The sequence below is a fragment of the Variovorax sp. 10L421 genome (genome assembly GCF_056395365.1).
Genome location: NZ_JBFTJJ010000001.1, coordinates 614,671 through 727,492, shown reverse-complemented (window position 1 = coordinate 727,492; position 112,822 = coordinate 614,671). Strand labels below are relative to the sequence as shown.

Below are 112,822 nucleotides of genomic sequence, written 5' to 3'. Positions count from 1 at the left end.
ACGCGGCGCCGGCGACTTCGAGGCCATGTGGCCCAGGCGCAGCGAGCAGTTGGCGCATACGGCGGAGCCCACCGCCTCGCTCCTTTGGCCTTCCGCCAGTGCGGTTGCGACGACGTTCCCGCCATCCGCAGGGCTGCCCGCGGACGACCGCGCCGACACCGCCCCCCTCGCCACCAACGAGGAGGCCTGGCCGCTGGGCCGCGCGCTGGCCCAACTGCAGGGCATCTACATCCTGGCCGAGAACAGCCAGGGCCTGGTGATCGTCGACATGCACGCTGCGCACGAGCGCATCGTCTACGAGCGACTCAAGACGCAGCTCGAAGGCGCAGCCATCGCCAGCCAGCCGCTGCTGATCCCGGCCACCTTCGCCGCCACGCCGCAGGAAGTGGCCACGGCCGAAGCCTGCGCCGAAGTGCTGCCGACGCTGGGCCTGGAAATCACCCCCTTCTCGGCGCGCACCCTCGCGGTGCGTGCCGTGCCCGGAACACTGGCCGACGGCGATCCGGTGGAACTGGCGCGCAGCGTGCTGGCCGAGCTGGGCCAGCACGACGCGAGCACCGTGGTGCAACGCGCCCAGAACGAACTGCTGTCCACCATGGCCTGCCACGGGGCAGTGCGGGCCAACCGAAAGCTCACCATCGACGAGATGAACGCACTGTTACGCCAGATGGAAGCAACAGAACGTTCGGACCAATGCAACCACGGCCGGCCGACCTGGCGCCAGCTGTCGATCCGCGAGCTCGATTCGCTGTTCATGCGTGGCCGATAGGCAGATCCGCGTTTTTAGGCCTTTTTTCTAGGGTTTTCCGCCGTCATCGGAATTGTGGGCACGTACGTTGCATAGGTTCGTCAAGACGCCAGCGAGCGTTGTTTCGGGGGGTTACCAAAGTGCAGTGTCGGCGCACCTCGGTGAAAGCAGATGAACTTTTCAGCCGGCTCTGCTGTCCTTCAACCCCATGATGAAACGCTGGACCCTCCTCGCGTCTGTCCTCTCGCTGTGTGCCCTGCTGGCCGCCGGCTGCTCGACGCTCGACGAGCGGCAGCGCGAATGGATCTTTCAGCCCAGCGATAGCAGCTGGGGCAATACCGCCACCATGGCCAAGGGCATGGAAGACGTGTGGATCGATTTCCAGTCGTCCACCACCGGTGAGCCCGCCCGCCTGCACGGCCTGTGGCTGGGCGGCGCGCCCGAGACCACCGACACGCCCGTGCTGCTGTACCTGCACGGTGCCCGCTACAACGTGGCCGGCTCGGCGCCGCGCATCCAGCGCATGCACGAGCTGGGCTTCTCGGTTCTGGCGATCGACTACCGCGGCTTCGGCAAGAGCTCCAAGGGCCTGCCCTCGGAAGAGTCGGCCCGCGAGGACGCCCGCGCCGCCTGGACCTGGCTGGCTGCGCGCCATCCCAGGCAGCACCGCTACATCTTCGGCCACTCGCTGGGCGGCGCCATCGGCATCGACCTGGCGGCGCATGTGAACGACGAAAGCGGCACCATCGTGGAGAGCACTTTCACTTCCATCGCCGACGTGGTCAGCGGCTTCAAATGGGGCTGGCTTCCCTTCGGGGCCCTCATCACGCAGCGCTTCGAGGCCATCAACACCGTCAAGGACATCGGTGCGCCGCTGCTGGTGGTGCATGGCACGGCCGACAGCCTGATCAACCCCACGCTGGGCCGCAAGCTCTACGACGCGGCCACCGTGCCCAAGCTGTTCGTGCTGGTCGAAGGCGGCTCGCACCACAACACCAACTCGGTCGGCGAGGCGCAGTACCGCGCGGCGCTGGCACAGCTGTTCCGCATGAAGCCCGAGGGCATGGTGGCGCGCAACCAGCCGAAGCTGTCGCCGCCCTCGCTGGCTCCGCAGGACGTGCACGGCGAGGCGCGCGCGAGCAGCGTGCCCGCGGCGATCTAGCCCGGGGCTGCGTTCGAAAGGACAACCCCCTTCGAACGCAATCCCGTATCAGGCCAGGTTGAAAGGCAGTTGCCGCAAAGGCTTGCCCGTCAGCTGCGCGACGGCATTGGCGAACGCGGGCGCCAGCGGCGGCAGGCCGGGCTCGCCCATCCCCTTGGGCGCATCGGCGCTGGGCACGATGTGGATGTCGAACTCCGGCACCTGCGTGATGCGCGCCACGGTGAAGTCGCCGAAGTTGCCCTGCTGCACCACGCCGTCCTTCAGCGTGATCGCGCTGCCTTGCAGGCAGGTCGACAGCCCCATCACCGCCGCGCCCTGCACCTGCGCCTCCACGCTGCGCGGGTTGACGGCGAGGTTGCAGTGCACGCCGCTGGTCACGCGGTGCAGCACCGGCTGGCCGTCCTTGACCGAGGCTTCCACCACGTAGGCCACCACAGATTCGAAGGACTCGTGCACCGCCACGCCCCAGGCGCGGCCATCCGCCAGCTTCTTCTTGCCGTAGCCGCTCTTGTCCACGGCCAGCTGCAGCGCGGCGCGATGGCGCGGGTGCTTGTCGCCGAACAGCTGCATGCGGTAGGCCACCGGGTCCTGCCTGGTGCTGCGGGCGATCTCGTCGATCAGTGTTTCCATCACGAAGGCGGTGTGGGTGGAACCCACGCTGCGCCACCACAGCACCGGCACGTTGACCTGCGGATGGTGTACCGTGAGGCGCATCGGCACCGGGTACGGATCGCGCATGCCCTCGACGGCCGTGGCGTCGATGCCATCCTTCACCATCATCCCGGCGAACACCGTGCCCGCGGTGATGGACTGGCCCACGATGACGTGGTCCCAAGCCAGGATCTTGCCTCGCTCGTCGAAGCCGATGCGCGCGCGGTGCAGGTGCATGGGGCGGTAGTAGCCGCCCTTGATGTCGTCCTCGCGGCTCCACAGCAGGCGCACGGGCGCGTCGAGGCCTGCCGCGCGCGTGGCCTTGGCGATCTCGCAGGCCTCGACCACGAAGTCGCTCGAGCCCACGAAGCGCCGGCCGAAACCGCCGCCCGCCATCTGCACGTTCACCTTCACCTGCGAGGGATCGAGCTTCAGCGTGCGTGCCGCAGCCTGGCCGTCGAGGTCGGCGCTCTGGGTGCCGACCCACAGTTCGGCGCGTCCGTCCGACAGCTTCACGGTGCAGTTCAGTGGCTCCATCGGCGCGTGCGCGAGGTACGGAAACACGAACTCGGCCTCGAGCTTGCGCGGCGCGGTGGCCAGCGGTGCCATGTCGGCGTCGAACTTGCGATTGCCGGGACGGCCGGCGAGGTCACGGTATTGGACCAGCTGCTTGTCGCTGTCCACCTTTTCCACGGCGGCCGTGTCCCATTGCAGCTTCAGCGCGTCGCGGCCCAGCTTGGCCGGCCAGTAGCCGTCGGCCACCACGGCCACGCCTTCGGCGCCGCGGTCCAGCGGGATGCGCACCACGGCCTTCACGCCCTTGACGGCGCGCGCGGCGCTGTCGTCCACCGAGGCCAGGCGGGCGCCGAACACCGGCGGATGCGCCACCACGGCCGTGAGCTGGCCCGGCTGCCGCACGTCGATGCCGAAGTCCTGCTTTCCGCTGCTCTTGGCGCGCGCGTCCAGGCGCGTCGTTGCGCGGCCGATGATCCGGAAGTCCTTGGGGTTCTTCAACGTGACCTTCTCGGGCACCGGCAGCGCCATGGCCGCCTCGGCCAGTTCGCCGTAGCCCAGTTTGCGGCCGCCCGGGCCCAGCACCGTGCCGGCCTGCGTGCGCAGCGTGGCCGGGTCGACCTTCCAGCGCGCCGCCGCAGCCGACAGCAGCATGGCCCGGGCGCGGGCGCCGAGTTCGCGGTACTGCGTGAAGCTGTTCTTGATCGAATTGGAGCCGCCGGTCAGGTGCATGCCGAACAGAGGGTCTGCGTATGCCGCATCGTTCGTGCCGTTGCGGCTGCGCACCAGCGCCCAGTCGGCGTCCAGTTCCTCGGCCAGGATCATCGGCAGGCCGGTCTGCACGCCCTGGCCGAATTCGAGCCGGTTGATGGTCACCGTGACTTCGCCGCTGGGCGCGATCTGCACGAAGGCCGAGGGTTGCTGCGTCGGCTTGAGGCCGCCGGCCGCTGGCTTTGCACCATCGGCCTGCGCCATGGCCAGGTGGGGAAAGGCGCCGAGCGCGAGGCCGCCGGCACCGGCCATCTTGAGGAAGCTGCGGCGAGGCAGCGTGGCGGGCTCTTCGGCCGAAGCCTGGGCCATCAGGCGCTGCAGGGCGCGCGGCAGGTCGTGGTAGTCGATGGAGGGCAGCATGAGGACTCCTTCAGGCGAGGGTTCGGGCCGCATCGGCCACGGCGGCGCGGATGCGCGCATAGGTGCCGCAGCGGCAGATGTTGCCGGCCATGGCCGAGTCGATCTCGTCGGCGCTGGGCTGCTTGCCCGCGGGGAGCGACTTCAGGAACGCGGTCGCGCTCATGATCTGCCCGCTCTGGCAGTAGCCGCACTGCGCGACGTCGTGCCGCACCCAGGCGGCGTGCACCGCGGCGCCGACCTTGTCGCTGCCGTCGGTGGCGGCCTCGATGGTGGTGATCTTCTTGCCTTCGGCCGCGGCGATGGGCGTGATGCACGAGCGGATGGCCTGGCCGTCCATGTGCACGGTGCAGGCACCGCACAGCGCGGCACCGCAGCCGAACTTGGTGCCGGTCATGCCCAGCGAGTCGCGCAGGGCCCAGAGGATGGGGGTGCCGGGATCGGCATCGACCGTGTGTTCACGGCCATTGACGTGGAGCGCACTCATGTTCTTTTTCTCCGTGGGTGGTTGAGGGTCGGATTCACTTGGCGCCGTCGAGCAGCCACTGGGCCAGCGACTGCAGGTCGGCATCGGGCACCTGGGCCTGCGGCGGCATCGGCATCGCGCCCCATTTGCCCGAGCTGCCTGCCTTGATGCTTGCGGCCAACTGTGCGGCCGTGCCCTTGCCGTCGCCGTATTTGGCGCCGATGTCTTTCCAGGACGGGCCCACCACCTTGGTCGCGGGCTGGTGGCATGCGACGCATGAATACTTTTGCGCCAGCGCCTGGTTCGCTGCGGCGTGCAGTGGCCACACGGCGCCTGCACCAAGGCCCAGGACCATTGCGAAGGAGGCGACAAGGGAGCCCGGCGCCCTCGCGGCGCGATCCGTGCCGCATGGCTGAATCCGCTGGAGTTCGGTCGTTTCTGTTTTCGTCATGGCATCGTGAGAAAAAGGAATTGTCTGATTCGACGGATGGCCCTCTGCGCATGCCGCGGCATGCGGGCCGGCACGTCGCCGGCCAGTGTCGGGCGAAGACCCGTCGGCCGCTAGCCTGATTCGCGCGTGTTCTTGCCTGAAACTCCAAGACTGCGCCGTCAACGCGTGGGCCCGGGAAGCGCGGCCGCGGGCCATCCGCCCCGGTCCGCAAACCGGCACGCGCCATTTGCTACCCTCGGCGCATCATGTCTCCCAGCTTCGCACCGGCCGCCGAGGCCCCATCTCCGGCTTCTCCGGCATCGCCCGCCGCTGCGCGCTCCGATCCGCCGCGCTACGTGGCGCTGGCCGGCCCCACCGCTTCGGGCAAGACGGCCGCCGCGCTGGCGCTCGCGCGCATCCAGCCGGTGGAAATCGTCTCGGTGGATTCGGCACTCGTCTACCGCGGCATGAACATCGGCACCGCCAAGCCCACGCCCGCCGAACAGGCCGCCGTGCCGCATCACCTGATCGACATCCTCGATCCGCGCGAGAGCTACAGCGCCGCCGCGTTCGTGGCCGACGCCACTCGGCTCATCGGCGAGATCCGCGCGCGCGGCGCGCTGCCGCTGCTGGTGGGCGGCACGATGCTTTATTTCAAGGCGCTGTTCGACGGTATCGACGCCATGCCCACGGCCGATGCCGCAGTGCGCGCGCGCATCGATGCGGAAGCCGCCACGCTCGGCTGGCCGGCCATGCACGCGCGGCTCGCGCAGGTCGACCCGGTCACGGCCGCGCGGCTCGCGCCGCAGGACAGCCAGCGCATCCAGCGCGCGCTCGAAGTGTGGGAGAGCAGCGGCCAGCCGCTGTCGAGCTTTCATGCGAGCGACAACAAGACCGCCAAGGCTGTCGAAGGCGGCGTGCTGTTCTCGCTCGAGCCGGCCGACCGCGCCTGGCTGCACACGCGCATCGCCGAGCGCTTCGACGCGATGCTTGCGGCCGGCTTCCTCGACGAAGTGCGTTCGTTGCGCGCGCGCGGCGACCTGTCGACCGAGTTGCCCTCGATGCGCTGCGTCGGCTACCGGCAGGCGTGGGAAACGCTCGATGCCTGCGACAACGCGGCACCCTCCGCCAAGGCCATGGCCGAGCTGCGCGAACGTGGCATCGCCGCCACACGCCAGCTTGCCAAGCGGCAGATCACCTGGCTGCGCAGCATGTCGCAGCGCACCGTGATCGCCTGCGACGCGCCCGACGCGGTGCAGGCCGCCGTTCAACTGATCGCCAAGACCACAAGCCCCGGATGACGCTGCGCATTTCCAACCTCGGCAAGCACTACGGCGATGCGCCTGTCTTCGAGAACGTGACGCTGGAGGTCCGGCCCGGCGAGTTCGTCGCCGTCGTAGGCGAATCGGGCGTCGGCAAGTCGACGCTGCTCAACTGCATGGCCGGCCTTGACAGCTGGGACCAGGGCACGGTCACGCACGAAGGCACCGACATCGGCGCGCTCGACGGCGAGGCCTGCGCGCTCTGGCGGCGGCGGCACGTCGGCTTCGTGTTCCAGGCCTTCCACGTGCTGCCGCACCTCGACGTGGCGCAGAACGTGTCGCTGCCGCTGATGCTGCTCGGCGCACAGCAGAAGGACGACGCCCGCGTCGCGCACATGCTCGAATCGGTGGGCCTGCCCGGCATGGGCGCTCGGCTGCCGCAGACGCTGTCGGGCGGCCAGTTGCAGCGCGTGGCGATTGCGCGCGCGCTGGTGCACCGCCCCGCCCTGCTGCTGGCCGACGAGCCCACGGGCAACCTCGATCCGTCCACCGCTGCAAAGGTGATGGAACTGCTGATCAGCCAGACCCGCGAGCACGGTGCATCGCTGGTGCTGGTGACGCACTCCGAGAGCGCGGCGGCCCGGGCCGACCGCCTGCTGCACCTGACGGCCGGCGGAATACGCGCCTGAACTACTGCGGCGCGATCAGCGCGGCGTAGCGCGACAGGTCGACGTTGCCGCCGCTGATCACGATGCCGACGCGCTGTCCGGCGACGGCCTTGCCGGCCGCAATGGCGCCTGCAAGGGCAAGGCAGCCGGTCGGCTCCACCACCATCTTCATGCGCTCGGCGAAGAAGCGCATCGCGTCGACGAGCTGCTCGTCGGTGACGGTGAAGATGTCGTCCACGTCACGGCGGATGATGCCGAAGGTGTACTCGCCCAGGTGCTGCGTCTGTGCACCGTCGGCTATGGTCTTCGGCGTTTCGATGTGCACGATCTTCCCCGCACGGAACGACTGCTGGCCGTCGTTGCCCGCCTCGGGCTCGACGCCATAGACCCTGCAGTTCGGCGCCAGCGCGCGCGCCGACAGCGCCGAACCCGACAGCAACCCGCCGCCGCCCAGGCACACGAACAGGTGGTCGAGCGGGCCGGTTTCCTCGATCAGTTCCTTCACCGCCGTGCCCTGCCCCGCAAGCACGTCGGGATGGTCGTAGGGCGGGATCATCGTCATGCCGCGCTCCTGCGCGAGCCGCTTCGTCAGCGCCTCGCGGTCTTCGGTGAAGCGGTCGTACATCACCACTTCCGCGCCGTAGCCCTTGGTGGCGGCGACCTTGGCGGCGGGCGCGTCCTTGGGCATGACGATCACCGCCGGCATCGCCAGCAGGCGCGCCGACAGCGCGATGGCCTGCGCATGGTTGCCCGACGAGAACGCGATCACGCCGCCCTTGCGCTGCGCGGCATCGAACTTCGACAGCGCGTTGAACGCGCCGCGGAACTTGAATGCGCCCATGCGCTGGAAGTTCTCGCACTTGAAGAAGAACTCGGCGCCCCAGCGTTCGTTGGCGGTGGCCGAGCGCAGCACCGGCGTGCGGTGGGCATGGCCTTCGAGCCGCGCGGCCGCGGCAATGACGTCGTCATAGGTAGGTAATTGCATGGGCCGAGCTTAGCGGGGGCTCGCGTTTTTTTGCAGCCCCGATGGGTAAAAACCCGGGATGCATGCTCGCGCAATTTCTGTACTCTGTATACAGAGTTCGAAGAAAGCCGACATGCCCGCCCAGCTCCTCAGCATCGAAGTCGCTCCCGACCTCGTCGACCAGGTCTACCGCGCCCTGCTCGGCGCCATCAGCAGCGGCACGCTCGCGCCGGGCGAACGCATCACGCAGGAAGACATCGCTCAGCGCCTCTCGGTGTCTCGCCAGCCCGTGCTCCAGGCGCTGCGGCTGCTCAAGAAAGACGGCTTCGTGCTCGACGCGCCCGGCCGCGGCGTGCTGGTGGCGCCGCTGGAAGCTGAGGCGATGCGCCAGGTCTACCAGGTGCGTGGCGCGCTCGACGTGCTGGCCGCACGGCTCGCGGCGCGCCAGCGTTTTCGCATCGACCTGAAGCTCATCGAACGCGGCCGGCGTGCCGCGCGCGGGCGCAATGTCGAAGCCATGATCGATGCGGACGTGGCCTTTCACCAGGCCATCTACGAGGCCTCGGGCAACCCGCTGATCGGCCAGAGCGCCGACCCGCATTGGCGTCACCTGCGCCGCGCGATGGGCGCGGTGCTGCAGGCGGAGCCGCAGCGCGAATCGCTGTGGGACGAGCACGAGGCGATCGCCGCGGCCATTGCCGCCGGCAACGCGGACCGCGCCGCACGCCTGAGCGAAGAACACGTCTCTCGGGCCAGCCAGGCATTGAGCGAACGGCTCGCGCAGCAACTGGCGCGCACCGCATCCACCACCACGCAGAAAAAAGGAGACAAGGCATGAAGCTGCCCCCCGAGCAACGCGCGCAGTTCGAGCGCGACGGCTATCTGTTCTTTCCCGGCCATTTCTCGGCTGAAGAAACCAGGGTGCTGACCGACGCGGTGCCCGATCTCTACAGCAGGCGCGAAGCCTTCAACGTGCGCGAGAAAGGCTCCGACGCCGTGCGCACGAACTTTGCCGCGCACCTCGTCAGCGAGCCCTTCGCCCGCCTGGCGCGCCATCCGCGCATGGTCGGCCCGGTGACCGACCTCTTCGACGAAGAGGTCTACATGCACCAGTTCAAGATCAACGGCAAGATGGCCTTCGAGGGCGACGTGTGGCAGTGGCACCAGGACTACGGCACCTGGCTCAACGATGACCTGATGCCCACCGAACGCGCGATGAACGTCGCGATCTTTCTCGACGAGGTGACCGAGCACAACGGCCCGCTGATGTTCATTCCGGGCAGCCACCGCAAGGGCGTGGTCGATGCGAAGCATGACCTCACGACCACCAGCTACCCGCTGTGGACCGTGGACAACGACCTGATCCGCCAGCTGGTGGATCGCGCGGGCGGCAAGCACGGCGGCATCGTCTCGCCCAAGGGCCCGGCCGGCTCGATGATCCTCTTTCACAGCTGCCTCGTACATGCATCGGGCAGCAACCTCTCGCCCTTCAACCGCGTGGCGGTGTACCTGAGCCTGTGCGCCGTCAGCAATCACATCCGGCGCCACAAGCGGCCCGAGTACATCGCGCACCGAAACTTCACGCCCATCGAGATGCTGCCCGACGACTGCCTGCTGAAGCCCTACCCCGTCGAGGTGCCGTGGAAGAACGGCCTGCCAGAGAGCGCATTGCGCACCTCGCTCGACGTGCTCGACACCGTGGAGGCCTGAACGACATGAGTCTGCACGCCCGCCTGCAGCAGCGCGCCGCAGAAGGCCGCCCCGTCCGCATCGGCCTGATTGGCGCCGGCAAGTTCGGCGCGATGTACCTCGCGCAGATTCCGCGCACGCCCGGCGTGCAACTGGTCGCCATTGCCGACCTCTCGCCCGACGCGGCCCGTGTCAACCTCGAACGCGTGGGCTGGAAGGCGGGGCGCGCCGCCGCGGCTTCGGCGCAGGAAGCGCTGAAGCAAGGCACCACCTGGATCACCGACGACTGGCAGGCCGTGACGCGCGAGCCATCGATCGACATCGTGGTCGAGTGCACGGGCAACCCGATCGCCGCGGTCGACCACTGCCTGGACGCATTCGCGCACGGCAAGCACGTGGTGAACGTGACGGTCGAGGCCGATGCCTTCTGCGGCCCGCTGCTCGCCCGCCGGGCACAGCAGGCCGGCGTGGTGTATTCGCTCGCCTTCGGCGACCAGCCCGCGCTGATCTGCGACCTGGTCGACTGGGCGCGCACCTGCGGCTTTCCGGTGGTGGCGGCCGGGCGCGGCCACAAGTGGCTGTCGCACTTCACCGAATCGACTCCCGAGACGGTGTGGGGCAACTACGGCCTCACGCCCGAGCAGGCCAGGCGCGGCGGTCTCAACCCGAAGATGTTCAACAGCTTTCTCGACGGCTCCAAGCCTTCCATCGAAAGCTCGGCGGTCGCCAACGCCACCGGCCTCACCGTGCCGTCGGACGGCCTGCTCTACCCGCCCGCGAGCGTGGAGGACATTCCCTTCGTCACGCGGCCGAAGAGCGAGGGCGGCGTGCTGGAGCGCAAGGGCATGGTCGAGGTGGTGTCCTCGCTGGAGGCCGACGGGCGGAAGATCCCGTACGACATCCGCATGGGCGTGTGGGTCACGGTCGAGGCCGAGACCGACTACATCCGGAACTGCTTCGAGGAATACAACGCCCACACCGACCCCAGCGGGCGCTACTTCACGCTCTACAAGCGCTGGCATCTGATCGGCCTCGAAGTCGGCATGTCGGTGGCCAGCGTAGCGCTGCGCGGCGAGCCCACCGGTGTCGCCACCTGCTGGAACGCCGACGTGGTCGCCACCGCCAAGCGCGACCTGCCGGCAGGCGAAATGCTCGACGGCGAAGGCGGCTACACGGTGTGGGGCAAGCTGCTGCCGGCCGAGCGCTCTCTGCGCCTGGGCGGCCTGCCGCTCGGGCTGGCGCACAACGTCAAGCTGGTGCGCCCGGTGAAGAAGGGCCAGAGCCTGAGCTGGGCCGACGTGGCGATCGACAGGACGACCGCAGCCTACAAGCTGCGCAGCGAGATGGAGGCGATGTTCGCGCCTTCGGGGCGGGCATTGCACCCGACGGCAATCGCGTAAAAAATCTTCTGCTCGACACGCCCTGCGTGTCGAAATGACCGCCGGCGGGCCGTCATTGTGGTGAGCGATCCTGCTCGACAGCCTTTTCCATGACGGAGAGACACCATGCAGTACATGTTGATGTTCTATCAGCCCGCGGCCGAATTCGAACAACGCGAAGATGCGTCCTCGCAGGCCTACCGGGCCAGCTGGGTCGCGTACGCCGACGCCGTGCGCCAGGCCGGCATTTCGCTCGGCGGCCACGGCCTTTTCCCGCCCATGACCGGCACCACGCTGCGCGTGCGCGGCGACAAGCGCCAGGTGCAGGACGGCCCCTTCGCCGACACCAAGGAGCAGCTCGGCGGCTACTTCGTGGTCGACGTGCCCAACCTCGACGTGGCACTCGAGTGGGCGGCGCGTGCCCCCTGCGCCACCAGCGGTGGAGTGGAGGTCCGGCCCGTCTTCACGGCCACGGCTGTAGCAACGGCATGAGCCGCCGGGCCGCTCCCAAGGCGAATACCGCAGCGCGGAGCGCGGAGGTTCTCGGGTGAGCAATCCGGCAGCTCGCCAGGCCGCCGAGCGTGCGGCGCGCGATTCGTATGGCCGGCTGCTGGCCATCCTGTCGGCGCGCACGCACGACATCGCCGCATCGGAAGACGCATTGGCCGACGCCTTCGCGCGAGCACTCGAGCGCTGGCCGGCCGATGGCATTCCCGCACAGCCCGACGCATGGCTGCTGAGCGTGGCGCGGCACCGCAAGCTCGACGCCTGGCGCCACACCCGCGTACAGGACGCGGCGACGCAAAGCCTGATGTTGCTGGCCGGCGAGGTCGACGAAGGCACCACCGACGGCGCGGCCGTGCCCGACGAGCGGCTGCGCCTGCTCTTCGTGTGTGCGCATCCGGCCATCGACGCGGCCGCGCGCGCACCGCTCATGCTGCAGACCGTGCTCGGGCTCGACGCCGCGCGCATGGCCGGCGCCTTCCTCACCGCGCCGGCCACGCTGGGCCAGCGGCTGGTGCGCGCCAAGGCCCGCATCCGCGCGGCCGGCATTCCCTTCGAATATCCGCGAGCGCGCGACCTGCCGCAGCGGCTGCAGGACGTGCTCGACGGCATCTACGCCGCCTACGGCACCGGCTGGGACGACGTGGACGGCGCCGACGCCCTGCCCCGCGGCCTCACGGCCGAGGCCATCGACCTCTGCCGCATCCTCTGTGGCCTGATGCCGAACGAACCCGAGCCGCTCGGCCTGCTCGCGCTGATGCTGTTCTGCGAGGCCCGCACGGCCGCGCGCCGCAGCGATGCCGGCGCTTATGTGCCGCTCGATCAGCAGGACATCACGCGCTGGGACCATGAACTGCTCGCGCAAGCTGAACACCATCTGCGGCGGGCCTGCGCCATGCAGTCGCTCGGCGCCTACCAGCTGGAGGCGGCGATCCAGTCGGCACACTGCGAGCGCCGCGCCGGCGCACCGGTGCCGCCCGAAACACTGGTGGCCCTGTACGAGGGCCTGCTGGCGCTGCGGCCGAGCGTCGGGGCACAGGTCAGCCGCGCCTGCGCGCTCGCCAATGCGCGCGGACCTGAAACCGGCCTGCGGGCGCTCGATGCCATTGCGGCCAATGAGGTGACGAACTACCAGCCCTTCTGGGCGGCGCGCGCCCATCTGCTCGCGGCCGGCGGTGCACGGGCGGCGGCACGGCAGGCCTACGACCGGGCCATCGGGCTCAGCGCCAGCGCGGTGGTGCGTGCGTATCTGCATGCGATGTCGGACCGGCTCTGAGCGGCCGACTCTTCATCAACGCCGCCGTCACTCCCGCGGCGCGGCCACCGGCTCAGTCTCGCGCACCAGCAGCTTCGATCCGCGCACATCGCGACAATCGGCCCATGCGCGCATTGCTCACCACCTTCTCCTGGCAGGAACTCCGCCATCACCCCTGGCGCAATGCGGCGGCCGTGCTGGCGGTGATGCTGGGTGTGGCGCTGGCCTTCTCGGTGCAGCTGATCAATGCGTCGGCGCTCGACGAGTTCGCGAGCGCGGTGCGCTCGGTCAACGGCCAGCCCGACCTGGAAGTGCGCGCCGTGCAGGGTGGCTTCGACGAGGCCGTGTTCGCGCGGCTGGCCCGTCATCCGCAGGTGACGCTGGCGAGCCCCGTGGTCGAGCTCCAGGGCCTGGCGCTGGCGGGCGAGCGCCAGGTTCCGATGCGCGTGATCGGCGTCGATGCGCTGGTGCTGCCTGCCATCGCCCCGGCGCTGATGCCACAGGCCGCAGCCGGTGCCGATCGCTTTGCGCTGTTCGCACCGGGCCATGTGTTTCTCAACACCGCGGCGCGCACCGCGCTGGGCCTGCCCGCGCAAGCGCCCGGCGGTGGCGTCGTGGAGACGATGCAGCTGCGCAGCGGCGATGCCTGGCAGCGGCTCGACGTGTCCGGCCACGTCGCCGCCAGCGGCTCGGCGCTCGCGGTGATGGACATCGCGGCCGCGCAGGAGCTGTTCGGCCAGGTCGGCCGGCTCAGCCGCATCGACCTTCGGCTGGCACCCGGTACCGACAGGGCCGCCTTCATGGCCTCGCTGCAGCAGTCGCCGGGCTGGCCCGCAGGCGTGCAGTTCGCCGAGCCCGGCGATGCGGCCGAGCGCGTGAGCAACCTGTCGCGCGCCTACCGCGTCAACCTGACGGTACTGGCGCTGGTGGCGCTCTTCACGGGCGCGTTCCTGGTGTTCTCGGTGCTGGCGCTCAGCGTGGCCAAGCGCGCGCAGCAGTTCGCGCTGCTCGGCGTGCTGGGCCTGACGCCGCGCGAACGGCTGCGGCTGGTGCTGACCGAATCGCTGGTGCTGGGTCTGATCGGCAGCACGGCCGGGCTCGTGCTCGGCACCGCGCTCGCGGCCTTTGCGCTGCGGGTGCTCGGCGGCGACCTGGGCGGCGGGTATTTCGAATGCGTCGCGCCCAAGCTGCACTGGAGCAGCGGCGCGGCGGCGCTCTACGGCGGACTCGGCGTGGTGGCCGCATTGGTTGGCGGCTGGTGGCCCGCGCGCGCGGCGCAGGCGCTGCCCGAAGCGCAAACACTCAAGGGGCTGGGCGCGGCGCCTACCCAGGGCAACAGCCACTGGCTGGCGCTGGGGCTGATCGCGCTCGGCGCGGTGCTGGCCAACGTGCCGGCCATCGGCGGCATTCCAGTGGCCGCGTATTTGTCGGTGGCCTGCCTGCTGGTGGGCGGCATCACCGCCCTGCCCTGGCTCATCGCGCTGCTGTACGACCGCATCGCGCCCGCGTTCGCGCAACGCGTGCTGCCGATGCTGGCCATCGAGCGCGCGCGCCGCATGCGGGGCACGGCGGCCGTGGCAGTGAGCGGCGTGGTCGCGAGCCTGAGCCTCGCGGTCGCGCTCACGGTGATGGTCGCCAGCTTTCGCGATTCGGTCACGCACTGGCTCGACGTGGTCCTGCCGGCCGACCTGTACCTGCGCGCCACTGCGGGTGGGCGCGGCGGCAACGCCGGCAACAGCAGCAGCACCGACACCGCGACCTTCCCGCCCGCCTTCGTGCAGGCGCTGGCGCAGTTGCCCGGCGTGGCGCGCACGGGCACGCTGCGCACGAAGACACTGCAGCTCGACGCGACCCGGCCCGCGGTCACGCTGATCGCGCGCAGCCTCGAAGGCGGCGCCACGCAGTCGCTGCCGCTGGTGGGCGTCGCGCTGCCGGTGCCCGAGGGGCAGGTCGGCATCTACGTGAGCGAGCCGATGGTCGAGCTGTACGGCGCGAAGCCGGGCACCGCGTTCGCGCCGCTGTCGGCCGCAATGGGCGTGGCAGCCGGCACGAAGAAGCCGCAGGTGTTCTTCGTGGCGGGCGTGTGGCGCGACTATGCGCGGCAGTTCGGCACGGTCACGATGGACGCGCGCGATTTCGAACGCATCACCGGCGAACGCAACGTGAGCGACGTGGCGCTGTGGCTCGCGCCCGGTGCGTCGGAAGGCGCGGTGCAGGCACAGGTGCGCGCACTGGCGGCGCGCCAGGAAGGCGGCTCCGCGGAGTCCGTCGAGATCGCCTCGGTCGGCCAGATCCGCACGACCTCGCTGCGCATCTTCGACCGCAGCTTTGCCGTGACCTACTGGCTGCAGGCGGTGGCCATCGCCATCGGCCTGTTCGGCATCGCCGCGAGCTTCAGCGCGCAGGTGCTGGCACGGCGCAAGGAGTTCGGCCTGCTCGCACACCTGGGCTTCACACGGCGGCAGGTGCTGGCGGTAGTGGCGGGCGAAGGCGCCGCGTGGACGGCCATCGGCGCGGTCGCGGGGCTGCTGCTCGGGCTGGCCGTGTCGGTGGTGTTGGTGAAGGTGGTGAACCCGCAGAGCTTCCACTGGAGCATGGACCTGCTGGTGCCGTGGCTGCGGCTGCTGGCGCTGTGCGGCGCGGTGGTGGTGGCGGGCACCGTCACCGCCTGGCTGGCAGGGCGGGCGGCGGCCGGCAGGGATGTGGTGTTGGCGGTGAAGGAAGACTGGTAGGCAGGTGCTTCGCCTGCCGCCCCGGCCTCAGCGGCCTGGCGTCAGCTGGATGCGCTCCACGGTTTCCTTCTCGACCGCGGCGCGGGTATAGACCAGCGGCACGTACTTGCCCTCCAACCACAGTGGCGCCAGGTCGCGGTAGTTGGGGCTGTCGGGGTTGCCCGACTGGCCCGGCGTGTTGATGACACGCGACGCGTCCCAGTTGCCCACGTCGAGCACCATGCGGAACGAGGCGCCCGCAGTCAACTTGTAGTCGCTCGGCCGATAGGTGGCGGCCATCGGCGTGAAGGCCGAGCCGGACATGGGCCAGTCGCCCACGTCGAGCTTCTTGCGCGTGGCCGCATCGACCACGCCACCCAGCGGATGGCGGAACTCGGCGCGATGCAGCGTGCCCCACTTCCATGCGGCGGCATCGGGGCCGAGCCTGGCGCTGAGTTCCTGCATGGCGAGCGGCAGGGTCTCGAGCAACAGCGTGTCGCGTTGCTCGTTCGTGACCCAGCCGGACGGGTTCTCGAGCAGCAGCACCATGCGCGTGTTGTCGCCGGGCCCGGCCAGCGCGGCGCCCGCATCGCCCGCGCCAGCCTTGAGCACGGCCGCGCGCAAGGGCTTGCTGCTCCAGACTTCGTACAGCGCGGCGGCGGCGCTGTCGCGGTCCATGGCGCCGTCCCAGCCCTGGAGCATGCGCAGCGCCGAAGCGGTCTGCGGATCGTCGCTGCGCAAGCCGGCCAGCAGCTTGAGCAGCCGCTGCGCGGGCGTGGCGACGATGTCGTTCTGCATGCGCTGCGAGTCCTCGACGGTAAAGCGCGAACCCGCCGCCACCTTGGCCGCGAACAGCGCCTTGAGGCGGCGTGCGCGGGCCGCGTCGCTCCACTCGTAGCCGACGCCCTTCTTCGCGGCGGGGTGGTCGGGCGGAATGTTGTTCTCGTTGGCCGTCACGACATAGCCGCGCGCGGGGTTGAACTCCGAAGGCAACTCGTCGCCGTTGCGAAAGCCCGACCACTCGTAGCGCCCGTCGCCGGGCACCGGCATCAGGCCGTCCCAGTTGGGCCGGATGGGCGTGAGGCCGCCGGGGATCCAGCCGACGTTGCCGCTGGTGTCGGCGTAGACCTGGTTTTCGCCTGGCGCGCCCCAGCGGTTCATGGCCGCGCGAAACTGGTCCCAGTTGCGCGCGCGCATGTAGTCCATCGAACCGAAATACGGCGCCATGCCAGGCTCCAGCCACGCGGCGCGCAACGCATACGCGCGCTGCTTGCCGGGCTCGGCCAGCAGCACGGGGCCATGGCGGGTGAAGGTGTTGACCACCTCGCGCGGCGCGCTCTCGCCCTTCACCTCGATGCGCTCCGTGACGCGCGTCATCGGCTCCCAGCGGCCCTGGTAGCGGTACTCGCCGGGGTCGCTCGGGTTGAGCTGGTACACGTACAGGTCTTCCTGGTCCATGTAGAAGCGCGTGAGGCCGAAGGCGATGGTGCCGTTGTGGCCGATCGACAGGCCCGGCAGGAAAGGCTCGCCTGCGCCGATGGCGTCCATGCCAGGCGCGCTCAGGTGCGTCATGTAGCGCAGGCTCGGCGCGCCGTGCGAGCGGTGCGGGTCGTTGGCCAGGATGGGCCGGCCGGTGGCGGTGAGCTTCGGCGAGATCACCCAGTTGTTGCTGCCGTAGGCGCCAGTCGGGTCGCCCTGCGACGCTTGCTGCTGCTCTTCTCCCAGCTGCGCCGTGGCTTCCGCGCTGCCGGGCAGCAGGGCCACGGGCACGACAGTCGCGCCCGCGTTCACGCCCAACCGCGTATTGGCCTTGGTGAACTGCGGCGGCTCGGTGGCGCGCAGGTAGGCCGCGCGCAATTCGGTGGCCGGAATGCCGCACGGGTCGAGCCCCGGCGGCATGCGCGGCGTGACGGGCGGATCGAGCTCGCGGCGCAGCCAGTCGGCCTTGACGCCGGCAGCGCCCCCGCAGAACGCGCGGGCGCGTTCGATCTCGGAAGTGAAGTTGAGCGTGAGGCCGTGGTGGCGGATGCGCACCACGTCCTCGGGCGACCATGTCGCGGGCTGGTAGCCGAGCAGCGCGAATTCTGCGGGCAGCAGTGCGGGCTGTGCGCGCACCTGTGCCACGTAGGCGTTGACACCCGCGGTGAAGGCTTCAGCCACGCGCTTGGCGTCGGAGCCGTAGGCGAGCCATTCGCGGTACATGTCGCCGCGGTAGAGCACGGCGCGCGCGGCGCGATCGCTCTCGACCCAGGCCGGGCCGAAGTCCCTGGCCATTTCGCCGAGGCCGCGTTTGCGCCACAGGTCCATCTGCCAGAGCCTGTCGCGCGCGGCGATGTAGCCCTGCGCCACGAAGGCGTCGTAGAGCGTGCCCGCATAGAGATGCGGCACGCCCCAGCGGTCGATCAGCACCTCGGCGGGCTTCTCGAGCCCCGGCACTGCGAACGACGAGGAGGGCCGCGTCGGCATGCCGTTGCCGGAGGGGCTGCTGGCGCAGCCGGACAACGCGAGGGCCGCGAGCGCAACGGCGCCCAGGTTCGTTTTTTTCATGTGTCTCCGTCTCCTCTGCCTTGTGAGCGGCAGCGCACAGTATCCCGATTTACGGCCGCGCCGGGTTACAAACCATGACTTGTAGACTGAGGCCGATATGCAGCAAATACTTTCTTCTTCGTCCTGCAACGCCTGGCTCGACAGCGCCATCCGCCGCATCGAGGCCGACTACCAGCGCAGCGCCGACACGCACCTGATCCCGCTGCCCCTGCCCTCGCTCGCGGCGCACGGCATCGACCTCTACCTGAAGGACGAATCGACGCACCCGACCGGCAGCCTCAAGCACCGGCTCGCGCGTTCGCTCTTTCTCTACGCGCTGTGCAACGGCTGGGTGCGCGAGGGCACCACCATCGTCGAGGCCTCGAGCGGCTCCACGGCCGTGAGCGAGGCCTACTTCGCGCGGCTGCTGGGCCTGCCCTTCATCGCCGTGATGCCGCGTACCACCTCGCCCGAGAAGGTCGCGCAGATCGCCTTCTACGGCGCGAGCTGCCACTTCGTGGACCATGCCGCCCAGGTGTACGAAGAGGCGCGCGCGCTGGCCGAGCGCAGCGGCGGCTACTACATGGACCAGTTCACGTATGCCGAGCGCGCGACCGACTGGCGCGGCAACAACAACATCGCAGAGAGCATGTTCCAGCAGATGGCGCGCGAGCGGCATCCGGTGCCGAAGTGGATCGTGGTGGGCGCGGGTACGGGCGGCACCAGCGCGACCATCGGGCGCTACCTGCGCTATCGCTGCCACGACACGCAGGTGTGCGTGCCCGACCCCGAGGGCTCCGTGTTCTCGGCCTACCACCGCACGGGCGATGCCTCGCTGACGGACGCGGGCTCACGCATCGAAGGCATCGGCCGGCCGCGCGTGGAGCCCAGCTTCATCCGCACGCTGGTCGACCGGATGATCGAAGTGCCGAACCTCGACTCGGTGGCGGCGATGCATGCACTGTCGGCACTGCTGGGCCGCAAGGTCGGGCCGTCGACGGGCACCAACTTCATCGGCATGCTGGCCGTGGCGCACGAAATGCGCGCGGCGGGACAGCAGGGCTCCATTCTTTCGCTGCTGTGCGATGCGGGCGAGCGCTATCTGCCGAGCTACCACGATGCGGCCTGGGTGCGGAATGCCTTCGGCGACATCGCGCCGGCGCAGCGGCGCATCGATGCGCTGGTGGCGGCATGAGGCCTCCTCCTTCGCCGCTGTTCGGCCTCTCGCGGCGCGGCCTGCTGCTGGCGGCGCTCGCGGCCGGGCCGCTGACGGCGTGGGCACTGCCCGAGCGCCGGATGGAGTTCCCGCGCGACTTCGGCAGCCACCCCGACCTGCACACCGAATGGTGGTACGTCACCGGCCACGCGAAGACTCCGGGCGGACGAGAGTTCGGCTTCCAGGTGACCTTCTTCCGCTCGCGCGTCGACGCCACGCAGGGCATGCGCTCGGCCTTCGCCGCGAAGCATCTCGTGTTCGCGCACGCGGCCGTCACCGACCTCGAAGGCCGCGTGCTGCTGCACGACCAGCGCATCGCACGCGCGGGCTTTGGCGTGGCCGAAGCCGGCACCAACGACACCGACGTGCGCATCCGCGACTGGTCGCTGGTGCGGGAGAACGGGCTCTACGTTGCGCGCGTTCCGGCCGGCGAATTCACGCTCGAGCTGCGCTTCACGCCGACGCAGCCGGTGCTTCTGCAAGGCAACGCCGGCCTCTCGCGCAAGGGCCCCGAGGCATCGCAGGCGAGCTACTACTACAGCGAGCCGCAGCTCAAGGCCCAGGGCAGGCTCACGCTCAAGGGACAAGCCTTCGATATCGCCGGCGCCGCGTGGCTCGACCACGAATGGAGCGAAGCGCTGATGCACCCCGAGGCCGTGGGCTGGGACTGGATCGGCATGAACCTCGACGACGGCAGCGCCCTCACCGCCTTCCGCCTGCGGCGCAGCGACGGCAGCGCGCTGTGGACCGGTGGCTCGTTCCGCCAGCGCGATGGCGCGGCACGAACCTTCAGGAATGACGAAGTGCGCTTCGAAGCCCTCAAGACCTGGAACAGTCCGCGCACGCAGGCGAAGTACCCGACGCAATGGCGCGTGCAAACGCCCGCCGGCAACTTCGAAGTGCGCGCCTTGCTCGACGACCAGGAACTCGACAGCCGCGGTTCGACCGGCGGCGTGTACTGGGAAGGCGTGAGCGAACTGCTCGATGTCCAAGGCCACCGCGTGGGCCGCGGCTATCTGGAAATGACCGGCTACGCCGCACCGCTGAAGCTGTAACTGTTGTAGCCGCGCACAAGACCTGACAACCGATTCCTTGCCGCCTGCGTTGGGAATCGTGCCCCACTCATTTAAAACGGAGGATCATCCATGAAGATTCGAATCGCAGTGCTGGCCGCGGCCGGCGCCCTTTCCATCCTTGCAAGCCCCATTGCCGCCAACGCGCAAGTCTCGGTCAACATCAACGTGCCCGGACTGGTGATGACGGCACCGCCGCCGCCGCGCTACGAGCCTCTGCCCCCGCCACGCGGCGGCTTCGTCTGGGTACCGGGCCGCTGGGCCTGGGACGGCCGCGCCTACGGATGGCGCCCGGGCGGCTGGCAGCCCGAGCGCGCGGGATACGCCTATGCCCCAGGCCGCTGGGTCGAAGACCGCGGCGGCTGGCGCTGGACCGAAGGCGACTGGCGCCGGCAAGAAGCCCGCCGTGAAGCCCGCCGCGAGCGCGAATGGGAAGACGACCACCGCCACCACGACGGCGGCCATCGGCACGGCCATGACCGCGATCGCGATTTCTGCCCGCCCGGCCAGGCGAAAAAAGGCAACTGCTGATTACCGATTGCTGATCCGCAAACACAAAGGGAGCCCAGGCTCCCTTTTTTGTTGGCCGCGCATTACTTCGCCCGCCGCCTGTCGATGAACGCGATGATCTCGCCCATGATCCCCTTGCGGAAGGCCAGCACGCAGATCACGAAGATCAGGCCCGTGACCATGGTCACCGACTCGCCCAGCGTGTTGAACCAGTCCACCGTCGTGATGCGCGCAAGCAGGTTGCCGAGTTCGCCGATCTTGTTCTCGAGCAGCACCACCACGGCCGAGCCCACCAGCGGACCCGAGAGCGTGCCCAGGCCGCCCACCAGCGTCATCAGGATGACCTGGCCCGAAGCGGTCCAGTGCACGTCCGACAGCGTGGCGAAGCCCAGCACCAGCGTCTTGAGCGAACCGGCCAGTCCCGACAGCGCCGCCGAGATCACGAAAGCCAGCAGCTTGAAGCGGCTCACGTCGTAGCCCAGCGACAGCGCGCGCGGCTCGTTCTCCTTGATGCCCTTGAGCACCTGCCCGAAGGGCGAGTGGATGGTGCGCACGATCAGCAGGAAGGCCGCGACCACGATGACCAGTGCCACGTAGTACATCGTGAGGTCGTTGGACAGGTCGACCAGGCCGAACAGCTTGCCGCGCGGCACGCCCTGCAGGCCGTCTTCGCCGCCGGTGAACTTGGCCTGCAGCGCGACGAAGAACATCATCTGCGCGAGCGCCAGCGTGATCATCGCGAAGTAGATGCCCTGGCGGCGAATGGCCAGCACGCCGAAGATCCAGCCGAGGAAAGCGCCGCTGAGCGTGCCCGCGATCAGGCCCAGTTCAGGCGTGAGCCCCCAGACCTTGATGGCATGGCCCGCCACGTACGCGGAGCCGCCGAGGAAGGCCGCGTGGCCGAACGACAGCAGGCCCGTGAAGCCCAGCAGCAGGTTGAAGGCCGCGGCGAACAGTGCGAAGCACATGAGCTTCATCACGAACACCGGATAGGCGCCGAAGAACGGCGCCGCGACGAGCGCCACCAGCAGAAGTGCGTAGACGATGAGGGAGATTTTTTTCGTGTTCATGCCACTCGCCTTATTTTTCTTTGCCGAACAGGCCGGCGGGGCGAATCAACAGCACGATGACCATGATCACGAACACAACCGTAGACGATGCCTCGGGATAGAAAACCTTGGTGAACCCTTCGATCACGCCGAGCCCGAGACCCGTGAGGATGGCGCCCATGATCGAACCCATGCCGCCGATCACGACCACCGCGAACACCACGATGATGAGGTTCTGCCCCATCAGCGGCGACACCTGCATCACCGGTGCAGCGAGCACGCCGGCGAAGGCCGCGAGCGCGCAGCCGAAGGCATAGGTCAGCGTGATCATCAGCGGCACGTTGACGCCGAAGGCCTCCACCAGCCGCGGGTTCTCGGTGCCGGCGCGCAGGTAGGCGCCCAGGCGGGTCTTCTCGATCACGAACCAGGTCGCAAAGCAGATCACCAGCGATGCAACGACCACCCAGGCGCGATAGTTCGGCAGCACCATGAAGCCCAGGTCGGTGGAACTCGACAGCGCATCGGGCGCGTCGTAGGGCAGCCCCGACACGCCGTAGACCGAGCGGAACACGCCCTCGATCAGCAGCGTGAGGCCCAGCGTGAGCAAGAGGCCGTAGAGGTGGTCGAGCTTGTAGATCCAGCGCAGCAGCAGGCGCTCGATGAGCACGCCGAAGATGCCGATGACGATGGGCGCCGCGATCAGCATCACCCAGTAGTTGACGCCGAGATACTCCATCGCCATCCATGTCAGGACGGCGCCCAGCATGAACAGCGCGCCATGCGCGAAGTTGATGACGTTGAGCAGGCCGAAGATCACCGCCAGCCCGAGGCTCAGGATGGCGTAGAACGAGCCGTTGACCAGCCCCAGGAGGAGCTGGCTCAACAACGCAGGAAGGGAAATGGTCATAAGTGTTTCAACGAACCCGGGCGGCTGCGCGCCCGCGGGAGATCACTTCCAGAGGGCACACTTGCTCTCGGCCTTCGTCGTGAAGACCTCTTCGCCCTTCAGCTTCTGGACCACCTTGTAGTAGTCCCACGGCTGCTTGGATTCGGCCGGCGACTTGACCTGCACAAGGTACATGTCGTGCACGAAACGGCCGTCGGCGCGGATGCTGCCCTTGGCATAGAAGTCGTCGACGGGGGTCTTCTTGAGCGCCTCCATCACCTTGTCGGCATCGACCGTCTTGGCGGCCTGCACGGCCTTCAGGTAGGTCATGGTGGCCGAATAGTCGGCGGCCTGGATGTCGGTGGGCATTCGCTTGGTCTTCTCGAAGAAGCGCTTGCCAAAGGCGCGCGTCTTGTCGTCGAGGTTCCAGTCCCAGCTGGTGGTGAGCAGCAGGCCTTCGGTGTTCTTCAGGCCCAGGCTGTGCACGTCGGTCACGAACACCAGCAGGCCGACCATCTTCATGGTCTTGGTGATGCCGAATTCCTTGGCGGCCTTGATCGAGTTGATGGTGTCGCCGCCCGCATTGGCCAGCGCCAGCACCTGGGCCTTGGAGTTCTGCGCCTGCAGCAGGAACGAGGAGAAGTCGGAGGTGTTGAGCGGATGCTTCACGCTGCCCACCACGGTGCCGCCCTTCTCCTTCACGACCTTGGACGCGTCGGCTTCCAGTGCCTGGCCAAAGGCATAGTCGGCCGTCAGGAAGTACCAGCTCTTGTCGCCGCGTGCGATCACGGCGCTGCCCGTGCCCTTGGCCAGCGCCACGGTGTCGTAGGCGTAGTGCACGGTGTAGGGGCTGCACTGCTCATTGGTGAGCGCCGAACTGCCGGCACCGTTCACGACGAACACGCGCTTTTTCTCCTGCGCCACCTTGGCCATGGCCAGCGCCGTGCCCGAGCTGGTGCCGCCGAACAGCATCGTCAGGCCCTGCGTGTCGATCCATTCGCGCGCCTTGGAAGCCGCGATGTCGGCCTTGTTCTGGTGGTCGGCCTGCAGCAGCTCGATGGGCATGCCGTTGACCTTGCCGCCGAAGTCGTCGATGGCCATCTGGATCGCGAGGGCGCCGTTCTTGCCCTCCACGTCCGCGTAGAGGCTCGACATGTCGGTGATGAAGCCGATCTTGACCTTGTCCTGGGCCTGGACGGCGCCCGCGGCAAGCGCCATGGCAAGGGACAGGCCGGAAAGCACGAACGTCTTTTTCATGGTCGGGAACTCCTGGAGAAGGAACGGAAAGTCGTGAGGGCGAGCATCACTTCCAGCTGGCGCACTTGGTTTCTGCCTTGGCCGTGAAGACCTGGTCGCCCGGCAGGGTCTTGAGCACCTTCAGGTAGTCCCAAGGCTTCTTCGATTCGGCGGGCGACTTCACTTCGACCAGGTACATGTCGTGGATGAAGCTGCCGTCGGCGCGGATCTGACCCTTGGCGTAGAAGTCGTCAACCTTCATGCTCTTGAGTTGCGCCATCACCTTGTCGGAGTCGGTCGTCTTGGCGGCGGCCACGGCCTTCAGGTAGGTGGTGGTGGCCGAGTAGTCGGCAGCCTGCACGTCGGTGGGCATGCGCTTGGTCTTCTCGAAGAAGCGGTTGGCGAACTTGCGCGTGTCGTCGTTCAGGTCCCAGTACCAGCTGGTGGTGTGCAGCAGGCCTTCGGTGTTCCTCAGGCCCAGGCTGTGGATGTCGCTCAGGAAGACCAGCAGGCCGGCGGTCTTCATGGTCTTGTTGATGCCGAATTCCTTGGCGGCCTTGATCGAATTGATGGTGTCGCCGCCGGCGTTGGCCAGGCCGAGGATCTGCGCCTTGGAGTTCTGCGCCTGCAGCAGGAACGACGAGAAGTCGGATGCGTTCAGCGGATGGCGCACCGCGCCCACCACCGTGCCGCCCTTCTCTTTCACCACCTTGGTGGTGTCGGCTTCGAGTGCGTGGCCGAAGGCGTAGTCGGCCGTCAGGAAGAACCAGCTCTTGCCGCCGCGATCGACCACGGCCGCGCCGGTGCCCTTGGCCAGCGCCACGGTGTCGTAGGCATAGTGGACGGTGTAGGGGCTGCACTGCTCGTTGGTGAGCACCGAGCTGCCGGCGCCGTTGTTGAAGTACACGCGCTTTTTCTCTTCCGCCACCTTGGCGGTGGCCAGCGCGGTGCCGGAGTTGGTGCCGCCGAAGACCATGGTCACGCCAGCGGTGTCGATCCATTCGCGCGCCTTGGAAGCGGCGATGTCGGCCTTGTTCTGGTGGTCGGCCGTCAGCAGTTCGATGGGTTGGCCCAGCACCTTGCCGCCGAAGTCGTCGATGGCCATCTGGATGGCGGTGGCGCCGCCCTTGCCTTCCAGGTCGGCGTAGAGACTCGACATATCGGTGACGAAACCGATCTTCACTTTTTCCTGCGCCTGCACAGCGCCTGCGCTCAAGGCGAGGATGGCGACGGCGGTGGCGATGAGTCCGAGTTTCTTGTTCATGGTGTTGGGTCTCCTGAAAAATCTTGTTGGGTGTTCGAGTTCAGACGCCGAGCAGTTCGGTGAGCACCGGCATCTTGGCTTCAAGTTCGGCCGCGCCGAATTTTTCGACGATGCGGCCATGCTCCATCACATAGAAGCGGTCCGCCAACGGCGCCGCGAAGCGGAAGTTCTGCTCCACCATGACGATGGTGTAGCCCTTGGCGCGCAGCATGGTGATCATTCGGGCCAGCGCCTGCACGATGACCGGCGCGAGGCCCTCGGAGATTTCGTCGAGCAGCAGCAGCTTGGCGCCGGTGCGCAGGATGCGCGCCACGGCCAGCATCTGCTGCTCGCCGCCCGACAGGCGCGTGCCCTGGCTGTGGCGGCGCTCGGCGAGGTTGGGGAACATGGCGTAGATCTCTTCGACCGACATGCCCTGCCCCGCGCCTTTCAGCTCGGGCGGCAGCAAGAGGTTTTCTTCACACGAAAGGCTCGCGAAGATGCCGCGCTCCTCCGGGCAATAGCCGATGCCGAGGTGCGCGATGCGGTGCGTCGGCATGCCGATGGTCTCCTTGCCGTTGACCTCGATGCTGCCCTTGCGCGCGCCGGTGAGCCCCATGATGGCGCGCAGCGTGGTGGTGCGGCCCGCGCCGTTGCGGCCCAGCAGCGTGACGACTTCGCCCGGCTGCACGACCATGTCGACGCCATGCAGCACGTGCGATTCGCCGTACCAGGCTTGCAGGCCCTTGATCTGAAGTGCCGCGGTCATCAGTGGGCCCCTTGCAGCTGGCCGTCGGTGGTGCCCATGTAGGCCTCCATGACCTGGGGATTCGCGGAGACTTCGGCGTAAGGTCCTTCGGCCAGCACGGCACCGCGCTGAAGCACGGTGATGGTGTCGGCGATGGTGGAGACCACGCTCATGTTGTGTTCGACCATCAGGATGGTGCGTCCGGCCGACACGCGCTTGATGAGTTCGGCCACGCGGTGCACGTCTTCATGGCCCATGCCCTGCGTGGGCTCGTCGAGCAGCATCAGCTCGGGCTCCATGGCCAGCGTGGTCGCGATCTCGAGCGCGCGCTTGCGGCCGTACGGCAGGTTCACGGTCTGTTCGTCGGCGAGTGCCTCGAGGCCCACTTCGGCGAGCAGTTCGCGGGCGCGCGCGTCGAGCGGCTTGAGCGACTTCTCGCTCTTCCAGAAGTGGTACGAAGTGCCCAGCCGGCGCTGCAGGCCCAGGCGCACGTTCTCGAGCAGCGTGAGGTGCGGGAACACGGCAGAGATCTGGAACGAGCGGATGATGCCGCGCCGCGCGATCTGCGCGGGCCGCTCGCCGGTGATGTCCTGTCCGTTGAAGAGGATCGTGCCGGTGGTCGGCTCGAGGAACTTGGTGAGCAGGTTGAAGCAGGTCGTCTTGCCGGCGCCGTTCGGGCCGATCAGCGCATGGATCGAGCCGCGCACCACCGAGAGATTGACCTTGCTGACGGCAGTGAACCCCTTGAATTCCTTGGTGAGCTCGCGTGTTTCGAGGATGACGTCGCTCATCTCGCGAGGTCGCCCGGATTCGGAAAAAGAAAGTCGGTCATGCGGTCCATCCCAATGCGCCACCATTGAGCGCGGACCGATTGTTCGTGCGTGCCACTCGCTTGGATACTGGGGCAAATGCCTATGCTGCAGTGCAACCTGCACGGACCTGTGCGGCATCCGAATCGGGACTGTCGTCGCAGCGACAAAGAAAACCCCCAGGCTCCTTGCGGAGGCTGGGGGTCGATGAGGCGATGGTGTGCGCGCTCAGTGCGCGCCGGCTGCGGCGTCGCTGCCGGCACCGCCGCGCTGCGGCCGCGCCAACCACACCAGCGGGATCAGCAGCAGGAACAGGATCGCCGACGCATAGAAGATGTCGTTGGTCGCCAGCATGAACGACTGCTGGTCGACGATGCGGTTCAGCTGCCCCAGCACCTGCTCGCTGCTGAAGCCGCTGCCCGCGAGGCCCGACATCGCGCTGGTCGCCGCGTTGTTGCCCTGGTTCACGGTCTCCGCCAATTGCGAGTGATGCAGCGCCGCGCGGTTCTCCCACAACGTGGTGGTGATCGACGTGCCCATCGCGCCCGCGGTGATCCGCAGGAAGTTCGACAGTCCCGACGCGGCCGGAATGCGGTCGGGCGTGAGGCCCGACAACGTGATGGTCACGAGCGGAATGAAGAAGAACGCCATCGCGATGCCCTGGATGATCGTCGGGATGATGATCGTCACGAAATCGGCCTGCGTGTTGAAGTGCGAGCGCATCCACAGCACCAGCGCGAACACCAGGAACGAGAAGGTCGCATAGCGGCGCGGGTCGATCTTGGCCACCGTGAGCCCCACCACCGGAGAGAAGAAGATCGCCAGCAGCCCGACAGGCGCCATGATCATGCCCGCCTGCGTCGCGGTGTAGCCCATCCACTGCTGCAGCCACAGCGGCAGAAGCACCACGTTGCCGAAGAACAGGCCATAGGCCACGGCCGTTGCCACGGCGCCCGACCAGAAATTGCGGCGCTTGAACAGCGACAGGTCGACCACCGGATGCTTGTCGGTCAGCTCCCACACCAGGAAGAACGCGAAGCCGACCACGGCCACCACCGCCAGCGTGATGATCTGCGCCGAGTGGAACCAGTCGAGTTCCTTGCCCTTGTCGAGCATCAGCTGCAGCGAGCCCACCCACAGCACCAGCAGCGCAAGGCCGATGGCGTCGATCGGCACTTTGTGCGTGGCGCTCTCGCGGTGACGGTACAGCGCCCAGGTGATGGCCGCGGCGACGATGCCCACGGGGATGTTGATGTAGAAGATCCACGGCCACGAGATGTTGTCGGTGATCCAGCCGCCGAGCAGCGGCCCCATCACCGGCGCGACCAGCGTGGTCATCGACCACATCGCCATCGCGAGGCCCGCCTTGGCGCGCGGATAGCTCGACAGCAGCAGCGTCTGCGACAGCGGGATCATCGGGCCCGCAACGAAGCCCTGCAGGGCGCGAAAGGCGATCAGCGTCGTCATGTTCGGCGCCAGGCCGCACATCAGCGAGGTGATCATGAACAGGATCACGCTGGCCATGAACAGGCGCACCTGTCCGAAGCGCTGCGTCATGAAGCCAGTGAGCGGCACCGCGATGGCGTTGGCCACCGCGAAGCTGGTGATGACCCAGGTACCCTGCGTGGTGCTCACGCCCAGGTCACCGGAGATGGCAGGCAGCGACACGTTCGCGATCGACGAGTCGAGCACGTTCATGAAGGTTGCCGCAGACAGCGCGACCGTGCCCCAGAGGCGGGCTGCGCCCTCGAGCGGCGGATGCGCGACGTAAGCAGGAGCAGCGGTGGCCATGGGCGAACTGTTTACCTGAGGAAGAAAGTCCGGGCGATCAGCCCGGTTGCCCCTGCGCGGCCACCGACGTGGCAGGCGCTGTCGGGTTCTTCGCCGGTGCGGCAGCTGCCGTGGCCGACGCGCTGCGGCCGAGGTTGGCCGCGACGATGCGCTCCACTTCGGCGTCGGCGCCGCGGTCGAGCTGGCTGTAGACCTGCGTCTGCGTGAGCGCAGCGGCGCGCGGCGCGTCGGCGAGCATCTTGCCGCTCTTCGAGGAGATGTCGATCTCGGCATCCATCGACAGGCCGATGCGCAACGGGTTGGACTTGAGCTGCTCAGGGTCGAGCGCGATGCGCACGGGCACGCGCTGCACCACCTTGATCCAGTTGCCGGTGGCGTTCTGCGCGGGCAGCAGCGCAAACGCGCTGCCCGTGCCCACGCCGAGGCCCGCGACCTTGCCGCTGTATTCGATCTTCTTGCCGTAGACGTCGGCCGTAAGCTTCACGGGCTGGTCGATGCGGATGTTGCGCAGCTGCACTTCCTTGAAGTTGGCGTCGACCCACAGCTGGTTGAGCGGCACGATCGACATCATCGGCGTGCCGGCGGCCACGCGCTGGCCGAGCTGCACGGTGCGCTTGGCGACGTAGCCGTCGACCGGCGCGGGCATGGCCACGCGCTGCGTGGCGAGGTAGGCCTCGCGCACCTTGGCGGCAGCGGCCAGCACGCTGGGGTGCTGGGCCACGCTGGTGCCTTCGGTCAGCGACTGGTTGCTGACCAGGGCTTCCTTCGCGGCGACCACGCCGGCCTGCGCCGCTGCGAGCTGGCTCTTGGCGGTGTCGAGCTGCGTTTCGGCATGGTTGAGCTCTTCCTTCGACACGGCGCCGTTGCCCGACAGCGCGCGGCGGCGCTGCAGGTCGTCCTGCGCCTTGGCGATGTCGCTCTGCGCCTTGACGATGTCGGCCTGGCGCAGCGTGACTTGCGCGGCCAGCGAGCCGTTGTTGGCGTACAGCGTGCGCACCTGGCGCACGGCCTGCGCGAGCGCGGCTTCGGCCTGTTCGAGCGACACCTTGGCATCGGCCGGGTCGAGTTGCACCAGCGGCTGGCCGGCCTTCACGAAGTCGGTGTCGTCGGCGTTGATGGCCATCACGGTGCCGCCGATCTGCGGCGTGATCTGGATCACGTTGCCCTGCACGTAGGCGTTGTCGGTGTCCTCGTAGTGGCTGGCGACCAGCCATTCGTAGACACCCCAGCCGCCGCCGGCAACGATCACCACCGCGGCGAGCGCGGTGAGCGCGCGGCGGCGCTTGCCATTGCCGGCGGGCGCCTCGGGGGCTGCGGAAGCTGCTGCTGCAGAGGGCGTCGGAGTGTTGTTGTCGCTCATGATGAAGTTCTTTCCGAAGACGAAAAAATCGGACTGGTTCGGGTGATGTCAGTTCATTGCGGCTGATGGCGCCGCTGCCGTGGCGGTGGCCGGGGGCTGCCAGCCGCCGCCCAGCGCGCGCGCCAGACCTACCTGTGTGTCGAGCGCGCGGGCGGCCAGATCGACCGCCAGCCGGCGCTGCGCCAGCACGGAGGTTTCCGCCGTCAGCACGTTGAGGTAGTTGCCGAGGCCCGCGCGGTAACGCTGCACGGCGATGTCGTAGGCGCCCTCGGCAGCGGCCTGCGCGGCGCGTTGTTCAGCTTGCTGGCGCGCGATCGACTGCGCGCTGGTGGCCTGGTCAGCCGCGTCGCGCACCGCGTCGAGCACGGTGGCGTTGTAGCTTTCGATGGCCACGTCGAGGTCGGCCGACTTGCCGCGCAGGTTGGCCCGCAGCTTGCCGCCTTCGAAGATCGGCAGCGTGATGGCGGGGCCCACGCCCCATTGCTCGCTGCCCGACTTCAGCAGTTTGCCGAAGCCCAGGCTCTGGAAGCCGGCGAAGGCCGTGAGATTCACGTTGGGATAGAACAGGGTCTTGGCATTGGCCACGTCACTCGTGGCGGCCTCGACGCGCCAGCGCGCGGCGGCGATGTCGGCGCGGCGGCCCAGCAGGTCGGCCGGAATGTTCGCCTGCAGCGCCATCGGTTTGACGTTCGCCAGCACCGGCGGCTTGAGCGATGCCGACACGTTCGGCTGGCCGACCAGCGCATCGAGTGCGTGCTGCTGCAGCGCGATCTGCTCGTTGAGCGATTCGATCTGCTGGCGTGCCTCGGGCAGGCCGCCTTCGCTCTGGCGCAGTTCGAGACGGGTGTCGAGGCCGGCGGACACGCGGTCGCGCACGAGCTTGAGCGTTTCGTCGCGCTGCGCCAGCGTGCGCCCGGCAACGGTGAGCTGGTCGTTCAGGCGCGCCCACTGGAAGTAGCTGCGCGCCACGTTGCTCGCGAGCAGCACGCGTGCGGCATCCGCATCGGCGGCCGCGGCGTTGGCCGCGCCGATGGCGGTGTCGAGCGCGCTGCGGTTCTTGCCGAAGAAGTCGAGTTCCCAGCTGGCGCTGAGCTGCAGCAGGCCGATGTTCTGCGTCGAGCCGCCCAGCGGTGCGGGGTAGATGTAGTTGGTGTTGAACTTCTGGCGCTTCAGGTCGAGGTCGCCCTTGACCTGCGGCTTGAGCGCCGCGCCGGCAATGTCCGCCGAGGCCTGCGCACGCGCAAGGCGGGCTTGAGCGACCTGCAAGTTCGGGTTGCCGGCCACGGCCTGATCGATCAGCGAATCGAGCTGCGTATCGCCAAAGGCCAGCCACCATTGGCTGTCGAGCCGGGACGCCGGCGCCGCGGCGCTGTCGGGCGCGATGCCCAGCGACGAGGCGTCGCGCAGTTTGGCCTGCGAGCCGATGCCTGACATGTCGGCACAGCCGGCCAATGCCACCGCCAGCAGTGCGGCGGCCACGATGGGTGTGCGACGCACGGCGCGCACGGCGAGGGACTCAGTCATTTTTATCTCCACGGGCCGCGAGGGCCTGGGCGTTGTCGAGGATGCGGCGCAAGTACCCCTTGAGCTGCTCCCATTCTTCGGTGCTGAAGCCGGCAAGGTGTTCGTTCTGCACACGGCTCAGCACGTAGGGCACTTCCTTGGCGGCGGCACGGCCTTCGTCGGTGAGCTCGATATTGACCACGCGGCGGTCTTCGAGCGATCGCACGCGGCGGCACAGGCCCTTGGCCTCGAGGCGGTCGAGCAGGCGCGTCATGGCGCCGGTGTCGAGTTCGCAGGCACGGGCCAGTTCGGCCACGGTGGTAGCGGCGCCTACATGCAATTTATAGAGAGGCACCCACTGCGGATAGGTCGGGCTGCCCGGCTCGCACATGCGGTTTTCGACCGACTGGCCGACCGCCGTGACGATGCGGCGCATCAGGTAGCCGATGCTTTCTTCGGTACGGTAGGTTTCCGGGCTGTAGAAGGCTGCAGGCGCGCGACGCTCGGCGTCGGCAGGCGCCGACGGGGCTTGGGGGGTAGTTGCATCGCTCATGGGTCGAATATTAGTTGCCGAGGCAGTTATTGTCAAGGCTGCCTTTGTAGTAGCAATGTTTCTGTAGAATCCTTCCATGGCTTCTCCCCCACCGTCTTCCATGGCCAAGGGCTCGCCCCGATCGCTCTCGGGCCTGAGCCCTTTTCTCCGTCCCTACCGGGTGCAAATCGTCCTGGCAGGCATCTTTCTGGTGATGGCGGCGCTCACCACACTGGTTTTCCCTATCGCATTGCGCAGCCTGATTGACGGTGGCTTGATCAGCGCCGACAAGGGCGCCCAGACGATGGCGCTGCGCGAGCACTTCGGCGCCCTCTTCGCGGTGGCAGTGGCGCTCGGTCTTTTCTCGGCGGCGCGCTTCTATACGGTGAGCTGGCTGGGCGAGCGCGTGACGGCCGACATCCGCAACGCGGTCTATGGCCACGTGCTGAAGCAGAGCCCGGCCTTCTTCGAAACCACGCAGACCGGCGAGGTGCTCTCGCGCCTGACAGCCGACACCACGCTGGTGCAGACGGTCGTCGGCTCCTCGCTGAGCATGGGCCTGCGCAACGCGGTGATGGGCATCGGCGCGCTGGCCGTGCTGGTGTGGACCAATCCCTATGTGATGGTGCAGGTGCTGGGCATCCTCGTGCTGGTGGTGCTGCCGAGCATGTGGTTCGGCCGCCGCGTGCGCAAGCTGTCGCGCGCCAGCCAGGACCGCGTGGCCGATTCGAGCGCCATCGCCGCCGAGGTGCTGAACGCGATTCCGGTGGTGCAGAGCTACACGGCCGAAGGCCGCGAGGCCGCTCGCTTCAGCGGTTCGACGGAGAACGCTTTCCGCACCGCCGTGCGCCGAACCAAGGCCCGCTCGGTGCTGGTGGCGTTCATCATCATCGCGACCTCCGCGGCGCTGCTCTGGGGCCTGTACCAAGGCACGCAGGCAGTGCTGCGCGGCGACATCACGGCCGGCCACCTGGGCCAGACCGTCGTCTACGTCGCCATCCTGGCCAGTGCGACCGCCGTGCTCGGCGAGGTGTACGGCGACTTGCTCCGCGCAGCCGGCGCAACCGAGCGGCTGATGGAACTGCTGCATGCGCCCGCGGCCATCTTTTCACCGTCAAATCCGACGGTCGCGCCCGTTCCCGTGGCGGGCAGCGCGATCAGGTTCGATGCGGTGACCTTCCATTACCCGTCCCGGCCGGACACGCCGGCATTGCGCGGCTTCAGCCTCGACGTCGCGCCCGGCGAAACCGTGGCGCTGGTGGGGTCGAGCGGCGCGGGCAAGAGCACAGTGTTCCAGTTGCTGCTGCGCTACTACGACCCGCAATCGGGCCGCCTGCTGCTCGATGGCACTCCGCTGGCTTCGCTCGCCCTGCCCGACCTGCGCACCCGCATCGGCCTGGTGCCACAGGATGCGGTGATCTTCTCGGCCAGCGCGTTCGAGAACATCCGCTACGGCCGGCCCGACGCAACGGCCGAAGAGGTGCATGCCGCCGCCCGCGCCGCCTTCGCCCACGACTTCCTGCAGGCGCTGCCCGAGGGCTACGACACCTTCCTCGGCGAGCGCGGCGTGCGCCTGTCGGGCGGACAGCGCCAGCGCATCGCGATCGCGCGTGCGATCCTCAAGAACCCGCCGCTGCTGCTGCTCGACGAGGCCACGAGCGCACTGGACGCGGAGAGCGAACGCATGGTGCAGGCGGCACTGGAATCGGCGATGGAAAACCGCACGACAGTCGTGATCGCACACCGCTTGGCGACGGTGCAGAAGGCCGACCGTATCGTGGTGCTGGACCACGGCGGGATCGTCGAGCAGGGAACGCACGCGACGCTGGTGGCGCAGGGCGGCGTTTATGCGCGCCTCGCTGCGCTCCAATTCACGGCATGAGCAACAGCCGCGGCCCGGTTGGCTACTGCAGGGTTTCCTTGAGCGCAGCCGGTATCGGCAGCGCCATCACCGCAATGCCCTCGTCGAGCAGCGCCTCGGTCTGCTCGAGCGTGGCCTGTCCGCGGATGCCCCGTTCCTGGGCCTCGCCGTAGTGCATCTTCCGGGCTTCGTCGGCAAAGCGCTCGCCGACGTCTTCGGTCTTCGCCAGCACCTCGCGCACGGCTCGCATCCAGCGGGCCTCGGGCGAGAGTTCGGCGGGAACAACATTTGAAGCGGCAGTTGCAACGGCTTCCTGCGGCGCCTTGGCATTGCCGAGGTTGAGGCGCGGCGCGCTCAGCAACTTGACGATCGCGGTGTCGCCGCAGACCGGGCACTCGACCAGTCCACTCGCCAACTGGCTGTCGAAGGCCTCGTTGGACGCAAACCAGCCCTCGAAGCCGTGGCCGTGTGCGCAGCGGAGATTCAGAACCTTCATGCGCGGATTATCCCGCGCTGCCTTCTGCCGGCACGGCCTGCCAGTCCAGAGCCCATGCGCCCGAAAGGACGTTCTGCAGCCAGAGCGTGCAGGTCAGCGTCTTGGCATCGGTCACGGTGCCGTCACGGCACCAGTCGGCCAGCTCTTCGGGCGTGGCCGTGAACACGTCGAGGAACTCGCCATGGTCGAGCTGCCGCTCGCCCAGCGAAAGACCGCGCGCGAAGTAGATGTGGATGATCTCGGTCGAGTACGCCACTGCCAGGTGCATCGCACCCGCATGCGCCCATTCGCGCGCGGTATAGCCGGTTTCCTCGAGCAGCTCGCGCCGGCCGCAGACGAACGGGTCTTCACCCGCGTCGAGCTTGCCCGCGGGGAATTCGATCATCACGTGGCCCACGGGGTAGCGGAACTGGCGTTCCAGCACCACGCGGCCATCGTCCAGCAACGGAATGACCACCACGGCACCCGGATGCACCACGTATTCGCGCGTGGCGGTGTGGCCGTCGGGCAGTCGCACGGTGTCGCGCTTGGCGTGCAGGAAGTTGCCCTTGAAGAGCTCCACGCTCTGCGTGAGTTCTTCCTTCAGGTGCGAATCGGTGGTCGTGGTGGTCGAGGTCATGTCGTCAGTGCCTGTGTTTCATCAGGTAGCGCCAGGTGAACCCGGGAAAGGCCAGCACGATGAACAGCGCGCCGGTCACCGCATAGAACTCCCAGCCCTGCGAGGCGATCTGCCCTGCCCTGCGCTCGAACAGCAGCCCGACGCCGCCCGCCAGAAAGTACAAGACCACCAGCTCGGCGAGCCGCACCGCGAGCGACTTGGGTGTTGTCGCCAGAGGCACGACGCCGAACAGGCGATTGTTGAAGAACGGCAGGTTGGCGGCCACCAGGGCCACCAGCAGAACGACCCAGACCGACGCGGTTTGCGACACCCGAGGTCGGCCGCGTCAGTGGGCCAGCGTGGCCACGATCGCGTCGTAGCAAAGCGTCATCAGGCCGCCGGGCACGATGCCTAGGATCAGGATCAGCGCGCCGTTGATCGTGAGCACGGTGCGCACGTCGCGCGGTGCCGACACCGTGGTGGCCGTGACGGGCGCATCGAAGTACATGACCTTGACCACGCGCAGGTAGTAGAACGCACCGATCAGCGACATCATCACCGCGAACACGGCCAACCCGATGTAGATCGCCTGGCCCGAGGCGATCAGCGCCTGCAGCACGGCCAGCTTGGCGTAGAAGCCGACCAGCGGCGGCAGGCCGGCCAGCGAGAACATCGCGATGGCCATCACACCGGCATACAGCGGGCTGCGCTGGTTCAGGCCTGCGAGGTCGGTAATCTCTTCGCTTTCGAAGCCTTCGCGCGCCAGCAGCAGGATGATGCCGAAGCTCGCGAGCGTGGTCAGCACGTAGGTCACGATGTAGAACATCGAGGCGCTGTAGGCGAACTGGGCGTTATAAGTGCCCTGCTGGTCCGAACCCGCCACCAGGCCGAGGAGCATGAAGCCCATCTGCGAGATCGTCGAATACGCCAGCATCCGCTTCAGGTTGCTCTGGGCGATGGCGGCCAGGTTGCCGACCAGCAGCGAGGCGATGGCGAGCACGGCAAGCATCTGCTGCCAGTCGATGGCCAGCGGCTGCAGCGCGTCGACCAGCAGGCGGATGATGATGGCGAAGGCCGCCAGTTCGGGCGCGGCGCCGATCAGCAGCGTGACCGCCGTCGGTGCGCCCTGGTAGACGTCGGGCACCCACATGTGGAACGGCGCGGCGCCCACCTTGAAGGCCAGGCCGGCCACGATGAACACCAGGCCGAACACCAGCACCTGGTGGTTCACCTTGCCGCTCGCGATGGACTTGAACACTTCGTTGACGTCGAGCGAACCGGTCGCGCCGTACATCATCGACAGGCCGTACAGCAGGAAACCGCTGGCCATGGCGCCGAGCACGAAGTACTTCATGGCGGCTTCGCTGGCCACCGCGTTGTCGCGGCGCAGCGCCACCAGCGCATAGCTCGACAGCGTGAGCAGTTCCAGGCCCAGGTAGATCAGCAGGAAGTTGCTGCCCGAGATCATCACGAACATGCCCAGCAGCGCGAACATGCTGATGGTGAACAGTTCGCCGCCGCGCAGCATCTCGCGGTCGGCCGCATAAGGACGGCCATAGACCAGCGTGACCATCAGGGCAACGGTGGCAAAGCATTTGAGCCAATTGCCCATCGGATCGCTGACGACCATGCCGCCGAAGCCGTAGGCAGTCTTGCCACCGAGGGCGGCGAGGCCCGACAACACCGCGACCACGGCGAGCGTGGCCAACGTCAGTACATAGGTGCGGGTACGGCGCGGGCTCGCGTCCGACAGGTCGACCAGCGCAATGATGCAGGCCATGACCAGCAACACGATTTCGGGGTAGATCGTGACCCAGCTGAGTTTGTCAATCATCTCGTTCTCTTGTTCAGCGTGGCATCAGGAGGGCAACTTGGAAATCGCCACGTGGCGCAGGAGCTCGGTCACCGAAGCGTTCATCGAGTCGGTGAAAGGCTTCGGATAGAGGCCCATCCACAGCACGGCGATCGCCAGCAGCGCCAGCATCAGGAACTCGCGGGCATTGATGTCGCTGACTTCCTTGACGTGGTCGTTGCCGACCGGGCCGAGGTACACGCGCTTGTACATCCACAGGGTGTAGGCGGCACCGAAGATCAGCGCGGTCGCTGCCGCCATTCCGATCCAGAAGTTGGCCTTCACGGCACCCAGAATCACCATCCACTCGCCCACGAAACCGGCGGTGCCCGGCAGGCCGCAATTGGCCATGGCGAACAGCAGCGCGAACGCGGCGAACTTGGGCATGGTGTTGACCACGCCGCCGTAGTCGGCGATCTGGCGCGAGTGCACGCGGTCGTACAGCACGCCGATGCCCAGGAACATGGCGCCCGACACGAAGCCGTGCGCAATCATCTGCACGATGCCGCCGGACACGCCAAGCTCGTTGAAGATGAAGAAGCCGAGCGTCACGAAGCCCATGTGGGCCACCGACGAGTAAGCCACCAGCTTCTTCATGTCCTGCTGCACCAGCGCGACCAGGCCCACGTAGATCACCGCGATCAGCGACAGCGCGATCATGAGCCAGGCCCATTCGTGCGAGGCATCGGGCGCGATGGGCATCGAGAAGCGCAGGAAACCGTAGGCGCCCAGCTTCAGCATGATCGCGGCCAGCACGGCGGAACCGCCGGTGGGCGCCTCGACGTGCACGTCGGGCAGCCAGGTGTGCACCGGCCACATCGGCACCTTCACCGCGAAGGCCGCGAAGAAGGCGAAGAACAGGAAGGTCTGCGCGCTCGCACCCAGCGGCAGCTTGTGCCAGCTCAGGATGTCGAAGCTGCCGCCCGACTTGTTGTACAGGTAGATCAGCGCCACCAGCATCAGCAGCGAGCCGAGCAAGGTGTAGATGAAGAACTTGAAAGCCGCGTAGATCTTGTTCGGGCCGCCCCAGATGCCGATGATCAGGTACATCGGGATCAGCGTGGCTTCGAAGAACACGTAGAACAGCACGCCGTCGAGTGCAGCGAACACGCCGATCATGAAGCCCGACAGGATCAGGAACGCGCCCATGTATTGGTTCACGCGCTCGGTGATCACTTCCCAGGCCGAGATCACGACGACGACCGTGATGAACGACGTCAGCAGCACCAGCCAGAGCGACATGCCGTCGATCCCGAGGTGGTAGTTGACGTTGAAGCGCGAGATCCAGCCCGTCTTCTCGACGAACTGCATCGCGGCGCTACTGTTCTGGAAACGCGTGACCAGCGGCACCGTGACCAGGAAGCTCACGATGGAACCGACGAGCGCGACCCAGCGTACGCCTCTGGCGTGCTCGTCACGGCCAAACGCCAGCAGCACGGCGCCGAATGCGATCGGCACCCAGATGGCAAGGCTCAACAAACCCATTTTTCTTTTTCTCCAGCGCTAGGCTCAGCGTTTGAACCAGACGAAGTACGTCATCAGGATGAAGATGCCGAGCAGCATCGCGAAGGCATAGTGATAGATGTAGCCGGACTGCATCCAGCGAACCACGCCCGAAACCCGGCCGACCACCTTCCACGAGCCGTTCACGACGGCACCGTCGATCAGGGCCTGGTCGCCACCCTTCCACAGGCCGGTACCGAGCGCACGCGTGGCGCGGGCGATGACGTTCTCGTTGAACCAGTCCATGTAGTACTTGTTCTCGAGCAGGCGGTAGATCGGACCGAAGGCGCGCTTGATCGCGGCCGGCAGCGCCGGGTTGATCATGTACATGTACCAGGACAGGACCACACCGGCCAGCGCCAGCCAGAACGGCGGCGCCGTCAGGCCGTGGATGGCCATGGCCACCGGGCCGTGGAAGGCTTCTTCCAGTTCCTTCATGGCGTGGTGCCTGGTGCCGTCCACGATGATCGCGTTCTTGAAGAACTCGCCGAACAGCATCGGCTCGATCGTCATGAAGCCGATCACCACCGAGGGAATGGCCAGCAGCACCAGCGGCAGCCACACCACCCAGGGCGATTCGTGCGGCTTGTGGCCGTGGCCATGATCGTCGTCGTGCTCCGCATGCTCGTCGTGGTGGTGCGCGTCGGGGTTTTGGTCGTAGCGTTCCTCGCCGTGGAAGACCAGGAAGTACATGCGGAACGAATAGAACGCCGTGATGAACACGCCGGCCAGCACCGCGTAGTACGCGAAGTTCGCGCCCCACAGGTGGCTTTCGTGCACCGCTTCGATGATGCTGTCCTTCGAGTAGAACCCGGCGAAGAACGGCGTGCCGATCAGCGCGAGGGAACCCAGCAGCGAGGTGATCCAGGTGATCGGCATGTACTTGCGCACGCCGCCCATCCAGCGGATGTCCTGGTTGTGGTGCATTCCGATGATCACCGAGCCCGCGCCGAGGAACAGCAGCGCCTTGAAGAACGCGTGCGTCATCAGGTGGAACACCGCGACCGAGTAGGCCGAGGCGCCGAGCGCCACCGTCATGTAGCCGAGCTGCGAGAGCGTCGAGTACGCAACCACGCGCTTGATGTCGTTCTGGATGATGCCCAGGAAGCCCATGAACAGCGCGGTGATGGCGCCGATCACGAGGATGAAGCTCAGTGCCGTGTCACTCAGTTCGAACAGCGGCGACATGCGCGCCACCATGAAGATGCCGGCCGTCACCATGGTCGCGGCGTGGATCAGCGCGGAGATGGGCGTCGGGCCTTCCATCGAGTCGGGCAGCCACACGTGCAGCGGGAACTGCGCGCTCTTGCCCATTGCGCCGATGAACAGGCAGATGCAGATCACGGTGATCAGCATCCATTCAGTGCCCGGGAAGGTGATGCCGGCCAGCGTGTTGGCCTTGGCGAAGGCTTCGCCGTAGTTCAGCGTGCCGGCATAGGCCGCGATCAGGCCGATGCCGAGGATGAAGCCGAAGTCGCCCACGCGGTTGACCAGGAAGGCCTTCATGTTCGCGAAGATCGCGGTCGGCCGGTTGAACCAGAAACCGATCAGCAGGTACGACACCAGGCCCACCGCCTCCCAGCCGAAGAACAGCTGGAGCATGTTGTTGCTCATGACGAGCATCAGCATCGAGAAGGTGAACAGCGAGATGTACGCGAAGAAACGGTTGTAGCCGTCGTCTTCCTCCATGTAGCCGATGGTGTAGATGTGCACCATCAGCGACACGAAGGTCACCACGCACATCATCATGGCGGTGAGGCCGTCGATCAGGAAGCCGACTTCCATCTTCAGGCCGCCAACGGTCATCCATTCATAGATGGTTTCGTTGAAGCGGGCGCCGTCGGCCACCACGCTCTTGAGCGTCATGGCCGAGATGATGAAGGCGACCAGCACGCCCAGGATGGTCAGCGAATGCGTGACCTTGCGGCCGATGTGATCGCCGCCGAACTTGGTGCCGAACAGGCCGGCGACGACGGCGCCGACCAGGGGTGCCAGCGGCACGGCCAGCAGGGTGGATGCGGAAAGGGTTGCGCTCATGTTGCGTTCAACCCTTGAGTGAGTTGAGTTCGTCGACGTTGATGTTCGACTTGTTGCGGAACAGCAGGACCAGCAGCGCCAGGCCGATGGCCGACTCGGCCGCGGCCACCGTCAGGATGAAGAACACGAAGATCTGGCCGTGCATATCGCCCAGATAGTGCGAGAACGCCACAAAGTTCATGTTGACCGCGAGCAGCATCAGCTCAATGGCCATCAGCAGCACGATGAGGTTCTTGCGGTTCAGGAAGATGCCGATCACGGACAGCGCGAAGAGCATCGCGCCGAGCGAGAGGAAGTGTCCGAGCGTGAGCGTCATGCCTTGTTTTCCTTTGCAGCGTCCGCAACTTCAACCACAGGCTCCGCAGCACGCGTTGCCGGCATCTGCACGATGCGCACGCGGTCGCGCGCCTTCACGCGGACCTGGTCGGCCGGATTGACGTACTTGCTGTCCTTGCGGGTGCGCAGCGTCAGTGCGATGGCCGCCACGATGGCCACCAGCAGGATGACCGCGGCGATTTCCAGCGGGTAGAGGTACTCGGAGTAAAGCAGCTTGCCGAGTTCGAGCGTATTGGAAGTGTTGGCACCCATCGCACCGGCAGCAGCGCGCGGTGCCTCGCCCAGGCGGAAGCCGCCCATGAGCACGGCCGCCATTTCGAGCGCGATGAGTGCGCCGACACCGGCGGCCAGCGGGAAGTGCTTCCAGAAGCCCTCCCGCAAGCTGTCGACGTTGATGTCCAGCATCATCACGACGAACAGGAACAGCACCATCACGGCGCCGACATACACCAGCACCAGAGAGATCGCGAGGAACTCGGCGCGCAGCAGCAGCCAGATGGCCGATGCCTGGAAGAAGGCCAGCACCAGATACAGCGCGGCATACACGGGATTGCGGGCGGTGATGACGCGGAACGCTGCGAACAGCAGCACCACGGCAAACAGATAGAACAGACCGGTCTTGACGTCCATGGAATTCGAATGGGTTCGGGCTGGTCGGATCAGCGGTACTTGGCGTCGGCCGCCTTGTTCGCTGCAATTTCTTTTTCGTAGCGGTCGCCCACGGCCAGCAGCATGTCCTTGGTGAAGTACAGGTCGCCGCGCTTTTCGCCGTGGTATTCGAAGATGTGCGTCTCGACGATCGAGTCGACCGGGCAGCTTTCTTCGCAGAAGCCGCAGAAGATGCACTTGGTCAGGTCGATGTCGTAGCGCGTGGTGCGGCGCGAGCCGTCGTCGCGCACATCCGACTCGATGGTGATGGCCAGCGCCGGGCAGACGGCTTCGCAGAGCTTGCAGGCAATGCAGCGCTCTTCGCCGTTCTCATAGCGGCGCAGCGCGTGCAGGCCGCGGAAACGCGGCGACAGCGGCGTCTTCTCTTCGGGGAACTGCACCGTGATCTTGCGGGCGAAGGCGTACTTGCCGGTGATGGCCAGGCCCTTGAACAGTTCGAACAGCATGAAGCTGCTCAGGAAGTCCTTGAGCGAAAAAGGCGCAGACGCGAGTTTGGAAGGGCGCGCCAGCGCGCCGGCGGTGTGCGAAGCAGTCATGATGTTGGCGCTTCCTGTTATTTCCAGATGTTGAACGGCGTCTGCATCCAGCCACCGACCACGACCAGCCACACGAGAGTGACGGGAATGAAGATCTTCCAGCCCAGACGCATGATCTGGTCATAGCGGAAGCGCGGGAACGTCGAGCGCACCCACAGGAACATGGTGACCACGCAGAAGGTCTTGGCGCCCAGCCAGATCCAGCCGGGGATGAAGCTCAGGAACTCGAACGGCGGCAGCCATCCGCCCAGGAACAGCACCACGGTCAGGATCGAGACGAGCCACATGTTGGCGTACTCGGCCAGGAAGAACATCGCGAAGCTCATGCCCGAGTACTCGATCATGTGGCCGGCCACGATTTCAGACTCGCCTTCCACCACGTCGAACGGGTGGCGGTTGGTTTCGGCGAGGCCCGAGATGAAGTAGACGACGAAGATCGGCAGCAGCGGCAGCCAGTTCCATGACAGCAAGCCCACGCCCATGTTGGCGAACATGCCCTTGCCCTGGACGTTCACGATCTCGCTCATGTTCAGGCTGCCCGTGACCATCAGCACCACGACGAAGCAGAAGCCCATCGCGATTTCGTAGCTCACCATCTGTGCCGAGGCGCGCAGCGCGCCCAGGAAGGCGTACTTCGAGTTCGAAGCCCAGCCGGCGATGATCACGCCGTACACCTCGAGCGAGGTGATGGCCATCACGAACAGCAGTCCGGCGTTGATGTTGGCCAGCGCCACGTCGGGACCGAAGGGAATCACGGCCCATGCGGCCAGCGCCGGCATGATGGTCATGATCGGGCCCAGCAGGAACAGGCCCTTATTGGCGACCGTCGGAAGAATGATTTCCTTGGTCATCAGCTTGAGCGCGTCGGCGATCGGCTGGAGCAGGCCCAGCGGTCCGATGCGGTTCGGGCCGATGCGGATCTGCGTGAAGCCGATGGCCTTGCGCTCCCACAGCGTGAGGTAGGCCACGGCCAGCATCAGGGGGATCACCACGATGATGATCTTCAGCAGCGTCCAGACCACGGGCCAGACCACGCCGGTCCACCAGCCTGCGGCCACCAGGCCCTGGCCGAAGCCGTGAATGGTGTCGACGATCATGCCAGTGCCTCCTCGGCACGCGCCGGTGCGGTCGACGACGCGTTGCGCGCGTCGGCGGTCAGTTGCAGCGACGGCGCACGGCGCACGATCGAATCCAGCTGGTAGATGCTCGCGACCACGGGTGCAGCAGCTGCCCCGCCGGAGGCGACGGCCTTCGCGGACGTGGCGTTGCTCAGCGCATTCGCCGGCACCGAGCCCTTGTCACCGATGGTGGCCAGCACCTCGGCGGTTGATTCGAACGCGAAGCCCGGCAGGCCCAGCAGGTTGGCCAGCACACGCAGCACCTTCCATGCCGGACGCGTTTCGCCTTGCGGCTTCACGACGGCATGGAATCCTTGCAGGCGGCCTTCGGCATTGACGAAGGTGCCCGGGGTCTCGGTGAACGGCGCGATGGGCAACAGCACGTCGCTGAACTCGAGGTTGGCCTTGAAGGGGCTCAGCGTGACGACCATCTGCGCATTGCCGATGACATCGGCGGCGGCGGCGCCAGCGGCCGAATCGAACACCGGCTCGGTGTTCAGCAGCAGCATGGCCTTCAGGCCGGAGCCTGCGGCGAGCATGCGGCCGGCATCGAGGCCGCCGTTCTTCGGGAACGCGCCGACGATCTGCGCGCCCACGGTGTTGGCGGCTTCGGTCAGGTAGCCGACGGTGGCGCCGGTTTGCGCGCCGATCCAGTTCGCCAGGGCCAGCAAGCTGCTGGCTTGGGCGTGATGGGCGGCGGCGTTGCCGAGCAGGATGGCCTTGCGTTCGCCACTCAGCAGCGAGGCTGCGATGGCCTTGGCGGCGGCATCCGGTGCATTCTTCGGTGCCAGTGGCGCGGCTGCGCCGTTGGTTTCACCGACCGCAGCGGCCACGGCGGCCAGCGCTTCGACCCACTGGTCGGCTTCGACGATGGACGATTGCGCCACGTCGATGGCCCAAGCGTCGCGGGCGGCCATCAGGCTCGCCGAGGTGATCACCGATAGTGCGGCGCCCTTGCGCACGGCCTGGCGGATGCGCTGCGCGAACAGCGGGTGTTCCTTGCGCAGGTTCGAGCCGACGACGAGCGCGCGCTGCACTTGCGTGAGCGATGCGATCGAGGTGCCGAGCCAGCGCACGCCCTCGAATGCCGTGAATTCGGCGTTGCGCAGGCGGTAGTCGATGTTGTCGCTGCCCAGTTCACGCGTGAGCATGGCGGCGAGCTGCAGCTCTTCGAGCGTGCTGTGCGGGCTGACCAGCGTGCCGATGCTTTGCGCGCCGTGGTCGGCCTTGATCTGCTTGAGGCCGTTGGCGACGTACTCGAGCGCCGTCTGCCAATCGACCTGCTGCCATTGGCCGCCCTGCTTCAGCATGGGCTGCGTCAGGCGCTCGGGGCCGTTGAGCGCTTCGTACGAGAAGCGGTCGCGGTCGGCGATCCAGCATTCGTTGACGTCTTCGTTCTCGAGCGGCACCACGCGCATCACGCGGTTGTTCTTGACCTGGACGATCAGGTTGGCACCGGTGGAATCGTGGGGGCTTACCGACTTGCGGCGCGACAGCTCCCAGGTGCGGGCACTGTAGCGGAACGGCTTGCTCGTGAGCGCGCCGACCGGGCAGATGTCGATCATGTTGCCCGACAGTTCGGAGTCGACCGAGTCGCCGAGGAAAGTTTCGATTTCGGAGTGCTCGCCGCGGTGCGACATGCCGAGCTCCATCACGCCGGCCACTTCCTGGCCGAAACGGACGCAGCGCGTGCAGTGGATGCAGCGGCTCATCTCCTCCATGCTGATCAGCGGGCCGACGTCCTTGTGGAACACGACGCGCTTTTCTTCCTCGTAGCGCGAGGAAGAACCGCCGTAGCCCACGGCCAGGTCCTGCAGCTGGCATTCGCCGCCCTGGTCGCAGATCGGGCAGTCCAGCGGGTGGTTGATCAGGAGGAACTCCATGACCGACTGCTGCGCCTTGATGGCCTTTTCGCTCTTGGTGCGAACGATCATGCCCTGCGTGACGGGCGTGGCGCAGGCCGGCATCGGCTTGGGCGCTTTTTCCACGTCGACCAGGCACATGCGGCAGTTGGCCGCGATGCTGAGTTTCTTGTGATAGCAGAAGTGCGGGATGTACGTGCCCGCCTTGTCGGCCGCATGCATCACCATGCTGCCTTCGGTCACTTCGACCTTCTTGCCGTCGAGTTCGATTTCGATCATGAGTATGTTTCTTCTCGCGCTCAGGCCTTGACGGGCGCCGTCGGGACGTGGCCCGGAATCAGGGCTTCGAACTCGTGACGGAAGTGCTTGATCATGGCGCGCACGGGCATTGCCGCCGCATCGCCGAGCGCACAGATGGTGCGGCCCATGATGTCCCCGGCAACGGAGTCCAGCAGTTGCATGTCGCTGGGCTTGCCCTTCCCGTTGTGGATGCGGTCCACCACGCGATAGAGCCAGCCGGTGCCTTCACGGCACGGCGTGCACTGGCCACAGGACTCGTGCATGTAGAAGTACGAGAGGCGCTTGAGCGACTCGACCATCGAGCGGCTGTCGTCCATGACGATCACCGCGCCCGAGCCCAGCATGGAGCCGGCCTTGGCGATGGAGTCGTAGTCCATGGTGCAGGCCATCATGATGTCGGCCGGCAGCACCGGCGACGACGAGCCACCGGGGATCACCGCCTTGAGCGTGCGGCCCTTGCGCACGCCGCCGGCCAGTTCGAGCAGCTTGGAGAACGGCGTTCCCATGGGCACTTCGTAGTTGCCGGGCAACTCGACGTCGCCGCTGACCGAGTAGATCTTGGTGCCGCCGTTGTTCGGCTTGCCGCATTCGAGGTAGGCCGGACCGCCGTTGTTGATGATCCAGGGCACCGCCGCGAAGGTCTCGGTGTTGTTGATGGTGGTCGGCTTGCCGTAGAGGCCGAAGCTCGCCGGGAACGGCGGCTTGAAGCGCGGCTGGCCCTTCTTGCCTTCGAGCGATTCGAGCAGCGCGGTTTCCTCGCCGCAGATGTAGGCGCCGAAACCGTGGGCGGCGTGCAACTGGAAGTTGTACGTGCTGCCCATGATCTTGTCGCCGAGGTAGCCGGCGGCGCGCGCCTCTTCGAGGGCTTCCTCGAAGCGGTCGTAGCTCTGGAAGATCTCGCCGTGGATGTAGTTGTAGCCCACGCTGATGCCCATCGCATACGCGGCGATGGCCATGCCTTCGATCACGATGTGCGGGTTGAACTGCAGGATGTCGCGGTCCTTGCAGGTACCGGGCTCGCCTTCGTCCGAATTGCAGACGAGATACTTCTGGCCCGGAAACTGGCGGGGCATGAAGCTCCACTTCAGGCCGGTCGGGAAACCCGCGCCGCCACGGCCGCGCAGGCCCGAGGCTTTCACCTCGGCGATCACCTGGTCGGGCGTGAGGCCCTCGGTGAGGATCTTGCGCAGCGCCTTGTAGCCGCCGCGTGCCTCGTAGTCGGCCAGCCGCCAGTTGGTGCCATTCAGGCCGGCATAGATCTGCGGCTCGATGTGGCGATCATGGAAACAGGTCTGGACGCCCGTGGCCTGGAACTGCTGGAGTACTTGCTCGGGCGACATCAGGCGGCCTCCCCTTTGACGGAGCCACGCAGGCCCTCGATGAGCTGGTCGAGCTTGTCGTTGCTCATGAAACTGCACATGGTGCGATCGTTGACCAGCATCACGGGCGAATCAGCACAAGCGCCCAGGCATTCGCTCTGCTGCAGCGTGAACAGGCCGTCGGCCGTGGTCTCGCCCATCTTGATGCCGAGCTTCTTCTCGAGGTGCACGAGGGCCGTGACGCCGTCACGCAACTGGCAAGGCAGGTTGGTGCACACGTTGAGCTTGAACTTGCCCACCGGATGCTGGTTGTACATGTTGTAGAAGGTCGTCACTTCATGCACGGCGATGGGCGCCATGCCGAGGTATTCGGCAATCTCGCGCTCACGCTGCAGGCTGACGTAGCCCTCGTCCTGCTGGACGATGGCGAGGCAGGCCATCACGGCGGATTGCTTGCCCGCTTCGGGGTACTTGGCGACCTCGCGCGCAAAGCGCTCGAGGATCTCGGCCTTCAACGGGGCCGAAGGGGCCGCGTCATGGTGATGGGTTGAGGAAGTCGTCATTCGCTCTTTCTCACCTGTCGATTTCACCGAACACGATGTCCATCGTGCCGATCACCGCGACAGCGTCGGCGATCATGTGACCGCGCGACATTTCGTCGAGGGCGGCGAGGTGCGGGAAGCCAGGGGCGCGGATCTTCAGGCGATAAGGCTTGTTGGCGCCGTCGCTCACGAGGTAGATGCCGAACTCGCCCTTCGGGTGCTCGACGGCGGCATAGGCCTCGCCTTCGGGCACGTGGAAGCCTTCGGTGAAGAGCTTGAAATGGTGGATCAACTCCTCCATGTTCGCCTTCATCGATTCGCGCGCAGGCGCAGCCACCTTGTGGTTGTCGGTGATCACCGGACCGGGGTTGGCACGCAGCCAGGCCGAGCACTGCTGGATGATCTTGTTGGCCTGGCGCATTTCTTCAACGCGCACGAGGTAGCGGTCGTAGCAGTCGCCGGTCTTGCCCACGGGCACGTCGAACTGCATCCGGTCATAGACGTCGTAGGGCTGCTTCTTGCGCAGGTCCCATTCGATGCCCGAGCCGCGCAGCATGGGCCCCGTGAAGCCCAGGTTCAGCGCGCGCTCCGGCGTCACGACGCCGATGCCCACGGTGCGTTGCTTCCAGATGCGGTTGTCGGTGAGCAACGTCTCGTACTCGTCGACCATCTTCGGGAAGCGCTTGCAGAAGTCGTCGATGAAGTCGAGCAGCGAGCCCTGGCGGTTTTCGTTGAGACGCTCGATCGCCTTCGCGTTCTTGATCTTGCTGACCTTGTACTGCGGCATCGCGTCCGGCAGGTCGCGGTAGACGCCGCCCGGCCGGAAGTAGGCCGCGTGCATGCGCGCGCCCGACACCGCCTCGTACATGTCGAACAGGTCTTCGCGCTCGCGGAAGCAGTAGATGAGCATGTTCATCGCGCCGCAGTCGAGGCCGTGCGCGCCGAGCCACAGCAGGTGGTTCAGCAGGCGGGTGATCTCGGCGAACATCACGCGGATGTACTGCGCGCGGATCGGCACGTCGAGGCCCATCATCCGCTCGATGGCGAGGCAGTACGCGTGCTCGTTGCTCATCATCGACACGTAGTCGAGGCGGTCCATGTAAGGCAGCGACTGGATGAAGGTGCGCGACTCGGCGAGCTTCTCGGTGGCGCGGTGAAGCAGGCCGATGTGGGGGTCGGCGCGCTGGATCACTTCGCCGTCGAGCTCTAGCACCAGGCGCAGCACGCCGTGAGCGGCCGGATGCTGGGGGCCGAAGTTGAGGGTGTAGTTCTTGATTTCGGCCATATCAGTGCAAACCGCCGCCGTAGTTGTCTTCGCGGATCACGCGCGGCGTGATTTCCCGCGGCTCGATCGATACCGGCTGGTAGACCACGCGCTTCTGTTCTTCGTCGTAACGCATCTCGACGTGACCCGACACCGGGAAGTCCTTGCGGAACGGGTGGCCGATGAAGCCGTAGTCGGTCAGGATGCGGCGCAGGTCGTCGTGGCCATCGAACACGATGCCGTACAGGTCGAAGGCTTCGCGCTCGAACCAGGTGGCGGCGCTCCAGACGGGCTGGAGCGAATCGACCACGGGCAGGTCTTCGCTCGGCGCAAACACCTTGAGGCGCACGCGCTGATTGAGGCTCACCGACAGCAGGTGCGTGACGACGCCGTAACGCTCGCCCTGCCACTCGCCCTCGCGGTAGTCGGAATAGTCCATGCCGCAAAGGTCGATCAATTGCTCGAAGCGGCAGCCGGGCGCGTCGCGCAGCAGCAAGGCGGCTTCGATGTAGTCGGCGGCACCAACCACCACGGTCACCTCTTCCAAGGCAAGCGTCACGCTCCTGGCCTTGGCGCCAAGCGTCTCGGCAATGGTGGCGCGCAGCACCTCCGGCGAAATTGCAAAGTCAGTCATCGTCGGCAATCTCTCAGGCGCGGGCAATGGTGTTGGTGCGGCGAATCTTCTGCTGCAACTGGATCACGCCGTAGAGCAATGCTTCGGCGGTGGGCGGGCAACCCGGAACGTACACGTCGACGGGCACGATGCGGTCGCAGCCGCGCACGACCGAATAGCTGTAGTGGTAGTAGCCACCGCCGTTGGCGCACGACCCCATCGACAGCACCCAGCGCGGCTCGGGCATCTGGTCATAGACCTTGCGCAGGGCCGGCGCCATCTTGTTGCACAGCGTGCCCGCCACGATCATCAGATCGGACTGGCGCGGACTCGGACGAAACAGCATGCCGAAACGGTCGATGTCGTAGCGGGCAGCACCCGCGTGCATCATTTCGACCGCACAACATGCGAGGCCGAATGTCATCGGCCAGAGAGATCCGGTCTTCGCCCAGTTCACCACCGAGTCATAGGTGGTGGTGACGAAACCTTCTTTGAGAACGCCTTCAATGGCCATCGTGTGCTTTCCTTGTCATTCCCAGTCGAGCGCGCCCTTTTTCCACTCATAGGCAAAGCCCACGACGAGGATGGCGAGAAAGATCATCATGGCCCAGAAGCCGATAGCGCCAATCTCCTTGAGCGCGATGGCCCAGGGGAAGAGAAAGGCAATTTCGAGATCGAACAGGATGAAGAGAATCGCGACGAGGTAGTAGCGCACGTCGAACTTCATGCGCGCGTCCTCGAAGGCCTCGAAGCCACACTCGTAGGGAGCATTCTTCGCGGCGTCGGGCCGATTGGGGCCGAGGATGTATCCGATGACCTGAGGGGCGACGCCTACGCCGACTCCGACCAGAATGAACAAAAGGACGGGGAGGTAGGAGTCGAGATTCATCGAGAGTTTTTCACCGCTTGCCACCGGCAAGAAGAACCCCTGGATGAGGTTTTCTGCCGATGAGATTTGGTGCGGTCGGCGAGACTCGAACTCGCACAGCTTTCGCCACTACCCCCTCAAGATAGCGTGTCTACCAATTTCACCACGACCGCGGTTTTTTGCTGTTCGGATGGCATGAGGTACCTGCAAGAGGCATTTGGCTTTCCGAACAGATTTAGAGTTTACCCTGAAATGAAGCCATTTCTCACGGGCAACTCATGAAAACGAGTTGATTACTTGCCGGGGATCTGGCCCGCACCCGAAACCGGGGCTACAGGAGCCGAAGCGGGGGCGCTGGGAGCTGCCGCGCCAGGAATTTCACCAGCCGCACCGGAAGCCGGCGCAGCAGGTGCACCCACCGCAGCGCGCTCCAGAAGACTGCCGCCGCCTGCGGGACGTGCATGGCTGAAATAGGCCAGCAGCAGCGTGCAGGCGAAGAACACGGCAGCAAGCACGGCCGTTGTGCGCGAGAGAAAGTTGGCACTGCCGCTGGCGCCGAACAGGCTGCCGGCGCTGCCGCTGCCGAAGGCTGCGCCCATGTCGGCGCCCTTGCCATGCTGGACCAGGATCAGGCCGATCATTGCGAGGGCTGCCAGCATCTGCACGCCGACCAGAAGGTTGAGGACCACGTTCATTCGTTCTTACTCCTAATTGATACAGCCGTTGCGCATTCAGCGCGCAGCGGCAGAAATGATCTGCAGAAAATCGGGCGCCTTGAGCGACGCGCCACCGATAAGGCCGCCGTCGATGTCGGCCTGCGCCAGCAGTTCAGCGGCATTGGCCGCATTCATGCTGCCGCCATAAAGAATCTGGATGCCCGCTGCATGCTCGCTCGCCGCGTGATGCAGTTGCGCGCGCAGCACGGCATGCACCGCTTGCGCCTGCTCCGGCGTGGCCGTCTTGCCGGTGCCGATGGCCCAAACGGGCTCATACGCCACGACGATCTCGCTGATGCAATGGCCGTTCACGTGAATCACTGCAGCCAGCTGGCGCTTGACGACCTCTTCGGTCCGCCCTGCTTCGCGCTGCGCCAGCGTTTCGCCGACACAGACGATCGGCGTGATGCCATTGGCCAATGCCGCAGCGGTTTTCGCCGCCACGACCTCATCGGTCTCGCCATGGTATTGCCGGCGCTCCGAGTGACCGACGATCGCATAGCGCACGCCGAAATCCTTCAGCATCGCCGCCGATTGCTCGCCGGTGAATGCACCTTGCGGATGCGCCGAGATGTCCTGCGCACCGAGCGCCAGTGCCGGCGAGCCCGCCAGCAGCGATTGCAGCTGGGCGAAGTACGGCGCGGGCGCGCACAGCGCCACGTCGCACGCGGCCGGGCTTGCGGCCAGGCCTTGCTGCAAGGCTTTCACCAGCGCCTCGTTGGCAGCGAGGCTGCCGTTCATCTTCCAGTTGCCGGCGATCAGCTTCTTCTTGGTTGTCATCGCGTTCTTCCCGTCACCATGTCAGCACGATCTTGCCGATGTGCTGGTTCGATTCCATCAGCGCATGAGCCTGGGCTGCGCCGCTAGGCTCGCCCGCTGCTGCAAAGGTGCTGTGGATCACGGGCTTGATGGCACCGCTTTCCAGCAGCGGCCACACCTTTTCGCGCAGGGCCTTGGCAATGGCGCCCTTGAAGGCCACCGGCCGAGGCCGCAGCGTCGAGCCGGTGATCGTGAGGCGCCTGCGCAGCACGAGGCCCGCATTGATCTGGCTCTTCACGCCGCCCTGCACCGCGATGATCACGAGCCGGCCGTCTTCGGCCAGGCACTCGATCTCGCGCGCCACGTAGTCGCCTGCAACCATGTCGAGGATCACGTCCACGCCCTTGCCGCCGGTGAGCTTCTTCGCCTCTTCGACGAAATCGCTCGTGCGGTAGTTGATGGCGTGGTCGGCCCCCAGCTTCTTGCAGGCTTCGCACTTGTCGTCGCTGCCGGCCGTGACGATCACCGTCGCACCCAGCGCCTTGGCGATCTGGATCGCCGTGACGCCGATGCCGCTCGAGCCGCCCTGGATCAGCAGCGTCTCGCCTTTTTGCAGACGGCCGCGTTCGAACACATTGCTCCACACGGTGAAGAAGGTTTCGGGCAGCGAGGCCGCATCGACATCGCTCCAACCCTTCGGCACCGGCAGGCATTGCGCCACGGGCGCCACGCACAGCTGCGCATAGCCACCGCCAGCGATCAACGCACAGACACGATCACCAACCTTGAACCCCGCCTCGGCCAGCGCCGCGGCATCGCCAGAGACGATCTCGCCGGCCACCTCGAGGCCCGGCAGATCGGATGCACCCGGCGGCACCGGATAGTGGCCCATCCGCTGCAGCACGTCGGGCCGGTTGACACCACTGGCCGCAACGCGAATCAGCAGCTCGCCCACACCCGCCACCGGATCGGGACGATCGGCCACGCGCAGCACCTCAGGGGCGCCGTACGAAGTGATTTCAATGGCTTTCATGGTCTTTCGGCCTCCAACGCCCGCAGATGGGGCGAAGCTTGACGTTCAAAAGATTGCAACGGCGGCAGTGAACCGCCGTTGCGCCCTTCTTACTCCTGAGGCTCGCGCGGGGCCTGCGACTGCTCGCTGGCCGGAGCCTGCTGCTGGTCGTTGAAGCGCGGTGCGCGCTCGCCACGATCGCCGCCGCGGTCACCACCACGGTCGCCACGGTCCGAGCGCTCGCGGCGGTCGCCGCCACGGTCGCCGCGATCACCACGGTCTTCACGCGGCGGGCGCTCGCTGTATTCCATGCCGGCCGGACGCTCGGTCAGGGCCTTCATGGACAGCTTGACGCGGCCCTTTTCGTCGGTTTCCAGAACCTTGACCTTCACGATCTGGCCTTCGCTCAGGTAGTCGGTCACCTTCTCGACGCGTTCGTGCGCGATCTGGCTGATGTGCAGCAGGCCGTCCTTGCCGGGCAGCAGGTTGATGAGCGCACCGAAGTCCAGGATCTTGGTGACCGGGCCTTCGTAGACCTTGCCGATTTCGACTTCGGCCGTGATCTGCTCGATGCGCTTCTTGGCCAGTTCGGCCTTTTCCGGGTCGGTCGAGGCGATGGTGATGGTGCCGTCTTCGTCGATGTTGATCGTCGTGCCGGTTTCTTCCTGCAGGCCGCGGATGACCGAGCCGCCCTTGCCGATCACGTCGCGGATCTTCTCGGGGTTGATCTTCAGCGTGGTCAGGCGCGGGGCGAAGCTGGAGACTTCGGCCTTGGCCTCGCCCATGGCTTCCTGCATCTTGCCCAGGATGTGCATGCGCGCTTCCTTGGCTTGCGCCAAGGCGACCTGCATGATTTCCTTGGTGATACCCTGGATCTTGATGTCCATCTGCAGCGCGGTGATGCCGTTGGTGGTGCCCGCAACCTTGAAGTCCATGTCGCCCAGGTGATCTTCGTCGCCCAGGATGTCGGTCAGCACCGCGAAGCGGTTGTCTTCCTTGATCAGGCCCATGGCGATACCGGCCACGTGCGCCTTCATGGGCACGCCGGCGTCCATCATCGACAGGCAGCCGCCGCAGACCGAAGCCATCGACGAGGAGCCGTTCGACTCGGTGATTTCCGACACCACGCGAACCGTGTACGGGAATTCTTCCTTGGTCGGCAGCACGGCGACGAGCGCGCGCTTGGCGAGGCGGCCGTGGCCGATTTCGCGGCGCTTGGTCGAGCCCATGCGGCCCACTTCGCCGGTGGCGAAGGGAGGCATGTTGTAGTGGAACAGGAAGCGGTCTTCGTACTCGCCGGCCAGCGCGTCGATGCGCTGTGCATCGCGTTCGGTGCCGAGCGTGGTGATGACCAGCGCCTGGGTTTCACCGCGCGTGAACAGGGCCGAACCGTGGGTGCGCGGCAGCACGGAGTTGCGGATCTCGATGGGGCGCACGGTGCGCGTGTCGCGGCCGTCGATGCGGGGCTCACCCGACAGGATCTGGCTGCGCACGATCTTCGATTCGATGGCGAACAGCAGGTCGTTGACCTTGCCGGCGTCGAAGGGCTCGCCGCTTTCCTTCAGCGTGTTCATCACGCTGGCATTGGCTTCGCGCAGGGCCTGCGTGCGGGCTTGCTTGCTGCGAATTTGATAGACGGCGCGCAGCTTCTCTTCGGCCAGGCCCTTGACCTTGGCGACGAAGGCTTCGTCTTCTGCGGGTGCCTGCCAGTCCCACACCGGCTTGCCGGCGTCGCGCACGAGGTCATGGATCGCGTTGATGGCAATGTTGGCTTGTTCGTGGCCGAACACCACGCCACCCAGCATGACTTCTTCGCTGAGTTGCTGGGCTTCGGACTCGACCATCAGCACGGCGGCTTGCGTGCCGGCGACGACGAGGTCCATCTGCGAATCCTTGCGGGCGGTCTGGCCCGGATTCAGCACGTACTGGCCATTGATGTAGCCCACGCGGGCGGCGCCGATCGGGCCGCTGAACGGAATGCCGGAGATGGCGAGCGCTGCGCTCACGCCGATCATGGCGGCGATGTCGGCATCGACTTCAGGGTTGAGCGACACGGTGTGAATGACCACGTGCACTTCGTTCAGGAAGCCTTCGGGGAACAGCGGGCGGATCGGACGGTCGATCAGGCGGCTGGTCAGCGTTTCATGTTCGCTGGGCTTGGCTTCGCGCTTGAAGAAGCTGCCGGGGATCTTGCCCGCGGCGTAGGTCTTCTCGATGTAGTCGACGGTCAGCGGGAAAAAATCCTGGCCGGGCTTGGCCGACTTGGAGGCGACCACGGTCGCCAGGATCACGGTGCCGTCGATGTCGACCAGCACGGCGCCATTGGCCTGGCGGGCGACTTCGCCCGTTTCCATGACGACGGTCTTGTCGCCCCATTGGAAGGACTTGGTGACTTTGTTGAAGAGGCTCATGTTTGCTCCTGTTTTAGTAGCGAACCACTCAGGGTTCGCAAGGGGCGGAGGCTGTCTCAGAACACGATGCCATTCCAGCGAAGCTCGGAGGGAACTTCATTGGAATGACACAGCTTCGCTCTGTTTGGCACTCCGAAAGTGGATCGCGAAGTAAAAAACGCCTGAGCTAGCGGACTAACCCAGGCGTTTTTTCATGCGATTCGATTTACTTGCGCAGACCCAGCTTGGCGATCAGCGCGGTGTAGCGGTCGGCGTCCTTGGACTTGAGGTAGTCGAGGAGCTTGCGGCGGCGGCTCACCATGCGCAGCAGGCCGCGACGGCCGTGGTGGTCCTTGGCGTGCGTCTTGAAGTGGGGGGTGAGCTCGTTGATGCGGGCGGTCAGCAGTGCGACTTGCACTTCGGGGCTGCCGGTGTCGTTGGCGGCGCGGGCGTTGTCCTTGACGACTTCGGCCTTGATGGAGGCTGCGATCATGATGATTTCCTTGGTTCCTAGGTGTTTGACTTGCGGTGAGCGCTGGAACTGCCCTCACCGTGCGCCTTGCGGCATGCAAAGCCTCGGAATTATAGCTCGCCCCCAGGCTGCGCGCACTTCGTGTCGCTTCGCCTACCCCCTCCCCGGGGGCAACACCTGCGGCCCGGCAAAGCCGGTTCCGCGGTGTTTCACGAAGGGGTCGCCGCCGGACTGAGCCTCTTTCCTCCCTTGCCATCGAGCGAAGCCAGGCCTACCGCGCCGAGCACGCAAGCGGCCCCGCCGATCTGCGCCAGGCTGATACTTTCTCCCAGCCAGAAGGCCGCCAGTATCAGCGCAGAAACCGGCAGGAGCGCAGTGAATAGCGCCGCTTCGGCCCCTTTCAGCCGCGCCGATCCGGCAAACCAGAGGACGAAGCCCAGCACCGTCGGCACCAGCGCATAGTAGGCGACGCCGATCAGCGCATCGTTCGGCAACGGATGTTCCCAGGCCCGCTCGAACAGCGCCGAAACCAGCGACAGCAGGAGCCCGAAGGCTGCCATCAGCGTCGACAGCGCCAGGGGGCGCACCGGCACGCGCAGCCGCTTGTTGAGCAGGATGAACATTGCCTCACACACGACCGCACCCAGCATCAGCAGGTTGCCGGCGAACGCCGCGGCCGATTTGGAGTCCCCTGCGGAGCCTTCGCCCGGCCAGCTGATTGCCAGCACCCCTGCCGTCGCCAGCACGATGCTGCCCACCAGATATCGCCCCGGCCGCTCGCGCAAAGCCAGCACCGCCGCCAGCGCCGCAACGGCAGGCAGCGTCCCGGCCACCACGCCCGCGCTGGCGGCCGGCGCCCACCTCACACCAAGGATCAGCAGCACCGTATAGCCCACGCTGCCCAAACCCGCCTGGAACAAGAGCAGCACCAGGTCGCGCCGGTCGGGGCGAGGCCAAGGCGTGCGCGTCAGCCGCAGCAGCAGGAGAAACACCGGCAGCGCCATCGCAAACCGCAGCGCGGTCGCGGTGAACGGCGGGAGTCCGCCTGCGATGACCTTGCTGGCCACCACCGTGCTGCCCACCGTGACCATCGCCAGCGCGCACAGCGCCATTCCCTTCAACCGTTCCGACATGCCAGACCTTTCGCCTTCGAGAAAAGTCCGAGCTTCGCGGTCCGGTCGCGCCGCGTATTGAACGAAATTGCAGACGGCCGGATCAGCCCTTGYGCTGCGGCTGCTCCGCCAGCCAGTTGCGCAGGCGCTCCACGCCCTTCACCAGCCGCTGCGGGTCTTTCGAGGCAAAGCACCAGCGCAGCCATCCCTGCGCCTCGGGCGCGAAGGCATTGCCCGGCGCGAGCCCCAGGCCCGCTTCGGCGACCAGCCGCTTGGCCACTTCGAGCGAATCGCCGAAGCCTTCGAGCCGGAAGAAGGCATACATGCCACCCTTGGCCGAAGCCACCTGCACGCCCGGCAGCGCCGCCAGCAGCGGCACCAGCGTGTCGCGGCAGTGCTTCAGGTGCGCCACCACGCGCGGCGTGATCTCGCTCGTGTGTTCGATGGCAGTGATGGCGGCGCGCTGCGTGAACACGCTGGCGCACGAGGTGTTGAACTCGATCAGCTTGCCGATGTCGTCCACCATCGACGACGGCAGCACCAGCCAGCCCAGGCGCCAGCCCGTCATCAGGAAGCTCTTCGAGAAGCTGTGCGTGACGACGAGCCGGTCGTCGGGCTTCGAGATGTCGAGGAAGCTCGGCGCGCAGGCATTGGGCGTCGGCTCGTAGTACAGGCGCTCGTACACCTCGTCGGCGAGGATCCACGTGCCGGTCTGGCGGCAGTGGTCGAGCACGGCCTGCTGCTCGTCGCGCGTCATGGTCCAGCCCGTGGGATTGTTGGGCGCGTTGACGATCAGCAGCTTCGTCTTCGAAGTGACCGCCGCGCGCAGCGCGGGCAGGTCGAGCGTCCACTGCCCGTTCACCGGCACCAGCGGCAAGGTACGAACGCGCGCGCCCATGATGGCGGGCTGAGCCGTCAGGTTGGGCCACACCGGCGTCACGGCGACCACTTCGTCGCCCGCATCGACCAGCGCCTGCACCGCGAGCATCAGCGCGCTCACGCCGCCCGAGGTGACGGCGATGCGAGAGGCATCGACCGCCGGATGCAGCCCGCTCGTGTAGCGCGCGATGGCTTCGCGCAGCTCGGGCAGGCCAAGGTTGTGGGCGTAGAAGGTCTCGCCTCGCTGCAGCGAATCGATGGCCGCCTGGCGGATCACCTCGGGCGTGACTTCGTCGCTTTCGCCGAACCAGAAGGCCAGCACGTCGTCGCGGCCCATGCCGGCGTTGGCGACTTCGCGGATCTTCGACGCTTCAAGCTGATGGATCGCAGAACGCATGGAAATACCTTTCTTTTTCAGGAACGCCGCAGAACCGGCTTTGCCGGGCCGCAGGTGTTGCCCCCGGTGAGGGGGAGGGAGAAGCGACACGAAGTGCGCGAAGCCTGGGGGAGAGCCAAGTTCAAGGTTTCTTCATCTTGCACGAGGTCGGCAGTTCGGCGCGCTCGGCGGGAATCGTCTTGACCACACGGAAGCCGTAGCCCGAGCCCTCGACGTCGAACTGCACGCCCGGCCTGCCCTGCCGGTCCATCACGCCGACGACGAGCTGCTGCTGGAACTGATGGTCCGTCGCGCGCATGCGCCCGCGCTGGCCGTACAGGCTCACGTCGGCCTGCTCCAGCGCGCGCGCCATCGGCACCGCGTCGGCACTGCCCGCACGCTCGATGGCCTGCACGAGCGCTTCGATCATCAGCTGAAGCCGCATGTGCACATAGTCGTCGGCCGGCTTCGGAAAGCGCGTGCGGAAGGCTCGGTAGAAGGTTTCGGACTGCGCCGTCTGCACGTTGGGCAGCCAGTCTGCCACGGCGATCACGCGGCCGATGCCCGCATCGCCGATGGCGGCCGGTGCCCCCAGCGCATTGCCGTAGAAGGTATAGAAAGTACCGTTGAAGCCCGCCTCGCGTGCCGCCTTCACGAGCAGCGTGAGGTCGTTGCCCCAGTTGCCCGTGACCACGGCCTGCGCGCCGCTCGCGATGATCTTGGTGGCGTAGGGCGCGAAGTCCTTCACCTTGCCCATGGGGTGCAGTTCGTCGCCCACGATCTCCACGTCGGGGCGCTGCGCACCGAGCTGCCGGCGCGCCTCGCGCAGCACGGCCTGGCCGAAGCTGTAGTCCTGGCCGATCAGGTAGACGCGCTTGAGCGCGGCATCGTCCCTCACCACATCCATCAGCGCAGCCACGCGCATGTCGGCATGCGCGTCGAAGCGGAAGTGCCAGAAGCTGCAACGCTCGTTCGTGAGCGCCGGGTCGACGGCCGCGTAGTTGAGGAAGACCACGCGGCGCGCGGGGTCGCGCTCGTTGTTCTTGTCGATGGCATCGACCAGCGCCGCGGCCGTGGCCGACGAATTGCCCTGCAGCACGATGCGCGCGCCGTCGTCCATCGCGGCGCGCAGCGCGGAAAGCGCCTCCTCGTTCTGCCCCTTGCTGTCGTAGCGGTCGAGCTGCAACGGACGCGCGCCGCCGGGCAGCTTCACGCCGCCGCGCGCATTCACGCGCTCCACCGCCCACAGCAGGTTGCGGAACACGGCCTCGCCGGTGTTGGCGAACGGGCCGCTCATGCTTTCGATCAGCGCCAGGCGAATGGGTGCGGGCGGGGCCGCCTGCGCCAGCGCGGCGAACGGCCTCGCGCATAGCGCCAGCGCCGCGAATTTCAAGGCCTCGCGACGCCAAATAAAGGGGAGATTCATTGTCTTGAAACGCGTGCCGATGCGCCTAGATGAGGTCTCAAGCGGCACTCACGATGGAACGGCCGCGCAGTGTAAGGGACACACATTCCTTGTCCCCATTGTGTTCACTCAGGAGTTCTTCACCATGCTTTTCGCCCCCACCCTTCGCACCGCCCGCTTCGCTCCCCGCGCCTATGACCGCGCCTTCGAACGCTTCGTGAACGATGCCTTCGCCGCCCCCCGCCGCTCCCCGCTGGTGGAACAGGACGACAAGAGCTGGACCCTCTCGCTGGACGTGCCGGGCCTTGCGCGCGAAGACCTCGCGATCAGCATCGAAGGCGCCGTACTGCGCATCGACAGCAAGGCCGAAGCCAAGCGCCAGTTCAAGGCCGCCTACGAGCTGCCGCAGGACATCGACGTGGCCACCAGCGAGGCCAAGCTCGAGAACGGCGTGCTCACGCTGAAGCTCGGCAAACTGGTGCCCGTGAGCCAGGCCGCACAGTTGCAAATCAACTAGCTTGGCCTATGCCCACAAGAAGAAAATGTTGGTAACGGCCTCGTTTTGACTTTAAACGAGCACCTTATTCACAATAGCGCTGAATAACGTCACATGATGTGACGTTTTCTTAGAACTTTTTTCTTCGTGGGCGTCTCGTAACGCACCGAATTCCCTGCCGGTGCGGTTCGGGTGCCCCCAAAAGGCACCATGAAAACGCACCTTCAACCTGCCAATCCCAACGAACAATCCGACACGCTCCTGGTGTTCCTGCCCGGGGCCTACCTGAAGCCCGACGAGTTCGAGCGCGAAGGGTTCATCGCCGCGGTGCGCGAGCGCCATCTGGCGGCGGACGCGCTGCTGGTGGACGCGGACGTTTCCTACTACTACGAGCAAACGCTGAGCGAGCGCCTGCACACCGAGGTGATCGAGCCCCAGCGTGCCAGGGGCTACAAGTCGATCTGGCTCGTGGGTATTTCCATCGGTGGCTTCGGCGCGCTGATCCACGAACTGGCGCGGCCGGGCTCGGTGGACGGCATCGTGGCACTCGCGCCCTACCTGGGGCGCCGGGTGCTCGGCGCGGAGATCAGGAAGGCCGGCGGCCTGCGCGCCTGGCAGGCGCCCACCGGACCGCAGGCCGACGAGGAGCCCGACCGCAAGCTCTGGCCCTTCTTCCAGCAGTACCTGGACGCCAAGCCGTCGAAGAACCTGCCGCCGCTGTACCTGGGCTTCGGGCTGGACGACCGCTTTGCCAGCAACCACAAGCTGCTGGCCGACGCCCTGCCGCCGGGGCGCGTCTTCACGATCGAGGGCGGCCACGACTGGCCGCAGTGGCGCCAGCTGTGGCGCAATGTGCTGGACGTGCTGCCGCTGCCGGCAATCGGCCGCTCGCGGCAGCCGGCTACGCAGCCTGCGGCAGCGGCGCCTCAGCCGACGAGAGCGACGCCATGGGCCATCGCGGCTTGACGTCGAAGGCATAGCGCTCGCTCGCCTGCGACAGCCCGGACTGCAGGCGCATCGCCGCAGCCATGGCGATCATGGCGCCGTTGTCGGTGCACAGGTGCAACTCGGGGTAGTGCACACGCACCTTGCGCTTTGCGCACGCGGCATTCAGCTGTTCGCGCAGATTCCTGTTGGCCCCCACCCCGCCCGCCACCACCAGCCGCTTGAGTCCGGTCTGGTCGAGTGCCGCGAGCGACTTCTTCAGCAGCACCTCGACGATGGCCGCCTGCGTGGACGCCGCCAGATCGGCCTTGTTCGCCTCGAGCTGGTCGCCGAGCTTCTTGGCCTGCGTGAGCACGGCCGTCTTCAGGCCGGCAAAGGAAAAATCGAGATCGCCGCTGTGCAGCAGCGGCCGCGGCAGCTTGAAGGCCGTTGCGTTGCCGCCTTCGGCCAGCTTCGCGAGCCACGGTCCGCCGGGGTACGGCAAACCCATGAGCTTGGCGCTCTTGTCGAAGGCCTCGCCGGCCGCGTCGTCGATGGTTTCGCCGAGCAGCTCGTAGCGGCCCACGCCGTCCACCCGCATCAGCTGCGTATGGCCGCCCGACACCAGCAGCGCGACGAACGGAAACTCCGGCGGATCGGCGCTCAGGAAGGGCGACAGCAGATGTCCCTCTAGGTGATGCACCCCCAGCACCGGCTTGCCAAGCGCCACGCCGAGCGCGCAGGCCACGCCGGCCCCCACCAGCAGCGCGCCCGCCAGGCCCGGCCCGCGCGTGTAGGCCACCACGTCGATCTCGGCCAGCGAGCGTCCGGCTTCGGCCATGACCGTCTCGGTCAACGGCAGCACGCGGCGGATGTGGTCGCGGCTGGCCAGCTCGGGGACCACGCCGCCGTAGGCCTGGTGCATGGCGATCTGGCTGTGCAGCGCGTGCGAACGCAGCATCGGCAGCGCGCTGCCGTGCGACTCGACCAGCGCCACGCCGGTTTCATCGCAGGATGATTCGATTCCCAACAAGAGCATGGCGCCGAGTGTAGGCGGCGCCCCGTGCGGCCGCCCGCGAAGGGGCAAACGGCGTCCTGCAAGGCACGGATGTTGCAGTGAGAGGGTCAGCGCCCCTCCCACCATGAAATCCGGACTGAGTTTTCTGATCGCCGCCCGCCGTTGCGAGATCGACGAGCTGGACCGGCTCGCCCGCACCAGCGAGCTGGTGGGTGTGATCGGCCGCCTCGTCCACGCGCTGCAGCGCGAGCGGGGCATGTCGAACATGTTCCTCGCGTCGCACGGCGGCCGCTTCGCAGACCAGCGCGGCCCGCAGATCGCCGAATGCATGGCGCTCGAGCAGGAGGTGCGCGCCGGCTTCGACCAGCTCGAAGCCGACGACCACCGCGGCGCTGGCGCCGGCCACAGCGCGCGCCTGTTCAGCCGCATCGCCTGGGTGCTCCCGGGCCTGGACGCCCTGCCTGCGCTTCGCCGCCGCATCGATGCGCTCGAACTGAAGCCTGCGCAGTCCACCGCCGCCTTCGCCAAGCTCGTTGCCGGCCTGCTGTCGGTGGTGTTCGAAGCCGCCGACGGCGCCACCGACCCCGAAATCTCGCGCCTGCTGGTCGCGATGTTCAACTTCATGCAGGGCAAGGAATTTGCCGGCCAGGAGCGCGCCTTCGGTGCCGCCGCACTGGCGCTGGGCCGCAGCGACGAGGCGCAGCGCCTGCAGTGGCAGCACCTGATCGAGTCGCAGGAGCGCTGCTTCCAGGTGTTCACCGATTTCTCTGGCCAGGCCGTGCTCGCGCTCTGGCGCAGCAGCCAGCCTGACGCCGAAGTGGCAGAGCTCGAACGCATCCGCCGGCGCGGCGCCACCTCCGCCCCGGCCGACGTACCGCTGAGCCAGGCCTGGTTCGACTGCTGCACCCGCCGCATCGACGCCATGAAGACCGTGGAAGAGCGCCTGGCCGCAGTCTTGCGCGCACTGTGCGAGCGCAAGACCGCGCAGGCGCGCAGCGAGTTGCAGGACTACCGGCAGCTGCTGGACACGCTGGCGCCGCAGGCCGGCGCCCTGTTCTTCGACGACGCCGACGCGCAGGCCGCCACGCCCGCCCAGTTCGGCCGCCACCTCGAACGCTCGGTGCTCGACATGGTCCAGGAGCAGTCGCACCGCCTGCAGGCCATGAGCGACGAGCTCGAAACCGTGCGCGCCTCGCTCAATGAACGCAAGATCGTCGAGCGCGCCAAGGGCCTGCTGATGGCGCACCGCCGGCTCAGCGAGGAAGAGGCGCACAAGATGCTGCGCCAGACCGCCATGAACCAGAAGCGGCGGCTGGTCGACGTGGCCGAGTCGATGCTGGCAATGGCCGACTACCTGCCCATGCTCGACCGCGCGCCCTCTCGCTGAAGCGCCCCCGGCCGTTCAACTTGGTGCAGTGCACAACAACCGTGCGATCGGCGCTGCGCGGCCCGATCGGGCCCTCGCCCGTGCTGCGCCACTGCATCGAGCTACTTTCTTGATAGCAGCACCCAGGTCCTGAAGGCTGGCACACCGCTTGCAAGCATTTCGTTCACAGGCCCCCAATGGGTCTTCAGGCAGGCGGCACCCAACGGCGGGTGCTTGCTACCGAACCGGACAAAGGCGTCCCCATCCCGCAAGGGCTCGTTTTCGAGCAGCCCCTGCGCGGTGCGGACGCCTTTTTTGTTTTTGTCTTTTGTTTGTTCGCCTTCAACCGGAGCCCCGCCCATGACCGACCTGCTCACAACCCGCCTCAGCCGACGCCGCGTCCTGCAAGCCGCCGCCATCGGCGCCGTGGGCATCGAACCCGCGCTGCGCGCCGCCGTCTGGGCCCAGGGCTCGGACAAGCCCGAGAAGGAGGAAGTGAAGATCGGCTTCATCCCGCTGACCGATTGCGCCAGCGTGGTGATGGCCTCGGTGCTGGGCATCGACAAGAAGTACGGCGTGAAGATCGTCCCCAGCAAGGAAGCCAGTTGGGCTGGCGTGCGCGACAAGCTCTCCAACGGCGACATCGACATGGCGCACGTGCTCTACGGCCTGGTCTACGGCATGCACCTGGGCCTGAGCGGCCCGAAAAAGGACATGGCCGTGCTCATGACCTTGAACAACAACGGCCAGGCCATCACGCTGTCGAAGAAGCTCTCGGACAAGGGTGCGGTCGATGCGGCCTCGCTCGCCAAGCTGATCGCAACGGAGAAGCGCGAATACACCTTCGCACAGACCTTCCCCACCGGCACGCATGCCATGTGGCTGTACTACTGGCTCGCCTCGGCCGGCATCGACCCGTTCAAGGACGTCAAGAACATCACCGTGCCGCCGCCGCAGATGGTGGCCAACATGCGCGTGGGCAACATGGACGGCTACTGCGTGGGCGAGCCCTGGGGCCAGCGCGCCATCATGGACGGCATCGGCATCACGGCCATCACCACGCAGGACATCTGGAAGGACCACCCCGAGAAGGTGCTTGGCTGCACCGCCGAGTTCGCGAAGAAGTACCCGAACACCGCACGCGCCGTGACGGCCGCCATCCTCGAGGCCGGCAAGTGGATCGACACCGGCCTGCAGAACAAGAACAAGATGGCCGAGACCATCGCCGACAAGAGCTACGTCAACACGAGCGTGGACGCCATCAACCAGCGCATCCTGGGCCGCTACACCAACGGCCTGGGCAAGAGCTGGGACGACCCCAACCACATGAAGTTCTACAACGGCGGCGCCGTGAACTTCCCGTACCTGTCGGACGGCATGTGGTTCCTCACGCAGCACAAGCGCTGGGGCCTGCTGAAGGAACACCCCGACTACCTGAAGGTGGCCACCGAGATCAACCGCATCGACATCTACAAGCAGGCTGCCGCAGCCACGCAGACGCCGGTGCCCAAGGAAACCATGCGCACCAGCAAGCTGTTCGACGGCTCGGTCTGGGACGGCAAGGATCCGAAGAAGTACGCCGAGTCCTTCAAGCTTCATGCATAGGGAGAACACCATGGTCAGCGCCGTTTTTCATTCACCGCTCGAAGCCTCCCTCCCTCTCCCGCGCGCGGGAGAGGGCCGGGGCGAGGGCAAGCCCCGCGCCGAAGCCGCCCCTCACCCCAACCCTCTCCCCAGAAGGGAGAAGGAGCAGAAACCGAGAACGCCACTCGACCTGCGCGCCTTCTGGATGCGCGTGCTGCCGCCGCTCGCAGGCTTCGGCCTGCTGCTGCTGATCTGGGAGGTGGTGGCCATGAAGAGCACCACTGGCTTCCCGACGCCAGCGGCCACCTGGCAGCAGGCCGTGACCGTGTTCAGCGACCCGTTCTACAGCAAGGGGCCGAACGACCAGGGCGTGGGCTGGAACGTGCTCTCGTCGCTGCAGCGCGTGGCGCTGGGCTTCGGCCTCGCGGCGCTGGTCGGCATTCCGGCCGGCTTCGCGATCGGGCGCTTCGAGTTCCTCTCGCGCATGTTCAACCCGCTCATCAGCCTGCTGCGACCGGTATCGCCGCTGGCGTGGCTGCCCATCGGCCTGCTGGTGTTCAAGGGCGCCAACCCGGCCGCCATCTGGACCATCTTCATCTGCTCGATCTGGCCGATGGTCATCAACACCGCCGTGGGCGTGCAGCGCGTGCCTAGCGACTACATGAACGTGGCCAAGGTGCTGAACCTCAGCGAATGGAAGATCCTCACGAAGATCCTGTTCCCCGCAGTGCTGCCCTACATGCTGACCGGCGTGCGGCTGGCCGTGGGCACCGCGTGGCTGGTGATCGTGGCGGCCGAGATGCTCACGGGCGGCGTCGGCATCGGCTTCTGGGTGTGGGACGAGTGGAACAACCTCAACGTCGCCAACATCATCATCGCGATCTTCGTGATCGGCATCGTCGGCCTCGTGCTGGAGTTTGCGCTCATCAAGCTCGCCACTGCGTTCACGTTCGAAGAGGTGAAGTCATGATCGATGATTCGAAGTACATCGAGATCCACGGCGTCGAACAGGCCTTCAAGACGCCCAAGGGCCGCTTCGTCGCGCTGCGCGATGTGAACCTGAACGTGGCCAAGGGCGAGTTCATCACGCTCATCGGCCACTCGGGCTGCGGCAAGTCGACGCTGCTGAACCTCATCGCCGGGCTCACCACACCCACCGAAGGCTCGCTGCTGTGCGCCAACAAGGAGATCAAGGGCCCCGGCCCCGAGCGCGCGGTGGTGTTCCAGAACCATTCGCTGCTGCCCTGGCTCACCTGCTTCGAGAACGTCTACCTCGCGGTCGAGCGCGTCTTCGCGGCCACCGAGAGCAAGGCGCAGTTGCGCGCACGCACCGATGCCGCGCTGGCGCTGGTGGGTCTCACGCCCGCCGCACAGAAGCGCCCCGGCGAAATCTCCGGCGGCATGAAACAGCGCGTGGGCATTGCACGCGCGCTGTCGATGGAACCCAAGGTGCTGCTGATGGACGAGCCCTTCGGCGCGCTCGACGCCCTCACCCGCGCCAAGCTGCAGGACGAGCTTCTGGCCATCGTGCAGAAGACGCACAGCACCGTGGTCATGGTGACGCACGACGTGGACGAGGCGGTGCTGCTGAGCGACCGCATCGTGATGCTGACCAACGGTCCGGCCGCCACCATCGGCGACGTGCTGGCCGTGGACATTCCGCGCCCGCGCAACCGCGTCGAGCTGGCCGAAGACCCGGCCTACGTGCACGCGCGCAAGGCGGTGATCGACTTCCTCTACACGCGCCAGGCGCACGTGGAGAAGGCCGCGGCCTGACAGATCGACACAGCGCCCAGGCGCGTCGAGCCATGCCTTCCTTCCAGCAAACACCGCGGAACCGGCTTTGCCGGGCCGCAGGTGTTGCCCCCTGCAAGGGGGTTGGCGTAGCGACACGCAGTGCGCGAAGCCTGGGGGTGTGCCAGTTTCACGACATGATCACCTGGAGGCTGTGCTCGTACGACGCCGTGAGGCGCTCGAAGGTGTCGACCAGCGCGTCGCTGGAGCGAACGAGCGTGGCGCGGCCATCGGCGCTGTCGAGCGCGTGCACGCCGCCGACCAGCCGCAGCCATTCGTCGCGGGCGCTGGCCAGCGCGGTGCGGATCTCCGTGGTGCTGAGCGGGGCGCGCTCGAGTTCGAGCAAGGCGGCCTCGAACTCGGCCATGGTGGGCACCAGCCGCGCGTTCGCGGCTTTCTCTTTCAGCGTGGCAGCGAGCAGCGCGTCTTTCGCCAACCGCTGCGCACGCATGCGCTGCCGTCCGCATATGTTGACGATGCGCAGCGCACGCCGCGCGCCCGAGGCTTCGAGCGCCTCGGTCAGCGCCTCCGCGGCCGAGAGCAGCACTTCGGCGCGCTGGTCGACGTCGGCCAGTCCCGCCGCCGTGGGCCGCGCCGTCAAGGCCGGAGCCAGCCCGCTCCAGGCGGCTTGCGCCTGTACGAGCGCCTGCGCGCCAGCCGCATCGAGCCCGAGGGCCGCCAGGTGATCGAGGTTCTGCTGCACCCGCTCGGCGGACTGCGTGCGCAGCACCCGCGCCCGCTGCGCATCGATGCTGCCCAGCAGCTGCGCCGCCACGCGCACCAGCCGCTGCGAGAGCATGCGCAACTGCCCGGCGCGGTTGATCGCGTCGGCCCACTGCGCCGCCTCGATGACCGAGCGCGACACCTCGCCGAGCCGCAGGTTGGCGTGCATCGCCGCGCCGCGCAGCAGGCCGAAGGCTTCGTCCTCGCCGATGCCGCGCGCGGACATCAGCAGGCCCTTGGCGCGGTCGACCCACTTGCGCTCGTCCATGCGGGTGCGCAGGCTCTCCAGTTCGGTGCGCAAGACGCTCTCGCGCTGCCAGCGGGCCTGGGCACGAGCGGCCAGCGCGGCGAGCGATGCGGCATCGACGGCATCGTTCTGCATCCACGCCTGCACGCCGAGCTGCACCAGCTCTTCGTGCTGCGCACCGCTCAACGGCTCGCCGACGAAGCTCAGCGCACACGGCGGCACGCCGGACCACGCGCGCAGCGCGTCGAGCAATGCGGGCGTGGGCAAAGGCAGGCAGATCAAGGCCTGGGCCGGGGCCAGCGCCTCGACCTGCCGCGCGAAGGTGCCCGCATCCGCGCAGCCGACCACCTCGAGACTGGCGTCGGACAGCGCCTGTGCAAGCGCCTCCGGCAGCACGGGGCCAGCAGTTTCATCGGGCAGGACAACGAGAAGGGGCATCTTGGAAAAGCGGTGTGGGAGCGCACCGCGAGCATAGGCCACGCCCGCGCGAATTCGCAGGCATGCCTCTTGCATGGAACGGACCGCGGTGTAACGAAGCACCGCTTTGGTGAGGCTGCAGGCTCCTGCATCCGGCTCGGCAACGCACATGCCGAGCGCACCCCCACGCCGACAGCGTCCGCTGCCGGCACTCCGTCTCCAACCCCGTCCGTCGACACGGCCCATCCAGGGTCAGGCCGCGGCTTTTTGCACCTTTGAACGCCATGTCCAGTTTCAAGAACTTCTTGCAGTCAGGCCACAGTCCGACGCTGTTCGCGGCCTTCCTGTACTTCTCGTTCTCCTGCTGCATCTGGGTGCTCAACGGCGCCATGGCGCCCTTCATCGGCGAAACCTTCAACCTCTCGCCGGCGCAGAAGGGCCTGATGCTGTCGGTGCCGATCATCGCGGGCGCGCTGATGCGTTTTCCACTCGGCATCCTCTCGCAGTACATCGGCCGCAAGAAGGCCACGCTGGTCGAGATGGGCCTGATCGCAGTGGCGATGCTGTTCGGCTTCTTCTTCGTGAAGAGCTTCAACAACCTGCTCGCCATGGGCGTGCTGCTGGGCATCGCGGGCGCGAGCTTCGGCGTGGCGCTGTCACTGGGCTCGGGCTGGTTCCCGCCGCAGCACAAGGGCCTGGCCATGGGTCTGGTGGGCGCTGGCAACGTGGGCACCGCGGTGTCGGTGCTGGTGGCGCCGCCGCTCGCGCTGTGGCTGGGCTGGCAGGCGGTGTACGGCGTGGCCGCGGTCGCCATCCTGGTTCCCATGGTGGTGATGGTGGTGTTCGCCAAGGAGCCGCCGGACGTGAACGCCCATTCGAGCTTCCGCGAGCACATCGCCTGCCTGTTCGAGAAGGACGGCTGGGTGTTCAGCCTGATCTACGGCGTGACCTTCGGCGGCTTCATCGGCCTGACGACCTTCCTGCCCTCCTACTACTACGACCAGTTCGGCGTGAGCAAGGTGCAGGCCGGCCAGCTAACCATGCTCGCGGCCTTCATGGGCGCGGCGGTGCGCATCGTGGGCGGCTGGCTTTCCGACCGCTGGGGCGGTGTGAACACGCTGACCGTTGTGCTGCTGGTGGTGGCCGTGAGCCTCGTGCTGGTGGGCGTCTCGTCGGGCTCGCTGGCCGTCACCACGCTGGTGCTGATCGTGTGCTTCGCCGCGCTGGGCGCGGGCAACGGCGCGCTGTTCCAGCTGGTGCCGCTGCGCTGGCCCGCAAGCACGGCAGTGGCCGGTTCGATGATCGGCGAGATCGGCGCGCTGGGCGGTGGCCTCGTGCCCAACGCCATGGGCCTGTCGAAGCAGTATCTGGGCAGCTACCTGTGGGGCTTCGTGTTCTTCGCGATGCTGTCGCTAGCGATGCTGGGCGTGATGCGCGTGATGCAGATCCGCTGGACCCGCACCTGGGCCGAGAAGGGTGGCCGAGCGCGCGTTGCACCGGTACATGCTTCGCCCGCAGTCAACAGCAACTCGCGGAAAGCTGCCCGGTCATGAACCGCCCCGCCGACCTCCGTTCAACGTGGCAGGAACAGGAGCCACACGATCAGCAAGAGGTTGAACAGCATCGACACGCCCAGCGCCAGCTGGTAGAGCGCAAGTGGGTCGCGGCGGATCAGCGGCGTGGCGGCGGGCGCGCTCACGGGGCGGGATGCACCGCGTTCGAGCGCGAGCAGCAGTTCCTCGGCGGTCTCGAAGCGCTCGCGCGGATCGCGGGCGACGGCCTTGCGCACCAGGTGGTCGAGCCAGATCGGCACGTCGGGCCGCAGGCGCGAGAGCGCGACCGGGTCTCGCCGGTAGCGCGCCACCTGGTAGGGCTCGATCTCGCCGTAAGGCAGGTGGCCGGTGAGCCACTGGTACAGCGTGACGCCGAGCGCGAACAGGTCGCTGCCCGCATCGGCGACGCCACCCTCCTCCCATTGCTCGGGGTTGATGTAGCTCGGCGTGCCGGCATGCAGCTCGCGCTGCGCCGCGCTTTCGCGGCCGGACAGCGCCACGCCCAGGTCGATGATGCGCCAGCGGCCGTCCTCGCCCAGGTGCAGGTTGCCCGGCTTGATGTCGCGGTGCACCACGCCCTGGCGATGCAGCCGGCCGAGCGCACGGCTCAGTGCGATGGCGGCGGCAACGACCTCGCCCACCGCGCCCCGCGCGTTCGCCTTGCGCAGCTGCTCCAGCGTGCGGCCGCCGTGCCAGTCGAACACGATGTACAGCGCGCTCGCATCCGCGGCGCGCTCGTGCACGCGCACGAAGCCGTTGCCGCCGACGCGCAAACCGAGCCACGCCTCGTGCGCCAGCATCGCGCGCTCCTGCGGGTCGCCGGCGCGCGAGGGGTGCAGCGTCTTCAGCGCGACCAGCTCGCGCGTGGCCGGATGCCTGGCCTGGTACAGCAGGTGCACGCCGGTGTCGGCCACCAGCGCGGTGATGGCGTAGCCGTCGAGCACGTCGCCCACCTTCAGCGCGGGCGGTGGTGCGAGCCGGCGGCCGTCGCCGAGTTCGTCGTCGAGCTGCCGCGCGTCGAGCCCCACCACGCGAATGACCAGCGCCGTCGCGTTGTCGCGCGTGCCGGCCTCCAGCGCCGCGCGCACCAGCGCCTCGCTGGCCGCCTCGGCGTCGCCCTGCAAGGCGAGCGCGGCCACCTGCTGCGGCCTGAGCACGCCATGCACGCCGTCGGAGCTCAGCACGAAGCAGTCGCCCACGCGCACGTCGCCCTGCACGTAGTCGACGCGCACCTGGTCGTCCAGGCCGATGGCGCGCGTCAGGCGGCTGCGCATGTCGGGATGGTCGAAGGCATGGTCCTGCGTGAGCGGCACGGCCGGCTCGCCGCCCGCGCGCACACGCCAGGCGCGCGTGTCGCCCACGTGCGCCAGCGTGTAGCCCTGGCCATGCAGCACCAGCGCGGTGAGCGTGGTGAGCGCCGTGCCGCCGCCGTCCTTGCCCTGGCGCCGGCGGTTGTGGTCGGCCAGCCAGCCGTTCTGCGCGCCGATCAGGCGGTCGAGCGCGGCGGTCGGCTCCCAGGTATCGGGCGTGGCGAAGTAGTCGGCCAGCAGGCCCATCACCGTGGTCTGCGCCGCCTCGCGGCCGTGCCCGCCGCTGGACACGCCATCGGCAATGGCCGCGATGAGGCCGCGCGCCTCGTCGCCCCGCGGCGCATGCACCGCGCCGGCGAAGTCTTCATTCAGCTCGCGCGGTCCGCGCTGGCTGCTGTAGCCGATGTCCACTTCAAAGCTCATGGCGCGATTCTCCTCGCGCGCCGCGGGCACTCGCTTGCTTGATTCGACGAAAGGTAGGGCCCCATGAAGAAAATGAAACTCGTGATGGTCGGCAACGGCATGGCCGGCGTGCGCACGCTCGAAGAGCTGCTGAAGATCGCGCCCGACCTGTACGACATCACCGTCTTCGGCGCGGAGCCGCATCCCAACTACAACCGCATCCTGCTGTCGCCCGTGCTGGCCGGCGAGCAGACGGTCGACGAGATCGTGCTCAACAGCTGGGAGTGGTACAGCGACAACCACATCACGCTGCATGCCGGCAAGAAGGTGGTCGAGGTCGACCGCGTCAAGCGTATCGTGCGCGCGGAAGATGGCACCGAAGCCACCTACGACCGCCTGCTGATGTGCACCGGCTCCAACCCCTTCATCCTGCCGGTGCCAGGCAAGGACCTGAAGGGCGTGATCGCCTACCGCGACATCGCCGACACCGACTACATGATCGAGACCGCGCGCACGCACAAGAACGCGGTGGTCATCGGCGGCGGCCTGCTGGGCCTGGAAGCCGCCAACGGCCTGATGCTGCGCGGCATGAACGTGACGGTGGTGCACGTGATGCCCTGGCTGATGGAACGCCAGCTCGACGACGTGGCGGGCAAGCTGCTGCAGAAGTCGCTGGAAGACCGAGGACTCAAGTTCCTGATGGGTGCGCAGACGCAGGACATGGTCGGCAATGAAGAGGGCCGCGTCAAAGCCATCCGCTTCAAGGACGGCACAGAGGTCGCGGCCGACCTGGTGGTGATGGCGGTCGGCATCCGCCCCAACGTGGAGCTGGCCGAGAAGATGCGCCTGCACTGCAACCGCGGCATCGTCGTCACCGACACGATGCAGACCGTGACCGACGCGCGCATCTATTCGGTGGGCGAATGCGCGGCGCACCGCGGCATCGCCTACGGCCTGGTCGCGCCGCTGTTCGAGCAGGCCAAGGTGGCGGCCAACCATCTCGCCCAGTTCGGCATCGGCCGCTACCTCGGGTCGCTCACCTCCACCAAGCTCAAGGTGACTGGCATCGACCTGTTCAGCGCCGGCGAGTTCATGGGCGGCGAAGGTACCGAAGAGATCGTCATGAGCGACCCCTTCGGCGGCGTCTACAAGAAGCTGGTGCTCAAGGACGACAAGCTGGTCGGCGCCTGCCTGTACGGCGACACGGTGGACGGCAGCTGGTACTTCAAGCTGCTGCGCGATGGCCGCAGCGTGCACGACATTCGCGACAAGCTGATGTTCGGTGAATCCAACATCGGCGACACCGGCCACGAGGGCCACAGCAAGGCCGCGAGCATGCCCGACGACGCCGAGGTGTGCGGCTGCAACGGCGTGAGCAAGGGCACGATCTGCAAGGCCATCAAGGACAAGGGCCTGTTCACGCTCGACGAAGTGAAGAAGCACACCAAGGCCAGCGCGAGCTGCGGCTCGTGCACCGGGCTGGTCGAGCAGATCCTGATGTTCACGGCCGGCGGCGACTACTCGGCCACGCCGAAGAAGAAGGCCGTGTGCGGCTGCACCGACGTGAGCCACCAGGACGTGCGCGACGCGATCCGCAAGCAGCACTACCTCACGCACGACGAGGTGTACCGCAACCTCGGCTGGCGCACGCCCAACGGCTGCGCCACCTGCCGCCCGGCGGTCAACTACTACCTGATCAGCACCTGGCCGAAAGAAGCGAAGGACGATCCGCAGAGCCGCTTCATCAACGAGCGCAGCCACGCCAACATCCAGAAGGACGGCACCTACTCCGTCATTCCGCGCATGTGGGGCGGCCACACCACGCCCGACGAGTTGCGCCGCATCGCCGACGCGGCCGACAAGTACAAGATCCCGACCGTCAAGGTCACGGGCGGCCAGCGCATCGACCTGCTGGGCGTGAAGAAGGAAGACCTGGAGAACGTCTGGAAGGACATCGGCATGCCCAGCGGCTTTGCCTACGCCAAGTCGCTGCGCACGGTGAAGACCTGCGTGGGCAGCGAGTGGTGCCGCTTCGGCACGCAAGACTCCACGCAGATGGGCAAGGACCTGGAGCGCGCGCTGTGGGCCATGTACTCGCCGCACAAGGTCAAGCTGGCCGTGTCGGGCTGCCCGCGCAACTGCGCGGAGGCCGGCATCAAGGACGTGGGCGTGATCGGCGTCGATTCGGGCTGGGAAATCTACGTCGGCGGCAACGGCGGCATCAAGACCGAGGTGGCCGAATTCCTCGTCAAGGTGAAGACCAGCGAAGAGGTGATGGAGTACGCGGGCGCGTTCCTGCAGCTGTACCGCGAAGAGGGCTGGTACCTGGAACGCACGGTGCACTACATCGGCCGTGTGGGCCTGGACTACGTGAAGAAGCGGATCCTCGAAGACGCGGAGGCCCGCAAGACGCTGTGGGAGCGCCTGCAGTTCGCGCTCGACGGCGAGCCGGATCCGTGGTTCGAGTCGGCGCAGGCCTCGGTGGACGTGCGGCAGTTCACGCCGCTGACCGCATGAAGCGCAGGGCTTTCCTCGCATCCGCGGCCGCCGCCGGCATGGGCGCCGGGCTGGGCGCAAATGCCCAGGTCACCGACCTGAACGATGCGATCAACAAGGCGGGCCGCCAGCGCATGCTGTCGCAGCGCGCGAGCAAGGCATATCTGGCACTGGTGCAGAACGTCGAATCGCGCAACGCGCAGCTGGTGCTCGACAAGTCGATCGCGCTGTTCGAGCGCCAGCTCGGCGAGCTGAAAGCCTTCGCGCCCAGCCCGACCATTCGCGGCACCTACGAGTCGCTCGACAACGCCTGGAGCGAGTTCAAGCGCGAACTTACGGGCATGACGCCCGGCAAGGAGGAAGCCACCCGAGTCGTGAAGCTCGACGCCGCCGTGCTCGCGCTGGCCAACCAGGGCACCGCGCAGTACGAAGCCGCCTCGGGCAGGCCGGTGGGCAAGCTCGTGAACATCGCGGGCCGCCAGCGCATGCTGTCGCAGCGCATGGCCAAGTTCTACCTGGCCACGGCAATGCAGATCGACCCGGCGGGCAGCACGGCCGAGATCGGCAAGTCGCGCGCCGAATTCCTGGCCGCGCTCGAAGTGCTGCGCAACGCGCCCGAGGCCACCGCGCAGATCAGGCAGGAGCTGGTGCTGGCCGATGCGCAGTGGATGTTCTTCAACCGGGGCCTGCAGCGCCTCGAAGGCGCCGGCGCGTCGCCCGCCCTGATGTCCGACGTGTTCGTCGCCAGCGAGAACCTGCTGGCGATCATGGACCGCGTCACCGGCCTGTACTCAGAAATCAAGACGTAGACGAAAAGAGAGCCCACCATGAGCGATTGGAAAGTCATCTGCCGCATCGACGACATCCCCGTGCTCGGCGCCCGCCGCGTGGCGCGGCCTGCCGGCCTGGACGTCGCCGTGTTCCGCAATGCCGAGGACCAGGTGTTCGCGCTGCTCGACCGCTGCCCGCACAAGGGCGGCCCGCTCAGCCAGGGCATCGTGTTCGGCACCAGCGTGGCCTGCCCGCTGCACAACTGGGCGATCGGGCTGGACGACGGCTGCGCCAAGTCGCCCGACGAAGGCTGCACGCCGAAGTTCGCCGTGAAGGTGGAAGACGGCGTGGTGCATCTCGACGCGGGCGAACTGGCCACGCACGCCATCGACCTGCCACGCCCCATTGCCGGTCCCAAGGTGTTGTCCCCTCTCCCTCTGGGAGAGGGCTAGGGTGAGGGCAGCAGCGTGACCTTCGTGAGCGCCGTCAACCCTCACCCCCGCTCGCTCCCGGAGGAAGCGGGTGCAATGCGGGAAACCCGCTCCACCTGCCCCTACTGCGGCGTAGGCTGTGGCGTCATCATCGAATCGAGTGGCGACGAGATCACCGGCGTGCGCGGCGACCCCGACCATCCGGCGAATTTCGGCCGCCTGTGCACCAAGGGCTCGACGCTGCACCTCACGGCCAGCGCAACGGTCACGCGGCAGACGCGGCTGCTGCAGCCCATGCAGCGCCTGGTGCGCGCGGAAGCGCCCGTGGCGGTTGCGTGGGACACCGCGCTCGACAACGCCGCAGGCAAGTTCGCGCAGGTGATCCGCGACCATGGCCCCGACGCGGTCGGCTTCTATGTGTCGGGCCAGCTGCTCACCGAGGACTACTACGTCTTCAACAAGCTCGCCAAGGGCCTGGTCGGCACCAACAACGTCGACACCAATTCGCGCCTGTGCATGAGCAGCGCGGTCGCCGGCTACAAGCAGACGCTGGGCGCCGATGCGCCGCCGGCCTGCTACGACGACCTGAAGCATGCCGACTGCCTGTTCATCGTGGGCAGCAACACGGCGTGGGCACACCCCATTCTTTTCCGCCGCATCGAGGACGCGAAGGCCGCGAACCCCGCGCTCAAGATCATCGTGGCCGACCCGCGCCGTACCGACACGGTCGAGATCGCCGACCTGTTCCTGCCGATCCAGCCCGGCACCGATGTGATGCTGTTCAACGGCATGCTGCACCTGATGCTGTGGGAAGGCTGGATCGATGCGAAGTACATCGCCGCCCACACCAGCGGTTTCGACGCGCTGAAGGCCATCGTGCGCGAATGCACGCCCGACAAGGTGGCGCAAGTCTGCGGCATCTCGAAGGACGACCTGCTCGCGGCCGCACGGCTGTTTGCCACATCGCCTGCCACGCTGAGCCTGTACTGCCAGGGCCTGAACCAGTCGTCGAGCGGCACGGCGAAGAATGCCGCGCTCATCAACCTGCACCTGGCGACCGCGCAGATCGGCCGGCCCGGCGCGGGCCCGTTCTCGCTGACCGGCCAGCCCAATGCGATGGGCGGACGCGAGGTCGGCGGCCTGGCCAACCTGCTGAGCGCGCACCGCGACCTGGCGAACCCCGATCACCGCGCCGAAGTGGCCGCGCTGTGGGGCGTGCCCTCGGTGCCCGAGAAGCCGGGCAAGACGGCGGTCGAGATGTTCCAGGCCGCGGCCGACGGCGAGATCCGCGCGCTGTGGATCGCCTGCACCAACCCCGCGCAATCGATGCCCGACCAGGCGACGGTGCGCCGCGCGCTGGAGCGCGCCGAGTTCGTGGTGGTGCAGGAAGCCTTCGCCACCACCGCCACCTGCGCCTTCGCCGACCTGCTGCTGCCCGCCACCACCTGGGGCGAGAAGGAAGGCACCGTGACCAACAGCGAGCGCCGCATCTCGCGCGTGCGCCCGGCCGTTGCCGCACCTGGCGAGGCGCGCAACGACTGGTCGATCGCGGTGGCCTTCGCGCACCGGCTCGAACGGCAGCTCGGCCGCCCGTCCACGCTGTTCCCGTACGAGACGGCCGAATCGGTCTGGAACGAACACCGCGAATCGACGCGTGGGCGCGACCTCGACATCACCGGCCTGAGCTACGCGATGCTGGAAACCGCCGGCCCGCAGCAATGGCCGCTGAAGGAGGGCGAAAGCACCGGCCGCGTTCGCCTCTACGAAGACGGCGTGTTCCCCACGCCCGACGGCCGCGCCCGTTTTGTCGACACCGTCTACAAGCCGGTGGCCGAGGCCCGCGAGGCGCGCTACCCCTTCTCGCTGAACACCGGCCGCCTGCGCGACCAGTGGCACGGCATGAGCCGCACCGGCACGGCCGGCCGGCTGTTCGGGCACGTGCCGGAGCCCGTCGTGCAGATGAACGCGCAGGACATGGCGCGCCGCCAGATCGGCGAAGGCGACCTCGTGCACCTGACCTCGAAGCGGGGCTCGATCATGCTGCCCGCGCGCGCCAGCGCCGAGATCGGCCTGAGCCAGGCCTTCGTCGCCATGCACTGGGGCGAGGAATACCTGAGCGGTTGCTCGTCGACCGGCGTGCGGCTGGCGGGCATCAACGCGCTCACCACGCCGGCCTATTGCCCGACCTCGAAGCAGCCCGAGCTGAAGCACACGCCGGTGAAGATCCTCAAGGCCGAACTGCCGTGGTCGCTGCTGGCCATGGCCTGGCTGCCCGCCGACGCGGCACTGGCCGCGCACCGCGCGCTGCAGCCGCTGATGGCGCTGTTTCCTTTTGCGACCTGCGTGCCGTTCGCGGGCAACACCCAAGGCCAGGAGCGCAGCGGCATCCTGTTCCGCGCCGCCGCGCACGACGCGCCCGACGAGGCGCTGGTCGAGAAGATCGAAGCCCTGCTCGGCCTGCAGACCGCCGACACCCTGCGCTACGCCGACCGCCGCCGCGGCCAGCGACGCTCCGCGCGGCTGGTGCGCCGCGCCGACGGCAGCGCCGGCCTCGAGGCCTTCCTGCTGGGCGGCGACACCAGCGCGGAAGCCTGGATCGCCACGCTGCTGCGGGAAGAGCTGCCGGCGCAGAGCTATGGCCGCCTGCTACTGTCGCCGGGCTCGAAGGCACCGGTGGCGGTGCAGTCGCGTGGCAAGACGGTGTGCACATGCTTCAACGTCGCGGACGTGGCGATCCAGACCGAGCTGGGGCGCTGCAGCGGCACGGCCGACGAGCGGCTGGCCAAGCTGCAGGGGGCCCTGAAGTGCGGCACGAACTGCGGATCGTGCATTCCGGAACTCAAGCGGATGGTGCGGGCGACGCCGGCCGAGGCCGAAGCAGTCACCCCATGATTCCCCGTCTTGCTCCCTCCCCCGCTGGGGGAAGGAGCCAATCCAAGGCATAAGCCACCTCGCATTCCGGCATAAGCCTTGCAGGACAATCCATCCACCCATGGGAATCAGCCAATACATCAAGGAAATCGGCCGCGGCGCGCGAGGCGCCAAGCCGCTCACGCGCGAACAGGCCACCGACCTGTTCGGCCAGGTGCTGGACGGCACCGTCACCGACCTCGAGATCGGCGGCTTCTGCCTGGCCATGCGCATCAAGGGCGAAACGCCCGAGGAGATGGCCGGCTTCCTCGATGCGACCCATGCGCGGCTGAACCGCATCCCTGCCGGTGACCGCCCGCTGGTCGTGCTGCCGAGCTACAACGGCGCGCGCAAGCTGCCGGTGCTCACGCCGCTGCTGGCGCTGCTGCTGGCCCGCGAAGGCCTGCCGGTGCTGGTGCATGGCAGCGCAAGCGAAACCTCGCGCGTGCTCGCATCGAACGTGCTCACGGCACTCGGGCTGCCGCCGATGGCCGAAATCCGCCCCATCGCCAACGGCGAAGCGGCCTTTGCGCCCACCGAGCTGCTGAACCCCGCGCTCAAGCGCCTGCTCGACGTGCGCCGCGTGGTCGGCCTGCGCAACCCCGGCCACAGCGTGGTCAAGCTGATGCAGCCCACCGCCGGCCCCTGCGTGGTGATCGCGAGCTACACGCACCCCGAATACGCGCGCACCATGGGCGAGACCTTCGAGCTCACGGGCATGACCGCCCTGCTCTCGCGCGGCCTCGAAGGCGAAGTGGTGTCCGACCCGCGCCGCACCGCGCAGATCGACGGCTTCGTGCGCGGCGTGCGCACCGAGCTGCAGGCGCAGCAGGCCGGCACCGCCGCCGACGTGCCGGGCCTGCCGAAGGAAATCGACGTCGCGACCACCGCCGACTACACGCGCCGCGTGCTGGCCGGCGAGCTTCCCGTGCCCGAGGCCATCGCAACGCAAGTCAGGCACATCACGCAACTGGCATCCCACGCATGAACAACGCATCCACTCTCATCACCGGCCACTGCACCCTGGTCGGCGCCGGCCCGGGCGACCCGGAACTGCTGACCGTCAAGGCCGTGAAGGCGATCCAGGCCGCGACGGTGCTGCTGGTCGACGACCTCGTGAGCGACCAGATCGTGCAGGCCTACGCCCGCCCCGGCGCGCGCATCGTGCACGTGGGCAAGCGCGGCGGCTGCAAGAGCACGCCGCAGGCATTCATCGAGCGGCTGATGATCACCGCGGTGCGCGAAGGCGAGACCGTGGTCCGGCTCAAGGGCGGCGACCCGTTCATCTTCGGCCGCGGCGGCGAAGAGGTGGAGCACCTGCGCGAAGCCGGCATCGAATGCGCCGTGGTCAACGGCATCACCGCGGGCCTCGCGGCCGTGACCTCGCTGGGGGTGCCGCTCACGCACCGCGACCATGCGCAGGGCGTGGTGTTCGTCACCGGCCACGCCAAGACCGGCGCGGGCGCGGGCGAAGACCCGACCGACTGGCGCGCGCTGGCCGCGACGGCCTACAACGCACGCCTGACGCTGGTGATCTACATGGGCGTGTCGGGTGCCGCGCACATCGAACGCGAGCTGCTGCAAGGCCTGCCGGGCGACACGCCGGTGGCGGTCATCCAGCATGCGAGCCTGCCGCACCAGCGGCACATCGCGACCACGCTGGGCAACCTGCAGAACGGTATCGCCAAGGCCGGCCTGGCCAGCCCGGCGGTGATCGTGGTAGGCGACGTGCTGCGCGGGCTGGCAGCCGCTGAGGTACCGGTGGACGCGGACAAGTTCGGTACCTGATCGGCACCTGACCAGGGCGAGGACAGCACGAGCGGCACGGGCGCCGCGCACCACAACGTGGCATGGATCGTGCTGAGCCATCGGCAATGAATGCCGTCGCCACGCCCGAACCCGCCGCAGTCGAGATCGTCGCGCTCACCAAGCGCTATGCCCCCGGCACACCGGCCGCCGTCGACCGGATAGACCTGCGCATTGCCAGCGGCAGCTACTGCTGCCTGCTCGGCCCGTCGGGCTGCGGCAAGAGCACCACGTTGCGCATGATCGCGGGCCACGAGTCCGTCACCAGCGGCGACATCCTGCTGGACAACCGCAACATCACGAACCTGCCCGCCGCCGCGCGCGGCACCGCGATGATGTTCCAGAGCTTCGCCCTCTTCCCGCATCTCTCGGCCACCGACAATGTGGCCTTCAGCCTCAAGATGAAAGGCGTCGGCAAGGCCGAGCGCCATCGGCGCGCCAACGACCTGCTCGCGCGCGTCGCCATGGGCCACCTGGCCGCGCGCAAGCCCGGTGAACTTTCGGGCGGCCAGCAGCAGCGCGTGGCGCTGGCGCGGGCGCTCATCACCGAACCGCGCGTGCTGCTGCTCGACGAGCCGCTCTCGGCGCTCGACCCCTTCCTGCGCATCCAGATGCGCGCCGAGCTGCGGCGCTGGCAGAAGGAACTGGGCCTGACCTTCGTGCACGTCACGCACTCGCAGGAGGAGGCGATGGCGCTGGCCGACACCATGGTGGTCATGAACCACGGCGTGATCGAGCAGGTCGGCTCGCCGCACGCGGTCTACAACCATCCGGCGAGCGAATTCGTGGCACGCTTCATGGGCGGCCACAACGTGTTCGATACGCCGGCCGGCCCGGTCGCGGTGCGCAACGACCACATGCGGATCGCCGCGGCAACGGATGCCGCCACGGCGGCCGGCTTGCCCGCCACCGTCACCGACGTCGAGTACCAGGGCACCTACGTGCTGCTCGGCCTGGCGCTCGACGCCGTCGCGCCGGGGCGCCAGAACGTTTCGGTGCTTCTGGGCGAGGCCGCCTTTCTTTCGCGCCCCTATGCGCAGGGCGAGGCGGTGCGCCTTTCGTGGGCCGAGGCCGACGCTCGCGTGCTCGGCCCCGGCGCCAGACCGCCGGGCGAGCGCGTGCCGGCGCCCGTCAACGCAAACGCCCTGCGCGACGACACGGCCGCACTCGCCCTGACCCTGTGAGCGCTCCAGTAGCCCGCTTTCTCGTTTTCCCGCGTTCGTCCCCTTCCACTTTTTTTCTGGAGACCTAGCCATGACCGACCCCATCGACTCGTCCACCGGCGTCAAGCGCCGCACCCTTCTGCAAGGCACGGCCGGCATCCTGGCTGCGGGCGTCGCGCCCTTCGTGCATGCGCAGGAGAAGGTCGTGCTGCGCTACCTCGGCACCGCCGTGAACCAGGACAAGGCCATCGCCGAGAAGTTCAAGGCCGACACCGGCATCGAGATCCAGTACGTGGCCGTGACCACCGACGACGTGACCAAGCGCGCAGTCACCGCGCCGAACAGCTTCGACCTGATCGACACCGAGTTCTTCTCGCTCAAGAAGATCGTGCCGACCGGCAACCTCAAGGGCATCGACACCAAGCGCGTGAAGAACGCCGACAAGATCACCTCGCTCTTCACCAAGGGCGAAGTGGCGGGCAAGAAGGTCGGCAGCCAGGGCACGGCGCCGGTCAAGGTGATCTACCTCGAAGGCGAGAAGAGCAAGGCCTTCGCCAAGTCGGCCACGCAGTTCATGTCGCTGATCCCGACCACCTACAACGCCGACACGCTGGGCATCCGCCCGGACCTGATCAAGCGCCCCATCGGCTCGTGGGCCGAGTTGCTGAACCCCGAGTTCAAGGGCAAGGCCGCGATCCTGAACATTCCGTCGATCGGCATCATGGACGCCGCGATGGTGGTGGAGGCCAAGGGCATCCACAAGTACGCCGACAAGGGCAACATGACCAAGGCCGAGATCGACCTGACGATCAAGACCCTGATCGAAGCCAAGAAGGCCGGCCAGTTCCGCGCGCTGTGGAAGGACTTCAACGAGTCGGTGAACCTGATGGCCTCGGGCGAGGTGGTGATCCAGTCGATGTGGTCGCCCGCCGTGACGGCCGTGCGCAGCAAGGGCATCGACTGCACCTTCCAGCCGCTCAAGGAAGGCTATCGCGCCTGGGCATCGGGCTTCGGCCTGCCGGCCACGCTTTCGGGCAAGAAGCTCGACGGTGCCTATGAATTCATCAACTGGTTCCTCGATGGCTGGGCAGGCGCCTACCTCAACCGCCAGGGCTACTACAGCGCCGTGCTCGACACCGCCAAGACCAAGATGGAAGCCTACGAGTGGGCCTACTGGATGGAAGGCAAGCCCGCCACCCAGGACATCAAGAGCCCGCAGGGCGACGTGATCGCCAAGGCCGGTGCGGTGCGCGACGGCGGCAGCTACGAGCAGCGCATGGGCGGCATCGCGTGCTGGAACGCCGTCATGGACGAGAACGAGTACATGGTCCGCAAGTGGAACGAGTTCGTTGCGGCCTGAGCCTGTGAGCGCTCCCACCACCCGCGCGCCCGTCGCCACTGCTCCCGTTCACGCCGTGAAGGCGTGGTGGCAGGCGGCGCCGTTCGCGCTGGTGTTCCTGCTGTTCTTCCTGATCCCGCTGGCGCTGGTCGCCATGGTCAGCCTGTGGAACTTCAACGAGTACGAGCTGATCCCGGCCGTCACGCTGCGCAACTACCTGAGCCTGTTCGAGGGTTGCGCGAGCCTCACCGACAACGGCGACCTCTGCGTCACGCTGAACACCTACCTGAGCACCTTCAAGTTCTGCGTGCTGGTGTGGGGCATCACGCTGCTCGTCGGCTTTTCGGTGGCCTACTTCCTGGCGTTCCACGTGCGCTCGTCGACGATGCAGACGGTGCTGTTCGTGCTGTGCACCGTGCCCTTCTGGACCTCCAACGTGATCCGCATGATCTCGTGGGTGCCGCTGCTGGGACGCAACGGACTGGTCAACCAGGCGCTGATGGGCGTGGGCCTCGTGAACCAGCCGGTCGAGTGGCTGCTGTTCTCCGACTTCTCGGTGGTGCTGGCCTTCGTGCACCTGTACACGATGTTCATGATCGTGCCGATCTTCAACAGCATGATGCGCATCGACCGTTCGCCGCTCGAAGCGGCCAGCGACGCCGGCGCCTCGGGCTGGCAGACGCTGTGGAACGTGGTGGTGCCGCTGTCGCGCACCGGCATCCTGATCGGCTCGATCTTCGTCATCACCATCGTCATGGGCGACTTCGTCACCATCGGCGTGATGGGCGGGCAGCAGATCGCCTCCATCGGCAAGATCATCCAGGTGCAGACCTCGTACCTGCAGTTTCCGCTGGCTGCGGCCAACGCCATGATCCTGCTGGCGGTGGTGCTGATGATCATCTGGGGCCTGACCCGGATGGTCGACATCCGCAAGGAGCTCTGAGATGCAGACACCCATCGGCGCCCAGCGCGCGCCCGGTTTCTGGCCGCTGGCCACCGTGTTCGGGCTCTTCGTGCTGTTCCTTTACGGCCCGATGATCACGATCTTCGTTCTGAGCTTCCAGGGCCCCGAAGGCGGCCTGACCTTTCCGCTGCGCGGGCTGTCGCTGCACTGGTTCTACAAGCTGGCCGAAGGCCTGGGCACCGTCGACATCGGTGCGGCCTTCCGGCGCTCGCTGGCGCTGGGTGCGGTGGTGATGGCTTTCACCGTCGTGCTGTCGGTGCTCGCCGGGCTCGCATTCCGCAAGAAGCTCGCGGGCAGCAACGCCCTGTTCTTCGTCACGGTCGCCAGCCTCATCATGCCGTCGATCATCATTTCGCTGGGCATCGGCCTGCAGTTCCGGCTGCTCGACACGGGCATCAAGAGCCTGCTCACGGCCGTGGACGCAACCACGCTGCTCGAGGACTACGGCACCGCGCTCGGCCTGTTCAGCTCCGCCCTCGGCGCGCACCTGACGTGGACGCTGCCATTCGGGCTGCTCATCATGTTCGCGGTGTTCAACCGCTTCAACCCGGCCTACGAGGAAGCCGCGCGCGACCTCGGCGCAACGCCGTGGCAGACCTTCCGCTTCGTGGTGCTGCCGCTGATCGGCCCATCGATCGTTGGCATCGGCATGTTCGGCTTCACGCTGTCGTGGGACGAGATTGCCCGCACCTCGCAGGCCATCGGCGACGTCAACACGCTGCCGCTCGAACTGCAGGGGCTGACCTCGACGGTGACCACGCCTTCGATCTATGCGCTCGGCACGGTGACCACCGTGGTGTCGCTGCTGGTGATGGCGGTGGCGCTGGGCGCGGCTGCCCTGCTGCGCCGGCGCTCCGTGCGGAAGGCGTGAGCGTTTTCCTACAGCCGCCTAAAATCGCGCCCCAACAAAAGCGCAAGCAAGAAAGAGGCGGAAATGCTCGAGAAACTCAATGAATTCACGGAAAGCCACGGCGAATTGCGCCGCGGCCGAGGCCTGGTCACTGGAACCATCGCACTGAGCCTCGGCATTCTGTGCTTCCTCGGTGTGCTGGCCTTCCACTTTCCGCAGTACCTCACCACGCCCGAGCTGCGCAAGAGCTACAACGTCGACGTGATGCGCTTCATCCTGCTGGCGGCCATGGTGATCTCGGGCGGGCTGTCGCTGGTCAACATCATCTTCAACCGCTCGCGCTGGCTGTCGTCGGCCGCGTTCCTGCTGGTAGTGGCCTCGGCGCTGCTGGGCGGGCACAAGGTGCCGGTGCACGACTTCGCGGACAACACGCCGTACATCGGGCTGGACTGGTTCATCCTCGACCTGCTGGGCTCGTCGCTGATCTTCATCTTCATCGAGAAGCTCTTTGCGCTGCGCAAAGACCAACCCGTGTTCCGCGAGGAGTGGCAGACCGACTTCCACCACTTCGTGGTGAACCACATGATCGTGGGCTTCGTGTTGCTGGCCACCAACCTGATGGTGCACAAGTTCTTCGGCTGGGCCGCCAACGACGGCATCCGCGGCTGGGTGGGCAACCTGCCGTTCTGGGCCGGCATCCTGCTGATCATCCTGGTGGCCGACCTCGTGCAGTACTGGACGCACCGCGCGTACCACGAAGTGCCGGTGCTGTGGCGCCTGCACGCGGTGCACCACAGCGTGAAGAGCATGGACTGGATGGCGGGCTCGCGCCAGCACATCCTCGAACTGCTGATCACGCGCACGCTGGTGCTCGCGCCCATCTACGTGCTGGGCTTCAGCAAGGAAGTGATCGACGCCTACATCGTGGTGGTGGGCTTCCAGGCGGTGTTCAACCACTGCAACGTGAGCGTACGGCTCGGCCCGCTGCGCTACCTGATCGTGACGCCCAACTTCCACCACTGGCACCACAGCCAGGACATCGAGGCGCTCGACAAGAACTATGCGGCGCACTACGCCTTCCTCGACTACCTCTTCGGCACCGCGGTGAAGAGCACCAAGCTCTGGCCCGAGAAATATGGCGTGCTGGGCGACTACGTGCCCAACGGCTTCTTCAAGCAGCTGAAGTTCCCGTTCGTCTGGAAAGGCTGATGCACTCCCGCTTCCGGACTTTCGCGGCCCTCGCTGCCGCGGGCGCCGCCTTGCTGCTCACGGCCTGCGCCACCCGCGTCGACCTGCCGACCAAGGACGCCGGCCTGCGCGTGCGGGTGCAGAGCTCGGTCATCGCACCGGGCAACGGCGGCGAGCTCATCGCCGCCGACGCGCTGGCGCCGGGCGACATCCTGCTGACCTCCATCGCCACGTTGAACTCCTTCGGCATCCGGCTGGGCACCTTCTCGCCAGTGAGCCATGCGGTGCTCTACCTCGGCGACGGCCAGATCGCCGAAGCCGTGGGCACCGGCGTGCGCGCACGGCCGCTGGCCGAGGTGGTCGATGAAGAGCAGATGGTGGTGGCCTTCCGCGTGCCGGGCGTGGACGAAGCCGGCGCCGGGCGCATGCGCGAATGGGCGCTGTCGCAGGTCGGCGCGCGCTACAACACCGTGGGCGTGCTGCTGAACGCGCCTTTCGTGCTGAACCGACGCCTGTGCGAGCTGCCGCTGATGCCGGGCGCAGTCAGCCACTACTGCATGAGCGGCATGGCGATGGTTCAGTTGGGCGCGAGCCGCGACGACCAGTTCTTCTGCTCGCAGTTCGTGCTCGAGGCCTACCGGCAGGCCGGCCTGCCGATCACCAGCGCCGATCCGCGCTGGGTGAGCCCGGCCGACCTGCTGCACATGCGCGAAGGCGACGTGCCCTCCATCGCCGCCACGCAGCCGCTGCGTTATGTGGGCCACCTGAAATACAACCCGCCGCCGCTGCTCGCGGCAGACGGCCCTTGAGCGCGCCCGCGTCTTCCCGCTTCGACGTCGTCGTGATCGGCGCCGGGGCCGCCGGGCTGTTCTGCGCCGGCATCGCAGGCCAGCGCGGGCTCAAGGTGCTGGTGGTGGACCACAGCGAGAAGGTGGGCGAGAAGATCCGCATCTCGGGCGGCGGCCGTGCCAACTTCACCAACCGTGATCTCGATGTGCGCGCGCCGCAGCGCCACTTCATCGGCGACAACCCCAATTTCTGCCGCTCGGCGCTGTCGCGCTACGCGCCGCAGCAGTTCATCGAACTGGTAGAGAGGCATGGCATCGCCTTCCACGAGAAGCACAAGGGGCAGCTGTTCTGCGACGGCTCCTCACAGCAGATCGTCGACATGCTGCTGGCGGAATGCGCGGCGGGCGGAGTCGAGCGCTGGCAGCCGTGCAAGGCCGGAAACATCACGCTGACGGGCTCTGGCAGCTATCGAATCGAGAGCAGCCGCGGTGCCATCGAGACGCCGAAGATCGTGGTTGCCACCGGCGGCCTGTCGATTCCCCAGATCGGCGCCAGCGACTTCGGCTACCGCATCGCCGAGCAGTTCGGCCTGCGCCTCGTCGCGCCCCGGCCGGCGCTGGTGCCGCTGACCTTCGGCGGCGAGGCCTGGGCGCCGTATGCCGAACTGGCCGGGCTCGCGCTGCCGGTGCGCATCGAGACCGGTGCCAGGAAAGAGAAGACGGCATTCCTCGAAGACCTGCTGTTCACCCACCGAGGCCTGTCGGGCCCGGCCGTGCTGCAGATTTCGAGCTACTGGAAGCCCGGCACCCCGCTGACGCTCGATTTCGCGCCGGGCACGAACGTGGCCGAGGCGCTCGGCGAAGCCAAGCTGCGCTCGAAGAAGCGCATCGCCAACGAACTGGCCACGCTGGTGCCCTCCCGGCTGGCCGACGCCTGGGTCGGCCAGGACCCGGCCCTGCAGCGCCCCGTCAACGAGGCCGCCGACAAGGCGCTGGCCGCCCTGTCGGAGCGCATCGCCCGCTGGCAGATCACGCCCAGCGGCACCGAAGGCTACAAGAAGGCCGAGGTGACGGCCGGCGGTGTCGACACCCGCGACCTGTCGTCCCAGACCATGGAATCGAAGCAGCCGGGCCTGTATTTCATCGGCGAAGTGGTCGATGTGACGGGTTGGTTGGGCGGATACAACTTCCAATGGGCCTGGGCGAGCGCGCATGCCTGCGCAAGCGCGCTATAATCTCGGGCTAACTTCTGGCCTCCCCTCAACGGCCACCAAAGATTTCAGTTGAGGAACCCCGGCTTTGGGCCTCGATCTCCCCGAGCCAACTTCAGTTCAACGATTCATCAATGACCACCATCCGCGTTAAAGAAAACGAGCCCTTCGACGTCGCACTGCGCCGTTTCAAGCGCACCATCGAAAAGCTCGGCCTGCTGACCGACCTGCGCGCCCGCGAGTTCTACGAAAAGCCGACCGCCGAGCGCAAGCGCAAGAAGGCCGCCGCGGTCAAGCGCCACTACAAGCGCGTGCGCAGCATGCAGCTGCCCAAGAAGCTGTACTAAGCAACGCCCCCGGGCGGCAGGCCTCGACGAAAGTCGGCGCCGTCGCCCAGTTGCCTCAGCCGCGCCAGGGAAACCTGCCGCGGCTTTTGTTTTTGCCAAAGGTTGCCGAATGACTCTCAAAGAACAGATCACCGAAGACATGAAGACGGCGATGCGCGCCAAGGACTCCGAGCGCCTCGCCACCATCCGCCTGCTGCTTGCAGCCTTGAAGCAGAAGGAAGTCGACGAGCGCGTGGAGCTCGACGACGCCATGGTCGTCGCCATCGTCGACAAGATGGTCAAGCAGCGCAAGGACTCGATCGCCGCCTTCACCACCGGCGGCCGCATCGACCTGGCCGACAAGGAAGCTGCCGAGATCAAGGTGCTCGAGGTCTACCTGCCCCAGCGCATGAGCGCCGATGAAACGGTGGCCGCAGTGAAGGCCATCGTGGCCGAACTGGGCGCCAGCGGCCCCGGCGACATGGGCAAGGTGATGGGCGTGGTCAAGACCCGCCTCGCCGGCAAGGCCGACATGGGCCAGGTCAGCGCTGCCGTCAAAGCGGCCCTGACAGGCGCCTGATGAGCACCGGCAGCCCCCGCGCCCCGATCCTCAAGGCCTGTGCCTGCCTGGTCGACGCGCAGGGCCGGCTGCTGGTGTTTCGCCATCCCGAGGATGGCAACATGCAGCTCCCCAAGGGCACCATCGAGCCCGGCGAGTCGCCCGAGATCGCGGTGTGCCGCGAGCTGCTCGAAGAATCGGGCATCGACTACGCCGGCCCGCTGCAGTCGCTCGGCACGCTCGACCGCGAATGCGAAGCCGGCGTCGAGGGCAACACGCACCGCCATCCGCAGCTGTGGCACCTGTTCCTGATGCGCGCCGAGGGCGGGCTGCCCGAGACCTTCATGCACACCGCCACCGGCAGTCCCGAAGAAGAAGGCCTCATCTTCCTGTTCAGCTGGCTCGAACCCGGCGATGCCATCGACGACTTCGCCCTGCCCTACCGCCAGACCATCGAGCGCGTGCGCACGGCCCTGCTGCTCGCGGCCTGAGCCTTTTCAGCCCGCGGCGCGCGTGGCCATGTACACGCCCAGCAGCGCCAGCCCGACCAGGAAGCAGCGCCGGAACACGGCCACCGAAAGCCGCCGCCGCAGCCAAGTCCCGAGCACCATGCCGCCGATGGCCGGCACCAGCATCGCGATCGACCCGCCCACCGCAGACGCCGGATAGCTCCCATTTCCGGCCAGCCCCAAGGCCAGCACCACGGTCGAGGTGGTGAACGAAATCCCCATCGCCTGGATCAGCGAGTCGCGCTGGAACCCCAGCGCCTGCAGGTACGGCACGGCCGGCACCACGAACACACCGGTCACGGCCGTCACCAGCCCCGTGGCGATGCCCGCCACAGGCCCCAGCCAGCGCGCCTGCCCCTCGGCCACGTGCAGCTGCCGCCCCGTCAGCCCCCAGCCCGCATAGAGCACCAGCGCCACGCCGAGCGCCACCGTCGCCCATGCCCCCGACGGCACGCCCAGCCACAACGCGCCGCCCAGCGTGCCGACGACGATCCCCGCCTGCATGCCGCCGATGCGCTCGAGCACCAGCAGGAAGCTCGCGCGCGGCCCGGTCTGCCAGACGTTGGTGACCAGCGAGGGCACGATCAGCAGTGCCGCCGCCTGCACTGGCGGCATCCACAGCGCGAGCAGCGCCATCGACACCGTGGGCAGCCCCAGCCCGATCACGCCCTTGATCACCCCGGCCAGCAGGAACACGGCCGCTGCGGCAACCCAGAAGCCCGTCAAGTCGTTCGAATGCATCATCGCGGCCGAGTCTGCCGGGCAATGCCGCACCGGGAAATGCGGTGTTCGCAGAGCCGGCCTCAGGCTGGGACTGAGGCTCTTGATGCACACTCCGCCGAACCATGCGATTCGATCTCACCGACCTTCGGCTTTTTCTCAACGTGGTCGAAGCCGGCAGCCTCACCAGCGGCGCCGGGCGTTCGCACATGACGCTGGCCTCCGCGAGCCAGCGCGTGCGCGGCATGGAAGACGCCCTCGGCAGCCCGCTGCTCACGCGCCACGCGCAGGGCGTGCGCGCCACCGAAGCCGGCCGCACGCTGCTGCACCATGCGCGCGTCGTTCTGCAGCAGATGGAACGCCTGCGCGGCGAGCTCGGCGAATACGGCCAGGGCCTCAAGGGCCACGTGCGCTTCATGTGCGGCACCTCGGCGCTGACCGAGCACCTTCCCGAGGTGCTGAGCCGCTTTCTCGCCGAGCATCCGCGCATTTCGGTCGACCTCGAGGAGCGCGCCAGTCCGGACACTGTGGAAGCGCTACGCGGCGGCCTGTGCGACATCGGCATCGTCTCGGACGCCATCGACAGCGAAGGCCTGGAATGCCACCCCTTTCGCCGCGACGACCTCGTGCTCGTGATGCCCCGCGGCCACGCGCTGGCCGGACGCCGGCGCCTGCGGCTGGCCGACGTGGTCGACAGCGAATTCGTGGGCCTGCCTGCGAACAGTGCGCTGCAGCAGCTGATCACCCAGCATGTGCGCGCGCTCGGCAAGCACCTGGCCTACCGGGTGCGCGTGCGCAACTTCGAGGCCGTGTGCCGCATGGTGGAGTACGGCATCGGCGTCGGCATCGTGCCGCAGACCGCGGCCGAACGCTGCGCGCGTTCGATGAAGATTGCGCGCGCCTCGCTCTCCGACACCTGGGCGGAACGCACGCTGATGGCTTGCGTGCGTTCGTCGGAAGACCTGCCGCTCAATGCGCGGCGCATGCTCGAGCACCTGATCGCACCGCCCGCAGAAACTGCAAAGAAGTGACCGGTGGGCGGGCGCCCGCCCAGGGGCTCAGCTGCCCGCGATCTTCATGCGGTTCACCAGGACCGACCCCGTGGTCTTGGCGCCGAAGGTGTAGGCATCGGCCCCGATGGCCTCGATGCCCATGAGCATGTCCTTCAGGTTGCCGGCGATGGTGATCTCCTGCACCGGGAAGGCGATGCGGCCCTTCTCAACCCAGAAGCCACTGGCGCCGCGCGAGTAGTCGCCGGTCACGTAGTTCACGCCCTGGCCCATCAGCTCGATCACGAACAGGCCGGTGCCGAGCTTGGCGAGCATGGCGTCGAGGTCGTCGCCGTGCTTGGTGAGGCGCGAGCTCAGCGTCAGGTTGTGCGAACCGCCGGCGTTGCCGGTGGTCTTCATACCCAGCTTGCGGGCCGAGTAGGTCGAGAGAAAGTAGCCTTCGAGGCGGCCGGCATCGACCACCTTGCGCGCCCGCGTGGTCACGCCTTCGTCGTCAAAGGGCGAACTGCCCTTGCCGCGAATGAGGTGCGGGTCTTCGGCCACATCGACGTGCTTGGGCAGCACTGGCTTTCCCAGCGAGTCGAGCAGGAAGCTGCTCTTGCGGTACAGCGCACCGCCGCTCACGGCCTGCACCAGCCCGCCCAGCAAGCCCACGGCCAGCGGCGACTCGAACAGCACCGGGCATTCGGTGGTCTTGATCTTGCGCGACTTCAGGCGGCTCAGCGCCCGTTCGGCGGCGTAGCGGCCCACGGCCTGCGGGCTGGCCAGTTCGCCGGCCGAGCGCATGGAGCTGTACCAGGCATCGCGCTGCATGTCGTCGCCCTTGCCGGCGATGGGCGCCACCGAGATCGAGTGCCGCGAGCTGGCATAGCCGCCGCGAAAGCCGTGCGTGTGGGCGCTGAAGAAGTGGCTCTGCTGCGCCGAGACGCCCGCGCCTTCGCTGTTGGTGATGCGCTTGTCGGTCGTCAGGGCCGCCTCTTCGCATTCCAGCGCCAGCCTGGCGGCTTGCTCGCTCGTCACGTCCCAGGGATGGAACAGGTCGAGTTCGGGGTGCACCTTGGCGATGTCCTCTTCGTCCGGCAGGCCGCTGACGGGGTCTTCGGCCGTGAAGCGGGCGATGTCGTAGGCCGCCTGCACGGTCTGCTTGATGGCGGCGTCGGAGAAGTCGGAGGTGCTGGCGTTGCCGCGGCGGTGGCCCACGTAGACCGTGATGCCCAGCGACTTGTCGCGGTTGCGCTCGACGTTTTCCAGCTCGCCCTTGCGTACCGAGACGCTCAGGCCGCAGCCCTCGGAGGCCTCGGCCCCGGCGTCGGTGGCGCCGAGCTTCTTGGCATGGGCCAAGGCCGAGTCGACCAGGTTTTCGAAGAAGGAGCGGCTGTAGGCGAAGCCGGAATCGGCGCGCGAGGAGGATGTCGTCATGTGGTGGCTATGATACTTGCGCCCCCCATTTCCCGTTTTCCCCCCAGCTTCCCACTGCGCATTGCACGCGTTGCAACGCCGCACGGTGCGGCCCAGAATCCACCTCATGTCCCGCAAACCCAAAAAAGGCTATTTCGTCCGTGGCCAGTTCGTAGCCGAAGGCAGCGAACTCGACCTTGAGCTCAAGCGCGAGCTCAAGGGCTCCGACGAAGCCAGCCGCACCGATCTCAAGCGCGAAAGCGACGAACTGCAGAAGCTCGGCACCGAGCTGCTCACACTGCGCGCCGGCCTGTTCGACGCACTCCAGCTCGACGAGAAACTGGTCGACGCCATCGCCGAGGCCAAGCGCATCACCAATTTCGAGGGCAAGCGCCGCCAGATGCAGTTCATCGGCAAGCTCATGCGCAAGCTGGAGCCCGAAGTGCTCGAGGCAGTGAAGCTCGCCCTGAGCGAACAGAACAGCGTGCCGGCCGCCGAAACCGCCGCCCTGCACGAGGCCGAACGGTGGCGCGACCGGCTGATTGCCGACGACGACGCCCTGGGCGGCTGGATCGAAACCCATCCCGCCACCGACTCGCAACAGCTGCGCGCGCTGGTGCGCCAGGCCCGCAAGGACATGAAGTCCGGCCCGGCCGGCGAAGCGCCGCGCCAGGGCAAGGCCTATCGCGAAATCTTTCAGCTCGTGCGCGCGCAACTGGCAGTGCACGGAGGCGCGRACCATGCGGCGGCCGCCGCCGCACAAGACCGGGAAGACGACGCATGAGCCCCTTGTCTTTCTCCCTCCCCTCCCGGGAAGGAGCAACACCATGAGCGCACCGGACTCTGTTCGCATCGGCATCGTCTCGGTCAGCGACCGCGCCTCCAGCGGCACCTACGAAGACAAGGGCCTGCCTGCGCTGAAGGAGTGGCTCGGCCGGGCACTGAAGAACCCCATCGAATTCGAGCCCCGACTGATCCCCGACGAGGCCGACCGCATCAGCGCGACGCTGATCGAACTGGTCGACGCCGGCTGCTCGCTGGTGCTGACCACCGGCGGCACCGGCCCCGCCCTGCGCGACGTGACCCCAGAGGCCACGCTGGCCGTGGCCCACAAGGAAATGCCCGGCTTCGGCGAACAGATGCGCCAGATCAGCCTGCGCTTTGTGCCGACGGCGATCCTGTCGCGGCAGGTGGCGGTAATCCGTGGCAAGAGCCTGATCATCAACCTGCCGGGGCAGCCGAAGTCGATTGCGGAGACGCTCGAAGGGCTCAAGGACACAGAAGGCGTGCAGGTCGTACCCGGCATCTTTGCAGCGGTGCCTTATTGCATCGACCTGATCGGCGGGCCGTACCTCGAGACGGACGATTCGGTCTGCAAGGCGTTCAGGCCGAAATCCGCCATCAGGCGCTGAGGCGCCAGGCCTCGCGCTCGCCTTCCTCCTCCCGCCGATGCGCGATGCGGTAGAGCAGCGGCAGCACCAGCAGCGTCAGCGCGGTCGACGAAAGAATACCGCCGATCACCACCGTCGCCAGCGGCCGCTGCACCTCGGCACCGGTACCGGTGGCGATGGCCATCGGCACGAAACCCAGCGAAGCGACCAGCGCCGTCATCAGCACCGGCCGCAGCCGCGTGAGCGCGCCTTCGCGGATCGCGGCGTCCAGCGGCAGGCCGCCTTCGCGAAGGTTGCGGATGAACGAGATCATCACCAGCCCGTTGAGCACCGCCACGCCCGACAGCGCAATGAAGCCCACCGCCGCCGAGATCGACAGCGGAATGCCGCGCATCCACAGTGCCACGATGCCGCCCGTGAGCGCGAAGGGGATGCCGGTGAACACCAGCAGGCCGTCCTTGAGGTTGCCGAACATCGCGAACAGCAGCGTGAACACCAGCAGCAGCGACACCGGCACCACTACCTGCAGCCGTTCGGTGGCCGAGGCGAGGTTCTCGTACTGGCCGCCCCACACGGTCCAGTAGCCGGCGGGGATCTTCACCTTGCCCATCGCCTCCTCGGCCTCGGCCACGAAGGAGCCGAGGTCGCGGCCGCGCACGTTGGCGCTGACCACGATTCGGCGCTTGCCGTCCTCTCGGCTCACCTGGTTGGGGCCGGGCGCGATGTCCAGCGTTGCCACCTCGCCCAGCGGGATGAAGCTGGTGCGCAGGCCCTCGGCGCCCGCGCCCTTGGGCAGCGCCACGGGCAGGCGCTTGATGGCTTCCAGGTCGGTGCGAAGTTCCTCGGGCAGTCGCACGATGATGTCGAAGCGCCGGTCGCCGTCGAACAGCCTGCCCGCCTCGCGCCCGCCGACCGCCGCCGAGATCGCGTCCTGCACGTCGCCCACGTTGAGGCCGTAGCGCGCGGTCTTGTTGCGGTCGATGTTCACGGTGAGCATCGGCAGGCCGGTGGTCTGCTCGACCTTCACCTCGGCCGCGCCGGCGATCTTGCCCAGCACGCCCGATACCTCGGCCGCGGCCTTGTTCAGCACGTCCATGTCGTCGCCGAAGATCTTCACGGCCACGTCGCTGCGCACGCCCGAGATCAGTTCGTTGAAGCGCAGCTGGATCGGCTGCGAAAACTCGTAGTTGTTGCCCGGCAGTTTCTCCACTTCTTCCTGCACGGCGGCAAGGAGCTCGTCGCGCGTGCGCTTCGGCTTGGGCCACTCGCTCTCGGGCTTGAGCATGATGTAGCCGTCGGAGATGTTCGGTGGCATCGGGTCCGATGCAATCTCGGCCGTGCCCGTGCGCGCGAACACGCGCTCGATCTCCGGAAACCTCGCCTTCAGCGTGCGTTCGAGCTGCTTCTGCATCTCGACCGACTGCGTGAGGCTCGTGCCCGGGATGCGAAGCGCCTGGATCGCGAAATCTCCCTCGCTCAGGCTCGGCACGAACTCCGTGCCCAGGCGCGTCGCCAGCAGACCCGACAGCACCACCGCCACCGCGGCCAGGGTAATGACCAGCGGCTTGGCCGACATGACGCGCGCGAGCAGCGGCTCGTAGCCGCGCTTGGCCCACACCATCAGGCGGTTCTCCTTCTCGCTGACCTTGCTGCCGATGAACAGCGCCACGGCCGCGGGGATGAAGGTGATCGACAGGATCATCGCGCCCAGCAGGGCAATCACCACGGTGAAGGCCATCGGGTGGAACAGCTTGCCCTCGACGCCCGTGAGCGCAAAGATCGGCAGGTACACGATCATGATGATCAGCTGGCCGAACAGCAGCGGCCGGCGCGCCTCCTGCGAGGCCGCGAACACTTCGTGGAAGCGCTCGCTGCGCGTCAGCGGCCGCCCCTTGTGTGACTGCGCATGGGCCAGCCTTCGCACGCAGTTCTCCACGATCACCACCGCGCCGTCGATGATGATGCCGAAGTCCAGCGCGCCCAGGCTCATGAGGTTGGCGCTGACCTTCTGGTTCACCATGCCGGTGAAGGTGAAGAGCATCGACAGCGGAATCACCAGCGCAGTGATCAGCGCCGCGCGGATGTTGCCGAGGAACAGGAACAGGATCGCGATGACCAGCACCGCGCCCTCGAACAGGTTCTTCTTCACCGTAGTGATGGCCTTGTCGACCAGCACCGTGCGGTCGTACACCGTCACGGCCTTCACGCCAGCGGGCAGCGTGCGGTTGATCTCCCGCATTTTCTTGTCGACAGCCTGCGACACGGTGCGGCTGTTCTCGCCGATCAGCATGAACACGGTTCCGAGCACCACTTCGCGGCCGTTGTCGGTGGCCGCGCCGGTGCGCAGTTCCTTGCCGATGCCGACCTCGGCCACGTCCTGCACGCGCAGCGGAATGCCGCCCGCGTTGCCGAGGATCACGTTGCCGATGTCTTCCACCGACTTCACCTGCCCCGGCGCGCGAATGAGGTACTGCTCGCCGCGCTTCTCGATGTAGCCCGCGCCCACGTTGGCGTTGTTGCGCTCCAGCGCGGTGACCAGGTCGGTCATCGTGAGGCCGTGGGCCAGCAGCTTGGCGGGGTCGGGCGCGATCTGGAACTCCTTGGCGTAACCGCCGATGGAGTTGATCTCGGTCACGCCCGCCACGTTGCGCAACTGCGGCTTGATGATCCAGTCCTGGATCTCGCGCAAGTCGGTGGGCGAGTACGGCTTGCCGTCGGCCTTCTTCGCCCCCTCCTGCGCCTCGACGGTCCAGAGGTAGATCTCGCCGAGGCCGGTCGAGATCGGCCCTATCACCGGCGAAATGCCGCTCGGCATGCTTTCCCGCGCAGACTGGATGCGCTCGTTGACGAGCTGCCGCGCGAAGTAGATGTCGATGCCGTCCTTGAAGATCACCGTCACCTGCGACAGGCCGTAGCGCGACAGCGAACGGGTCTGCTGCAAGCCCGGCAGTCCGGCCATCACCGTCTCGATCGGGTAGGTCACGCGCTGCTCGGCCTCAAGCGGCGAATAGCCGGGTGCGGCAGTGTTGATCTGCACCTGCACGTTGGTGATGTCGGGCACCGCGTCGATGGGCAGCTTCTGGTAGCTGAAGATGCCGAGTGCGGCCATGCCGAGCACGGCGAGCAGGATCAGCCAGCGCTGTTCGATGGAAAAGCGAATGATGCGTTCGAACATGCAGGCGTCCTCAGTGGGTGTGCGTGGCCGAGCTCTTGCCCTGCTGCGACTTCACGACGAAGCTGCCGCTGGCGGCATGGGCCGCGCCGGGCTCCAGTCCGCTCACGATCTCGATACGCTTGCCGTCGCTGCGCCCGGTCTGCACGTGCTGCGGCACGAAGCCGCCGGGCACCCTGAGGAACACGGTCGGCTTGTCCTCCACCGTCTGCACCGCCTCGGCCGAGACGGTCACGGGCGCATCCATCTCGGAGGCCACGAGCTCGACGTTCACGAACAGGCCCGAGCGCCAGATGCGCTGCGGGTTGGTGAGCGTGACGCGCGCGGTGGCGGTGCGCGTCTGCGCGCCGATCAGCGAGCCCACGTACGACACCGTGCCACTGGCCGTCTGGTCGAACGAGGTCGAGCGGATGGTCACACGCTCGCCGATGCGCACGAGGTTCAGGTTGTTGGCGGCCACGCTGATCTCGGCCCACACGGTCGACAGGTCGGAGATGGTGAAAACGTTGACGGCTTCTCCCACCGACTCGCCGAGCGAGATGTGCTTCTCGACCACCATGCCGTCGAAGGGCGCGCGCAGCTCGTATCGGCCCAGCGCCGACGAGCCGGGCGTGGCGCCGAGCGCCAGCAGCTTCTGGTTGGCGTTGGCCACTGCGATCTGCGCCTCCTGCATCGCCTGCTGGGCTTGCAGGTAGTCCTGCTGCGCGGAGATCTTTTCTTCCCATAGCTTCTTCTCGCGCTCGTAGGTGGTGCGGGCCAGCTGCAGCCGGCGCTGCGCCGACTGCAATTCGCTGCGCTGCTCCGAAAGACCCGGGCTCGACAGCACCGCGAGCACCTGGCCACGCTTCACTTCCTGCCCCAGGTTGGCCGGCACGCTGTCGACCACGCCCGCCACGCGCGGCACCACGTGGGCCGTGCGGTCCTCGTTGAACTTGATCTCGCCGGGCAGCTGCAGCGACGTCTTGATGCGCGCGGGGCCGGTGCTCTCTATGCTCACGTCGGCCGCCTTGATCTGCTCGTCCGTGAAGACGATCTTCTCTTCGTCTTCCTTGTGGCCGGCGGGCTCGTGGCTGGCTTCCAGCTTGCCCTCTTCGTGGTGCTCCTTGTCGATATGGCCCGAGGCTTCGCCATGGCTGTGATCGTGGTCCTTGCCCTGCGCCCCGGCTTCCTTGTGGCCTTCTTGGCCTTCTTCTTCGTGATGCTCGCCGTCGCCGTGCCCCGTGGCCTCCGAATGGCCTGCCGCTTCGGGCTTGGCGGGTGCGGTGCGCAGAATCATCGCGCCAGCGCCAAGGCCCAGCACCACGACGACCGCGATGGCGATCCACTGCTTCCTGCCGCCGCTTCTTTCAGCGAAAGGTTTGCGTTCTTCGGTGTTCATGATCTTTGGAATTCCTTGCTTGTCAGCGCGCAATGGGCGCCGTCGCGGGAGAGAAGTCGCTGGCTTCGTTGCCGAGCAGCCGGTCGAGGTCGCCGGCCGCGCGGTGCGCGTCGGCCAGTGCGAGCAGGTACTGCGCACGCACCTGGAACAGCGTGCGCTGCGCATCGAGCGCTTCAAGAAAGCTGAACTTGCCGAGCTCGAAGCCCTTGGTCGCGGCCTTGTAGGCGGCTTCGGCGCCAGGCAGCGCATCGCGTTGCAGCGTCTGCGCGGTGGCGCGCGCGGAGCGCAGCCGCTCCGAAGCCTGCATAACGTCTGCGCCCAGCTGCAACTCGGCGGCGGCGAGGTCGTCGCGGGCCTTCTCTTCGCGGCTCAGGGCCTCGGCGACGTTGCCGCGGTTGGTGTCGAAGATCGGCAACGGAACCGACAGGCCCACGACCACCTGGTTGCGGCGGCTGCCACCGGTCTCGCCCTCGGAGGACGGCACGCGCTTGGCACCGAGCGACACAGTCAGGTCGGGAATGCGCCTGGCCCGCTCCAGTTCGGACAGCGCCTTGCGCCGCTCGACTTCGAGCCGCGCCTGCCGCACCGCGGGCGCGGCACCCAGGCGGCTTTCCACTTCCTGCGCCGGCACCATCGCCGGCAGTTGGTCGACCGCGCCTTCCACCTGCGTGAAGCGCGGGCTCGGATTGCCCCACAGCGCGGCCAGCTGCCGGCGCGCCGAGCGCAGCGCGCCCTCCGCCTGCTGCAGCTCGACGCGGATGCCGGCCTCGGCCACGCGCGCCCTGGTTTCTTCCAGCGGCGAGACCTTGCCAGCTGCCACGCGGTTGGCCGCCGCGCGGGTGGCCGTCTGCGCGAGTCCGGCGGAATCCTGCGCGAGCCGCAGGCGCTCCTGCGAGGTCAGCACGTCGAAGAAGGCGGTGACCGTCGCCGCGCGGATCTCCGCGCGGCGGCCGGCCAGCGCAGAGACGGCCTGGTCTCTCGCGCGCTCGGCCGCCGTCACGCGGGCAGCGCGCTTGCCGCCCAGTTCGAGCGGCTGGCTCAGCTGCAGCGTGGTGGTGCGGTTGTCGCGGCGCAGGTCTTCCACCTGCGCATCGAGCGTGGGGTTGGGCCAGGCGCCGGCCTGGACGATGGCGGCCTCGGTGGCGTCCTGCTCGCGGGATGCCGCGGACAGGCCGGGGTTGGCCTGCAACGCCATCGCGACGGCGTTGCCCAGCGTCAGCGGGCCTGAGGGCTCCAGCGTGCGGGCCGCCGCGCCGGATGGCTGTGAATACGGGGAGCCGGCAGCGGTCGGTGTGACCTGTGAAAAAGCCGGGGGCGCCGCCATGGCCAACGCGGCCAGCGGCACGAAGAGCGTGCGCATCGAATTCTCCTGGGTTGCGAAACAACGGACGGACGAATTCGGCGAGAGCTCAGCTGATGGTGGAAATCAGAAAAGGGGGTGTTCTCTCGCCGAATCAAAGGGCGAGAGACCAGTCGGGACGGACTGGAACGTCGGAGATGTGCGAGGCGAAGCGCTCGGCGGACGTCGCGCGCAGGGCCGGGGCCACGCGCGCCGCGGCCTTCGCCGGCTCAGCCGAAGCTTCTGCATGCTGCACGCTGCCGGAATGGCAGACCGCGCAGTCGCCGACCACGGCATTCGGCTGGGTGCTGGAGTTCTTCTGCGCGCCCTCCCCGCTGTGGCTGCGGTCGGTGCCGCGGGTTTCGCTTTCGTGATGGCCCCAGTGCTCGGGCTGCGTATCGCGCTCATGCTGGCAGTACGCCGATGCCGACGCCCAGCTGAACTGGAACGGCAACAGGACGAGCAGGAAGATGAGAAACCAGCGGCGCATGGGAGCAAAAAGTATATCGGCGGCGCGCGGCAGGCTCGGGCAAAGGCCTTGCGGCCCGCGGGCCCGGCGCAATGTATGACACCGGGTGAAGGCTTCGTCCGTCAATAGGATTACCAAATCGTAATCCCCGTATCAAAAGCGCTTCGATACCATGCGTGAATGCGGATCCTTGTCATAGAAGACGAACCCAAACTGGGCGACTACCTGAAAAAGGGGCTCGAGGAGAACGGCTACGTCGTGGATATCGCTCGCGACGGCATCGAGGGGAGGTACCTCGCCACCGAGGGCGACTACGCCCTCGTCCTGCTCGACGTGATGCTGCCCGGCATCGACGGCTTTGCCGTGCTGCAGGCCATCCGCCGCACGAAGAACGTGCCCGTGCTGGTGCTGACGGCGCGCGACAAGGTCGAGGACCGCGTGCAGGGGCTGCAGCAGGGCGCGGACGACTACCTCGTCAAGCCCTTCTCCTTCTCCGAACTGCTGGCGCGCGTGCAGGCGCTGATGCGCCGCGGCAAGCAGCAGGAATCCACCGTGCTGCGGCTGGCCGACCTGGAGGTCGATCTCGTCAGCCGCAAGTGCACGCGCAACCGCACGCGGCTCGACCTCACGGCCAAGGAGTTCACGCTGCTGCTGGTGCTGCTGCGCCGGCGCGGCCAGATCCTGTCGCGCACCACGCTCGCCGAGCAGGTGTGGGACATGAACTTCGACAGCGACACCAACGTGGTGGAAGTGGCCATTCGGCGCCTGCGCAGCAAGCTCGACGATCCGTTCGAGGTGAAGCTGCTGCACACCGTGCGCGGCATGGGCTACGTCCTCGAAGACCGCTCCTGGTCTTGACCGCCCGGCCGCACTCACTCCAGAGCCGGTTGTCGCTCTGGTTCGCCGCGCAGACCCTGTTCGGGCTCAGCGTGATCTGCTTCGCCATCTACCTCGTCACGGCCTGGAGCTTCGGGCAGAAACAGGAAGAGGAGCTCAACCAGAAGGCAGTGCTGGTGGAGCACCTGCTCAAGGAGGCCGACAAAGGCGGCGACCTCGTCTTCCTGCGGCACAAGCTCGACGACTTCTTCTCGATGCAGGACGACGTGAGCCTGTCGATCTCGCATGCGGGCAAGCAGCTTTTCCAGTCCAGTCCCACAGCCGGCAGCCGCTGGATGCGGCGCAACCTCTTGGTGCCCTGGCAGCAGAGTGGCCTGACGACGCAGTTGCAGGTTCAGCTCGGCGTGAACACGGCGCAGGAAGACCGCCTGCTGGAGCGACTCGGATGGACACTGCTGGGCGCCGTCGTGCTGGGCACGGCGCTGGTCTCGTCACGGGCATGTGGCTGGTGCGGCGCGGCCTGCGCCCGCTCAAGGCGCTGGCCGAGCGCACCGCTGCAATGGCGCCCGACAAGGCCAACCGCCCCATCGATGCGATGGACTTCGCCGAAGAGCTGCGCCCCTGGATCACCCAGTTCAACGCGCTGCTGCTGCGGGTGCAGCGCGCCTATGTGCAGCTCGAATCATTCAACGCCGATGTGGCGCACGAGCTGCGCACGCCGCTGGCCAACCTGATCGGCGCCACCGAACTCGCGCTCACGCGTCCGCGCGGCAACGAGGAGCTGCAGGCCGTGCTCGCGTCCAACCTCGAAGAGATCGGGCGGCTCTCGGGCATCGTCACCGACATGCTGTTTCTCTCGCAGGCCGAAAGCGGCACGCCGATGCGCACACGGGCGGCGGCCAGCCTGGCGGCGCAGGCGGGCGACGTGATCGACTTCTACGACGCCATGCTGGAAGAAGCCGGCCTGCGCGCCGAGGTGAAGGGCGACGCCGTGGCCGACGTGGACGCCGCGCTGGTCCGGCGCGCCCTCTTCAACCTGCTGGGCAATGCGATCCGTTTCGCGGCGCCTGCCTCGACGATCCGCATCGAGATCGGGAGCGAGAAGAACCACAGCGAGGTCACCTTGGCGGTGGTCAATCGGGGCGAGCCGATCGACCCCGCCGCGTTGCCTCGCCTGTTCGAGCGCTTCTATCGCGCGGCACCGGCCCGCGACGGCTCGCCTCGGCACCACGGCCTGGGCCTGTCCATCGTGGAAGCCATCGCGCGCATGCACGGCGGGCGCGTGTTCGCGGCGAGCCAGGGCGGCGAGACGCGCATCGGCTTCACAGTGCGCCGCGACGGCTGAGCCGCCGTCAGGACTTGGCGCGAGCGCCGTCCGACGCGACTGCTGCCTTGCGGCCGATGAACAGGTTGATCAGCGGCCCCGTCATTGCCGTGGTCACGAGCGCCATCACCAGCAGCATCGTGAACAGCTCGGGGCCGATGAGCCCTGCATCGAGGCCGATCTTCATCACGATGAGTTCCATCAGACCGCGCGCATTCATCAGCGAGCCCGTGGCGAGGCTGTCGCGCCAGCCATAGCCCGCCATGCGTGCGCCGGCCGCGCCGCCTGCGATCTTGCCCACGGTGGCCACGCCCACGATCAGCAGCATTGCGCCAAGGCTCGCGCCCGAGAAGGCATTGGCCGTGGTGCCCAGTCCCGCCAGCGCGAAGAACAGCGGCATCAGCACGACGATGGAAATCGGCTCGATGCGCTCGGTGAGCGACTTCAGCAGCCGGTCGTCGCGCGGCAGGCAGGCGCCGAACAGGAAGGCGCCGAACACCGCATGCAGGTGCAGCCACTCGGTGACCAGCGCCGTCGCCAGCAGGCCGATCATCAGCGCCGCCATCACCGTGGTCGAAGGCTCGCCCTCGGGCGCCTTGGCGCGCAGCAGCCGCGCGAAGGCCGGCTTGAGCCCGAAGAACAGCGCCAGCAGCACCACCGCCATGCCCAGCGTGGTCTTGAGCAGGCCCCGGTAGCCCTCGCCCGCGCCGACCAGCGCGACCACGACGGCCAACAGGATCCAGGCGAACACGTCGACCACGGCCGCGGCACCCAGCGACAGCTGGCCGAAGGGCGTGCGCGTCATGCCGCGGTCTTTCAGGATGCGCGCCATCACGGGAAAGGCGGTGATCGACAGCGCCGCCGCGATGAACAGCGCGAACGGCCAGAACGCGACCCCGGCCGGCGCGAGCGCCGGATGCAGCGCCGGCGCGATCGCCAGGCCCAGCGCCATCGGCACGGCCACGCTCAGCACGCCCACGTAGCCCGCCGAGCGAAGCTGCTCACGCACGCCCTGCGACGCCCGCAGCTCCAGGCCGACCACAAACATGAACAGCACCAGCCCCAGCGTCGACAGCGACGAAAGCCCCTGCAGCGACTCCTTGGAGAACAGCTGCGCATGCAGCGAGGGAAACAGCGCCCCCATCACGACCGGCCCGAGCATCAGCCCCGCCGCCATCTCGCCGACGACGCCCGGCTGGCCCACGTGGCGAAGAATCCATCCGCACAGGCGCGCGGTGATCAGGATGACGATGAGTTGCAGCAGGAGCGAAGTGACAGACATCGGGGGACGGGAGTACGGAAGGCAATGCGGCGGATGTTAGTTCGAAGCCGTGTCGTCGAGCCAGCGGTTGGCCCATTGGTTCAGCGGCGCGAGGCGCTTGACGAGTTCGCCGCCCGACTCGGTGAGCGCATAGCCTGCATCGGCAAGCTCGACCACGCCGACAGCGCGCAGCTCCTTGAGCCGGTCGTTCAGCACCGAGGGCGACATGTCGTCCGTGCTGGTGCGCAACGCCCTGAAGCTCTGCGGCAGCCCGTCGCGCAGCTCCCACAGGATGCGCAGCGTGCCCTTGCGGCCGAGCTGCTCCAGCAGCCGCATGATGGGCCGGCGCGATGCCGTGGGTTGTGCGTCTTCCATGCCGGGTCCTTCGGTTGATCGGTCGTTCGGCGAGTGTACGCGCTTGCGCTACGCATTTCGTAGCGATAGACTGCAGCGAATCGCTACGCTTTTCGTAGCGATTTCCATCATTGCATTGAAGGAACCGTCCATGGCCGACACAGCCGCAAACCCCACGCCGAGGATTCCCCCGCTCGAAGCGCCCTATCCCGAGCCCATCGGCGAACTGCTCCAGCGCATGACGCCGCCGCAGGCGCCCGAAATCCTCGCCCTGTTCCGCGTGATGGCCGTGAACCCTGCGCTGGCCGAACGCACGCTCGACCTGGGCCGCTACCTGCTGGGCCGCAAGGCGGCCATCGGCCTGCGCGAACGCGAGATCGTCATCCTGCGGGTCTGTGTCCGCTGCGGTGCCGAATACGAATGGGGCGTGCACTGGGCCGGTTTCGCCGACGCGGCCGGCTTCAGCGAAACCGACCGGCGCGTGATGGCATCGGCCGATGGCGATCTTTCATTGCTCGCGCCGCGCGACCGGCTTCTGGTGTCGATCGTCGATCAGTTGCACGACACGAGCAATGTGGACGATGCACTGTGGGAGGCCCTGGGCGCGCACTGGAGCCATGCGCAGCTGATCGAGCTGATGATGCTCGCGGGTTGGTATCACTCCGTGAGCTATGTGTGCAATGCGGCGCGGGTGCCGCTGGAGGCGTGGGCTGCACGCTGGTGAAGTGAAGCCGTGGCTTCTACTCTACCTTTGCGCGCGCATCAGACGCAGCCCGTTCGCCACCACCAGCAGGCTCGCCCCCATGTCGGCAAACACCGCCATCCACATGGTCGCGCTGCCGAACACCGCGAGCACGAAGAACACGGCCTTGATGCCCAGCGCCAGCGTGATGTTCTGCCACAGTACCGAATGCGCCCGGCGCGACAGGCGGATGGTCTCGGGGATGCGGCGCAGGTCGTCGTTCATGATGACCACGTCGGCCGCCTCCATCGCGGTGTCGGTGCCGGCCCCGCCCATCGCGAAGCCGATGTCGGCCTGCGCGAGCGCGGGGGCGTCGTTGATGCCGTCGCCGGTCATCGCGGCGGCGCCGTAGCGCTGCTGCATGGCCTTGACGGCGTCGAGCTTCTCCTCGGGCAGCAGGTTGCCGCGCACGTCGTCGATGCCGGCGTGGGCGCCGATGGCCTTCGCGGTGGCGGCGTTGTCGCCGGTGAGCATCACGGGCACGACGCCGAGCGCACGCAGTTCCGCCACCGCGGCCTGCGACGATTCCTTGATGGTGTCGGCCACGGCGAACAGCGCGAGCACGGCCTTGTCCGATGCCAGCAGCGTGACGGTGCGGCCCGCCTCTTCATGGCGCTTCAGTTCGGCTTCGAGCGACGGCGTGCACAGGCCTCGCTCCTCGATCAGGCGGTGGTTGCCGAGCACGTAGGCCTGCCCCGCGTGCGTGGCCTGCACGCCGCGGCCGGGCAGCGCGGCGAAGTCGCCGACTTCGCCTTGCGGCCCCTTGAGGCCTTCGGCGATGGCCTTCGACACCGGGTGGTCCGAACGGCCCGCGATGCTGGCAGCTATGGTGAACACCGTGGCCTCGTTGCCCGAGGTGTCGACCAGCACCGAATCGACCAGCTTCGGCTTGCCTTCGGTGACGGTGCCGGTCTTGTCGAGCGCAACCGCCTTGAGCCTGCGCGCCTCTTCGAGGTACGTGCCGCCCTTGATGAGAATGCCGCGCCGCGCGGCCGCGGCCAGCGCGCTCACCACGGTGACGGGCGTCGAGATCACCAGCGCGCACGGGCAGGCGATGACCAGCAGCACCAGCGCCTTGTAGATGGCCTGCAGCCACGTCCAGTCCATGAACAGCGGCGTGAGCACAGCCACGGCCAGCGCCAGCACAAAGACGGTGGGCGTATAGATGGCGGCGAACCTGTCGACGAAGCGCTGCGTCGGCGCGCGCGAACCCTGCGCCTCCTCGACCGCGTGGATGATGCGCGCCAAGGTGGTGTTGGCCGCCACCGCCGTCACGCGGAACTCCAGCCCGGCGGTCTGGTTGATGGTGCCCGCGAACACCGGGTCGCCGACGGTCTTGTCGACCGGAATGCTCTCGCCCGTGACCGGCGCCTGGTCGATGGCGCTGGTGCCTTCGGTGACGACACCGTCCAGCGGCACGCGCTCGCCGGGGCGGATGCGCGCAATGGCATCCAGCACCACCTCGCTGGCCATCACGGTGCGCCAGCTGCCGTCGGCCTGCTTCACCTCGGCCTGCTCGGGCGCGAGCGCCAGCAGGCTCTGGATGGCATTGCGCGCGCGGTCCACGGCGCGCGCTTCGATCAGTTCCGCGATGGCATAGAGCGCCATCACCATCGCGGCTTCGGGCCACTGGCCGATGATGAAAGCACCGGTGACGGCCACGGCCATCAGCGCGTTGATGTTCAGGCGCCCGCGCACCAATGCGGCAAAGCCCTTCTTGTAGGTGTCGAGACCGGCGAGGCCGATCGCGCCCAGCGCCAGCACCATCTCGGCCGCCATGAAGCCCTTGCTCTCGAACCCCATGAAGGAGATCGATTCGGCCGCGATGGCCAGCAGCAGTGCAGCCACCAGGCGTGCAAGCCCGATGCTCATGCCGGCGATCTTCGCGGGCGCGGCTGCCGCGGCACCCTCTGCGTTCAGCGGCTCGGGCTTGAAGCCGGCCTTGCGGATCGCGGCGAGCGCCTGGGGCAGCACGCCGTCGTCGGTGGTGATGGCCATGGTGCGTTCGCCAAGCCGGAAGCGCAGGCCCTTGACCCCCGCGACCGGCTCGAGCGCACGGCGGATCTCGGATTCCTCGACGGCGCAATCCATCGTGGGAATGCGAAAGAGCAAGGCGCCCTTGGGAATATCGGCCGCGTCGATGGCGGGCGACGAGCCGCAGACCGGATCGCCGCAGCAGGATGTTGCGGCAGGGGAATGCGCATGCCCGGGCGCGTGGTCGTGACCATGATCGTGATCGTGCGGATGAAGGGCCGGCGTCACCGGCTTCAGGGCGTTCTGATTCGTCATGGCATCGATTGGAAACCCTGAAGCAGGTGTAGAGTCAAACGCTCATTCCCACTCGTTCATTTGCCGCATCATGAAAATCGGGGAACTGGCCAAGGTCGCGAACACGCCGGTCGAAACCATCCGGTACTACGAGCGCGAGCAACTGCTGCCCGAGCCCGCGCGCACCGATGGCAACTACCGCATCTACGACGAAGACCATGCCCAGCGCCTGGGCTTCATCCGCCGCTGCCGCTCGCTCGACATGACGCTCGACGAGATCCGCAGCCTGCTGAAATTCCGCGACGCGCCACAGGACGACTGCGGCGAGGTCAACCAGTTGCTGGACGACCACATCGGCCACGTGGCCACGCGCATCGCCGAACTCAAGATGCTGGAGAAGCAACTGAAGGCGCTGCGCCAACAATGCTGCGGCCCCGAATCGGCCAACGCCTGCGGCATCCTGCAGGAACTGGACACCGCCTCCCTCGCTCCCGAGACCTTCGGCCAGCACGCAGGCCATGTGCACGGGGCGCTGCACGCGCCGGCCAAGCGGGGCGGCTGATCGGGCTTCTTCTTACTTGCCCACCAGCTGCGTGAGCTTGTCCGCCTCGAAGTTCTCGTCGCGCGCCGCATCGCCCGGCACGCAATCCTTGGTGCCCGGCTGCGCCGACAGCTTCTCGATGGCCTGCCACAGCAGCGCGATCTGGTGCTCCTGGCTCGATGCGCTGTCGATCAGCCCGCGCAGCGCCTGGCTCAGCGGGTCGTCTTCCTGCGTGATGCCGTAGGCGGAGAACTTCTGCGGCGCGGCCACATCGGCGCTTTCGCCGGTCTTCGACGGAATGATGCGTGCGGGAATGCCCACCGCGGTCGCCCCCGCCGGCACCGGCTTGATGACCACCGCGTTGCTGCCGATCTTGGCGCCATCGCCCACGACGAAACCGCCCAGCACCTTGGCCCCCGCGCTCACCACCACATCACGCCCCAGCGTCGGGTGCCGCTTGGCGCCCTTGTAGAGCGAGGTGCCGCCCAGCGTCACGCCCTGGTAGATGGTGCAGCCGTCGCCGATCTCGGCCGTCTCGCCGACCACCACGCCCATGGCGTGGTCGAAGAACACGCGCTCGCCGAGCTTGGCGGCCGGATGGATCTCGATGCCGGTGAGCCATCGCGCCCAGTGCGCGATGAAGCGCGCGGGCCACTTGAAGCCATGCGTCCAACAGGCGTGCGCCCAGCGATGCAGCACCACGGCATGGAAGCCGGGGTAGACCGTGATCACTTCCCAGGCGCTGCGGGCGGCCGGGTCGCGTTCGAGGATGCACCGGATGTCGGCGCGCAGTCGAGTGAACATCGCTGCCTTCTGTCTGTTGTCGTTATATCGATAGGGGCGAAGCAGTCTAAGGCCGGGGGTCTTCGCGTAGGGCCGAAGGGGTTTTTTATTCAGGAGCTTTTGCCGGCCTTGGGTGCCTTGGCGGCGTCGGCCATGGCCTTGGCGATGCCACGCAGGATGTGGATTTCCTCCGGCGTAGGCTGAGCGCGGTTGAAAAGCTGCTGCAGCCGCGGCATCAGCTTCTTGGGCGCTTCGGGATCGAGGAAACCGATCTCCACGAGCGAGCGCTCCCAGTGGTCGAGCATGCCGGCCACCGCCTGCGCATCGGCCGCCTGCACGGGGTTGATGGCTTCGCGCACCTCGTAGCCACCGAGCGCGAGCCGCCACTCGTAGGCCACCACCTGGATCGCCGCGCCCAGGTTGAGCGAGCCGAACTTCGGATCGGTCGGGATGCTCAGGGCCACGTTGCAGCGGTAGACGTCCTCGTTGCGCATGCCGAATCGCTCGGAGCCGAACAGGAAGGCCACGTGCTGGTCGCCCTGTTTGGCCAGGGGTTCCAGGTGCTCCCGGGGCGTGCGCGTGGGCGGGCCGAAGTCGCGCGGGATCATGGCCGTGGCGCACAGGTGGGTGACGCCGTCGAGGGCTTCGTCCAGCGTTTCTACGATGCGGGCGTTGGTCAGCACGTCGAGCGCGCCGCTCGCGCGCTGGATGGTTTCCTCGCGCCGCAGCACGTTGGCCCAGCGCGGCGCCACCAGTACGAGGTCGGAAAAACCCATGGTTTTCATGGCGCGGGCGGCGGCGCCCACGTTGCCGGCGTGGCTGGTCTGGATCAGGATGAAACGGGTGCGCATGGCGGATTTGGAGACACGAAACGGCGGAGCCGGTAAAATCCCCCGATTCTCGCTGCCCGCATCGCCGGGCCGCCTCCGGGGGCCTCCCCACCGTTCTTCCCACAATCCAATGTCGTCCCCCAACCTGCATCCCATGCTCAACGTGGCCGTCAAGGCCGCACGCGCCGCCGGCGCGATCATCAACCGCGCCGCCCTCGACGTCGAGGCCGTTCGCATCTCCCAGAAGCAGGTCAACGACTTCGTCACCGAAGTCGATCACGCCAGCGAAAAAGCGATCATCGAGACGCTGCTTGGCGCGTACCCGGGGCACGGCATCCTGGCCGAAGAATCGGGCACCGAACACGGCGCCAAGGACTCCGACTACGTCTGGATCATCGATCCGCTCGACGGCACCACCAATTTCATCCACGGCTTCCCGGTGTACTGCGTGTCCATCGCGCTGTCGGTGCGCGGCAAGATCGAGCAGGCCGTGGTGTACGACCCCACCCGCAACGACCTGTTCACCGCCACCAAGGGCCGCGGCGCCTACATGAACGAGCGCCGCATCCGCGTCTCCAAGCGCACCCGCCTCAACGAGTGCCTGATCTCCACCGGCTTCCCGTTCCGCACCGGCGACAACTTCAAGCAGTACCTGGCCATCATGGCGGACATGATGCCCCGCGCGGCCGGCCTGCGCCGCCCCGGCGCCGCCGCACTCGACCTCGCCTACGTGGCGGCCGGCTTCACCGACGCCTTCTTCGAGACCGGCCTGAATCCCTGGGACGTGGCCGCGGGTTCGCTGCTGGTGACCGAGGCCGGCGGCCTGATCGGCAACTTCACGGGCGAGCCCGAGTTCCTCGAACAGCGCGAATGCCTGGCCGGCGCCCCGCGCATCTACGGCCAGCTGGTGCCGCTGCTCGCCAAGTATTCGAAGTTTGCCAACGTGGACGACAAGCTGCGCGCCAGCGACCGCGTGCGCGCCGTGTCCGCCTCGACCAAGTCGAATGCCGCCGACGCCTCGGTCGACCTGTACGCCCGCAGCACCGTGGTCGACTTCGCGGATGAAGCTGCCGAAGGCGCCGCCCCGGCACCCGCCGCCGCACCCGCCCCCCGCAAGCTCACGCGCATCCGCCGCGACGCACCCGCCGCCAGTGGCCCCTCCGAGGGCGACACGCCCGCCAAGTGACGATGCTGGGGCCCCACGCCGCGCCCCGCGTTCGTGCCGCTCTGCGCATCGCGCTGAGCCACTACGTCGCGAGCGGGCTCACCGTTGCGCTGGGCCTGCTGTTCATCTCGGGCGGCATCCACCTCTGGCTCGGCACCATTGCGGCCTCTGCGGCCGCCACCGGCGTGATCGTCACCGCGCCGCCCGACTTGCCCGGCCCACGCCGCGGCAAGTTCCTGCAGATGCTGCCGGCGCCGCTCATCGGGCTGCCGCTCTTCTTCGCGGTGCAGATGCTGCACAGTGCCCCCATCCGGCTCGGGCTGGTGCTGGTGCCCGCCACCTTCGTCGCCTTCCTGGCCATGGCCTGGGGCAAGCGCGGCATCCCGATCGCCATCGCGGTGATGTTCTCGATGGTGTTCTCCATGGCCACGCCGCCGCCCGCCGGCATGGCCGACGCCATCGAGCGCACCTGGCACTTCGGACTGGGCGCGGGCCTTTACGTGATCTGGGCCACGCTGGCCAACCTCGCGCTCAACGGGCGCTTTCGCACCCAGTCGGTGGCCGACGTGCTGTATTCGCTGGCCGCGCTGATGCGAACCGAGGCCAGCCAGTTCCTGCCGCAGGACGAGACCCGCGACGTGCGCGACACTCCCGCGCCCTTGCTGGGCCAACTGCTGCGCGAGCAGGCCGCGCTGGCCGACCAGTTGCAGGCCACGCGCGACATCGTGCTCGAGTCGCCGCGCACTCCGCGCCGCCAGCGCCTGGCCGCCATGCTGGTGATCGTGCTCGAGATGCGCGACCAGCTGCTGGCCAGCGAGCTCGACCTCGACACCCTGCGCGCCCACCCCGCGCACGCCGAGGCGCTGATCGAGATGCGCCGCGTGCTCGAAGAGCTCGCCGACGAGACCATCGCGCTGGCCGACGCCCTCATGATGGGCCGCCACCCCGAGGCCGTAGCCGACCGCCGCCCGCGCCTGGCGGCCATCCACGTCTCGGCCGACGACAGCACCGACATGCACGGCGGCAGCGGCCCCACGGCCGCCATGCTCGCGCGCGGGCTGGCCAGCCGCATCGGCCACATCAACGACGAGGTGCTGCGCCTGTCGGCCATGGCGCGCGGCGACGCCGAGCCCAACCTCGCCGTGGTGCGAGCCAACTGGCAGCTCTTCGTGAGCCCCACCGACTGGTCGCTGCGCCCCTTCCTCACGCTGTGGAGCTGGGACCAGCCGCCGCTGCGCCACGCCATCCGCGCCGCGCTGGCCATCGCAGCCGGCTACGCCATCGCGGTGTCGATGCCCTGGGGCTCGCACGACTACTGGATCCTGCTGACCATCGTGGTCGTGCTGCGCGGCAGCCTGTCGCAGACGCTGGAGCGCCGCAACGCGCGCGTGGCCGGCACGCTGCTGGGCTGCGTGCTCGCGGTGGGGCTGCTGTCGGCGCACCCGTCGGCGCTGATGCTGCTGGTCATCGTCACGGTGGCGCAGGCCATCGCGCACAGCTTCGCACTGCGGCGCTACCTCATTACCGCCGTGGCCGCCACCGTGCTCGGCCTGGTGCAGGCCCACATGCTGAACGTGGGCATCGCGCCGATCTTCGCGCTCTTCGAGCGCATCGCCGACACGCTCATTGGCGCCGCGCTGGCCTGGGGCTTCTGCTACGTGCTGCCCTCGTGGGAGCGCACGCAGATTCCGGCGCTGGTGTCGCGCGTGCTCACCGCACAGGCGCGGCATGCGCGGCTCGCGCTCGGCCTGGGCCAGCTCAAGGCCATCGACAGCAGCCCCGAGCTCGAATGGCGGCTCGCGCGCCGCGAGGCCTACGACAGCCTCTCGGCGCTGGTGCAGGCCACGCAGCGCTCGCTCTCGGAGCCGCGCGCGGTGCAGCCGCCGCTGGAGCCGCTCGAGCACCTGCAGGCACACAGCTACCAGCTGCTTGCGCAGTTGAGCGCCGTGAAGTCGATGCTGGTGCTGCGGCGTGACCGCCTCACGCCCGCAGAGGTCGAAGGCCCGATCAGCCGCACCGCGCAGCGCATCGAAGCGGCCATCGGAACCATTCCTACCACCGGCCCCTCTCAACCCGAGAGCGCCGGCTCGACCACCGTGGGTGGCCCGATCCCCCTGCCCGACCCGTTCGACAACGACATCAGCCCCTGGCTGCTGCGCCGGCTCGACCTCGCCACGGCACTCGCCACGCAGCTGCGCGACGACGCGGCGCGCATTCTTCAACCCCTGAACGAGACAACAGCAGCCACGACGACCACCGCCTGATGACCAAAGAGATACTTGCCCACCCCTGGTTCGGCACATGGATTGCCATCCTCGTCGCCATCCCGCTCGCTCTTCTGGTTCACCGCATCGGCGGCCTTGTCCTGAAGCGCATCACCCGCCCCGTACCCACGGTGCACGCGATGGTGATCAACTGCAACGCGCCGGCACGGCTCGTGCTGCCGCTGGTGGCGCTGCTGCTCATCTTCCAGGCGGCGCCTGACGACCTTCGCTTCATCGGCAACGTTCGCCACCTCAACGGACTGCTGCTCATCGCCGCCGCCACCTGGCTCACGGTGAAGGCCATCAGCGGCTTCGCCGAAGGCGTGCTCGCCCAGAACCCTTCCGACATCGACGACAACCTGCAGGCGCGCCGTGTGCTCACGCAGACGCGCGTGCTGGCGCGCACCGCCATGACGGTGGTGCTGGTGGCCGGCGGCGCGATGATGCTCATGACCTTTCCGGGTGCGCGCCAGGTGGGCGCGAGCCTGCTGGCCTCGGCCGGCGTGATCGGCATCGTGGCCGGCCTCGCGGCCAAGCCGGTGTTCAGCAACCTCATTGCGGGCCTGCAGATCGCGCTGGCGCAGCCCATCCGCATCGACGACGTGCTCGTGGTCGAGGGCGAATGGGGCCGCGTCGAGGAGATCACGGGCACCTTCGTCGTCCTCAAGATCTGGGACGAGCGCCGGCTGATCCTGCCACTCACCTACTTCATCGAGAAGCCGTTCCAGAACTGGACGCGGCACTCGGCGCAGCTGCTGGGCGCCGTGTTCATCTACGTCGACTACGGCATGCCGCTCGCGCCGCTGCGCGCGGAGGTCGAGCGCATCGTGAAGGCCGCACCCGAATGGGACGGCCGCTTCTTCAACCTGCGAGTGACCGATGCGACCGAGCGCACCATGCAGATCCGCGTGCTGTGCACCGCGGCAACATCGGGCCTTGCGTTCGACCTGCGCTGCAGCGTGCGCGAAGGGCTGATCGACTTCATGCAGCGCGAGCACCCGCAGTTCCTGCCGAAGATGCGCATCGCGAGCGACGGCGACCAGGAATACGGACAACAGCAACAACGAGCCGTGGCCTGATACGGCGTTGAGGCGCTCGGCGATGAAGGCGGCGCCGCAGCGCACCGCCTGGCAAGCAACCAGGTGCGCTACCGCGGCATCGTCAAGGCGACCGTGATGAAGGTGGCCTGATGCCGCCCGCCCCGCGGCGGCCCCGGTCCGCCTTGGGCAGCACGGCCACTGCCACCATGCGCTCGGCCTGCGCCTGCAGGAGGTGCAGGATTTGGTCCAGGCGCGCCGCGTCTTCGCCGCTCAGGGCGCTTATCAGCTCGGCATTGATCCTGGTGACCAGCGGAAAAAGCTCCGCGTACAGCGCGTGCCCCGCCTCGGTCAGGTCCAGCAGCACCTGCCGCCGGTCGCCCACGCGGGCCACGCGCGAGACCAGCTGTTTTTCGACCAGCGAACCGACGGCCTTGGAGGTGCGGGCGCGATCGAGCTGGGCATGCTCGGCCAGCTGGGAGGAGCC

Annotated in this window: 101 protein-coding genes, 1 tRNA gene and 1 pseudogene (2 of these 103 running past the window's edge); 47 read left to right on the top strand and 56 right to left on the bottom strand. The window is 67.4% G+C overall.

Annotated features, from left to right (window positions below; translation table 11 throughout):
* Both mutL and AC1DFC_RS03520 read left to right on the top strand, forming a co-directional pair.
* Positions 1 to 769 carry the end of a DNA mismatch repair endonuclease MutL gene (gene mutL, locus AC1DFC_RS03525; RefSeq protein ID WP_007836575.1) on the top strand. 1,127 nt of this gene lie to the left of the window's left edge, so 769 of the gene's 1,896 nt are visible here — the last part of the coding sequence; its start codon lies beyond the left edge, outside the window; it ends in the stop codon at positions 767 to 769.
* A 190-nt stretch (positions 770 to 959) separates the two neighbouring features.
* Positions 960 to 1,910 carry an alpha/beta hydrolase gene (locus AC1DFC_RS03520; protein ID WP_237726147.1) on the top strand — a complete coding sequence of 317 codons (951 nt, stop codon included), beginning with the start codon at positions 960 to 962 and terminating at the stop codon, positions 1,908 to 1,910.
* Between the two features lie 48 nt (positions 1,911 to 1,958).
* On the opposite strand, the gene AC1DFC_RS03515 is transcribed toward AC1DFC_RS03520, so the two are convergent.
* From AC1DFC_RS03515 to AC1DFC_RS03505, 3 genes are read right to left on the bottom strand one after another with little or no spacing between them, the layout of a single operon-like run.
* Positions 1,959 to 4,205 (bottom strand): xanthine dehydrogenase family protein molybdopterin-binding subunit, encoded by a 2,247-nt coding sequence (locus tag AC1DFC_RS03515; protein WP_413312514.1) that lies wholly within the window; start codon positions 4,203 to 4,205, stop codon positions 1,959 to 1,961.
* Between the two features lie 10 nt (positions 4,206 to 4,215).
* On the bottom strand, positions 4,216 to 4,689 hold the full coding sequence (locus AC1DFC_RS03510) for a (2Fe-2S)-binding protein (RefSeq protein ID WP_007836578.1): 474 nt from the start codon (positions 4,687 to 4,689) through the stop codon (positions 4,216 to 4,218).
* Positions 4,690 to 4,723: 34 nt separating this feature from the next.
* On the bottom strand, positions 4,724 to 5,119 hold the full coding sequence (locus AC1DFC_RS03505; protein ID WP_478178679.1) for a c-type cytochrome: 396 nt from the start codon (positions 5,117 to 5,119) through the stop codon (positions 4,724 to 4,726).
* 245 nt (positions 5,120 to 5,364) lie between these two features.
* On the opposite strand from AC1DFC_RS03505, the gene miaA reads away from it, so the two are divergent.
* Both miaA and AC1DFC_RS03495 read left to right on the top strand, forming a co-directional pair.
* Positions 5,365 to 6,399: a tRNA (adenosine(37)-N6)-dimethylallyltransferase MiaA gene (gene miaA / locus AC1DFC_RS03500; protein WP_478178678.1), complete on the top strand. Its 1,035-nt coding sequence runs from the start codon at positions 5,365 to 5,367 to the stop codon at positions 6,397 to 6,399.
* Entirely contained in the window at positions 6,396 to 7,049 is a 654-nt protein-coding gene (locus AC1DFC_RS03495) for an ABC transporter ATP-binding protein (protein ID WP_413312522.1), read from the top strand. The genes miaA and AC1DFC_RS03495 overlap by 4 nt, the downstream gene beginning before the upstream one ends.
* A gap of 1 nt (position 7,050) precedes the next feature.
* Here the strand turns inward: AC1DFC_RS03495 and AC1DFC_RS03490 are convergent, their stop codons facing one another.
* A complete protein-coding gene (locus AC1DFC_RS03490; protein ID WP_478178677.1) occupies positions 7,051 to 8,013 on the bottom strand; it encodes a threo-3-hydroxy-L-aspartate ammonia-lyase in 963 nt (320 codons plus the stop codon).
* 112 nt (positions 8,014 to 8,125) lie between these two features.
* Between AC1DFC_RS03490 and AC1DFC_RS03485 the strand changes: the two genes are divergently transcribed.
* From AC1DFC_RS03485 to AC1DFC_RS03460, 6 genes are all read left to right on the top strand, one after another.
* Positions 8,126 to 8,830 carry a GntR family transcriptional regulator gene (locus tag AC1DFC_RS03485; protein WP_413331866.1) on the top strand — a complete coding sequence of 235 codons (705 nt, stop codon included), beginning with the start codon at positions 8,126 to 8,128 and terminating at the stop codon, positions 8,828 to 8,830.
* Entirely contained in the window at positions 8,827 to 9,702 is an 876-nt protein-coding gene (locus AC1DFC_RS03480) for a phytanoyl-CoA dioxygenase family protein (RefSeq protein WP_413331865.1), read from the top strand. Before AC1DFC_RS03485 ends, AC1DFC_RS03480 begins: the two co-directional genes overlap by 4 nt.
* 5 nt (positions 9,703 to 9,707) lie before the next feature.
* Positions 9,708 to 11,081 (top strand): NAD(P)H-dependent oxidoreductase, encoded by a 1,374-nt coding sequence (locus AC1DFC_RS03475; RefSeq protein WP_478178676.1) that lies wholly within the window; start codon positions 9,708 to 9,710, stop codon positions 11,079 to 11,081.
* 105 nt (positions 11,082 to 11,186) lie between these two features.
* On the top strand, positions 11,187 to 11,552 hold the full coding sequence (locus tag AC1DFC_RS03470; RefSeq protein ID WP_007836593.1) for a YciI family protein: 366 nt from the start codon (positions 11,187 to 11,189) through the stop codon (positions 11,550 to 11,552).
* 55 nt (positions 11,553 to 11,607) lie between these two features.
* Positions 11,608 to 12,840, top strand: coding sequence for an RNA polymerase sigma factor (locus AC1DFC_RS03465; RefSeq protein ID WP_413312532.1), 1,233 nt, complete (start codon positions 11,608 to 11,610; stop codon positions 12,838 to 12,840).
* A gap of 104 nt (positions 12,841 to 12,944) precedes the next feature.
* Positions 12,945 to 15,551, top strand: a complete 2,607-nt coding sequence (locus tag AC1DFC_RS03460; RefSeq protein WP_478178675.1) for an FtsX-like permease family protein — start codon at positions 12,945 to 12,947, stop codon at positions 15,549 to 15,551.
* A 27-nt stretch (positions 15,552 to 15,578) separates the two neighbouring features.
* On the opposite strand, the gene AC1DFC_RS03455 is transcribed toward AC1DFC_RS03460, so the two are convergent.
* A complete protein-coding gene (locus tag AC1DFC_RS03455; protein WP_478178674.1) occupies positions 15,579 to 18,077 on the bottom strand; it encodes a penicillin acylase family protein in 2,499 nt (832 codons plus the stop codon).
* Positions 18,078 to 18,174: 97 nt separating this feature from the next.
* Here AC1DFC_RS03455 and AC1DFC_RS03450 point away from each other — a divergent pair, with 97 nt between their 5' ends.
* The 3 genes from AC1DFC_RS03450 (at position 18,175) to AC1DFC_RS03440 (ending at position 20,876) form a co-directional block, all read left to right on the top strand.
* Entirely contained in the window at positions 18,175 to 19,251 is a 1,077-nt protein-coding gene (locus AC1DFC_RS03450) for a PLP-dependent cysteine synthase family protein (RefSeq protein WP_413331859.1), read from the top strand.
* A complete protein-coding gene (locus AC1DFC_RS03445) occupies positions 19,248 to 20,327 on the top strand; it encodes a lipocalin-like domain-containing protein (protein ID WP_478178673.1) in 1,080 nt (359 codons plus the stop codon). The genes AC1DFC_RS03450 and AC1DFC_RS03445 overlap by 4 nt, the downstream gene beginning before the upstream one ends.
* Positions 20,328 to 20,417: 90 nt before the next feature.
* Positions 20,418 to 20,876 (top strand): YXWGXW repeat-containing protein, encoded by a 459-nt coding sequence (locus AC1DFC_RS03440; protein WP_007836611.1) that lies wholly within the window; start codon positions 20,418 to 20,420, stop codon positions 20,874 to 20,876.
* A 62-nt stretch (positions 20,877 to 20,938) separates the two neighbouring features.
* Here the strand turns inward: AC1DFC_RS03440 and AC1DFC_RS03435 are convergent, their stop codons facing one another.
* The 10 genes from AC1DFC_RS03435 to AC1DFC_RS03390 form a co-directional block, all read right to left on the bottom strand.
* Positions 20,939 to 21,925, bottom strand: a complete 987-nt coding sequence (locus AC1DFC_RS03435; RefSeq protein WP_413331857.1) for a branched-chain amino acid ABC transporter permease — start codon at positions 21,923 to 21,925, stop codon at positions 20,939 to 20,941.
* A 10-nt stretch (positions 21,926 to 21,935) separates the two neighbouring features.
* The gene (locus AC1DFC_RS03430; protein WP_056596243.1) at positions 21,936 to 22,811 is read right to left on the bottom strand and encodes a branched-chain amino acid ABC transporter permease; all 876 of its coding nucleotides are present in this window, start codon (positions 22,809 to 22,811) and stop codon (positions 21,936 to 21,938) included.
* Between the two features lie 42 nt (positions 22,812 to 22,853).
* Positions 22,854 to 24,047, bottom strand: a complete 1,194-nt coding sequence (locus tag AC1DFC_RS03425; RefSeq protein WP_413312542.1) for an ABC transporter substrate-binding protein — start codon at positions 24,045 to 24,047, stop codon at positions 22,854 to 22,856.
* A 46-nt stretch (positions 24,048 to 24,093) separates the two neighbouring features.
* Positions 24,094 to 25,290 (bottom strand): ABC transporter substrate-binding protein, encoded by a 1,197-nt coding sequence (locus AC1DFC_RS03420; protein ID WP_007834406.1) that lies wholly within the window; start codon positions 25,288 to 25,290, stop codon positions 24,094 to 24,096.
* A 40-nt stretch (positions 25,291 to 25,330) separates the two neighbouring features.
* Complete coding sequence (locus AC1DFC_RS03415) at positions 25,331 to 26,038, bottom strand: ABC transporter ATP-binding protein (protein WP_413312543.1); 708 nt, start codon at positions 26,036 to 26,038, stop codon at positions 25,331 to 25,333.
* Positions 26,038 to 26,808 (bottom strand): ABC transporter ATP-binding protein, encoded by a 771-nt coding sequence (locus AC1DFC_RS03410; protein ID WP_007837720.1) that lies wholly within the window; start codon positions 26,806 to 26,808, stop codon positions 26,038 to 26,040. The genes AC1DFC_RS03415 and AC1DFC_RS03410 overlap by 1 nt, the downstream gene beginning before the upstream one ends.
* Before the next feature lie 246 nt (positions 26,809 to 27,054).
* Positions 27,055 to 28,617 carry a DHA2 family efflux MFS transporter permease subunit gene (locus AC1DFC_RS03405; RefSeq protein ID WP_007837722.1) on the bottom strand — a complete coding sequence of 521 codons (1,563 nt, stop codon included), beginning with the start codon at positions 28,615 to 28,617 and terminating at the stop codon, positions 27,055 to 27,057.
* A gap of 37 nt (positions 28,618 to 28,654) precedes the next feature.
* Positions 28,655 to 29,977, bottom strand: a complete 1,323-nt coding sequence (locus AC1DFC_RS03400) for an EmrA/EmrK family multidrug efflux transporter periplasmic adaptor subunit (protein ID WP_478178672.1) — start codon at positions 29,975 to 29,977, stop codon at positions 28,655 to 28,657.
* A gap of 48 nt (positions 29,978 to 30,025) precedes the next feature.
* The gene (locus AC1DFC_RS03395; RefSeq protein WP_413331856.1) at positions 30,026 to 31,501 is read right to left on the bottom strand and encodes an efflux transporter outer membrane subunit; all 1,476 of its coding nucleotides are present in this window, start codon (positions 31,499 to 31,501) and stop codon (positions 30,026 to 30,028) included.
* Entirely contained in the window at positions 31,494 to 32,033 is a 540-nt protein-coding gene (locus tag AC1DFC_RS03390) for a MarR family winged helix-turn-helix transcriptional regulator (RefSeq protein WP_042674198.1), read from the bottom strand. Before AC1DFC_RS03390 ends, AC1DFC_RS03395 begins: the two co-directional genes overlap by 8 nt.
* 76 nt (positions 32,034 to 32,109) lie before the next feature.
* Between AC1DFC_RS03390 and AC1DFC_RS03385 the strand changes: the two genes are divergently transcribed.
* Positions 32,110 to 33,894, top strand: coding sequence for an ABC transporter transmembrane domain-containing protein (locus AC1DFC_RS03385; protein ID WP_413331855.1), 1,785 nt, complete (start codon positions 32,110 to 32,112; stop codon positions 33,892 to 33,894).
* A gap of 22 nt (positions 33,895 to 33,916) precedes the next feature.
* On the opposite strand, the gene AC1DFC_RS03380 is transcribed toward AC1DFC_RS03385, so the two are convergent.
* The 26 genes from AC1DFC_RS03380 to AC1DFC_RS03255 all read right to left on the bottom strand — a co-directional run bounded on the left by AC1DFC_RS03380 (position 33,917) and on the right by AC1DFC_RS03255 (position 58,928).
* Positions 33,917 to 34,369, bottom strand: coding sequence for a DUF1178 family protein (locus tag AC1DFC_RS03380; RefSeq protein ID WP_007837732.1), 453 nt, complete (start codon positions 34,367 to 34,369; stop codon positions 33,917 to 33,919).
* A gap of 7 nt (positions 34,370 to 34,376) precedes the next feature.
* Complete coding sequence (locus AC1DFC_RS03375; RefSeq protein WP_007837734.1) at positions 34,377 to 34,988, bottom strand: NUDIX domain-containing protein; 612 nt, start codon at positions 34,986 to 34,988, stop codon at positions 34,377 to 34,379.
* Between the two features lie 4 nt (positions 34,989 to 34,992).
* Positions 34,993 to 35,298, bottom strand: coding sequence for a DUF2818 family protein (locus tag AC1DFC_RS03370; RefSeq protein WP_007837735.1), 306 nt, complete (start codon positions 35,296 to 35,298; stop codon positions 34,993 to 34,995).
* Positions 35,299 to 35,313: 15 nt separating this feature from the next.
* A complete protein-coding gene (gene nuoN / locus AC1DFC_RS03365; RefSeq protein WP_413312550.1) occupies positions 35,314 to 36,801 on the bottom strand; it encodes an NADH-quinone oxidoreductase subunit NuoN in 1,488 nt (495 codons plus the stop codon).
* 24 nt (positions 36,802 to 36,825) lie between these two features.
* Entirely contained in the window at positions 36,826 to 38,304 is a 1,479-nt protein-coding gene (locus AC1DFC_RS03360; protein ID WP_007837739.1) for an NADH-quinone oxidoreductase subunit M, read from the bottom strand.
* Positions 38,305 to 38,328: 24 nt separating this feature from the next.
* The gene (nuoL, locus tag AC1DFC_RS03355) at positions 38,329 to 40,359 is read right to left on the bottom strand and encodes an NADH-quinone oxidoreductase subunit L (RefSeq protein ID WP_413312552.1); all 2,031 of its coding nucleotides are present in this window, start codon (positions 40,357 to 40,359) and stop codon (positions 38,329 to 38,331) included.
* A 7-nt stretch (positions 40,360 to 40,366) separates the two neighbouring features.
* The gene (nuoK, locus tag AC1DFC_RS03350; protein WP_007837741.1) at positions 40,367 to 40,675 is read right to left on the bottom strand and encodes an NADH-quinone oxidoreductase subunit NuoK; all 309 of its coding nucleotides are present in this window, start codon (positions 40,673 to 40,675) and stop codon (positions 40,367 to 40,369) included.
* The gene (locus tag AC1DFC_RS03345) at positions 40,672 to 41,325 is read right to left on the bottom strand and encodes an NADH-quinone oxidoreductase subunit J (protein WP_007837742.1); all 654 of its coding nucleotides are present in this window, start codon (positions 41,323 to 41,325) and stop codon (positions 40,672 to 40,674) included. The genes nuoK and AC1DFC_RS03345 overlap by 4 nt, the downstream gene beginning before the upstream one ends.
* A 29-nt stretch (positions 41,326 to 41,354) precedes the next feature.
* A complete protein-coding gene (gene nuoI, locus AC1DFC_RS03340; RefSeq protein WP_007837743.1) occupies positions 41,355 to 41,900 on the bottom strand; it encodes an NADH-quinone oxidoreductase subunit NuoI in 546 nt (181 codons plus the stop codon).
* 17 nt (positions 41,901 to 41,917) lie between these two features.
* Entirely contained in the window at positions 41,918 to 42,997 is a 1,080-nt protein-coding gene (nuoH, locus tag AC1DFC_RS03335; RefSeq protein ID WP_007837745.1) for an NADH-quinone oxidoreductase subunit NuoH, read from the bottom strand.
* On the bottom strand, positions 42,994 to 45,159 hold the full coding sequence (gene nuoG / locus AC1DFC_RS03330) for an NADH-quinone oxidoreductase subunit NuoG (RefSeq protein ID WP_007837747.1): 2,166 nt from the start codon (positions 45,157 to 45,159) through the stop codon (positions 42,994 to 42,996). The genes nuoH and nuoG overlap by 4 nt, the downstream gene beginning before the upstream one ends.
* Before the next feature lie 20 nt (positions 45,160 to 45,179).
* Positions 45,180 to 46,520, bottom strand: coding sequence for an NADH-quinone oxidoreductase subunit NuoF (gene nuoF, locus AC1DFC_RS03325; protein WP_007837749.1), 1,341 nt, complete (start codon positions 46,518 to 46,520; stop codon positions 45,180 to 45,182).
* On the bottom strand, positions 46,520 to 47,062 hold the full coding sequence (locus AC1DFC_RS03320; RefSeq protein ID WP_007837751.1) for an NADH-quinone oxidoreductase subunit NuoE family protein: 543 nt from the start codon (positions 47,060 to 47,062) through the stop codon (positions 46,520 to 46,522). The genes nuoF and AC1DFC_RS03320 overlap by 1 nt, the downstream gene beginning before the upstream one ends.
* Before the next feature lie 10 nt (positions 47,063 to 47,072).
* Entirely contained in the window at positions 47,073 to 48,326 is a 1,254-nt protein-coding gene (locus AC1DFC_RS03315) for an NADH-quinone oxidoreductase subunit D (RefSeq protein WP_478178671.1), read from the bottom strand.
* 1 nt (position 48,327) lies between these two features.
* A complete protein-coding gene (locus AC1DFC_RS03310) occupies positions 48,328 to 48,939 on the bottom strand; it encodes an NADH-quinone oxidoreductase subunit C (protein WP_007837755.1) in 612 nt (203 codons plus the stop codon).
* A 13-nt stretch (positions 48,940 to 48,952) separates the two neighbouring features.
* Positions 48,953 to 49,432 carry a NuoB/complex I 20 kDa subunit family protein gene (locus tag AC1DFC_RS03305; RefSeq protein WP_007837763.1) on the bottom strand — a complete coding sequence of 160 codons (480 nt, stop codon included), beginning with the start codon at positions 49,430 to 49,432 and terminating at the stop codon, positions 48,953 to 48,955.
* Between the two features lie 15 nt (positions 49,433 to 49,447).
* Entirely contained in the window at positions 49,448 to 49,807 is a 360-nt protein-coding gene (locus AC1DFC_RS03300) for an NADH-quinone oxidoreductase subunit A (RefSeq protein ID WP_042674206.1), read from the bottom strand.
* Positions 49,808 to 49,874: 67 nt separating this feature from the next.
* Positions 49,875 to 49,959 (bottom strand) — tRNA-Leu (locus tag AC1DFC_RS03295).
* Between the two features lie 120 nt (positions 49,960 to 50,079).
* The gene (gene secG / locus AC1DFC_RS03290) at positions 50,080 to 50,481 is read right to left on the bottom strand and encodes a preprotein translocase subunit SecG (protein ID WP_413312555.1); all 402 of its coding nucleotides are present in this window, start codon (positions 50,479 to 50,481) and stop codon (positions 50,080 to 50,082) included.
* Between the two features lie 36 nt (positions 50,482 to 50,517).
* On the bottom strand, positions 50,518 to 51,282 hold the full coding sequence (gene tpiA / locus AC1DFC_RS03285; protein ID WP_478178670.1) for a triose-phosphate isomerase: 765 nt from the start codon (positions 51,280 to 51,282) through the stop codon (positions 50,518 to 50,520).
* A gap of 13 nt (positions 51,283 to 51,295) precedes the next feature.
* Entirely contained in the window at positions 51,296 to 52,294 is a 999-nt protein-coding gene (locus AC1DFC_RS03280; RefSeq protein ID WP_413312556.1) for an NAD(P)H-quinone oxidoreductase, read from the bottom strand.
* An 89-nt stretch (positions 52,295 to 52,383) separates the two neighbouring features.
* Complete coding sequence (pnp, locus tag AC1DFC_RS03275) at positions 52,384 to 54,684, bottom strand: polyribonucleotide nucleotidyltransferase (protein ID WP_413331850.1); 2,301 nt, start codon at positions 54,682 to 54,684, stop codon at positions 52,384 to 52,386.
* A gap of 205 nt (positions 54,685 to 54,889) precedes the next feature.
* The gene (rpsO, locus tag AC1DFC_RS03270; protein ID WP_007837783.1) at positions 54,890 to 55,156 is read right to left on the bottom strand and encodes a 30S ribosomal protein S15; all 267 of its coding nucleotides are present in this window, start codon (positions 55,154 to 55,156) and stop codon (positions 54,890 to 54,892) included.
* Positions 55,157 to 55,344: 188 nt separating this feature from the next.
* A complete protein-coding gene (locus AC1DFC_RS03265) occupies positions 55,345 to 56,268 on the bottom strand; it encodes a DMT family transporter (protein WP_478178669.1) in 924 nt (307 codons plus the stop codon).
* An 82-nt stretch (positions 56,269 to 56,350) separates the two neighbouring features.
* The gene (locus AC1DFC_RS03260; RefSeq protein WP_478178668.1) at positions 56,351 to 57,523 is read right to left on the bottom strand and encodes a pyridoxal phosphate-dependent aminotransferase; all 1,173 of its coding nucleotides are present in this window, start codon (positions 57,521 to 57,523) and stop codon (positions 56,351 to 56,353) included.
* A 121-nt stretch (positions 57,524 to 57,644) separates the two neighbouring features.
* Complete coding sequence (locus tag AC1DFC_RS03255; RefSeq protein WP_478178667.1) at positions 57,645 to 58,928, bottom strand: branched-chain amino acid ABC transporter substrate-binding protein; 1,284 nt, start codon at positions 58,926 to 58,928, stop codon at positions 57,645 to 57,647.
* Between the two features lie 124 nt (positions 58,929 to 59,052).
* On the opposite strand from AC1DFC_RS03255, the gene AC1DFC_RS03250 reads away from it, so the two are divergent.
* Both AC1DFC_RS03250 and AC1DFC_RS03245 read left to right on the top strand, forming a co-directional pair.
* Positions 59,053 to 59,424, top strand: a complete 372-nt coding sequence (locus AC1DFC_RS03250; RefSeq protein WP_007838165.1) for an Hsp20/alpha crystallin family protein — start codon at positions 59,053 to 59,055, stop codon at positions 59,422 to 59,424.
* A gap of 189 nt (positions 59,425 to 59,613) precedes the next feature.
* Positions 59,614 to 60,369: an alpha/beta hydrolase-fold protein gene (locus AC1DFC_RS03245; protein WP_007838167.1), complete on the top strand. Its 756-nt coding sequence runs from the start codon at positions 59,614 to 59,616 to the stop codon at positions 60,367 to 60,369.
* On the opposite strand, the gene tsaD is transcribed toward AC1DFC_RS03245, so the two are convergent.
* Positions 60,305 to 61,366 (bottom strand): tRNA (adenosine(37)-N6)-threonylcarbamoyltransferase complex transferase subunit TsaD, encoded by a 1,062-nt coding sequence (tsaD, locus tag AC1DFC_RS03240; protein ID WP_007838169.1) that lies wholly within the window; start codon positions 61,364 to 61,366, stop codon positions 60,305 to 60,307. The two genes, AC1DFC_RS03245 and tsaD, sit on opposite strands and share 65 nt — an antisense overlap.
* Positions 61,367 to 61,469: 103 nt before the next feature.
* Between tsaD and AC1DFC_RS03235 the strand changes: the two genes are divergently transcribed.
* From AC1DFC_RS03235 to AC1DFC_RS03220, 4 genes are all read left to right on the top strand, one after another.
* Positions 61,470 to 62,732, top strand: a complete 1,263-nt coding sequence (locus AC1DFC_RS03235) for a nitrate- and nitrite sensing domain-containing protein (protein ID WP_413331843.1) — start codon at positions 61,470 to 61,472, stop codon at positions 62,730 to 62,732.
* Positions 62,733 to 63,071: 339 nt separating this feature from the next.
* Positions 63,072 to 64,316: a CmpA/NrtA family ABC transporter substrate-binding protein gene (locus AC1DFC_RS03230; protein ID WP_007838172.1), complete on the top strand. Its 1,245-nt coding sequence runs from the start codon at positions 63,072 to 63,074 to the stop codon at positions 64,314 to 64,316.
* Positions 64,317 to 64,326: 10 nt separating this feature from the next.
* Positions 64,327 to 65,265 carry a nitrate ABC transporter permease gene (ntrB, locus tag AC1DFC_RS03225; RefSeq protein ID WP_478178666.1) on the top strand — a complete coding sequence of 313 codons (939 nt, stop codon included), beginning with the start codon at positions 64,327 to 64,329 and terminating at the stop codon, positions 65,263 to 65,265.
* Positions 65,262 to 66,071 carry an ABC transporter ATP-binding protein gene (locus AC1DFC_RS03220; protein WP_007838174.1) on the top strand — a complete coding sequence of 270 codons (810 nt, stop codon included), beginning with the start codon at positions 65,262 to 65,264 and terminating at the stop codon, positions 66,069 to 66,071. The genes ntrB and AC1DFC_RS03220 overlap by 4 nt, the downstream gene beginning before the upstream one ends.
* 148 nt (positions 66,072 to 66,219) lie before the next feature.
* On the opposite strand, the gene AC1DFC_RS03215 is transcribed toward AC1DFC_RS03220, so the two are convergent.
* Positions 66,220 to 67,497: an ANTAR domain-containing protein gene (locus tag AC1DFC_RS03215; RefSeq protein ID WP_413331840.1), complete on the bottom strand. Its 1,278-nt coding sequence runs from the start codon at positions 67,495 to 67,497 to the stop codon at positions 66,220 to 66,222.
* A 263-nt stretch (positions 67,498 to 67,760) separates the two neighbouring features.
* On the opposite strand from AC1DFC_RS03215, the gene AC1DFC_RS03210 reads away from it, so the two are divergent.
* On the top strand, positions 67,761 to 69,029 hold the full coding sequence (locus AC1DFC_RS03210) for an MFS transporter (protein WP_413331839.1): 1,269 nt from the start codon (positions 67,761 to 67,763) through the stop codon (positions 69,027 to 69,029).
* Positions 69,030 to 69,049: 20 nt separating this feature from the next.
* Here AC1DFC_RS03210 and AC1DFC_RS03205 read toward each other — a convergent pair whose 3' ends face one another.
* Complete coding sequence (locus AC1DFC_RS03205; RefSeq protein WP_007833663.1) at positions 69,050 to 70,762, bottom strand: bifunctional protein-serine/threonine kinase/phosphatase; 1,713 nt, start codon at positions 70,760 to 70,762, stop codon at positions 69,050 to 69,052.
* 63 nt (positions 70,763 to 70,825) lie between these two features.
* Here AC1DFC_RS03205 and nirB point away from each other — a divergent pair, with 63 nt between their 5' ends.
* From nirB to AC1DFC_RS03125, 16 genes are all read left to right on the top strand, one after another.
* Positions 70,826 to 73,258 carry a nitrite reductase large subunit NirB gene (nirB, locus tag AC1DFC_RS03200; RefSeq protein WP_478178665.1) on the top strand — a complete coding sequence of 811 codons (2,433 nt, stop codon included), beginning with the start codon at positions 70,826 to 70,828 and terminating at the stop codon, positions 73,256 to 73,258.
* A complete protein-coding gene (locus tag AC1DFC_RS03195) occupies positions 73,255 to 74,046 on the top strand; it encodes a type IV pili methyl-accepting chemotaxis transducer N-terminal domain-containing protein (RefSeq protein WP_478178664.1) in 792 nt (263 codons plus the stop codon). Before nirB ends, AC1DFC_RS03195 begins: the two co-directional genes overlap by 4 nt.
* An 18-nt stretch (positions 74,047 to 74,064) precedes the next feature.
* Complete coding sequence (nirD, locus tag AC1DFC_RS03190) at positions 74,065 to 74,460, top strand: nitrite reductase small subunit NirD (protein ID WP_413331837.1); 396 nt, start codon at positions 74,065 to 74,067, stop codon at positions 74,458 to 74,460.
* Between the two features lie 75 nt (positions 74,461 to 74,535).
* Positions 74,536 to 77,331: a nitrate reductase gene (locus tag AC1DFC_RS03185; protein WP_478178663.1), complete on the top strand. Its 2,796-nt coding sequence runs from the start codon at positions 74,536 to 74,538 to the stop codon at positions 77,329 to 77,331.
* 100 nt (positions 77,332 to 77,431) lie between these two features.
* Positions 77,432 to 78,337, top strand: a complete 906-nt coding sequence (gene ybiB, locus AC1DFC_RS03180) for a DNA-binding protein YbiB (RefSeq protein ID WP_413312573.1) — start codon at positions 77,432 to 77,434, stop codon at positions 78,335 to 78,337.
* Positions 78,334 to 79,137 carry a uroporphyrinogen-III C-methyltransferase gene (cobA, locus tag AC1DFC_RS03175; protein WP_007833673.1) on the top strand — a complete coding sequence of 268 codons (804 nt, stop codon included), beginning with the start codon at positions 78,334 to 78,336 and terminating at the stop codon, positions 79,135 to 79,137. Before ybiB ends, cobA begins: the two co-directional genes overlap by 4 nt.
* A gap of 86 nt (positions 79,138 to 79,223) precedes the next feature.
* The gene (locus tag AC1DFC_RS03170; RefSeq protein WP_478178662.1) at positions 79,224 to 80,339 is read left to right on the top strand and encodes an ABC transporter ATP-binding protein; all 1,116 of its coding nucleotides are present in this window, start codon (positions 79,224 to 79,226) and stop codon (positions 80,337 to 80,339) included.
* 70 nt (positions 80,340 to 80,409) lie between these two features.
* The gene (locus AC1DFC_RS03165; protein WP_413312574.1) at positions 80,410 to 81,678 is read left to right on the top strand and encodes an ABC transporter substrate-binding protein; all 1,269 of its coding nucleotides are present in this window, start codon (positions 80,410 to 80,412) and stop codon (positions 81,676 to 81,678) included.
* Positions 81,679 to 81,682: 4 nt separating this feature from the next.
* The gene (locus tag AC1DFC_RS03160; RefSeq protein WP_478178661.1) at positions 81,683 to 82,600 is read left to right on the top strand and encodes an ABC transporter permease; all 918 of its coding nucleotides are present in this window, start codon (positions 81,683 to 81,685) and stop codon (positions 82,598 to 82,600) included.
* A gap of 1 nt (position 82,601) precedes the next feature.
* Positions 82,602 to 83,492, top strand: a complete 891-nt coding sequence (locus AC1DFC_RS03155) for an ABC transporter permease (protein WP_478178660.1) — start codon at positions 82,602 to 82,604, stop codon at positions 83,490 to 83,492.
* A 63-nt stretch (positions 83,493 to 83,555) separates the two neighbouring features.
* Positions 83,556 to 84,680, top strand: a complete 1,125-nt coding sequence (locus AC1DFC_RS03150; RefSeq protein WP_007833683.1) for a sterol desaturase family protein — start codon at positions 83,556 to 83,558, stop codon at positions 84,678 to 84,680.
* Positions 84,680 to 85,468: a YaeF family permuted papain-like enzyme gene (locus tag AC1DFC_RS03145; protein WP_413312577.1), complete on the top strand. Its 789-nt coding sequence runs from the start codon at positions 84,680 to 84,682 to the stop codon at positions 85,466 to 85,468. Before AC1DFC_RS03150 ends, AC1DFC_RS03145 begins: the two co-directional genes overlap by 1 nt.
* Positions 85,465 to 86,682 (top strand): BaiN/RdsA family NAD(P)/FAD-dependent oxidoreductase, encoded by a 1,218-nt coding sequence (locus tag AC1DFC_RS03140; protein WP_478178659.1) that lies wholly within the window; start codon positions 85,465 to 85,467, stop codon positions 86,680 to 86,682. Before AC1DFC_RS03145 ends, AC1DFC_RS03140 begins: the two co-directional genes overlap by 4 nt.
* Before the next feature lie 110 nt (positions 86,683 to 86,792).
* The gene (gene rpsU, locus AC1DFC_RS03135; RefSeq protein WP_007833691.1) at positions 86,793 to 87,005 is read left to right on the top strand and encodes a 30S ribosomal protein S21; all 213 of its coding nucleotides are present in this window, start codon (positions 86,793 to 86,795) and stop codon (positions 87,003 to 87,005) included.
* Between the two features lie 109 nt (positions 87,006 to 87,114).
* Positions 87,115 to 87,564, top strand: a complete 450-nt coding sequence (locus AC1DFC_RS03130) for a GatB/YqeY domain-containing protein (protein WP_007833692.1) — start codon at positions 87,115 to 87,117, stop codon at positions 87,562 to 87,564.
* A complete protein-coding gene (locus AC1DFC_RS03125; protein ID WP_007833693.1) occupies positions 87,564 to 88,034 on the top strand; it encodes an NUDIX domain-containing protein in 471 nt (156 codons plus the stop codon). Before AC1DFC_RS03130 ends, AC1DFC_RS03125 begins: the two co-directional genes overlap by 1 nt.
* A 6-nt stretch (positions 88,035 to 88,040) precedes the next feature.
* On the opposite strand, the gene AC1DFC_RS03120 is transcribed toward AC1DFC_RS03125, so the two are convergent.
* On the bottom strand, positions 88,041 to 88,796 hold the full coding sequence (locus tag AC1DFC_RS03120; RefSeq protein ID WP_478178658.1) for a sulfite exporter TauE/SafE family protein: 756 nt from the start codon (positions 88,794 to 88,796) through the stop codon (positions 88,041 to 88,043).
* A 101-nt stretch (positions 88,797 to 88,897) separates the two neighbouring features.
* Between AC1DFC_RS03120 and AC1DFC_RS03115 the strand changes: the two genes are divergently transcribed.
* Positions 88,898 to 89,803: a LysR family transcriptional regulator gene (locus tag AC1DFC_RS03115; protein ID WP_007833695.1), complete on the top strand. Its 906-nt coding sequence runs from the start codon at positions 88,898 to 88,900 to the stop codon at positions 89,801 to 89,803.
* Between the two features lie 27 nt (positions 89,804 to 89,830).
* Here the strand turns inward: AC1DFC_RS03115 and pmbA are convergent, their stop codons facing one another.
* Positions 89,831 to 91,201 (bottom strand): metalloprotease PmbA, encoded by a 1,371-nt coding sequence (gene pmbA, locus AC1DFC_RS03110; protein ID WP_007833703.1) that lies wholly within the window; start codon positions 91,199 to 91,201, stop codon positions 89,831 to 89,833.
* Positions 91,202 to 91,307: 106 nt separating this feature from the next.
* Here pmbA and yjgA point away from each other — a divergent pair, with 106 nt between their 5' ends.
* Together yjgA and mog are read left to right on the top strand one after the other, a co-directional pair.
* A complete protein-coding gene (gene yjgA, locus AC1DFC_RS03105; protein ID WP_478178657.1) occupies positions 91,308 to 91,964 on the top strand; it encodes a ribosome biogenesis factor YjgA in 657 nt (218 codons plus the stop codon).
* A 43-nt stretch (positions 91,965 to 92,007) separates the two neighbouring features.
* Complete coding sequence (gene mog, locus AC1DFC_RS03100) at positions 92,008 to 92,592, top strand: molybdopterin adenylyltransferase (RefSeq protein ID WP_413312582.1); 585 nt, start codon at positions 92,008 to 92,010, stop codon at positions 92,590 to 92,592.
* Here the strand turns inward: mog and AC1DFC_RS03095 are convergent.
* From AC1DFC_RS03095 to czcI, 4 genes are all read right to left on the bottom strand, one after another.
* Positions 92,582 to 95,746, bottom strand: a complete 3,165-nt coding sequence (locus AC1DFC_RS03095) for a CusA/CzcA family heavy metal efflux RND transporter (protein WP_478178656.1) — start codon at positions 95,744 to 95,746, stop codon at positions 92,582 to 92,584. The genes mog and AC1DFC_RS03095 overlap by 11 nt on opposite strands.
* A gap of 10 nt (positions 95,747 to 95,756) precedes the next feature.
* Complete coding sequence (locus AC1DFC_RS03090; RefSeq protein WP_478178655.1) at positions 95,757 to 97,121, bottom strand: efflux RND transporter periplasmic adaptor subunit; 1,365 nt, start codon at positions 97,119 to 97,121, stop codon at positions 95,757 to 95,759.
* A 22-nt stretch (positions 97,122 to 97,143) separates the two neighbouring features.
* Positions 97,144 to 98,481: a TolC family protein gene (locus AC1DFC_RS03085; RefSeq protein WP_478178654.1), complete on the bottom strand. Its 1,338-nt coding sequence runs from the start codon at positions 98,479 to 98,481 to the stop codon at positions 97,144 to 97,146.
* Between the two features lie 94 nt (positions 98,482 to 98,575).
* Positions 98,576 to 98,950, bottom strand: coding sequence for a cation efflux protein, CzcI family (czcI, locus tag AC1DFC_RS03080; protein WP_413331824.1), 375 nt, complete (start codon positions 98,948 to 98,950; stop codon positions 98,576 to 98,578).
* A gap of 159 nt (positions 98,951 to 99,109) precedes the next feature.
* Between czcI and AC1DFC_RS03075 the strand changes: the two genes are divergently transcribed.
* Entirely contained in the window at positions 99,110 to 99,787 is a 678-nt protein-coding gene (locus AC1DFC_RS03075; RefSeq protein ID WP_413331823.1) for a heavy metal response regulator transcription factor, read from the top strand.
* Positions 99,784 to 101,111, top strand: a pseudogene (locus AC1DFC_RS03070) (heavy metal sensor histidine kinase). The gene AC1DFC_RS03075 and the pseudogene AC1DFC_RS03070 overlap by 4 nt, the downstream one beginning before the upstream one ends.
* Positions 101,112 to 101,118: 7 nt before the next feature.
* Here the strand turns inward: AC1DFC_RS03070 and AC1DFC_RS03065 are convergent.
* Both AC1DFC_RS03065 and AC1DFC_RS03060 read right to left on the bottom strand, forming a co-directional pair.
* On the bottom strand, positions 101,119 to 102,372 hold the full coding sequence (locus tag AC1DFC_RS03065) for a cation:proton antiporter (protein WP_413331821.1): 1,254 nt from the start codon (positions 102,370 to 102,372) through the stop codon (positions 101,119 to 101,121).
* 36 nt (positions 102,373 to 102,408) lie between these two features.
* Positions 102,409 to 102,726, bottom strand: coding sequence for a winged helix-turn-helix transcriptional regulator (locus AC1DFC_RS03060; RefSeq protein WP_007833720.1), 318 nt, complete (start codon positions 102,724 to 102,726; stop codon positions 102,409 to 102,411).
* Between the two features lie 130 nt (positions 102,727 to 102,856).
* On the opposite strand from AC1DFC_RS03060, the gene AC1DFC_RS03055 reads away from it, so the two are divergent.
* On the top strand, positions 102,857 to 103,429 hold the full coding sequence (locus AC1DFC_RS03055; RefSeq protein ID WP_478178653.1) for a carboxymuconolactone decarboxylase family protein: 573 nt from the start codon (positions 102,857 to 102,859) through the stop codon (positions 103,427 to 103,429).
* Between the two features lie 21 nt (positions 103,430 to 103,450).
* On the opposite strand, the gene AC1DFC_RS03050 is transcribed toward AC1DFC_RS03055, so the two are convergent.
* Complete coding sequence (locus tag AC1DFC_RS03050) at positions 103,451 to 105,736, bottom strand: heavy metal translocating P-type ATPase (RefSeq protein WP_478178652.1); 2,286 nt, start codon at positions 105,734 to 105,736, stop codon at positions 103,451 to 103,453.
* Between the two features lie 70 nt (positions 105,737 to 105,806).
* Here AC1DFC_RS03050 and cadR point away from each other — a divergent pair, with 70 nt between their 5' ends.
* Positions 105,807 to 106,277: a Cd(II)/Pb(II)-responsive transcriptional regulator gene (cadR, locus tag AC1DFC_RS03045; RefSeq protein ID WP_007833725.1), complete on the top strand. Its 471-nt coding sequence runs from the start codon at positions 105,807 to 105,809 to the stop codon at positions 106,275 to 106,277.
* 12 nt (positions 106,278 to 106,289) lie between these two features.
* Here the strand turns inward: cadR and cysE are convergent, their stop codons facing one another.
* Together cysE and AC1DFC_RS03035 are read right to left on the bottom strand one after the other, a co-directional pair.
* The gene (gene cysE / locus AC1DFC_RS03040) at positions 106,290 to 107,060 is read right to left on the bottom strand and encodes a serine O-acetyltransferase (RefSeq protein ID WP_007833726.1); all 771 of its coding nucleotides are present in this window, start codon (positions 107,058 to 107,060) and stop codon (positions 106,290 to 106,292) included.
* A gap of 89 nt (positions 107,061 to 107,149) precedes the next feature.
* On the bottom strand, positions 107,150 to 107,890 hold the full coding sequence (locus tag AC1DFC_RS03035; protein ID WP_007833727.1) for an RNA methyltransferase: 741 nt from the start codon (positions 107,888 to 107,890) through the stop codon (positions 107,150 to 107,152).
* Between the two features lie 109 nt (positions 107,891 to 107,999).
* On the opposite strand from AC1DFC_RS03035, the gene AC1DFC_RS03030 reads away from it, so the two are divergent.
* The 3 genes from AC1DFC_RS03030 to AC1DFC_RS03020 are packed head-to-tail and all read left to right on the top strand — an operon-like array spanning position 108,000 to position 112,377.
* Positions 108,000 to 109,055, top strand: a complete 1,056-nt coding sequence (locus AC1DFC_RS03030; RefSeq protein ID WP_007833728.1) for an inositol monophosphatase family protein — start codon at positions 108,000 to 108,002, stop codon at positions 109,053 to 109,055.
* 2 nt (positions 109,056 to 109,057) lie between these two features.
* Positions 109,058 to 111,298, top strand: coding sequence for an FUSC family protein (locus AC1DFC_RS03025; RefSeq protein WP_478178651.1), 2,241 nt, complete (start codon positions 109,058 to 109,060; stop codon positions 111,296 to 111,298).
* Complete coding sequence (locus AC1DFC_RS03020; protein ID WP_007833730.1) at positions 111,298 to 112,377, top strand: mechanosensitive ion channel family protein; 1,080 nt, start codon at positions 111,298 to 111,300, stop codon at positions 112,375 to 112,377. The genes AC1DFC_RS03025 and AC1DFC_RS03020 overlap by 1 nt, the downstream gene beginning before the upstream one ends.
* Before the next feature lie 82 nt (positions 112,378 to 112,459).
* On the opposite strand, the gene AC1DFC_RS03015 is transcribed toward AC1DFC_RS03020, so the two are convergent.
* Positions 112,460 to 112,822, bottom strand: the 3' portion of a protein-coding gene (locus tag AC1DFC_RS03015; RefSeq protein WP_007833731.1) for a MarR family winged helix-turn-helix transcriptional regulator. 162 nt of this gene lie beyond the right edge of the window; 363 of the gene's 525 nt are visible here — the last part of the coding sequence; its start codon lies off the right edge, out of view; its stop codon occupies positions 112,460 to 112,462.

Coding starts and splice junctions, on each gene's coding strand:
- AC1DFC_RS03475 (WP_478178676.1), top strand. CDS start 9,708: ATGAGTCTGCACGCCCGCCTGCAGCAGCGCGCCGCAGAAGGCCGCCCC.
- AC1DFC_RS03220 (WP_007838174.1), top strand. CDS start 65,262: ATGATCGATGATTCGAAGTACATCGAGATCCACGGCGTCGAACAGGCC.
- AC1DFC_RS03310 (WP_007837755.1), bottom strand. CDS start 48,939: ATGACTGACTTTGCAATTTCGCCGGAGGTGCTGCGCGCCACCATTGCC.
- AC1DFC_RS03235 (WP_413331843.1), top strand. CDS start 61,470: ATGAAATCCGGACTGAGTTTTCTGATCGCCGCCCGCCGTTGCGAGATC.
- AC1DFC_RS03205 (WP_007833663.1), bottom strand. CDS start 70,762: ATGAGCTTTGAAGTGGACATCGGCTACAGCAGCCAGCGCGGACCGCGC.
- AC1DFC_RS03405 (WP_007837722.1), bottom strand. CDS start 28,617: ATGGCCACCGCTGCTCCTGCTTACGTCGCGCATCCGCCGCTCGAGGGC.
- AC1DFC_RS03440 (WP_007836611.1), top strand. CDS start 20,418: ATGAAGATTCGAATCGCAGTGCTGGCCGCGGCCGGCGCCCTTTCCATC.
- miaA (WP_478178678.1), top strand. CDS start 5,365: ATGTCTCCCAGCTTCGCACCGGCCGCCGAGGCCCCATCTCCGGCTTCT.
- AC1DFC_RS03300 (WP_042674206.1), bottom strand. CDS start 49,807: ATGAATCTCGACTCCTACCTCCCCGTCCTTTTGTTCATTCTGGTCGGA.
- AC1DFC_RS03245 (WP_007838167.1), top strand. CDS start 59,614: ATGAAAACGCACCTTCAACCTGCCAATCCCAACGAACAATCCGACACG.
- AC1DFC_RS03375 (WP_007837734.1), bottom strand. CDS start 34,988: ATGACCTCGACCACCACGACCACCGATTCGCACCTGAAGGAAGAACTC.
- mog (WP_413312582.1), top strand. CDS start 92,008: ATGAGCGCACCGGACTCTGTTCGCATCGGCATCGTCTCGGTCAGCGAC.
- AC1DFC_RS03400 (WP_478178672.1), bottom strand. CDS start 29,977: ATGAGCGACAACAACACTCCGACGCCCTCTGCAGCAGCAGCTTCCGCA.
- cadR (WP_007833725.1), top strand. CDS start 105,807: ATGAAAATCGGGGAACTGGCCAAGGTCGCGAACACGCCGGTCGAAACC.
- tsaD (WP_007838169.1), bottom strand. CDS start 61,366: ATGCTCTTGTTGGGAATCGAATCATCCTGCGATGAAACCGGCGTGGCG.
- AC1DFC_RS03505 (WP_478178679.1), bottom strand. CDS start 5,119: ATGACGAAAACAGAAACGACCGAACTCCAGCGGATTCAGCCATGCGGC.
- AC1DFC_RS03265 (WP_478178669.1), bottom strand. CDS start 56,268: ATGTCGGAACGGTTGAAGGGAATGGCGCTGTGCGCGCTGGCGATGGTC.
- AC1DFC_RS03410 (WP_007837720.1), bottom strand. CDS start 26,808: ATGAGCGACGTCATCCTCGAAACACGCGAGCTCACCAAGGAATTCAAG.
- pmbA (WP_007833703.1), bottom strand. CDS start 91,201: ATGACGACATCCTCCTCGCGCGCCGATTCCGGCTTCGCCTACAGCCGC.
- AC1DFC_RS03360 (WP_007837739.1), bottom strand. CDS start 38,304: ATGGGTTTGTTGAGCCTTGCCATCTGGGTGCCGATCGCATTCGGCGCC.
- AC1DFC_RS03075 (WP_413331823.1), top strand. CDS start 99,110: ATGCGGATCCTTGTCATAGAAGACGAACCCAAACTGGGCGACTACCTG.
- AC1DFC_RS03390 (WP_042674198.1), bottom strand. CDS start 32,033: ATGAGCGATGCAACTACCCCCCAAGCCCCGTCGGCGCCTGCCGACGCC.
- secG (WP_413312555.1), bottom strand. CDS start 50,481: ATGAACGTGGTCCTCAACCTTCTGGTCGGCGTGCAGATGCTGGCAGCC.
- nirB (WP_478178665.1), top strand. CDS start 70,826: ATGAAGAAAATGAAACTCGTGATGGTCGGCAACGGCATGGCCGGCGTG.
- AC1DFC_RS03065 (WP_413331821.1), bottom strand. CDS start 102,372: ATGTCTGTCACTTCGCTCCTGCTGCAACTCATCGTCATCCTGATCACC.
- rpsO (WP_007837783.1), bottom strand. CDS start 55,156: ATGATCGCAGCCTCCATCAAGGCCGAAGTCGTCAAGGACAACGCCCGC.
- AC1DFC_RS03090 (WP_478178655.1), bottom strand. CDS start 97,121: ATGAACACCGAAGAACGCAAACCTTTCGCTGAAAGAAGCGGCGGCAGG.
- AC1DFC_RS03255 (WP_478178667.1), bottom strand. CDS start 58,928: ATGAATCTCCCCTTTATTTGGCGTCGCGAGGCCTTGAAATTCGCGGCG.
- nuoL (WP_413312552.1), bottom strand. CDS start 40,359: ATGAGCGCAACCCTTTCCGCATCCACCCTGCTGGCCGTGCCGCTGGCA.
- AC1DFC_RS03030 (WP_007833728.1), top strand. CDS start 108,000: ATGTCGTCCCCCAACCTGCATCCCATGCTCAACGTGGCCGTCAAGGCC.
- AC1DFC_RS03035 (WP_007833727.1), bottom strand. CDS start 107,890: ATGCGCACCCGTTTCATCCTGATCCAGACCAGCCACGCCGGCAACGTG.
- AC1DFC_RS03125 (WP_007833693.1), top strand. CDS start 87,564: ATGAGCACCGGCAGCCCCCGCGCCCCGATCCTCAAGGCCTGTGCCTGC.
- AC1DFC_RS03215 (WP_413331840.1), bottom strand. CDS start 67,497: ATGCCCCTTCTCGTTGTCCTGCCCGATGAAACTGCTGGCCCCGTGCTG.
- AC1DFC_RS03020 (WP_007833730.1), top strand. CDS start 111,298: ATGACCAAAGAGATACTTGCCCACCCCTGGTTCGGCACATGGATTGCC.
- AC1DFC_RS03470 (WP_007836593.1), top strand. CDS start 11,187: ATGCAGTACATGTTGATGTTCTATCAGCCCGCGGCCGAATTCGAACAA.
- AC1DFC_RS03320 (WP_007837751.1), bottom strand. CDS start 47,062: ATGACGACTTCCTCAACCCATCACCATGACGCGGCCCCTTCGGCCCCG.
- AC1DFC_RS03315 (WP_478178671.1), bottom strand. CDS start 48,326: ATGGCCGAAATCAAGAACTACACCCTCAACTTCGGCCCCCAGCATCCG.
- AC1DFC_RS03185 (WP_478178663.1), top strand. CDS start 74,536: ATGCGGGAAACCCGCTCCACCTGCCCCTACTGCGGCGTAGGCTGTGGC.
- nuoG (WP_007837747.1), bottom strand. CDS start 45,159: ATGATCGAAATCGAACTCGACGGCAAGAAGGTCGAAGTGACCGAAGGC.
- tpiA (WP_478178670.1), bottom strand. CDS start 51,282: ATGACAACCAAGAAGAAGCTGATCGCCGGCAACTGGAAGATGAACGGC.
- AC1DFC_RS03195 (WP_478178664.1), top strand. CDS start 73,255: ATGAAGCGCAGGGCTTTCCTCGCATCCGCGGCCGCCGCCGGCATGGGC.
- AC1DFC_RS03510 (WP_007836578.1), bottom strand. CDS start 4,689: ATGAGTGCGCTCCACGTCAATGGCCGTGAACACACGGTCGATGCCGAT.
- rpsU (WP_007833691.1), top strand. CDS start 86,793: ATGACCACCATCCGCGTTAAAGAAAACGAGCCCTTCGACGTCGCACTG.
- AC1DFC_RS03495 (WP_413312522.1), top strand. CDS start 6,396: ATGACGCTGCGCATTTCCAACCTCGGCAAGCACTACGGCGATGCGCCT.
- AC1DFC_RS03450 (WP_413331859.1), top strand. CDS start 18,175: ATGCAGCAAATACTTTCTTCTTCGTCCTGCAACGCCTGGCTCGACAGC.
- pnp (WP_413331850.1), bottom strand. CDS start 54,684: ATGAGCCTCTTCAACAAAGTCACCAAGTCCTTCCAATGGGGCGACAAG.
- AC1DFC_RS03085 (WP_478178654.1), bottom strand. CDS start 98,481: ATGCGCACGCTCTTCGTGCCGCTGGCCGCGTTGGCCATGGCGGCGCCC.
- nuoH (WP_007837745.1), bottom strand. CDS start 42,997: ATGATCGTCGACACCATTCACGGCTTCGGCCAGGGCCTGGTGGCCGCA.
- AC1DFC_RS03305 (WP_007837763.1), bottom strand. CDS start 49,432: ATGGCCATTGAAGGCGTTCTCAAAGAAGGTTTCGTCACCACCACCTAT.
- nuoF (WP_007837749.1), bottom strand. CDS start 46,520: ATGTCGCCCGAGCAAGTACTCCAGCAGTTCCAGGCCACGGGCGTCCAG.
- AC1DFC_RS03395 (WP_413331856.1), bottom strand. CDS start 31,501: ATGACTGAGTCCCTCGCCGTGCGCGCCGTGCGTCGCACACCCATCGTG.
- AC1DFC_RS03115 (WP_007833695.1), top strand. CDS start 88,898: ATGCGATTCGATCTCACCGACCTTCGGCTTTTTCTCAACGTGGTCGAA.
- nuoN (WP_413312550.1), bottom strand. CDS start 36,801: ATGATTGACAAACTCAGCTGGGTCACGATCTACCCCGAAATCGTGTTG.
- AC1DFC_RS03425 (WP_413312542.1), bottom strand. CDS start 24,047: ATGAAAAAGACGTTCGTGCTTTCCGGCCTGTCCCTTGCCATGGCGCTT.
- AC1DFC_RS03060 (WP_007833720.1), bottom strand. CDS start 102,726: ATGGAAGACGCACAACCCACGGCATCGCGCCGGCCCATCATGCGGCTG.
- AC1DFC_RS03520 (WP_237726147.1), top strand. CDS start 960: ATGAAACGCTGGACCCTCCTCGCGTCTGTCCTCTCGCTGTGTGCCCTG.
- AC1DFC_RS03130 (WP_007833692.1), top strand. CDS start 87,115: ATGACTCTCAAAGAACAGATCACCGAAGACATGAAGACGGCGATGCGC.
- cysE (WP_007833726.1), bottom strand. CDS start 107,060: ATGTTCACTCGACTGCGCGCCGACATCCGGTGCATCCTCGAACGCGAC.
- AC1DFC_RS03460 (WP_478178675.1), top strand. CDS start 12,945: ATGCGCGCATTGCTCACCACCTTCTCCTGGCAGGAACTCCGCCATCAC.
- AC1DFC_RS03385 (WP_413331855.1), top strand. CDS start 32,110: ATGGCTTCTCCCCCACCGTCTTCCATGGCCAAGGGCTCGCCCCGATCG.
- AC1DFC_RS03230 (WP_007838172.1), top strand. CDS start 63,072: ATGACCGACCTGCTCACAACCCGCCTCAGCCGACGCCGCGTCCTGCAA.
- AC1DFC_RS03485 (WP_413331866.1), top strand. CDS start 8,126: ATGCCCGCCCAGCTCCTCAGCATCGAAGTCGCTCCCGACCTCGTCGAC.
- cobA (WP_007833673.1), top strand. CDS start 78,334: ATGAACAACGCATCCACTCTCATCACCGGCCACTGCACCCTGGTCGGC.
- czcI (WP_413331824.1), bottom strand. CDS start 98,950: ATGCGCCGCTGGTTTCTCATCTTCCTGCTCGTCCTGTTGCCGTTCCAG.
- AC1DFC_RS03420 (WP_007834406.1), bottom strand. CDS start 25,290: ATGAACAAGAAACTCGGACTCATCGCCACCGCCGTCGCCATCCTCGCC.
- AC1DFC_RS03515 (WP_413312514.1), bottom strand. CDS start 4,205: ATGCTGCCCTCCATCGACTACCACGACCTGCCGCGCGCCCTGCAGCGC.
- AC1DFC_RS03145 (WP_413312577.1), top strand. CDS start 84,680: ATGCACTCCCGCTTCCGGACTTTCGCGGCCCTCGCTGCCGCGGGCGCC.
- AC1DFC_RS03415 (WP_413312543.1), bottom strand. CDS start 26,038: ATGACCGCGGCACTTCAGATCAAGGGCCTGCAAGCCTGGTACGGCGAA.
- AC1DFC_RS03155 (WP_478178660.1), top strand. CDS start 82,602: ATGCAGACACCCATCGGCGCCCAGCGCGCGCCCGGTTTCTGGCCGCTG.
- nirD (WP_413331837.1), top strand. CDS start 74,065: ATGAGCGATTGGAAAGTCATCTGCCGCATCGACGACATCCCCGTGCTC.
- AC1DFC_RS03480 (WP_413331865.1), top strand. CDS start 8,827: ATGAAGCTGCCCCCCGAGCAACGCGCGCAGTTCGAGCGCGACGGCTAT.
- AC1DFC_RS03210 (WP_413331839.1), top strand. CDS start 67,761: ATGTCCAGTTTCAAGAACTTCTTGCAGTCAGGCCACAGTCCGACGCTG.
- AC1DFC_RS03120 (WP_478178658.1), bottom strand. CDS start 88,796: ATGATGCATTCGAACGACTTGACGGGCTTCTGGGTTGCCGCAGCGGCC.
- ntrB (WP_478178666.1), top strand. CDS start 64,327: ATGGTCAGCGCCGTTTTTCATTCACCGCTCGAAGCCTCCCTCCCTCTC.
- AC1DFC_RS03490 (WP_478178677.1), bottom strand. CDS start 8,013: ATGCAATTACCTACCTATGACGACGTCATTGCCGCGGCCGCGCGGCTC.
- AC1DFC_RS03055 (WP_478178653.1), top strand. CDS start 102,857: ATGGCCGACACAGCCGCAAACCCCACGCCGAGGATTCCCCCGCTCGAA.
- AC1DFC_RS03445 (WP_478178673.1), top strand. CDS start 19,248: ATGAGGCCTCCTCCTTCGCCGCTGTTCGGCCTCTCGCGGCGCGGCCTG.
- nuoI (WP_007837743.1), bottom strand. CDS start 41,900: ATGACTGCTTCGCACACCGCCGGCGCGCTGGCGCGCCCTTCCAAACTC.
- AC1DFC_RS03280 (WP_413312556.1), bottom strand. CDS start 52,294: ATGAAAGCCATTGAAATCACTTCGTACGGCGCCCCTGAGGTGCTGCGC.
- AC1DFC_RS03170 (WP_478178662.1), top strand. CDS start 79,224: ATGAATGCCGTCGCCACGCCCGAACCCGCCGCAGTCGAGATCGTCGCG.
- AC1DFC_RS03455 (WP_478178674.1), bottom strand. CDS start 18,077: ATGAAAAAAACGAACCTGGGCGCCGTTGCGCTCGCGGCCCTCGCGTTG.
- AC1DFC_RS03050 (WP_478178652.1), bottom strand. CDS start 105,736: ATGACGAATCAGAACGCCCTGAAGCCGGTGACGCCGGCCCTTCATCCG.
- AC1DFC_RS03165 (WP_413312574.1), top strand. CDS start 80,410: ATGACCGACCCCATCGACTCGTCCACCGGCGTCAAGCGCCGCACCCTT.
- AC1DFC_RS03250 (WP_007838165.1), top strand. CDS start 59,053: ATGCTTTTCGCCCCCACCCTTCGCACCGCCCGCTTCGCTCCCCGCGCC.
- AC1DFC_RS03345 (WP_007837742.1), bottom strand. CDS start 41,325: ATGGACGTCAAGACCGGTCTGTTCTATCTGTTTGCCGTGGTGCTGCTG.
- ybiB (WP_413312573.1), top strand. CDS start 77,432: ATGGGAATCAGCCAATACATCAAGGAAATCGGCCGCGGCGCGCGAGGC.
- AC1DFC_RS03380 (WP_007837732.1), bottom strand. CDS start 34,369: ATGAAGGTTCTGAATCTCCGCTGCGCACACGGCCACGGCTTCGAGGGC.
- AC1DFC_RS03150 (WP_007833683.1), top strand. CDS start 83,556: ATGCTCGAGAAACTCAATGAATTCACGGAAAGCCACGGCGAATTGCGC.
- AC1DFC_RS03025 (WP_478178651.1), top strand. CDS start 109,058: ATGCTGGGGCCCCACGCCGCGCCCCGCGTTCGTGCCGCTCTGCGCATC.
- nuoK (WP_007837741.1), bottom strand. CDS start 40,675: ATGACGCTCACGCTCGGACACTTCCTCTCGCTCGGCGCGATGCTCTTC.
- AC1DFC_RS03095 (WP_478178656.1), bottom strand. CDS start 95,746: ATGTTCGAACGCATCATTCGCTTTTCCATCGAACAGCGCTGGCTGATC.
- AC1DFC_RS03430 (WP_056596243.1), bottom strand. CDS start 22,811: ATGACCATTTCCCTTCCTGCGTTGTTGAGCCAGCTCCTCCTGGGGCTG.
- AC1DFC_RS03435 (WP_413331857.1), bottom strand. CDS start 21,925: ATGAACACGAAAAAAATCTCCCTCATCGTCTACGCACTTCTGCTGGTG.